The sequence below is a fragment of the Acinetobacter sp. ME22 genome (genome assembly GCF_022012315.1).
GTDB classification, from domain to species: Bacteria; Pseudomonadota; Gammaproteobacteria; order Pseudomonadales; family Moraxellaceae; genus Acinetobacter; species Acinetobacter brisouii_A.
In genome coordinates, this window is record NZ_JAKLTL010000003.1 from 1 (window position 1) to 115,343 (window position 115,343).

Below are 115,343 nucleotides of genomic sequence, written 5' to 3' on the forward strand. Positions count from 1 at the left end.
GCACTTAAGCGACCTTTTTTACAACAAAAACAAATGTGAGTAACAATGTGAGTAAATATTAAAAATTAAAACAATTAATCACGAAATTACAAACATTTATTCGGGTACAGTGCAGATTACATCATGCCGCCCATACCACCCATGCCACCCATATCTGGTACAGCAGGTTTATCTTCTGGAATTTCAGTGATCATACATTCAGTAGTTAGCATTAGACCTGCAACAGAAGCAGCATGTTCAAGTGCAGAACGTGTTACTTTTGCAGGGTCAAGAATACCCATTTCTAACATATCACCATATTCTGAAGTCGCAGCGTTGTAACCGAAGTTACCTTCACCATTTTTCACTGCATTAACAACAACTGATGGTTCATCACCAGCGTTAGCAACGATTTGACGAAGTGGCGCTTCAATCGCACGGCGAAGGATGTTCACGCCAACGTTTTGATCGTCATTTACACCAACCACACCATCAAGTGCTTTAGCAGCACGTACAAGCGCTACACCACCACCCGCAACAACACCTTCTTCTACAGCAGCACGTGTAGCATGAAGCGCATCGTCAACACGATCTTTCTTCTCTTTCATTTCAACTTCAGTTGCTGCACCAATTTTGATAACAGCAACACCGCCTGCCAATTTAGCAACGCGTTCTTGAAGTTTTTCTTTATCATAATCAGAAGTTGATTCTTCGATTTGAGCACGAATTTGTTGAACACGCTCAGCGATTTGTGCTGCATTACCAGCACCATCAACAATCACTGTATTTTCTTTAGATACGGTAATTTTGTGTGCAGTACCCAAATCTTGAAGAGAAGCTTGCTCTAAAGACATACCGATTTCTTCAGAAATCACGGTTGCACCAGTCAAGATTGCGATATCTTGAAGCATTGCTTTACGGCGGTCACCAAAACCAGGTGCTTTCACTGCACATACTTTAATGATGCCGCGCATGTTGTTCACAACGAGAGTAGCAAGTGCTTCGCCTTCAACATCTTCAGCGATGATTAAAAGCGGTTTACCAGTTTTTGCAACAGCTTCTAAAACAGTAATCAATTCACGAATGTTGCTGATTTTCTTGTCAACAAGAAGAATGAATGGATTTTCTAATTCAGCAGTTAACGTATCTTGTTTGTTCGCGAAGTATGGAGAGATATAACCACGGTCAAACTGCATACCTTCAACAACGTCAAGTGCATCTTCGAAGCCTGAACCTTCTTCAACTGTGATCACGCCTTCTTTACCAACGCGTTCCATTGCTTGCGCAATCAATTTACCTACAGTTTCATCAGAGTTTGCAGAGATCGAACCAACTTGCTCAATCGCTTTGGTATCAGATGCAGGTTTTGCAGTTGCTTTAATTTCAGCAACCAATGCCTTAACTGCAAGGTCAATACCACGTTTCAAGTCCATTGGGTTCATACCCGCTGTCACTGACTTGATCCCTTCATTTAAAATAGCTTGTGCAAGTACGGTTGCAGTTGTTGTACCATCACCCGCGATGTCATTGGTTTTTGAAGAAACTTCACGAACCAATTGTGCACCCATGTTCTCAAATTTATCTTTAAGAGAAATTTCTTTAGCAACAGTTACACCATCTTTAGTGATGTGTGGTGCGCCAAAAGAACGATCAATCACAACGTTACGACCTTTAGGGCCTAAAGTCACTTTGACTGCGTCTGCAAGGACATTAACACCTGCAATCATTTTTGAACGAGCTGAATCACCAAATTTTACGTCTTTAGCTGACATTCTTATTTACTCCGAATCTTTTTACTTTGTACTTGATCTGATCTGAATGAGAGATCGACAATTAGCCTTCTAAAACCGCTAAAATGTCAGACTCTTTCATAATAAGTAACTCTTCACCAGCAACTTTTACAGTTGTACCCGCATAAGTACCAAATAATACTTTGTCACCAACTTTCACATCTAATGCACGAACGCCATGATCAGTAACTTGACCATTACCTACAGCAATCACTTCGCCTTGAGCTGGTTTTTCTGCTGCAGAACCTGGTAACAAGATACCACCTGCAGTTTTAGTTTCTTCTTCAACACGACGAATAACAACGCGATCATGTAATGGACGAATGTTGCTCATATAAAACTCCATCAGACTAAGTCTTTGTTTCAATCAAAAATGACGCTTATCGTAATTCCTTTGCGTCATTATCAATAAATGTTTGTGATGTCATTTTTTTGGGGATAGAAAATCAGGCTTCAAGGGGAAAATTTAAAAAAATTTCATTTTTTGCAGTTTTTTTAGGCTAAAACCCCAAATTAATGATACTCAACTTGGCTGTCGAATAAATTCTCGGCTTTGCACATCAAATACATAATGTTGTAGCCCACCCTGTGTCGTCACAACATTAAAGCTATTGGGTTGACCTTTACGTAAGCGATGTGACGTTGCTGTTCCCGCATGAATCTCAAAAACAGGATGATCCAACCCAAGTTGGTAAATCCGATTAAGATCATAATAAGCCGTTTGATGTAGATGCCCATGCAATAATCCAAACAATCCTTGTTGCCCCCAAATTTCCAAAGCCATGCGTCCAAGTACGGGACAATCTTTTACAGCATGTCCATCTTCAGGCGAGGTATAAAAAGGTTGATGAACCACCACAATTTTTAATTTATGAGCAGGTGCTGAACGTAATCTGGCATCTATCTCTTGAATTTGAGCCAATGAAATATGTCCTTTGGTATGATGGCGTCGTCGAATACTATTTACACCCAACAGGTAGAAATGCTCGGTTTCCAAAACACCCTCAAGCGCACCAAAAAATGCCTGATAACGAGCAAATGGACTAAACACCCGATTGAAAACATGATATAGCGGAATATCATGATTCCCTGGCACAACCAAATAAGGTAGATTTAAACGCTCTAAAAAATATTTACAACTCAAAAACTGAAGAAAACGAGCACGTTGAGTCAAATCCCCACTCACTGCAATCGCTTCAATCGGATGATCACGGCAGAACTGCTGAATCGCCATAAGACATTCAGGCTTTTCTGTACCAAAATGCAAATCAGAGAGATGGAGTAGCATCTTGAGGAACCATTACCGCCAAAGCATGGCGATTAACTGAAAAATGAAGTGGTGATTGCTCTTCAATCAATTCACCATCAAGTGCCACATGCAATTTTTTGCCTTTTCTTGCATAGACAGTGATTTGATCCGCAGCGAAGCTATAAATATCACTGGCTTTTTCAATATCACCTTTAAGGAGCTGAAATAGCAGTTTCATTAAGGTCAATTTATCACTCTTTGCAACAATGACCCCTGCAATTTTCCCAAACTGAACGACATGAGCAATTTTCAGATTCATTTCCTGTAGCTGTAAATGATTATTTCCAAAAAAAACCAATGGTGTTTTTACAGGATATTTTTCACCATCCACCACAACTTCCAACTTTAACTCACGATGTCGTCTAAGCAAAACATCTAAAGCTGAAGTGTAAGCATGTAAAGGAAAGCGTCCAAATAAGCGATTATAGTATTCTCTCTTTTCAATAAATAAGGGATACAGCCCTAAACTTGCATTATTCAAATAAATATGATTATTCAATTGTGCAACATGAATTTTTTTAACTTCTCCTCGTACAACCACACGTGCAGCTTCAAGCAAATCCAAAGGAATATTTAACACCCTAGCTACATAATTAAATGTACCTAAAGGCAATATTCCCATACAAATATTGGTATGCAGCAAATGACTGGCAACCGCATTTAGCGTTCCATCACCACCTGCTGCAACCACAACCCCCGCAGCATCTGCATTTTGGTGGCGTATCAGCACTTGTTGCATCAACTGATCAAGTGAAACTTGTGAATTCAGTTCAAATACCTGAATTTCAAAATCATATTCTGTAAATATCGTCATGATTTCTTCATAGACACGATCATTCTGAGTTGCATGAAAACCTGATTTTTGATTGTAAATAATAGAAAGCGGTTTAAGCATGATATCGTCATTAGGGCACTGATAACTTTAATCTTTATTGTGTAGATTCCATTTTTGATAAATAGTGTATTTGTGTAAAAAAACTACACAAACTTTTGCAATTTTTTCAGGCTTTTATCATCAATGCACAATCAATAAGTATTTAATTTAAATATACATTTGCAAAATAAATGATTTTATTTTCATAATTTATTTATTAAATAGTAGTATTTTTTAAACATAAATCATTAATTATTATTGAATTTTACACCATTCAACACACAAATATTCAGTAAGATCAGTTTTTAGGCATCTTAAAATCTGATGACTTTTATGGTTTAATACGCCCACTTTTTTGACACACTCGTGATCAAGGGTTGATCACACCTTTATGTGTGTTTTGTTTTTTTGTATCTCAAAGGCATCAACATGACCCAAGTGAATGCACCAGAATTCGTTCGTCACCCTAAGCTTATTGCATGGGTGGAAGAAATTGCTAAATTGACCAAACCAGCAAAAATCGAATGGTGTGACGGCAGCGAAGAAGAGTATCAACGTCTTATCGACTTGATGATTGCTAACGGCACCATGCAAAAGCTGAATGAAGAAAAACACCCTGGTTCTTATTTGGCGAATTCTGACCCTTCTGACGTTGCTCGTGTTGAAGATCGTACTTATATCTGCTCTGCACAAAAAGATGATGCTGGCGCAACCAACAACTGGGAAGACCCAGCGGTTATGCGCGAAAAATTAAATGGTTTGTTCGACGGTGCTATGCAAGGACGCACCATGTATGTGGTTCCTTTTTCAATGGGTCCACTAGGAAGCCACATCGCCCACATCGGTATCGAACTGACTGATTCTCCTTACGTTGCTGTGAGCATGAGCAAAATGGCGCGTATGGGTAAAGCAGTATATGACGTTTTAGGTACAGACGGCGAATACGTTCCATGTGTTCACACTGTTGGTGCACCGCTTGCTGAAGGTCAAAAAGACGTTGTTTGGCCATGTAACAAAGAAAAATATATCGTTCATTACCCAGAAACTCGTGAAATCTGGTCTTTCGGTTCTGGTTACGGCGGTAACGCATTGTTAGGTAAAAAATGTCTAGCATTACGTATTGCATCTGTAATGGGTCGTGAGCAAGGCTGGTTAGCTGAACACATGTTAATTTTGGGTATCACCAACCCAGAAGGCGAAAAACACTACGTTGCAGCAGCATTCCCTTCAGCTTGTGGTAAAACCAACTTTGCAATGTTGATTCCACCAGCAGGTTACGAAGGCTGGAAAATTGAAACTGTAGGTGATGACATTGCTTGGATCAAACCAGGTGAAGATGGTCGTCTATATGCGATCAACCCTGAAGCTGGTTTCTTCGGTGTTGCTCCTGGTACAAATACCAAGACCAATCCAAACTGTATGGCAACCATGCATAAAGACGTTATTTATACAAACGTTGCTGTCACTGAAGATGGTCAAGTTTGGTGGGAAGGTCTTTCTAAAGAAGTTCCAGAAAACCTGACTAACTGGAAAGGTCAGCCACACGTTGCAGGCGAAAAAGCAGCGCATCCAAATGCGCGTTTCACTGTAGCAGCAAGTCAATGTCCATCAATTGATGCTGACTGGGAAAACCCAGCAGGCGTGCCAATTTCAGCGTTCATCTTTGGTGGTCGTCGTGCTGACACTGTACCATTGATTTCTGAAGCATTTGACTGGGTTGATGGTGTTTATAAAGCTGCAACAATGGGTTCAGAAACCACTGCTGCTGCAGTGGGTCAGCAAGGTGTTGTACGTCGTGACCCATTTGCTATGCTACCTTTCACAGGTTATAACATGGCAGACTACTTCAGTCACTGGTTAGAACTAGGTGAAGATGTTGCAGCAAAAGCGCAAGCTGCAGGCAACAAATTACCAAAAATCTTCAATGTAAACTGGTTCCGTCGTGACGAAAATGGCAACTTCGTATGGCCTGGTTTTGGTCAAAATATGCGTGTGCTTGAGTGGATCATCAACCGTTGTGAAAACCGCGCAAATGCCGTTGAAACTCCAATCGGTTTCGTTCCAACTTACGATGATTTGAACTGGACAGGGACTGATTTCTCTAAAGCTGACTTTGATAAAGTTACTTCTCAAAGCCAAGCACAATGGATCAAAGAAATTGAAAGCCACACCGAGTTATTTAACAAACTGGGTCAGCGTTTACCACAAGCATTAAAAGCTCGTCAAGCAGAGTTACTTGCAGCCGTAAAAGCAACTGAAGCTGAAAACGTAAATGCTTAAATAATCCCATAAAAAAAGACCACGCCAATGTGGTCTTTTTTTTAACTCAAACAACAGTTTACTTTTTTATAAATATAGATATGAATAAATTATTTTATAGCTTAGCAATCATAACACTCCTAAATGCAAATATTACACATGCTGAAAACATTCTAATTCCAGCACAAACACTACCTATACCGCTCAATATGAGCAATCAACCACAACGACTGTGTTTAATTACAGGAACACCTTCAGGTAATTTACAATACAAAGTCATCAAAAAGATTAAGTTTGGTAAAGGTACTTATGGCAGTGTGACCGACCTATACCCCCGTTTACATCAAACTGCCGAAAAATATCATGCCGATGCCGTGATTCACTATCGAGCAAGCCAACGTTTTGGGTTTTGGCCTTGGCGCTTCGTCCGTCCTGTGATCTCTGGAACAGCAATCCAATGGCAATCACCATCCGCGAACAATTGTCGAATCGCAGGTGGTCAGGAACTTTAATTACAGATCTTGACTGTGATTGAGATAAAAAGCCCGTCGGATATATCCGACGGGCTTTTTTTCGATTTCATCTATTCGTTAATGATCATGATGTAAATATTCAGGCTCTTTAGGCAATTTTAAACTACATAAAAAACAGATAATTAACATCACAATCACATAAATAAAGAAGGTATATTCATGCCCTGCTTGTTTAAATTGCAAAGCAACCGCGGGTGCTGAACCTCCAAAAATTGCATTTGCAACTGCATAAGAAAAACCAACACCCAACGCGCGCACATGGGGTGGGAACATTTCAGCCTTAATCAAACCACTAATCGACGTATAAAAACTCAAGAGAAGCATGAGAAAAACAAGCAGCAAGGTGACGATCACAGGTGAACCACTAAAGGCATGCATAGCGATGACCATAACTGGATAAATACAGATCGCCAACGAAGCGCTAAAAATCAACATAGCTGCACGACGACCAATACGGTCTGCAATTGCACCAAAAACAGGTTGTGCCAGCATGTAGGCAAATAATGCGACCGTCATCATATAACCTACTGTTTTTACATCAATTCCAAGACCAGTCAAATAGGTTTTCGAATATACAGTTAACACATAAAATGACAATGAACCTGCCGAGGTGTAACCGACAACCAGCAAGAATGATTGCCAGTGATTTTTAAAAAGTGCCTTTAGTGTTCCTGATTCTTGGTTGTGACTATCTTCATGAGATAGCGTTTCTTCCAAACGACTTCGTGCCAGTAAAGATAAAATTGCGGTAATTCCACCAATCACAAAAGGAATACGCCATCCGCCATCTTGTAACTGCTGTTCAGACATAAAAAATAATAGAACCACACCAAGCAAACTTGCTAAAAGCTGACCACCAGACAATGTCACATATTGAAATGATGCATAAAATCCACGGTGTCCTTTTAAAGCAATTTCACTCATATAGGTTGCAACAGCACCATATTCCCCACCAACTGATAAACCTTGCAACAAACGCACTAAAAGCAATAAGAATGGTGCAACAATACCGACCTGCCCATAAGTGGGTAGCAGTGCAAATAAAAATGAACTCAGTGCCATCAAGCAAATTGAAATGACCATCGAGCGTTTTCGACCATGTTTATCGGCAATGCGTCCAAACAACCAACTTCCGATGGGTCGCATGAAGAAACTTGCAGCAAACACCCCCCAAACATAAATTTGTTTGGTTTCCGCCCCCATATCGGGTGAGGTTAATGCTTGCTGAAAATACACAGCAAATACAGCATAGATATAAAAATCAAACCACTCCACCAAGTTGCCTGAAGCCGCACCAACAATTCCAAAAATCCGTTTACGTTTTTCCTCTGCGGTATATTGTACGTCACTCATTCTCTAACACTCCCTCGTGTATATTTCTAAAGTTGGTTTTCGCTTTCAACATGATTTTTTGTTGTTATCTCGTCTATGATGAATGATTCAAACGAAATTAATCTTCCTTTTTAGTGATCCTAGCAACCTAAAATACAAATAGTTTATGTGAAAAATCCAATTTTATTTTGTATAAATATGTATGAAGTCAAGATGAATCGTAGCGCAATATTTATGTTTATCTAATGAGTATTACAGTGAGCTATGGCATACTGTGAAGAAATGACAAAAGGTCTAATCTCATGAAAATGACATTGAAATTATTGGGTCTGAGCACTTTTGCTCTTGGGCTAAGTGCCTGCCAAAACTTACCTCAAACTTACAATGGTAACTCAGGCTATCAAGTTGAAAGCAAAACTGAAAATAGCGCCATTATTAGTTACACACTTGCAATTCATGCCAATCAAGCAGCAAATCAAAATAAACTACAAAACACCTGCAAAAAAGTTTTAGGTGCAAACCAAAACTATAAAATTGATGTTCTCAGTAGCAATGAAATTGCAAATCCTGCAAACATGCCAATCAGCAATGGTGTACAAATCGGAAAAACGCATACCACTTTTGGTCTAAGCAATGCCAGCAATAGCAACGATGATGATTATGCAATGCGTAGTGCAATGCAAACTCGACCAAATACACTGACTGTTGTTCGCTTCCGTTGTTCGATCTAGTTTAAATCCAACAAGACGCTGTCAATTCAGCGTCTTGTAAAAACTGACATTGCGAAATTCTTTTGCTTCATCCAAATCAGGCCAAGTTGTTGCACTTCGCTCATCTATTTTTTGATATTGCGGGTGACTGAAATTTTTAACCCGACTATCCGCTACCCAAACCTCTGGGGCAAACTTTAAGAATTCATCCAAGAAAAAACGATTGCACTGGTCATACAGCACATCTGCTGCCAATAACACATCGACTGGTTCAGCACGATAGAGATCATCCAAATATTCAAGCTCAACCTGATTCAATGCTGCATTTTCTCGACAAGCGGCTAGGCTCACCGCATCTATATCGCAACAGATGACACGTTTAGCTCCTGCCAATTTTGCTGCAATTGCCACTACACCGGAACCCGCACCAAAATCCAAGACAACCTTGTCTTTGACGTGCTCAGGTTCTGCAAGTAGCCACTGTGCCATTGCCAGACCCGAAGCCCAACAGAAAATCCAGTAAGGCGTGTCATTCCAAATCCGTTGAATTACCTCATCGTCCAAACGCTCAGTCGGAAATACAGGCGGTATCAACCACAATGAAATCAGCGTATTGGGTAACTGCTGTGATTGCAAGTCACAATGAGGGATGACTTGATGTAAGGCTTGAAGTAAATGTTCAGGGGCTTTGGGAAATTGAAAGGTGCAGCTCATAAATAAGCTCAACAATTTATAATTACTATTTGATACGCGTTAGTGTCATCCGCAATTGTTCGAGGTAGGACTACATGAGACAGAAATGATTCTGCGACTTATCTAAAGCTAACCAGTAGCTGACGAGTTTTGCGGATGACAAATGGTTTTGGTTACTTTTCCCGAAAGAAAAGTAACCTACGAACTCCTAACATTTGCATTAAACGATAGGATGCTGTCGTGAATAAATTAACCTAAAGCTTTTTCAGCAGCTTCAACGGTTTGACGAATCAAAGTTGTAATCGTCATCGGGCCAACACCACCTGGAACAGGCGTGTAAGCAGAAGCAATGTCTTCAATACCTTGTAATTGGATATCGCCAACACCACCGCCATCACGTGGGTGGAAGCCAGCATCCACAACAACCGCGCCTTGCTTGATCCAGTCTTTTTGAATCAATTCAGCTTTACCTACAGCACCCACCACGATGTCGGCTTGTTTAACCAAGTCAGCCAAGTTTTGAGTACGTGAATGGCAAATCGTGACTGTTGCATTGGCCTGAAGTAGCATCATCGCCATTGGTTTACCCAAAATTGCAGAACGACCAACAACAACTGCGTGTTTACCCGCGATTTCAATGTTGTTCTCTTGCAAGATGGTCATGATACCCGCTGGTGTTGCTGAACCATAAGCAGCTTCACCCATCGCCATACGACCAAAACCAAGACAAGTTACACCATCAACGTCTTTTGCAAGGCTAATGGCATCAAAACATGCACGTTCATCAATTTGCGCAGGCACTGGGTGCTGCAACAAAATACCGTGAACATCAGGATTTGCATTTAATTTTTCAATTTCAGCCAACAACTGTTCCGTTGTGGTTTCTTGTGGCAATTCAATTTTCAATGAATCCATGCCCACACGACGGCATGCATTGCCTTTCATGCGTACATAAGTTGCCGATGCACCATCATCCCCAACTAAAATTGTTGCCAAAATCGGAGTACGGCCCGATTTTTGTTTCAACACTTCAACACGTGCAAATAAATCTGCTTCAATTTGCTTTGCTAACGCTTTTCCATCTAATACCAATGCCACAATACGTCTCCACAGGCTGATATCAATCAATTTCGCAAATAATACATGATTATTTGCCCAATTTTATTTTAGATGTTGATTTTATGTGCATATCCACTGAATTACCTATTGTTTTTTTTTCAAAGGTTGCTAATATGTGCATCACCAAGACAAGGCGGGGTGGCAGAGTGGTCATGCAGCGGACTGCAACTCCGTGGACGCCGGTTCGATTCCGACCTCCGCCTCCAATCTTGGTCAAGCCCGGGTGGTGAAATAGGTAGACACAGGGGATTTAAAATCCCCCGCCCACAAAGCGTGCCGGTTCGAGTCCGGCCCCGGGCACCATTTTAAGACTGTTAAAATGGTGCCAATAAAGAATCCAGCGCAAGCTGGTTTTTTTATGCCTGAAATTTCATTTATAGTGTTTCAAATATTAAAAAAGCGACTTAAAGCCGCTCTGTAAATAAAATGCCATTCAGATGATCTATTTCATGCTGCACAATCCGTGCAGGAAAACCTTCATAAGATTGTTCAATCTGCTCACCTTGTACAGTGAAATAACGTACCTTAACCGCATAAGCACGCTCTACCTGCCCTCGTTGCTCAGGTACACTCAAACAACCTTCTTCACCGAAACAGGTTTCAGTTGAATATTCAATAATTTCAGGGTTAATCATGGTCACGGCTGACATTTCAGGTGCATCTGGATAACGCAGATTTGGACGAGAAGCCACAATAATCACTCGTTTCGAGACATAAACCTGTGGCGCAGCAATTCCAACGCCATTACGCTCTAGCATAGTCGCTTGCAGTGCGAGAGCTAGCTGCTCAAGCCATGCCGAATTAAACTCATTTTGTGCAACAGATGCCGCTTTGAGTGTGAGGATATCCTCACCACGTTGGGCAACAGGTAAGACTACAGACACCTTTTCTTCCTCAAAATTTATTTTCATTTCAGATCATTCAGCTTAACATAAGCAAAAATCAATACAGCAGATTGACATATGAATGCAACACAGCTTTTTCTTGGGGTCATTTTTAGCTCAATCGGCTTAGGTTATTTTATTTATGGCAAGAAGCAGCAGCGTACTGTACCACTGGTCTGTGGCATTGGCTTAATGGTGTATTCTTATTTCTTTGATAGCAACCTCGCCATTGTTGGTATCGGTTGCATTTTAAGTATTATTCCCTACTTCCTTAGAGCCTAGATAAACAGTTCACCAATCATATAAAGTTTGGCATAACCCGAAACTTCAATACGTTCATCATTTAAAATACGGCAGAACAACTCGCCACCACGCACTGATGCCTGATACGCTACCAATTCAGTTTTACCGAGTTTTTCAGCCCATAACGGTACAATTGCGGTATGAATAGAACCTGTCACAGGATCTTCATTAACCCCGATATCTGGCGCAAAATAACGTGAAATACAGTCATAAGCATATTCGCCTGCATAATTTGCTGTCACAGCAACATCTAAACTGGGTGCTTCCATCGCAGCGCGCATATCACCTAAAGCTTTCAGCTTTAAAAAATCAACCTCTAAGTCCAGTACATCTTGTGCAGAATCAAGTTCAACCACATAAGCCTGTGCATTGACATACACCGCCTGAATCGGTTTGTTCAGAGCTTCATTTAAAAGTTCTGGATATTCTTCTAGATACTCAGGTTTACGAATTGGAAAATTCATATTGATTTTTCCATCTGCTGCCTGAGACACATAAAATGTTCCCAATTCTTTGACTTCAAACTCAATTTCTGTTGCCTGTGTATATTCACGAAATAATACAAAGGCACTTGCCAAAGTGGCATGTCCACAAAATGCCACCTCAGCCGCAGGTGTAAACCAACGAATTTCATAATGTTTATCATCAATTCGTTTTACAAATGCGGTTTCAGAAAGGTTATTTTCCAGCGCAATATTTTGCATGAGTTCATCTGACAACCATTCATTTTGCACAATGACCGCCGCAGGATTACCTTGAAATAATTGTTGGCTAAAGGCATCCACTTGATAAATTTTCATTGTTTTACATTCTCTATATAGACTTAATCTGTTGATGAATCACACAATCTTTTATTGTGATTGAATACATTTCTTTTTAACCTAATCTTAGATGATTGTCACTTTATGAATTTTTCAAATCTCCACTTTAAAAATGTGCCTCTCGAGAAAGCCTACCGTTTGTTGACACATGGTGCGACAATATTAGTTTCTTCACAACACGAACAACAATGTGATGTCATGGCAGCAGCATGGGCTTGTGCACTGGAGTTTAAACCTGCCAAAGTCACCGTAGTTCTCGATAAAAGCACCATGACCCGCAAAATCATTGAGCAATCGAGTTATTTTGTTTTACAGATTCCAACCTATAAACAAATTGATATGGTCTATCAGCTTGGTACAACCAGCTTGCATGACACACCCAACAAACTGGAATTAAGTGGTGTAGAATTATTTTATCTAGATGACGCTACACAACCCCTCGTTGCTGGCTGTTCTGCATGGCTCGTTTGTAAACTAATTTCTGAACCCCACAATCAACAAGCACATGATTTATTTATTGGAGAAGTCATAAGTGCGTGGGCAGATGAGCGTATTTTTCGTGATGGACACTGGCACTTTGAAGATGCCGATCCTGAATGGCGCAGTTTACATCATGTCGCAGGTGGAAATTTTTATCTGATTGGTGAACCTGTCAACGTGGCTGATCGGCTCAATTCACCTTAAAATGAGAAAACCTCGCAAAGTGCGAGGTAACTTCAAGCATTGAGTGATCAATCTGAATTGCATTCGTATAAATGCAGAATGAAGCGCTAAGCACCTGACTTTAAATCACTCTCGGTCAGACAATTTAACCAATTTAAAAAATAATTGCCGTGAAGCAATACTTTCACGCCTTCTTATCGCATAATAGGCGCATCAAATTAATTCCTTTTTGAGATTTATACAAGAAATTATCGATTTCTTGCCTTCATCAATCTCAATGTTTCCTGTGGTTACCTGAAAGAAGAAGTCATTTTTTATGAAAATCGTCATTCTCAATAAACCTTATGACGTCCTCTCCCAGTTTCGCAAAGACGAAGCACACATGACGGTGTCTGACTTTGTCGATGATCCAACTTTACGTATAGCGGGTCGTCTCGATATGGACTCTGAAGGATTGGTTTTTTTAACCGATCACGGTGGTCTAAATCAGTTCATTACCAACCCTGCAAACAAAAAATACAAAACTTATTTAGTTCAAGTTGATGGTGATATTTCTGAAGAAGCTTTGGAAAAATTACGCCAAGGTATTGAACTCAATGACGGTATGACACTTCCTGCTAAAGCTGAAAAAGTGGCTGAACCTGACTGGCTATGGGAACGTACTCCACCTGTACGTTACCGAGCAAATATTCCGACATCTTGGGTTGAAATCTCAATTTGTGAAGGTCGTAACCGTCAAGTCCGTCGCATGACTTCTGCTGTTGGTTTTCCGACTTTACGTTTGATTCGTACCAAAATTGGTTCTATTGACTTGGTACAACTTGGTTTACTTCCTGGTGAAACCAAAGAAATTGAGCCGCTGCTTTACTCTGACTTTAAAGATGTTCCTGCTGAACAGCCTTATCGTTCACGCTCTTATGTGAAAAAACCCGGGGGTACAGGTGGCAAACCAATGGTTCGCAAGAACAAAGATGGTTCACCGAAAAAGTCAGGTACAAAACGTATTTGGCAAATGGATGAAAGCGAAAAACCACGTCGTAAAACCAATGGAACAACCCGCCCAAATACCAAAGCGCCACGCGGTCGTAACCGTAATGGTCGTTAAGATTTGATATAAAAATAAAGCTCACGACAGTGGGCTTTTTTTATTTCTTAGATTCAAACACTTTCAATCAACAGATAATTTCCCATCATCCAAGCAGATCTAAAAAATAGGATCAACTCTCAGTTAGGCAATCATTGAAAATCTTAACTCATTCAAAGAGTTTACCCCAATTTGTAGATAAAAATTGATCATCTTTCTCTTCAATCAGTCCCGAAGAGCTAATTCGCATATTTTCAGCTGTTACCACCAACTCAAGCGTAGATGAATTAAATTCAAAAATGAATTGATACTGACCATTACCCAAGTCATTAACATCATAATCAACGATATAAAATTGCCCACAATTTAAATCATGAGTAATACTTAATTTATCAATTGATGCATTTTCAAATATTACTAATGCTTTCTCTAGAGAATACTGCTCCAATTCAAAATTATAGTCTGAAAAAATATGAACATATAAAATGACATTAAATTTCCATAGCTCTGCATCCCAGTCCAAAAGGAATCCATATAACCTAGAATCATGCAATACACCTAAAAATTCATCAAACTTATTTGTCACCCTAAGATCCCTCCTATAATTTTATTTAAAATAATCCTAGATTTTAATATTAACCTGTATAGAACAAAAAAAAGCCGACGCATTCGCATCGGCTTTTTCACATTATCGACTGATCAGCCGATTTTGTTAAAACTTAAACTGCTGCAAGTGCTGCATTTAAAGTTGCACTTGGGCGCATTACAGCATTTACTTTCGCAGGATCAATCGCATAGTAACCACCGATGTCCGCAGCTTGACCTTGAACAGCAGCAAGCTCTGCAACGATTTTGTCTTCGTTTTCATCAAGCGCTTTAGCAAGAGGAGCAAACTTCGCTTTTAACTCAGCATCTTCATCCTGAGCAGCCAAAGCTTCAGCCCAGTATTTTGCTAAGTAGTAGTGGCTACCACGGTTGTCAATTTCACCAGTACGGCGTGATGGAGACTTACCGTTGTCAAGCAATAAGCCTGTTGCTTGGTCTAGCGTTTTAGCAAGAAGTTTCGCCTTAGCGTTATCTTCTTTAATGCCAAGCTCTTCCAAAGAAACTGCAAGTGCCAAGAACTCACCTAGAGAATCCCAACGTAAGTGGTTTTCTTCCACAAGCTGTTGTACATGTTTAGGCGCAGAACCACCAGCACCAGTTTCGTACATACCGCCACCTGCCATTAACGGCACGATAGAAAGCATTTTCGCAGAAGTACCAAGCTCCATAATTGGGAACAAGTCAGTGAGGTAATCACGTAAAATGTTACCTGTTACAGAAATGGTATCTAAACCACGAGCAACACGTTCAAGCGTATAACGCATTGCACGTACTTGTGACATGATTTGAATATCTAGACCTGCAGTATCATGATCTTTCAAGTATTTTTGTACTTTTTTGATCAATTCATTTTCATGTGGACGGTACGGGTCAAGCCAGAAGATTGCAGGCATACCTGAGTTACGTGCACGAGTTACAGCAAGTTTTACCCAGTCACGGATTGGAGCATCTTTCACCTGACACATACGCCAAATGTCGCCTGCCTCAACGTTTTGAGTCATCAATACTTCACCTGTTTCAAGGTCAGTAATGTTGGCAATACCCGCTTCTGAAATTTCAAAAGTCTTGTCGTGTGAACCGTATTCTTCAGCTTTTTGCGCCATCAAACCAACGTTTGGCACTGTACCCATAGTTTTCGGGTCAAAGTTACCATTCCATTTGCAGAAATTGATCATTTCTTGGTAGATACGCGCAAATGTTGATTCTGGCATCACTGCTTTACAGTCGTACTGCTTACCGTCAGCACCCCACATTTTACCGCCACTACGAATCATGGCTGGCATAGATGCGTCAACAATAATGTCATTTGGTGAATGGAAGTTAGTAATACCTTTTGCAGAATCTACCATTGCCAATGCAGGACGGTGTTCTTGGCACGCATGTAAATCTTCGATGATTTCTTCACGTAAAGACGTTGGTAAAGTCTGAATCTTTTCATAAAGACCCGCCATACCATTGTTTACGTTAATACCTAATTCATCAAATAATTTGGCATGTTTCTCAAATGCATCTTTATAATAAATTTTCACACAGTGACCAAATACGATTGGGTGTGAAACTTTCATCATGGTTGCTTTCACGTGTAGTGAGAACAAAATACCTGCTTCACGACAGTCTTCGAGTTGTTTCTCGTAGAAGTCACACAGTGCTTTTTTACTCATAAACATTGAGTCGATGATCTCACCATCTTGAAGCGCAACTTTTGGCTTAAGAACGATGGTTTCACCAGAATCAGTGATGAGTTCCATTTTCACGTTACGTGCGCGGTCAAGCGTCATCGATTTCTCACCATGATAGAAGTCACCTTCTTCCATATGAGAAACGTGAGTTTGCGACCACTGTTTCCATTCGCTCATTGAATGCGGATGTTTTTTAGCGTAATTTTTCACCGCAGCAGGCGCACGGCGGTCAGAGTTACCTTCACGTAAAACTGGGTTTACCGCAGAACCAAGGCACTTGCCATAACGTGCTTTAATGGCTTTTTCATCTTCAGTTGTTGGGTTTTCAGGATAGTTTGGGATTGGAAAACCCTTAGACTGAAGTTCCTTAATACACGCCATTAACTGTGCAACTGAAGCACTGATATTTGGAAGTTTGATGATGTTTGTGTCTGGATCTTGTGTAAGACGACCTAACTCTGCAAGATTGTTCGGTACTTTTTGCTCATCACTAAGATAATCTGCGAATTCTGCGAGCACACGAGCTGCAACGGAGATGTCAGTTTTCGTGATTCCGATGCCAGCTGGCTGAGTAAAGGTTTCAATGATCGGCAGTAGCGAATAAGTCGCCAACAATGGCGCCTCGTCAGTCAGTGTATAAATGATGTTTGACTTTCCACCAGCCATATATAGCCCCTTGTGTTAAATTGATTTTTTCTAGAACCGAGCTTTTGACCCAGTTCTACTTACTGATTTGCTTAAATAAAAACCTTGAGAGTATCGACCCTCATCGCATTCCAGTCAACGATATATCTCGTGATAACGACATTTCGCTGAAAAATACCCCATTTCTATACGACATTCCTGCATGTTTTTTCCGCAAGATTGTTTAGAAATTCAGGCTGATAAGCGATATAACTATCAGATTTTTCACATATCTATGCATATTATTACGCAATTTCTGATTTTATTCATGTATAAATTGATTCGCTGTAGTGCATTTGTTTGACTATTTTGCAAACCTTTAACCCTGCAATATTTTTTAATTTAATATTACTTTGGTCTTTTATACACTCTAATTTTAGTCAACCAAAGCCTAAAACAGCGATGTTTCATGTCAGCCTAAGCCCTCAACATGACAGTGTTATGAATCTCCAATTTTCATATATCTGAAATGACAGTTACATTTTTATATCTAAACAACTCATATTCAAAGCTAAGATGTAAAAGTTTATCTGATATTAGGTTGTATATGAAAAATTTAATTTTGAGTTGCTTTCTGTTTGGAGCAACGACAACTGTTTTTGCAGAAAACCCGATTCGAGTTCAGGTTCTCAATACCTATAATGGTCAACCTGCTGCACGTATGCATGTGACTTTAGAAGCACAACAAAATAATCAATGGGTTCAAATCGGTGAAGGTGATACCAATGATCAGGGGCAACTTGACACGCTCTATCCAAAAGATAAAGCCAATCTAGACAAAGGTTATTATCGGGCCACGTTTAAAACAGGTGACTGGTTCCGCAGTAAAAATCAACGTTCGTTTTATGCAGAAGTGCCTGTGGTTTTTGTGATTGATGGTTCAATGAATCATTACGATATTCCACTTCAGATCAGCCCGTATGGGTATTCGACTTATCGTGGAAGTTAGACTAATAAATAAAAAAACCGATGTTTGAGCATCGGTTTTTTTAAAACCATTATAAGCTTGTCAAATCCACTGGCTTTGTTTTTGCACTTGTTGGTACTTGAAAATCAATACCCGCTTTTTTAAACAACTGTGGAACTTCAACCAAAGCCATTGACGAATTTTTTGCAATTCCACTAACATCACTGACCAATCCTTGAGCATTCTTCAAGTTCATTCCAGATGAAGCCAATAATTGTGGATTACCCGCAATTGCCATAGAAACCTGCTTAGAACCTTGAGCTAAGTCCTTTGCCATTAAGGATGCAATCGCATAGTTTTTAGCAGCACCCAGTAAATAATGTTTCTTTTGTTCACTTAATGCTTTTAATTGATCAACAGTCTGATTTTCATCTTTTTTAGCTGCTGAAAGTACAGAGTCAGAAAGCTTTGCTAATTCTTTAATTTGCGCGTCTTTCTCTTGCAAGTTAGATGTTTTCTTTAAAACAGCCAATTTAGTTTGGATTTCTTTGCTGTCCGCACTTGTTGAAATTGCTACAGCCAAAGCAGCACGGCTTTCTTGAAACAAGTAATTTGTAGCGCGCGCTTGAGTTAAAAAATCACCGACATCTACACTTGTAGAAGATGATGATCCAATCACATTTTGAGTCACATTCGATGCAAGATTTCCTAACCCCAACCCAGCATGGGCTAAAGAAACAGAGAATACTGCCAAAGAAATTGCTGCAATTTTTTTCATGATTTTTCCTTATTTCGCCGTATCGGCTTTTTGAACAACTTGTTTAAGTAAAGGAGGAATAATTTCTAGTAGTTGAAGATTAAAAATTTGTTCACGATTATCAAATTGACTATCCGTTAAACTAAATTCTTGTTGGATGCCTTGCGCACCTACTTTTTGTCGATTCTGATCAAAAAATCTGACACCCAATGTAAAGTCTGAGTTCACCTTGCAAGAGGTTCCCTCTCCATTACATTTAGCTGTATCCATTTTAAGTTTGGTCTTTAAAACAGGTTGAATACACTTCGATGGAACAAAAGGCTTAAAGTTAAGTTGTTGCTTAAAACCTGCATTTTGAGTCATGTAACTCACAGATGCCTGAAAAAGCATTTGTCCAGGTAATGCTCCGCCTGTAGCATAAAACGGATATTTTGAATGTTCGGCAAAAGCATAATAGGTCAATGTTGGAAATGCTGAAGATGTTAAATCGCCAACCTGCTCAGTATCAACAAATGAGCATATTGCACGAGAATATGTCGAATCTGATGCGGTCTGCTGTGCATTTTGAATAAGTACAATGTCTCCACTCGAAACCGAGATATTATCTCGCCCACTAATAGGTGCATCTAACTGCGCAATTGCTTCATTTGGATTTCGAGAAATAATCGTTGCTTCCCATGTTGGGATTGAAACCATTCGACCTGAAATTTTCTGTTGATTATAAATATAAATTTTATTACCAACACCTAAGCGTTGCCCTGAATCTGCAATTTTGACTTGATTGCTATCTTTTGCTGTGACTTTTAAATCAGAACGGGTAAATTTAATGCCTTTTTTAAACTCTTGTCCCAGTTTAATAAGTGCATTCTTGAGAACAATTTCTTTACGGTTTTCTAAAGAGAATCCCATACCATCTGAAATCACCTCCTTAACTTCATCACTGGCATGCGCCACATGAATCACTCGTCCTGAACGATCCAGCATTTCAGCATAAACTTCACTATGCACAACCTGTTGCTGGGTAATTTTACCGACAGGTTGTACATATGCAACAGTTGGTAAGACATTCAAACGAATAAACAAATCAGGCAGTTCACGATGATTAATATCTTCTGCTTGTGCAAGTTGTGTTTGCTCTGAGATTGATTGTGCTAAAGCACTGTAACGTTTGTTCACAGGCACCAAACTAAATGCTGCACCATCACCAATTGCATCAGAAAAAACTTGTTCAACTAAATCTTTTGATTCGCCTTGCAGAGTTGCAACATCAACCACTAATGCCTTGGGTTTATTGACTGCATGACGGACATTCGACGTTAATTTTGAAAACTGTTTAGCATGATTATTGACTAAAATTGGAGTTGCAACAGCATAATCACTATCTGCATAAACAACATGAATTAAATCACCATCCGTAGAAGATAATTCATCATTTTGTCCAATACCCTGATTTAAGCCTTTATCTAAAATTAAATACGATTTCCATTGATCAATGACAGATGTTTTAATCTCGGAAAGCTGTAAATCAGCTTTTGCCTTTTTAACTAACTGTGCAGACAAGGCCAGAACATTCGCCTGATATTGCTGCATAATTTGCTGCTTAGTTGCTTTACTGTTTAAATCTGCAGTTAATACTTTAATCGGCTGAGTCTGAGTGAGGCTTTCACTATATAACACCTCACCCGTCAGAATATTTGTTAGTTTAAAACTCAATGTAACAGGGGTAAAAACTTCTGTTGTAGATTGCTTTTCTACAAAATACTCACCTGCTCGCAGCACTTCTAACGAAGCAACATAAGTTTTATGTTTTGTTGTTTGTAAAATTTGCTGCGTAACCTGATTTTTAAATTCCTGATTAAGTGTTCCTTCAAAACTTGTCTGTAACTGCGCCCGAATACTTGGCGTAATTGATTGAATAAAATCACAAGAAATTGGGGAATTTTTATCTTCATCACCAATAGATTTCTTACATTCTTGGTCTAAACCAAATAGACCTTTAGAAGGATAAATTTGCAATTCAGCATGAGCACTTAAACTTAGGAACGGCAATAACCAAGCGAATTTCTTTATTTGCATTGAGTACCACCAATACATAAGGTAACAGTATTTCCTTCTTGTTTACGCTCTGCCGATGCCAGTACAGGACTCACATTGCGCAATGCTTTTGCAAGCTCAACAGTGACAGGTTTATTACTTTTATAAGTCATCGTAATTTCAACTAAACGACCATCTTGTGTACGGATATTAATGTTGTCTGCACCTTGAATATCTTCTAAAGCAGCAAACAAATCATCTCCTAAACGAGTAGAAACATTATTAGAAACACTCTTCACAAAAATTGTAATTTCTTTACCGTACATTGATCTGTTTTTAGAATAATTTAAGATCTGTGGCCCAATCGTGCTTAATGCCAACTGTCCCAGTTTAGAAGCAACATTGGCACGACATGCTTCTGCAGTCGCACCAGATGCAGACTCAGTACGTGTTTCACCTGTCATTAATGTTGCATCATCAACAGAATAGACTTTAAAGCTGACTGCACCATCACAGACATATTGTCCTGTCACTGGCGAGCGACCACGGTCAAAAATATTACTACTACCTGCCATAAACCAATCTGCTTTCTCTTGGCGAGCAGCGGCTGCGAATTTAGAAAGTTCAGAGTCACTCAACAATTGCTGAACAGACATATGGCGACCTTTTAGATATTTACTTCTAAATAGGTCTGAATCCATTAAACGTAAGTCATACTTGGCTGCATTTTGCGCAATACTGTTTAAGGTTTGATTTACGCTTTCTGGTTTAGTACTCGGTGTTTGATATTCAACATATCGAACAAAACTTTGAATGTTATTCTGCTGTTCATTCTGTGAATAACTAGCACTCTCAGATGCATTATATTTTGATGAAGATGCTGCAGCATATTTACTGCTACTACTGCTACTACTGCCACCAGCATAAGCACCTGCACCATAATAATTGTCATAACCTCCTGCATAACCTGAACTTGCACGACTACGAGCAGATGCACTTTCTTTAGAAGAAGCACTTGCACTTTCATTACTATTATATTTAGCATTTTCGTTATATTTATAACTTTGATCGTTATAATAGGATGTGAACTCTTTGACTGGTTTAGAATTATCGCGTGGAACGCCAAAGTACTCATCCATAACAATCATAATTGGACTGGTACGGCTATTCTTTTTAGATAACCCATAATCATTTAAAATAGAGCGAAATTCCTGATCATCAATTTCAAGACTTACTCGGGTAACCAGATTATTTTCTGAATCAGTTTGACTACCTAAATTCACATAGTATGTTGGGTCAACCTGTTTAACGATTTGACTTAGAAATGGTTTGGCATCAACTAACGACTGTGGGCCATTAATTTTAATAATCATTGCAGTTACAGCATCTTCACGAGCACTATTTAAAGCTTGGTTGCGTGTTAAATTTTGGTCTTTCTTTATAATTAAGGCTTTCCCTTCACCAATCGTTTTAATGATTTCCGCATTTACTGCTGTAGATGCCAGCAATAATGCGCTAGCAGTTAATAAAAATTTATTCATTATTATCTCACGTTAATAAATGTGTATATTTGTATATGGAGCGTAAAATATAGTTCAAAATTTTAAATGTCAATTTTTTTAATTATTATTTTTCGCTCCAATAATAGGATATGAATATAAAAAAATTTCTTTTATTAGATAAAATAGCCACAATTAACAAAATATTTTTTTCTTAACTATTATAAATAATAAGAATGCATTGATTTAAATTCAAATAAATGTGACCTATTTAAAAATATGGTAGACCGCATGAATAATACGACCTACCACTATCAACTTTAAATAATAAATCACTTATCGTTTAAAAATATAAATAAACATTTATAACCATGCACTCACTTTATCTTGATCCGCCACTTTCAAATCCACAGTCGCCAAACCAATTTCAGCCGCCTTAACTGTAAACTGAAGCAGTTCATCACGGCGGAAAGCATGCACAACACATTCACCTTGTTGTTTTGCATATTGAGCTAACAACTTTTCAGAAGCCTTTAAGCCATCAATCGCCACGATAACATCATTGGCAGACAGCCCTGCTTTTGCACCTGCTCCCTCACGGCGAGCTTGTTGAATCAGCACTCCTTCTGGTTTTTCAGCAAGTTTTAAACCAAATGGCTGCGTTTTGTCATTTTTAAGCTGATATTCAATACCGAATTCAGGAAATAGTTGATCAAGTGGCAATTCATCCGTGGTGTAAATCAAATGGTTAATTTGCTCTAACCATGAGTGACCCGTTAGCTCTTCACACAACTCAAAAATGGTGCGCTCAGTCACCTGAATCCCTTTTTGTGCATTTTCATAGAGTTTACGTACCAAAGCATCAAGGCTTGAACCACGTAAACGCAAACCTAAATCTAGACATAAAGCCACTAAACAGCCTTTATTGTAGTAGCTTGTTCCTGCGTTATTGCTGTTTTCATCTGGACGGTAGAATTTAATCCATGTGTCAAAACTTGACTCGGCAACCGACTGAACCTCACGACCCGGATTTTGCAAATAGCGGTCAATCTGTGCCTTGAGTAATTTCAAATACGATGCTTGTGAAATCACACCGCTACGCAGCAAAATCAGATCATCATAATATGAAGTGAAACCTTCAAAAATCCACAACAAAGAGGTATAGCTTTCTTTGTGCAAGTCATAATTGACAAAGTTTTCAGGACGAATATATTTCACCAACCAAGAGTGGAAATATTCATGGCTGCAAAGCCCCAAGAAACGCTGATAATCTTCCGATGGCTCTTCTGGTTCATTGGCTTTTGGCAAGTCATCACGCGGGGTGATTAAACTGGTGCTGTTTGGATGCTCCAAACCACCATAACTATTGCCTGTGGCCATGGTCATAAACACATAGTTTTTAAACGGTGCTGATCCAAAAATCTGAATTTCAGTTTGGCAAATTTTTTGAATATCCGCTTGTAGGCGCTCAACATTGGTCGCATGTTTACCTGAAATCACAAACTCATGTTGAATACCTTCAACCTCAAAGCTAAAACGAGTTTGATCTGCTAGTTCAAATGGACTGTCAATGAGCTGCATATAGTTGTCAGCTTTTAAGGTATAGCGCCCTTTCACCAAGCTTTTTGATGTCAAGCCTGTTGCCACAGTAAAATGCTTAAACTCATCGGGCAAGAACACTTCCAATTCGCATTCAGCTTCTTCCTGATCTTTAAGACCTAAGCACACACACGCTGGGTTGACATAGAAACGCGTCTGATCGACATAACTGCCACGCACTGATAAATCGTAAGCATAGACATCGTATTCAACCGTGATCAACTCATGATCGGTGTTAAATAAACGCCATTTATTTTTTTCAAATTTACTGATTTTCAGTTGGCGTCCTGCCTCGTCATAGGCTTTAACCGACTCAATGTGTTTTGCAAATTCACGAATCAGGTAACTGCCCGGAATCCATGTCGGCAACCACAATTCTTGTGTTGGATTGGCAACAAAACGCAAAGTCACATGAATGAGATGCTGTTGGTAATCGTCAAACTCTATTTGATAGTGCAACATAAGTCGGAATTCTAATCTTAATCAGTTTATGCAGGGCTTTAGCTTAGCATTTTTTTACTCTAATATGCGCTACTGCTGTTATTCCGTACACAAGATGAAGTAAATCAAGTTAACTTTAATATTTGTCATGGAAGATACTTAACCCTGTTCTTTTGATCTCCTCAGGATTTGTCCTTTGAAACGTTTTATTTCTTGGTTTGCAGGGCTGGGCATGTTATGCACAAGTTTCACCCAAGCTGCCATTTTGAATATCGATCCCGAATCTGTACCTGCTGCGGCGTGGACAATTTACGATCCACAATCTGGTCAAACATTGGCTGAATACAATAGCCATGCGCAACGTGCACCAGCTTCATTAACCAAAATGATGGTTGCCTATATTACACTCAAAGAAATAAAAGCGGGTAAGCTCAAAAAATCGGATGTGATTATTGCCAACAATGTCGTGCATGTGGTTCAGCCTGATGAATCGCAAATGTTCCTACGACCTGGGCAAAAAATTACCATTGATCAATTGCTCACTGGCTTGGTGGTCATGTCTGCAAATGACGCGGCAGTTACCCTCGCTCAGCGTATTGGTGGAGATTTGCCGCACTTCGTTGCGCGTATGAACCAAGAAGCCAAAGCGCTAGGCATGAAAGATACCCACTTTACCAATCCTGCTGGGATTACCATGGATGGGCATTATTCTTCTGCTGCGGATATGGCAAAACTCGGCGATGCCCTAATTCAGCAATTCCCTGATTATTTAGGTTATTCCAAGCAAACCAGTTATTCGTGGAATGGTCATGCACACCACGCCACCAATATCTTGCTGAAACAAGATCCAACTGTGGATGGTTTAAAGACAGGTTTTACTCGTGCAGCGGGCTTTAACTTGGCTTTAACCGCAAAACGCCCAACCATGAATCCAAACTTGCCAGAGCGTCGTTTGATTGTGGTGGTCTTAGGCACAACAAGTCCTATAATGCGTGCTGAAGTTGCGCATCGTTTAATGAATTTAGCCTATAACTACACCCGTGATGAAGTCGTTGTTAAAGCGAAACAGCCGATTGCACAATTGCCTGTGATCGATGGTAAAGAAACCCTATATCAGGTTATTCCTCAAACCACTCAGTTTATGACCACCTCTTTATATAACCAGCCTGTCAATATTGATATGCGAAGCTTTAACAATGACAGTGGTCGTTTGGTCTATAACGGGACAACTATTGAACCAATTGATAAAACCCAAACACGAATTGAGGTCACCCTCAACCAAAAGCAGTTAACCGCACCCTTAAATCAGACACTACAATTGGCAACCTTAAAGGTTTACCAAAACGGTCAATGGATTGAGGATGTTGCGGTGCATTCACAAGTACAACTTGAACGCGCAAGTTTATGGCAACGCTTTTGGCATTGGTTGAGTGAGTTACTACCATTTCTGGCAGATCAACCTGCTCCTGCGAAAGTGCTTCTTTAAGATCAAAAGAAAAATGGGGTTGATTTTTTTGCATCAGCCCCAAACTCATTTACAATAATGTACTACATCGAAAATTTCGGAATTGGCATTCCCCAAATTCGTTTTTTCATTTTATGATGTGACTTTAAAACTCTGTATGGATTTACAAACATGACTGCTATTGCAAATAACCACGTGGTTTCATTCCACTACACACTAACAAATGCTGAGGGTGAAACACTTGACCAGTCTCAAGGCGAACCACTTGCATATTTGCACGGCGCAGGCAATATCATTCCTGGTTTAGAAAAAGCGCTTGAAGGCAAAACAGTTGGCGAAAAATTGACTGTTAACGTTCCTGCTGCTGAAGGTTATGGCGAATATAACCCTGACCTCGTTCAAGAAGTTCCTGCTCAAATGTTCCAAGGCGTTGAGAAAATCGAAGCGGGCATGCAGTTCCAAGCTCAAACTGATGACGGCGTGCAAATCGTAACTGTTAAGTCTGTTGAAGGCGACACAGTGATCGTTGATGCAAACTTCCCACTTGCTGGTCAAGATTTGACTTTCCAAGTTGAAATCGTTGAAGTTCGTGATGCGACTCAAGAAGAACTTGATCATGGTCACGTTCACGGTGTAGGTGGTCACCACCACTAAGATTTTGCCTCTTGCAAATCTGAAAAAGCAAAGCCTCGTGCTTTGCTTTTTTTATGCTATTTTTAGGCAATCGAGTTTTTAACTGATTTGATTTTATGCCTACCCTGATTTGGTTTCGTCAAGACTTACGCATTTCTGATCACGCTGCCCTATGGCACGCCAGCCAACACAGCGCCTGCCTTGCCCTTGTCATCTTATCTCCACAGCAATGGCAACAACATGATGATGCTCCAATTAAACTGGACTTTTATCTGCGTCAGTTACGCGAGTTACAGCAACAATTACAACGCTACAATATTCCACTCATGGTTCAGGTTGTACCACTTTGGCAAGAAATCGCACCTGTTTTACTTGCACTGTGTCAGCGCTTTCAGATTCAGCAGGTACATGCCAATGTAGAACTGGGTATCCATGAATTACAGCGGGATAAACACTGCCAAGATGTCTTGGCTCAAGCCAAGATTCAACTGGAGCTGTACCAAGACCGCACACTATTTCCTGTTGGTCACATTCGCAATCAGTCAGGGCAACCCTATCAGGTGTTTACCCCATTTAAGAAAAACTGTTATGAACGCCTAAATCTGCAACTGCCTGCCTGCTATCCTGAGATTGCCATTCAGACATCTGTGCCGTTTGAACTTACGCCACAAGAACAGCAAATTCCCGAACTACATGAACTGGGCTATAACGCCATTCCAATCGAACAGCAGCAACTTTGGACAATTGGTGAGTCGCATGCACAGCAACAACTGAATCATTTTTTAGAAGATGCCTTAGCCGACTACAAACAGCAACGCGACTTTCCTGCCCAAGCAGGCACAAGCCAATTGTCAGCTTATTTAAATATCGGCATTCTGTCGATTCGCCAGTGCGTGCAAGCTTTGTTTCGGTTACAGCAGGGACAGTTTTTATTGACCGATGAAGGTCAGCAGACTTGGCTAGATGAACTGCTGTGGCGTGAGTTTTATCAGCATATTTTGTTTGACTATCCTCAAGTGTCTAAACACTTGCCTTTTCAGCCGAAAACCCAGCAACTTGCATGGCGGGATGATCCTGAAGGTTTAGCGGCATGGAAGCAAGGTCAAACAGGCATCCCGATTGTCGATGCAGGAATGCGTCAACTGCTCGCAACGGGCTGGATGCATAATCGGGTACGCATGATTTGCGCGATGTTTCTCACCAAAAATTTACTGATCGACTGGCGTAAAGGCGAACAGTGGTTTATGCAACATCTGATTGATGGAGATTTAGCAGCCAATAATGGCGGCTGGCAATGGAGTGCATCGACTGGAACAGATGCCGCACCGTATTTTCGGATTTTCAATCCGATTAGTCAGTCTGAAAAATTTGACCCCAATGGTGACTATATACGGCGTTGGGTGCCTGAGCTGAAATCTTTAGACGATAAAACCATTCATGAGCCTTATGCCAAAGGCTACAAAGCTGGCTTAGGCTATCCGAAAGCAATCGTTGATCTGAAAAGCAGTCGGGTTCGTGCGATTGAAGCCTTTAAAGCTTTGGGTTAAAGCAATTTAAGCCAATGCCTGCTTTAAATTGGCTTTGGCTTGCTGCTCATAATGCTGCTGAAAATATCGGGTTTGATACAAAGGCTGTGCCAGATAAAACTGACGCAGCACTGCATGACGCTTTTCCTGATAAATCAGCTCATCCACCCACACATATTCCTGTCGGATTTGCTGCTGATATTCAGCAAAGCGTTGTGGTGAACTACCCAAAATCGCCAGATCAATATCCAGTAAATACGCCAAATCAGACTCAGAAGCAACCGCATGTTGCTGTGTTGCCAAAATCCAATTCGCGATCTTGTCGAGCTGGGTTTCAGGCAATGCGCCTGCCAGTTGTTGTCGCATCAACATCGCACTCTCTTGTTCATTGCTTGCCGAACGCGGTTGATAGACGACATCGTGAAAGAAAATCGCCAGTTGCACGGCTAAAGCATCTTCAATCTGGTTTTGCACGATTTCAAATAACGCTAGACATTCCACAATATGCTGTAACTGATGATAGGCTCGTTGAGGTTCCTGATAAGCATGCAGCAGTTTTTCCAAGCATCGCTCATGTTGCTCGACTGACCAGTGCTCAGGCAAAAACTGGGGTAAAAGTTTTTGCCACGCCTGACGAAACTGCTGCTGAAAGCTTGGCATTATGCGGTCTGTTCCTCACGCTTAAACACCAGTTCTTTGGCATTGGAATTTTCAGCATCGAAATAATAGCCTTCGCTATTAAACGCTTTAAGGTCTTCAACCTGTTGAATCTGCTGCTCAATCACAAAACGAGCCATTAAACCACGGGCTTTTTTGGCATAGAAACTAATGACTTTGTATTTGCCATTTTTTTGATCCAAAAACACAGGTTTAATAATTTGAGCATCCAATTGTGATTCTTTCACGGCTTTATAATACTCATCCGATGCAAGGTTGAGCAGAATGTTGCTGTTGGCATGTTGCAAATCTTGCTGAATCAGATCAGTAATGCGTTTCCCCCAAAATTCATACAAATTACTGCCACGTGGGTTTTGCAACTTCGTCCCCATTTCCAGACGATACGGCATCATCAAATCCAATGGACGAAGCAGCCCATATAAACCCGAAAGCATACGCAAATGCTGCTGAGCAAAATCCAGTTGTGAATCATTGAGAGCATATGCGTCTAAACCTGTGTACACATCACCTTTAAATGCAAAAATGGCTTGGCGGGCATTGGCAAGATCAAACTCGGTTTGCCAGTCCTGAAAACGTGCCACATTGAGCTGTGCAATTTTTTCACTGACACTCATTAAGCTTGCCAATTGTGACGCTGACAACTCACGGCAGACCTCAATCAACTGTTCAGACTGATCCAAAAGACGCGGCTGAGTAAAGTTGCTGCTTGGCAATGCAGTTTCATAATCCAGTGTTTTGGCAGGTGAAATTAAAGCCAGCATAGACATCCTCATTTTTGCTATATTTTGCCCACTATATCAGTCCCCTATTTCTAACGCCAATCTGTGTTTCTAATGGCGTTTATCGGTACAATCATGACCCCTACTTTAAAATTAAGCTCTTCGAGTCCTATGCCTGAAACGATTTTTTTACAAGGCCCTGCTGGGAAAATTGAGGTTTTTGTTGACCGCCCACAGGCAGAGATCCGCAGTTTTGCCATTGTTTGTCATCCACACCCGCTGCAAGGGGGCACGGCGCATCATAAAGTGCCGATGTTGCTGTCGAATATTTTGACCGAGCGTGGCTGTATTGTTTACCGTCCAAGTTTCCGTGGTGCAGGGCAAACTGAAGGCTTGCATGAAGAAGGATTTGGCGAAACCCATGATATTTTGGCGATCTTGCAGCAGCTTCGTGCAATACATCCGAATCTTGATTTTTATGCAGGTGGCTTTAGCTTTGGTGCACATGTTTTAGCCAAATGTTATGCAGCACTTGAGGTTGCAGAACGTCCGAAACAGTTGGTGCTTTGTGGTCTGCCAACCGCAATGGTGCGTGGTCTACGCGACTATCAAACCCCAGAAATTCAAGGCGATTTGCTGTTTGTGCATGGCGAAGAAGATGATATTACCCTGCTAAGTGATATGGTGAAATGGGCAAAACCACAAAAGCACCCGATCACCATTTTCCCAGGGGCAAATCACTTCTTTACAGGCTATTTAAAGCAACTGCGCCAAGTGATTAGCCAGTATATTCGTTTATAAAAAATCGGTATCTCATGGCAGGAAAGTTGAGGTTTAGACCTGTATGTCCTGCCATGTCAAACCAAAACGCGCCAAATATTTCTTCACTCGGTCACTATCATTGCTACTTTGGCGCTGCTGACGTGACACAGCAAACAACTTGCGCCCTGCTTCCGCCATAGATTTACTTTGCTGACAAATCCGAATCACCCCTTCAAGCTGAATGCGATCAAATTCATCAAGCTTGGTCATCTGCTCAGTAGAAAGTAGCTCTTCAAGCACTAACACCGAATTCGAAGATGGTGGTGTATGTTGCCACAATTGTTGCAAACGCTGAATTTCCCGCTCTACGCTTGCCAAAGTGATATAACCCGATTGGGCAAAAGTTGCCATACGGGTCACACTCGAACCTAAATCACGAAAATTGCCTTGCCATGTGGCTTCTGCCGACTGGGCAAATGCCAGATAACGCTGCCAAGCATCATGCCGAAAATGTAACTGCTGCTGATGCTGATTGGCAAAGCGCTGTAATTCAAACTCAATATTGGGGGCGAGGTCTTCCAAACGATCTTTCAATGCAGGCAGAAAAAATGTCCATGTGTTGAGACGTGCCCATAAATCTTCACGAAAACGTCCTGCTTGTACCTCAGTGCGTAAATCACGATTGGTTCCTGCAATCAGTTGAAATTCAACCTGAACCTCTTGATCTGAACCAACAGGCAAAAAGCGCTGATCTTCGAGTGCCTTGAGCAACATGGCTTGTTCATCTAGTCCTAACTCGGCAATTTCATCTAAAAACAAGATGCCTTGATCAGCCGTTTTTAGTAATCCTGCCCGATGACTGGCTGCCCCTGTAAAGGAGCCTTTGACATGCCCAAATAACGCGGACATGGCACTATCACCATACAGCGTGGCGCAGTTCACCTCAACAAAAGCACCCGTCAAATGAAACTTGTCTTTTTTCAGTTGAAAAATTTGCTTTGCCAACTGCGACTTACCTACGCCTGTTGCTCCCATTAACAAAATTGGAGCATGTGAACGGGTCGCCACACATTCCACTTCACAAATCAGTTGATTAAAGTCCGAATTTGCTGTTGCGATTTGTGCTTTTAGCTGTTGCCAGTTTTCGGATTGTTCATGTTCAAAACGCTGATTTAAAGCGGCATAACGTGATAAATCCAAATCAATAATACGATATTCACCCTCAGGTTTTTGTCGATGGGTGGGCGAACTCTGAATCAACTTGGCAGGTAAATAATGCGCATCAATCAATAGATACCAACAAATCTGGGCGACATGCGTGCCTGTCGTGATATGCAATAAATAGTCACAATGCTCCAAATCAAAAGGATAACTTTTCACAAAGTCATACAGTGCCCCATACATATCGGCAAAATCCCACGGATCACGGATTTCGATTTTCTGCCGACTCAGTTGAGTATTGGGAGAAACCTGTCGAATATCCGATTGTAGAAAATTGACCAGTTTCTGGCTGCGGGCATCATGCAACAACACCAGTTCATCGACCACCAGATCGTCATGCATCAACAAGCTTAAGGTAGGTCGCCAACGCTGCCAGCGTTGCTCAGTTTTACCTTGATCAAGGGTTGAACCAATAAAACCGATCACCACTGTTTTTTTAGAATGAGGCATTGTCATATAAATATTTGATTTAAAAGATTGAAAAGCATGATTCATAAGCTATAGGCAGTCAGCTGCTTGCCTAGACTTTGCATCAGCGCAGACTTAGAATAACCATCGTGTTCACTATTCTGATTGTTCAGTGGCAGACCTTTGATCTATTCCACTCTTGTTCATCTTATCATTTTGATGAGACATCACCATAAAACATCAACAACCCCCAATATAAAAGCTGTCTATTCTTATGTTAAATTTTACCTTTCTCGGTACTTCTTCTGGTGTCCCCACGCTCAGCCGCAATGTTTCTGGGCTTGCGATTGGGCTCGATAAAAGCAAAGACTGGATTTTAGTCGATGCAGGTGAAGGCACTCAACAACGCATTCAGCAAGCACGATTATCGCTACAGCAACTCAAAGCGATTTGTATTACCCATGTTCATGGCGATCACTGTTATGGTCTGATTGGTTTACTAGCCAGCGCGGGGATGAATGCACGCAAGCAGGCATTGACTCTCATCGCACCTCAAGCCATTCAAGACTGGCTCAACATCACCGCCCAACTCACCGATCTGTATTTGCCCTACCCGATTGAGTTTATTGATGTAGAAACATTGCTTGAGCAACCGCATCAACTGAGTTCAACACTTTCCATTCAAACGCATCGACTCCATCATCGTGTGCCCAGTTATGCATTTAGTCTGCGAGCAAGTCGTTCCCAGCAAAAACTGGATAGTGAAGCCCTCAAAACACTGGGCGTTCCCAAGGGCAAAGCATGGGGAGATTTGCAAAATGGACAAGATATTGAATTTAATGGGCAGATTTTAAACAGCCAACAATTTTTGAGTACCTCAACTCAGCAGGTTCATGCCATTGTCGCAGGTGATAATGATCAACCTGAATTGCTTCATGCTGCCTGTGCCACTGCCGATGTGCTGATTCATGAAGCCACTTATACCCAAGATGTGTTAGATAAAGTCGGCACTGTCCCAATGCATAGCTCCGCAAAAATGCTCGCCAAATTTGCCGAACAGGCACAGTTAGCACAGCTCATTTTGACGCATCTCAGCGCACGTTATCACGATGCCAAAGGCTCAGAAAAAATTAAAAAAGAGGTTCAGCAGTTTTACTCAGGCAAATTTTGGCTTGCGCATGACTTTGACCAATATCATCTCGATGCAGATGGCAAGCTGACGCAAACTGCTCAGGCACAGCATGCGTTTGCTCAACCTACTTCAACAAATGAGTAGCAGATCAACTCAAAATTAAATATCTTAAAAGATAGTTTTCTATCTTTTAAGATAGAAAACTAAAAGACAATATCTTTCTTAAACGCCTTAAAAATCCATTCAAACAAAATATTCAACATAATAATCAATATCTTAAAAAATATTCTTAGAAATTTTTCAACCTTGGCACAGCTTCTGCAATACACCTCATGAAGATTTTTTAAATCAAGCGTCATGGCTGTTTGTAACCGCATGGCAAATAGCCGAGCAAGGAATTTTTTATGAATAAACGCAACTACAACATCATTCAAGATCAACACGGCGTACCAATTAAAATGTGGACGCAAGGCGTCCCTGTCGATGAACCGTCCCAGCAACAATTATTAAAAACGGCAAAAATGCCCTTTATTTATAAATGGATGGCAGTAATGCCCGATGTACATTTGGGGATTGGCGCAACGATTGGTAGCGTGATTCCGACCAAAGGTGCGATTATTCCTGCGGCTGTGGGGGTCGATATTGGCTGCGGTATGATGGCAGCACGCACTTCATTGACTGCATCGGATTTACCCGATCATTTACTGGGTCTACGCAGTGAATTAGAACGTCTGATTCCACATGGCATGACCAAAACCCGAGGACAGCGTGACCGCGGTTCATGGCATACTCCACCCGAACTGGTCGATCAGGCATGGGCAGAACTGGTTGCCGATTTTGAGCTGATCTGTACCAAACATCCACGTTTGCAAAAAACCAATAACCGTACCCAACTGGGTACATTGGGAACAGGAAATCACTTTGTAGAAATCTGTCTAGATGAACATGATCAGGTTTGGGTAATGTTACATTCAGGTTCTCGGGGTGTCGGAAATGCGATTGGTAACTACTTTATTGAATTGGCACGTCAGGACATGCAAAAGTATTTCATCAACCTGCCCGATAAAGACTTGGCGTATTTGGTTGAAGGCACTGAGCATTTCGATGACTACTGGTTTGCCGTGGGTTGGGCGCAGCGCTTTGCCATGAAAAACCGTGAACTGATGATGCAGGCTGCGATGAATGCCTTACGCCAAATTATTCATAAACCCTTCAATGCCAAAGTAGAAGCGGTAAATTGCCATCATAACTATGTCGATAAAGAACAACACTATGGCGAGGAAGTAATGGTCACGCGCAAAGGTGCCGTTCGTGCGCGCTTGGGTGAGTATGGCATTATTCCCGGTTCGATGGGTGCAAAATCATTTATTGTGCGCGGGTTAGGAAATCAGGAATCCTTCTGTTCATGTTCGCACGGTGCAGGGCGTGTCTTCAGCCGTACCGAAGCCAAAAAACGCTTCAGTGTAGCCGATCAGATTGCACAAACTGAAGGTGTGGAATGTCGTAAGGACGCTGCGGTGATTGATGAAATTCCCGCAGCCTATAAACCGATTGAAGCGGTGATGCAGGCGCAGCAAGACTTGGTTGAAATCGTCTATACCTTGCGCCAAGTGGTCTGTGTCAAAGGATAAATTAGGATTTACGCAAAATTCAACGCGATATTGCATTATAAAATAGAGATCAGAATATGAAACTCGCAGAAGCTTTATTACTCAGAAGCGACCAACAAAAACAACTGGCTTCACTAAAACAACGTATTGAAGCCAATGTTTTAATACAAGAAGGAGATGAACCCAGTGAAGATCCCAATGTATTATTAGAACAGGCATTTCAGCTCAACAGTGCTTTGCAGGAATTGATTTACCAGATTCATCGCACCAATGCAGCAGCACATTTAGCCAATGGACAAGCACTGCTGAAGCTACTCATTCAGCGTGATCGCTATATTGAGCAACATCGAATTTTAATTGCAACGATTCAGAGCTCACAAAGTGACGCTCATCGTTATAGTTCACGTGAGATTAAATGGAAAAAAACCATTACGGTTTCCAAAATACAACTGCAAGCCGATGATATTGCACATAAACTCCGTGAATTAAACATGCAGATTCAAAGTGCCAACTGGCAAATTGAACTCATGAGTTAAAACCTGTTTAGGACATACTGGGCGAGTACGAGATCCTTTACTGCCACAGCATAGGATTGAAAATAACATGTAGTGGCCTTAAATAGCGTGTGGGCAGGCACTGAGACTTTTCAGCCCAGCACTTTACACCTGTGATCTTAAACTTGTTAAACTGTACAACCACGTACTGACAGTATGTTCTGATTTTAAAAATAAAAAGGAAAAAATGTGAATAAAGCTTTGGCACATTTGCCAACTCCGATCCGCATTGACGGCTCGCAAGGTGAAGGTGGCGGGCAAATTTTAAGGACTGCCCTTTCACTGTCGATGATTACAGGTAAACCATTTGAATTGGTCAATCTTCGTGCTGGGCGTAAAAAACCCGGCCTGATGCGTCAGCATTTGGTCTGCGTGCAAGCCTCCCAACAAATGAGTCATGCCTATACCGAGGGTGCTGGCTTGCATAGTCAGTATTTATATTTTGCGCCGCAGCAAACTCAGGCAGGACACTACGAGTTTCAGATTGGTTCGGCAGGCAGCAGCTTGTTGGTTTTTCAAACCTTGCTGCCTGTTCTTTTACAACAGTCAACACCTAGCCAATTGATTATTCATGGTGGCACGCATAACCCGATGGCGCCGACTGCCGATTTTATTCAGCACAGTTTTATTCCGACACTCGCCAAAATCGGGATTCAGATTGATTTTGAAATGGAAAAAGCAGGATTTTTCCCGATTGGTGCAGGCAAAATCAAGGCGACTGTACATCCTTGGCAACATCGACAAGAACTTGACTTACGTTCACGTGGATCTCTGCAAGCCACGCGTGCCTATGCCGCAGTGCTAAATTTGGATACCAATATTGCTGAGCGAGAACTGGCAACCCTGCAACAAAAACTCGATTTGCAACAAGCCGAACAATTGCAACTCAAAGGCATTAGCCAAGGCAATAGTTTATTTGTCTGTATCGACAGCGAACAGCATTGCCAAGTGTTTAGTGCTTTAGGCGAATTACGCAAAAGTGGCGAACAGATTGCAGGTCAACTGGCGAAAGAGGTCAATCACTACTTACACAGCCAAGCGGTTGCCGATGAATATTTGGCAGATCAATTATTATTACCATTGGCATTGGGTCAAGGCGGACGCTTCACCGCGCAAACGTTGAGTGAGCATACCCGTACTCAAGCGGAAATGATCAAGCGTTTTATCGACTGTGAAATTGAGTTAATTGAACATGCACATCAGCATGTTGAAATTATTGTGAGTGTTTAGAGGTAAATAAAAATGTCAGAGATGACCAAAATCAGTAAATTCCTGAGTCTAGTGCTGAGACATCAACCTGAAAAAAATAGCTTGAAGTTTTATCAGACAGAAAATGGTGTTTGGCTGACTGAACATGTCCCTGCACAGTATTTATCTGTACAGGGTTGATAGGTAAATCAAGGCTTTGTTTTAATCCACATTTGCCAAAGCAGCGATCAACAACTGCCAGCATTTTTCAACAGTATCGACTTTCACTCGTTCGCCCGGTGCATGCGCCCCTTGAATATCAGGGCCAAAGGACACCATCTGCAAGTCAGGATAATGCTCGGCAATAATCCCGCATTCTAAGCCTGCATGAATCACTTTAAGTTCAGGTTCAATCTGAAAAGTGTCTTGATATGCACGTTGCAAGCATTTTAAAGCGGCTGATTCAGGATTCGGTGTCCAACCTGAAACCAACGGCGCAAGACTTGAATGCAATCCGTAATACTCAAAATGCTGCTGAATACGATGTGCATGCGATTCCAGTTCATCATTGACCATTGAACGCACCATGATCAGTACATTGGCTTGCTCATGGTTTAAGCGCACCACACCAATATTATTCGAGGTTTCCACCACATCAGGCAGCGCCTGACTCATCTGCGCTACGCCATACGGACAGCTCGACAAAGCAGCGAGCCATGCCTGTTGCTGCTCTAGAGCAATCACTTCGGTGACCGCTGCTTCTAATGGCTGGGCATGTAGTTCAAGTGCATCATCTACACCTTGAAGTTGTACGCGCAAATTCAATTGTGTTTGTGCTAACAAGGCATCTAACTGGGCAAGTGCTGCTTGAGGTAAGGCAATTTTGGCAGTTGCTTCACGGGGTAAAGCATTTCGAGCTGTACCGCCTGAAAACTCAATCAGATGGGCATGCAGTTCTGGCAAATGCTGTTGTAAAAACTGCGCCAAAATCACATTGGCATTGCCGCGCCCCAAGTGAATATCAACACCTGAATGTCCACCTTTGAGTCCTGACACCTGTACTTCAACCGCAACCAACTCGGTATCAGTGTGCACATACGTCAGCGCTTGCTCGACTTCAATATCCTGACTGCCTGCACAGCCCAAATACAACTGTCCCCATTCTTCAGTATCGATATTGAACAGCCACTTGCCTTGCAGCACATTTTCTTCAAGAAAACGTGCGCCGCTCATACCCGCTTCTTCATCGACGGTTAGCAAAACTTCAATTGGGCCATGCGCAATATCATCGGCATTCAGCACAGCCAAAGCCAGTGCAACGCCAATCCCATTGTCTGCACCGAGTGTGGTATTGGGTGCAATCAACCAGTCATTGTCCAAAATCGGCTGAATCGGATCACGACTAAAATCATGCACCATCCCCCGATTGGCTTGGGTCACCATATCCAGATGCCCTTGTAAAATCACGCCCGTTTTATGCTGCATGCCCGCAGTTGCGGGTTTACGGATCATTAAATTCCCAACCACATCGACATAAGTGTCTAAACCTTTTTGTTCCGCCCAGTCTTTTAAATATTGACGGAGTTGTTGTTCTTGTTTGGACTGGCGTGGAATACGGCATAAAGTGGCAAAATGCTGCCAGACGTTTTGGGGAGAGAGTTGAGAAAAATCAACGGCATTCATGCTCTGGTCTCGTCAAGTCAATGGATTTATTTATCTTCACTATACCGTAAAATCTCTAAAGGGATGATGAGTCAGCCAATATTCCCATCATCCCCCTTAAAAATGCTTAAGCAGCCAATAAACGCTTCGCGGCGGCATGATGTTCAGCGCGTAGTTTATCTAAATCTAGCCCCAAGACTTCGCGGTCTTTGACGACCCATTTTCCGTTGACCATAACATGCTGGGCTTGGTCAGCACCGCACAACAATAGCGCTGAAATCGGGTCATGGCTGCCTGAGAAACGCAGTTCATCCAGTCGGTAAAATGCTAGATCTGCCTGAAAATCAGGGGCAAGTTGTCCAAGATGTTGTTCACGCCCAAGTAACTGTGCTGAACCCTGTGTTGCCCAACCGAGTGCCAGTTCAGGGGTGATCTGCTCAGCACCATATTTGAGACGCTGCAAATATAACGCCTGTTTCGCTTCCAAAATTAAATTGGAGGCATCCCCAGACGCAGAGCCATCAACACCCAAGCCGACTTTAGCACCTGCGGTCATTAAATCAATCGTTGGGCAAATGCCCGATGCCAAACGCATATTCGAATGTGGGCAATGACAAATCCCCACGCCATTTTGCCCCAGTCGTTGAATTTCTTCGGCATTAAAATGGATGCCGTGTGCCAACCATGTCCGCGAATTGAGCCAGCCCACACTTTCCAAATAATCCACGGTACGCATACCAAACATTTTCAAGCAAAAGGCTTCTTCATCGAGTGTTTCCGCCAAATGCGTATGCAGACGAACATCTAGTTTTTCCGCCAAATCTGCACTGGCATGCATAATTTCAGGCGTCACCGAAAATGGCGAACACGGTGCAAGTGCAATATTGACCATCGCATCTGCACCGCGCTGATGATAATGCTGCACCAATCGTTCGCTATCTTCTAAAATGGTGTGCATATCCTGCACCGTATGCTGTGGCGGCAAACCGCCCTGCGCTTGCCCAAGACTCATCGAACCGCGCGTGAGCATAACTCGCATCCCCAGTTCTTCCGCAGCTTTAACCTGAATATCAATCGCATCGGTCAACTGACTCGGAAAGAGATAATGATGATCTGCTGCAAAAGTACAACCTGACATGACCAGTTCTGCTAGAGCCACTTGGGTTGCCAAATGCAACTGCTCTGGTGTCAACTTGGCCCAAACGGGATACAGATTGACCAGCCAAGGAAATAATGGCGCATTCACCACAGGTTTCCATGCACGGGTTAAGGTTTGATAAAAATGATGATGACTGTTGATCAATCCTGGAATAATCACATCCTGATTGGCTAAATAGACCTGATCAATCGCTGTTTTTGGCTGTTGTCCCTGTGCCACCAGTTCAATAATTTTTCCATTTTGAATGACTAAACCACCGCGGGCATCCTGTTCATTTGCGGTAAAAATTGCCAATGGATTCTTAATCCAAAGTGTAATACTCATGCCTTTCTCCTCTGTGCCACAGGGAGAAGCAATTTATATGCCGCGTTATTGTTTATTCAGTTTCTCTCATAAAAAAAGCCAAGCAGGTGCTTGGCTTTTCATTTCTAACAGATCGAATTATTCAGACACCTCGATACTTAAACCTGCCTGATTTGCCAGTTCAGTAAACGTCGGGAAGCTTGTTGCAACGGTTTCAGTACCGACAATGGTAATCGCCTCAGCAGCACGTAAACCTGCGATACTAAAGCTCATCGCAATACGGTGGTCATGGTGTGATTCAATCTGAGCGCCTTTAAAGATTGGAGACCAGTCGCCAGATTTGCCCTGACCTTGAATGATGATGCCATCTTCAGTCGGGGTACATTGAATGCCCATGGCTTGCAAGCCATCTGCCATCACCTGAATACGGTCAGACTCTTTGACACGCAGTTCAGCCGCACCAGTCAATACTGTTTCACCTTCGGCACATGCCGCAGCAATAAACAAGGCTGGAAATTCATCAATCGCCAATGGCACTTGATCTTCAGGAATATGAATGCCTTTTAATGTGCGTGTTGCGCGAATACGAATATCCGCAATCGGTTCACCGCCTGCAATACGCTCATTTAATACTTCAAGATCAGCGCCCATGGCTTTGAGAATTTCGATCACGCCAGTACGGGTTGGATTAATCCCGACCGCTTCCAAGGTCACATCTGCATTTTCACAGATTGCTGCACCCACCATAAAGAATGCCGCAGATGAAATATCAGAAGGCACTTGAATGTCAGTCCCCACCAACTTACCACCACCTTGAAGACGAATACGGTTACCTTCAGTTTTCACTTCATAACCAAAAGCACGCAACATACGTTCTGTATGATCACGTGTTGGTTCAGGTTCAGTCACCGAAGTTTCACCTTCTGCCCACAAACCTGCCAATAAAATCCCTGATTTCACCTGAGCCGATGCCATTGGCAAATCATACTGAATGCCTTTGAGTGTTTGAGCACCCGTAATGCTGACGGGGGGCGTGCCTTTTTCACCTGTGGTCTGGATTTGAGCACCCATTAAACGCAGTGGTTTGGCAATACGTTCCATTGGACGCTTTGACAATGAAGCATCACCTGTCATGACGGTATCGAACTTCTGTGCCGATAACATGCCAGACAACAAACGCATACTGGTACCCGAATTCCCCATATACAACGCGCTTGCAGGCGCTTTCAAACCGTGCATGCCCACGCCATGAATGGTCACTTCACCATTTTTAGGCCCTTCAATCGACACGCCCATGTCACGAAATGCCTGTAAAGTTGCCAAAGCATCTTCACCTTCCAAGAAGCCAGTGACATGTGTTGTGCCTTCAGCAATTGCACCAAACATAATCGAACGATGTGACACCGATTTATCACCCGGAACAGTAAATGTTCCTTCAAAACGATGCTGTTGAGGTTGAATGGTAAATTGTTGAGTCACCTTGTCTTTCTCCATTAAAGGTTTTTGGGCAAGCATATGGTTAAAATGTTGACGCGCGGCTTGAGCATGTCCGAGTAAGCCCATCAGCGCCTGAGAATCTTCTTTTTCAATCAGCCCACGAATAATTGCCAGTTGCTGTTCAAAGCCATCCACTGCTTTTAAAATTGCAGTTTTATTGGCAAAGAAAATGTCATGCCACATTTGCGGATCGGATGCGGCAATCCGCGAGAAATCACGGAAGCCACCTGCGGCATAACGGAAAATATCCAGATTATCTTCGCGGTTTGCCAGTTGCTCAACCAAGTTAAACGCCATCAGGTGCGGTAAATGACTGGTATGCGCCAACACTTCATCGTGTTTTTGCACATCCATACAAATCACTTCTGCTTTTGCTGCCTGCCAAAGCGTGACCAGTTTTTCAACTGCCCAATCTGCACTGGTTGGTAATGGCGTCAAAATCACTTTGTGATGGGCAAATAGATCGACTTTACCTGCATGTACACCCGTGTGTTCACTGCCTGCAATCGGATGCCCCGGCACAAAACCTACAGGTAAGTTCTCACCAAAAACGCGCTGAGCCGCAGCCACAACATTGCCTTTGGTACTACCAACATCGGTTAAAATTGCATCGGCTTTTAAATACGGTTGAATCTGTACCAAAACTTTTTCAGTGGCTTGTACAGGCAGCGCCAAGACCACCAAATCCGCATCTTGTACAGCATCAATTGCCGAGGTATAACCCGCTTGGATTAACCCCAATGCTTTCGCATCTTGCAAGGTTTTGGCTGAACGGGTTGAGGCAACCACTTCGGTCGCCAAACCTTCTGCCTGAATCACCCGTGCCAGACTTGAACCAATCAAGCCTAGCCCAATAAATGCCACTTTTTTAAACAAGGGCTGTGTTTCTGAAACTACCACCAAATTCGCCTCTGTGTTAAATCCAATGTCTGCGTTTAATTTGCTTAAAGTACCGCAACAGGATAAGAACCCAATACGCGCAATTCTTTGACCATCGAACGGATTTCATCGAGTGCAGCCGCAACATTTGGCTGATCAATATGTCCTTCCAAATCAATAAAGAACACATAGGCCCATTTTTCAGGAAGTGCTGGACGAGTTTCGATACTGGTCAAGCTAATATTGTGCTTGGCAAAAGGTTCTAAAATATCAATGAGTGCGCCTGCGCGGTTATGTGCAGAAACCAACAAAGAGGTTTTATCATTGCCACTTGCAGGAATTTTTTCGCGACCAATCACCAAGAAACGTGTGGTATTTTCAGGATTGTCTTCGATATTGCTGTGCAAGATTTCCAAACCATACGTCGTTGCCGCAATATCCGAGGCAATCGCTGCTGAATGCCATTCATTGCGGATACGGCGTGCTGCTTCGGCATTCGATGTCATCGCAACACGTTCAACGCCTGGGTAATGAATATCGAGCCACTTACGGCACTGTGCCAAAGCTTGCTGATGTGCATAAATCTGCTTAATGCTATCTTTACGGGTATTTTCAGATACTAAAAACTGGTGATGAATACGCAATTCAACTTCACCAATCACGTTAAGACTCGATGATTTAAAGCAGTCTAATGTATGGTTGACCACACCTTCAGATGAATTTTCAACAGGAACAACACCATAGTGTGCGCTACCTGCCTCCACTTCACGGAATACTTCATCAATCGTCGCAATCGGACGCACAATTGCATCCTGACCAAAATGTTTCAAAGCTGCCGCTTGGGTAAATGTGCCTTCAGGGCCTAAAAAAGCAATACTTTGTGGTGCTTCAAGTGCCAAACATGCTGACATGATTTCACGGAATAAACGTGCCATGGTGGCATCAGATAACGGGCCTTCGTTGCGTTCCATCACTTTACGTAGCACTTGCGCTTCACGTTCAGGGCGATAAAACACTGGATTCTCTTCAGTCGCAAATTTGGCTTTTGCCACAGCTTCAGCTAGACCTGCTCGACGATTCAAAAGGTTTTGAATCTGTTGGTCTACACTGTCGATATCCGAACGTAATTGTTCTAAATTCAGAGAAGTCGTTTTCTGATCGTCTTGGATCATGTCATTTCGCCCCGTGCTCATGTTTTTTCTGCCTGCAAGTATAACCACATTCAACTGCAAAATGTCATTACCTCCCAGAGCGCAAACCAAGTATTTCGAGTGGTTTTCCCTATTTAGCCACTCAACTTCAACAAATCCAATCTGCTTTTATGCCAAATCGCTTACCAACGTCTTCCGAACTTGGGATCTATTTCACCATTCAGATAGATCACATCAAATCATGACTTCTCTCAGCAACGCCCCTTGGTTCTGGCATAGCTTATGCTAGTATGTCGAATATCTTTCATTTTTTGCGATTTCGTCATGACTACTAAACGCAATATCTATCAAGACTTTGAACATCCATTTGCCCAATATATCCGCATTATTGGTAAGGGCAAAACAGGTGCACGTTCCCTGACTTTTCAAGAAGCCTATGATGCGTTTAGCATGATTCTGAAAGGCGATGTTCTCGATGTGCAACTTGGCGCATTTTTGATGTTGCTCCGCGTGAAAGAAGAATCGGTCGAAGAACTGGCAGGTTTTGTTCAAGCCACCAAAGACCAGTTACATTATCGCCCACTTGAAGTTGATCTGGACTGGTCATCGTATGCAGGTAAACGCAAACATTATCCATGGTTTTTACTAGCAGCGTTAACTTTGGCTCAACATGGCTACCGTGTAGTGATGCATGGGGCTGCGGGTCATACCTTAAACCGTGTCTATACCGAACAGGTTCTAGAGTTCCTCAACTATCCAATTTGTCATACACAAGACGACGTTGAGCAACAATTACAGCAACGCAATTTTGCCTATCTGCCACTAGCTGCCATCTCCCCTGTCCTCGATGAATTGATTGGTTTGCGCAATGTTATGGGGCTACGTTCACCTATCCATACACTGGCTCGCCTGATCAATCCATTTGATGCCAAAGCCACATTACAAGCGATTTTCCACCCTGCATATCGTGGCTCTCACCAACGCGCAGCCTTTACATTAGGTTATAAAAATAGTGCCGTGATTAAAGGTGAAGGTGGCGAATTTGAACGCAATCCCGATGCTAAGACTTTAATCTGTGGGATTCGTGATGGCGAAATGTATGAGCATGAATTGCCTAAACTCACACCAGAACGTAGTGCGACTGAAGAAGAACTGGATTTAGCCGTGTTTAAAGCAGTTTGGGAAGGTCAGCAAAATCATACTTATGGTGAAATCGCAGTGGTCGAAACCATGGGCATTGCGTTATATAGCATGGGTATTGTAGACAACTATGAAACTGCCATGCAAAAAGCGCGATCTTTATGGGATACACGCCATCAACAATAAATAGCAGCAATAAAAAATCCCCGTATGGGGATTTTTTATTTAGACAAATCGAATCGGCTTGAATTCAGGTTCATTTTTGTGATGATCATCATCACATTCTTCACCTTCTTCTTTTGTGCCGCGGTCGATATAGCCTGTACGTTCTTCTTCAGGCAAATTTTTATATTCCCAAGCCAAAACTGCCTGCATGCAAATCTGACGTTGCTCTTGAGTCAACGCTACACCATTGGGCCATTTCCCAATTTCAACGGCAGTTTTTAAACGTTCGACAATTTCAGGGTCTAAGACCGAGAGCATTTGTTCAATATTCATGACTCTTCCTGCTGTTGCAATGCTTCAAAATCTTGATGCCACCCTAATTTGGTTCGACAAGCCATATAAAAGTCATAACCGGGTGGATGTAATAAGCTTAATTTAAAAGGATGCTTGCGAATATGCAAAACATCTCCGACATTCAGTGCAACACTATGCTGCGCATCGGCACTTACCATCGGTAAAATACGGTTTTTACGCACCGTAATTTTGATTTCACTCTGATCCCCAACGATGATCGGTCGAGATGACAAGGTATGTGGATGCATCGGCACAAGAACAATTGCATCCATACTCGGATGAATAATTGGGCCACCACCCGACAAGGCATATGCGGTTGAACCTGTTGGCGTTGCCACAATCAAACCATCACTATGCTGACGGTAAACAAATTGCCCATCAATCGACAGTTCAAAGTCCACCATATGCACGGACTTACCTGAATGCAGCACAATATCGTTGAGTGCAATCGCGCTATAGACCGTTTCACCTGCGGTACGTACTTCCATTTCAAGCAGAAAACGTCTGTCGAGCTGAAAGTTACCTTTTAAAACCAGATCAAGTTTTTGTAAAACTTCCATCGGATTAATATCGGTTAAAAATCCTAAACGTCCACGGTTGACACCAATCACGGGAGTATTGTATTTCACCAATGCACGTGCTGCATGTAACAAAGACCCATCACCTCCAACCACGACAACCAAATCAGCCACTTCACCCATCAGGTTACGGCTGACAATTTGACAATCTTGATAAGGGACAAGTTTCGCTGTTTCAACATCAAAAATTGGATGTAATCCCAATTTCAGCAAATGGTCATAAATAAGACAAAGTGTTTCTACAACAGCGGCTTTTTCTGGTCGTCCAATTAGCCCAATGTTGCGAAACGACTTGTGTGAGATTTTCACCAACTCAAGCGCTCCGTTCGGATTCGCAGCCATAATAACACGTTGTTTCAGGTTTGAAAAAACAATACAAAGTCTCTGATAAAACGCTAAATTATTGCTTAATTTTGTATTGTTTCGCGAATAATCATTGCAAAATAAATAAAAGCTTCGCATGATTACAGGGTTTCTGTCGGATAGCTTATCACTTTTTATGAAGTCACAACGCGGTCTTGGTTTATTGCCTCTTATTTTCTGTATTGTTGTTATTGCAGCATTCCTCGCTTTTAGTGCGTATGTATTTCATATTGATAGTGTTATTCGTAAAAAATTTGAAGGTCAGCGTTGGGACATTCCTGCAAAAGTTTATGCACGCCCACTTGAAATTTACAATCAAGCACCCGTCAATGAGCCTGATTTTATCCAAGAACTGGCAATGCTTGGCTATAAAAAAGCAGATGGCTATACTCAACCAGGTAGCTATCTGCTGAGTGGCAGTAGCGTCTATGTTCATACCCGTGGTTTTGACTTTGGTGATAGTAGCGAACCTGAACAGGTCTTGCACATTACTTTTGGCAATGACCAAATGCAGGATGTGCGCACGACAAAACCCTCAAGTACAGGCATGACTCGTCTTGAACCTTTATTGATTGGCGGCATTTATCCACAACACAATGAAGACCGCGTTTTAATCAAGCTTAAAAATGTACCTAAACCACTCATTGAAGCATTAATTTCGACAGAAGACCGTAATTTCTACCATCATCACGGTATTTCAATCCGTGGTACTGCACGTGCGATTGTCAGTAACATTACAGGTGGTAAACGTCAGGGTGGTTCGACACTGACACAACAGTTGGTGAAAAACTTCTATCTTTCCCCTGAAAAAACCCTAAAACGCAAGGTCAATGAAGCGTTAATGTCTGTATTGCTAGAAATGCACTACAGTAAAAGTGAGATTTTAGAAGCCTACCTCAATGAAGTCCACTTGGGGCAAAATGGTAACTATTCAATTAATGGTTATGGTTTGGCATCTCAATTCTATTTTGGACTACCATTGCGCGAACTCAATATTGCACAGCAAGCGTATTTGGTCGGTTTAGTGCAAGGGCCATCTTTATATAATCCTTGGCGCAATCCAGAAGGTGCGAAAAACCGCCGCGATACTGTATTACACAACATGTTGGTGATGGGTTATCTGACGCAAGCGCAGTATGATCAAGAAAGTGCCCGCCCACTGGGTGTGGTCGCTAAACCAGCACTTGGCCCAACCCGCTTCCCTGACTTTATGGATATTGTCCGTCGTCAATTGCGTAGTGAATATCAAGAATCAGATTTGACCAATCAGGGCTTACGTATTTTTACCACGCTTGATCCTGTTGCTCAAACTAAGGTACAAAATAGCTTTAAGGAAACTGTAGATAATTTATCTAAGCGTAATCCGCGTGTCTTGGCCGATTTACAAGGTGCTGTGCTTATTCAACGCCCTGACAATGGTGAATTGGTTGCAGCAGTTGGCTCAACTCAAAACTTCACAGGTTTTAACCGTACCATTGATGCAAAACGTCAAGTTGGCTCATTGCTCAAACCTGTCATTTATTTGAGTGCCATTGAATCAGGTCGCTATAACTGGGCTTCAGCGATTCAAGACACCTATATTAGCATTCCAACCGAAGGGAAAGCATGGACACCTAAAAACTATAGTGGTGGTGAGCATGGCGTTGTGCCGATGGTTCAAGCTCTGCAACATTCATATAACCTTGCAGCCGTTCGTTTAGGTCAAGAGTTTAGTGTTGCAACTTTTAGCAATCAGTTACGCAAATTTGGTGTAACCAGTGATATTCCCTCTTATCCATCTGTATTCTTGGGCGCTGTCAATTTATCACCAATGGAAGTTTTAGGTGTTTATAACAACTTCGCTACAGGTGGCTTTAAATATCCAACCAAAGCCATTCGTTCTGTGGTTGATCAGAATGGAAAAACCCTCGAGCATTATGGCTTAGAAGTTCAAAAAACCATTGATCCTGCGGCAGCTTATGTGCTGAATTATGGCTTACAGCAAGTGATGAATAATGGTACAGGTAAAGCAGCTTATGGCAGTCTACCATCGACCTTAAAACTTGCAGGTAAATCAGGAACAACGAACGATACCCGTGATTCGTGGTTCGCAGGGTATTCAGGTAACTATTTAACTGTGGTTTGGTTAGGTCTAGACAACAATAAAGTCACAGGATTAACAGGTTCATCAGGTGCTTTACCTGTCTGGATCAATGTCATGAAACAGTTACGCCAGCAACCTGTCAATATCAAACAACCAAGCAATGTCCAATGGCAATGGGTCGATGTACGTTCAGGTCATTTGTCTGGTGCAAACTGTTCTGGTGCAATGTACATTCCACTTCTTGCAGATCATGTTCCATCTCCAGGTGCGGATTGTGGCTTCTTCAACAATCAGGATTCACCTGAAGACACAGGTAGCGCATCTGCACCTGTGACATCCAACAACCCAGACAATCTTGAAAATCTGATTCGTGAAAGTGACAGTACAGATAGCAATAGCGATTCACCAGCTCGAGTCATCTCAAGCGGCAGTTACGAACAGTAAATTGAATGGGCTTGGTCATCTTTGATACGGTGATCAAGCCCATGATATAGAGAATTTTTGCGAATGCATTTCAAACTGATCAGTAGTTGTTTATTGAGTCTGAGTTTTATTGGCTGTACTCAGTTAGCCCATCAACCACAATCCCAAACGCATCAAGCAACACCACCAATAAAAGAAAAAAAACCGTCTAACGATACAAATGGGGTTACTGTTACGCCTTATCATGTTCCTGAGATTAAACGCACAGTTATTCCTGCACCGCCACAACCTGTCACTGCACCAGACGGCTCAGAAAAACCCGTTTTTCGCCAGCTCATCCAACAAGCCCAACATGCCATCCGCCAAAACAATCTGACGCAGGCAGAACATTTGGCATTGCAAGCACAGCGGATTTCACCTCAGGCAGCTCAAAGCTATATCGTTTTGGCTCAAGTGGCACAGAAAAAACAAAACTACAGTCATGCACAGTCTTTAATCCAACGGGGTTTAAGTCTGGCAGATGACCGTAGTACCCAAAAGCAATTCTGGCTCATCCGCTTACAAATCGCACAAGCACAACACAATGCCAGTGCTATTCAGCAAGCTAAACTCGCCTTAAGCAAGCTTTAAATCTGAGAAATGCCCGCAATGCCATATGCTGCACATTGTTGGGCTATTCCTAAATCCTCATGCTTTAAACCGCCCAAAGCAATAATGGGTAAATCCACCTGCTGAGCAATCTGCTGAAATTGCCCCCAACCCAAACCTTGAGCTTCTGGATGTGTGGCTGTTGCCAGTACAGGACTCAATAAAGCTGCATCACAACCAATATATTGAGCATGCTGCAATCCTGCCAAATCATGACAAGCTGCCAAATAACACTGCCCTACACGTAGCTCACCACGTTGGGTAGCAAATAGTTGTGGTTGTTTAAGATGAATCGCCACCAGTTGTGCCTGTTGATCTAAACTCAACTGTTCAGCCCATACTTTATTCAAAATAAGCTTGTTCAGTTGTTCTTGAGATAGCGCGTGTAAAGCAGCTAAATCAGCTTGTTGTTCAGGGCGATAGTACATGACTTGCCCCTGCTGCAAATCTGCCAATGCCTCTAATTGCGTGCGTATTTTAATACGCTGTGGCAGTGCCAAGCGTTGAACCAGTTGTTGATTCGCTTTTGGAAAATTCAAGTTGGCTAATTCGGTGCGTGTATACCACTGCCAAGGCTGTTGAATCTGAGGAAGTACTGCTTCAGGGACATAGCTAAAAAACACATGTAACCGCACAATGACATCATCATAGTCATGTTGAATCAGCTCAAATGGCTGCCAGTCAATTAAATCTATTCCAACTTCTTCAAACACTTCACGGCGACAAGCTTGCTCAGCTGTTTCACCCTGTTCAATCTTCCCCCCAGGAAATTCGGCTTTATTGCCTTGATGTTGCTGAGCATTGCGCCAACCAACCAGAACACGTGTTTTAGAAAAAAGTAGCCCAATTGCCACTTCAATTTGGTTTTTTTGCATCACTGTTCCTTGAGTCATTCTGATCATGTCGAGCATGTTACAAAGTTTTCAAATAAAGCGCTAAATTTTCATTGACAGCCTTATTCGATAATGATTATCATTTAAATCACTCACCGACACCACGGAATCAAGAATATGAACGCACCATTTAGCTTATTTACACGTAACACCGATACTGCTCAATCTTTACCCATGCTTCATTCCAATAACCTGTTTGCACTGGGTCGCGAAATCCGCATTATGCATGCAGGAGAAGAATACCGCTTACGTTTGACACGAAACAATCGACTTATTCTCACCAAGTAATAAGACCAATCTTAAAAAAACAGTGTCATATAATAATAAACGTGGGAACAAGCAGCATATCTGAGCAATGTGCTGCTTTTTTATTGTGGCAGTTCAATTCGCACCTGCAATCCACCTTGCGTTGCCTGCTGAAAATCGACCGTTCCTTGATGCAAAGCGATAATTTTTTTCACAATCGACAAGCCCAAGCCTGAACCCTGAGTCGTATTGCCAAGCACCCGAAAAAATCGCTCTCCCAATCGAGTCAAGATTGCCTCATCAACCCCCTGACCATTGTCAGCAATACTGATGATAACATGATGATCTTTTTGCAAAAGCTCAATAAAAATCGTGCCATGTTCAGGGACATAGCGGGCTGCATTATCAAGCAAATTACGCACAGCACTAAATAAAAGTTCTTGGTTGCCCATTAAGATCAGACGCTCAGGTAAATGAGCATCTAGCGATATCTTCTTCTGTAACAAGTAGGGCTGGATACTCTCGAAAGCTTGCTGCAACAACTGCACAAGATCAAGTTCTTGCTTGGGCAATTGTGTGGCATGAGTGGGGTCAAGTCGAGCCAGCAACAATAAATTTTCCAAGACCTGTGTCGTTCGCTGAATATCTTGCTGAATAGGCTGTAAATCCTGCCCTAAAGAGGCAACCTGTTGGTATTTTCGCTGTAGCACCTGTAAACGCATACTCATTGCAGATAAAGGCGAACGCAACTCATGTGAAGCATCTGCAGTAAAACGCTGCTCTGCATGTAAAGCCCGTTGTAGTTGTTCAAACAACTGATTCAGTGCCGTCAGTAAAGGCTGAATTTCGGTCGGAGTAGACTGAAGATCAATCGGACTTAAATCCTGTGAATTTTTTGCCACAATCTGTTGACGAACCTGATGCAAACTTTGAAAGCTACGCTGAATCCCTCGATGCATCATCCACCACTGTGCTGTCCACAGAAACACCAAAACCGCAGCATATAAAGCAATGGTCTGGAAAAAATCTTCAAAACGCTCAAATACAGGCTGAACCACCACGACCGTCAAATGCCGCTGCCGATCCTGCTGCACATAGCAACGCCATAGTTGATGCTGTTGCCAATGCCAGCCGTACCCCTGTTGCCAAGCACCTTGGAACAAAATGGGCTGATAGTCTGTGGAATGGGTCAATAACTGAGTACCTAAGCGCATCTCATATTGCAAATCAAACTCATCACTGAGTTCATCGAGTTGTTGACCTGAAACACGCGATAAATCCGAGATGAGCAGCATATCTGAAACTTCATCCATCAGATCATCATGCATTTGCATACTTTGATAAATACTATGAGCAATCAATAAGATAAAAGCAATCACACCCGCCATCATACTGCTGCGTAATATGCTGCGAATCAATTGACGTTGTAATGAACCTTGCGGCAAGCTCATGACAACAGATCTCCCATGCGATAACCTAAACCACGTAAGGTCACAATACTTTGACTACCCAGTTTTTTACGCAGTTGATAAATAAAGACTTCAATGGTATTGCTTCCTGTCTCATCACCCCATGCATAAATTGATTCTTCTAACTGCTCACGGGTCACAATATGCTGTGGCTGCTGCATGAGACGCTGTAAAATCTGAAATTCTTTGGCAGTCAGTTCACATGGCTGCCCATGTTGGTAGACCATTTTGCTAGATAAATCGAGACGTAAATCACCATAACTCAGTTGATCATTGCGCTGTTGCTGCCGTTGGCGTAGTTGCGCACGAACTCGGGCAGACAACTCCTCCAGACTAAAGGGTTTGACCAAATAATCATTTGCACCCAGATCCAGCCCTGCGACCCGATCCTCGATTGCATCTTGAGCGGTAATTAGAATCACAGGGACTGCATTGTATTGTTGACGCAAAGCCTGAATAACCTGATCACCTGTCAGTTTTGGCAAACCACGATCAAGCAAAATACAAGCATATTCATGAGTTTGTATCGCCTGTAGCGCATAGTCTCCACGTGCAACCCAGTCAACCGTGTAACCATCCATTTCGAGCCAAGTTTGTAGACTTTCTGCCTGAGAGGCATCATCTTCCACCAATAAAATACGCATATCATGATCTGCCAAAATCAAAAAATCACCCAGCCAAGTACAGCAACAGGGTGATCTGTTTAAAGATCAGAATTGGACACGATCTACATCAATTTCAACCCGTTTAATCGGCTTGTAGTCAATATCCACTTCACCAAAAATGACAACAGGTGTTGTTGCTGAAATGGCTTTACCTTGCCAAAGCTCATCATCAATATCGACAGTGATGTGCCCTGTCTGATCGCGAAATTCATACTTTTCATTGCCTAATGCTTTGGTGATATAGCCTTTTAACTGTACCAGTTGATCATCGCGTGCAAGCAATGCTTGTTTAACATGGCTGACTTGGGTTTGCTGTAAAGCTGCCTGATTAACGGGATTGGCTAAACTGACACTACTGACTGAAATGGCAACTGCACAACCAAGATAAGATAATGTTTTCATGAAGATTCTCCTTCTATGTCTTGTTCTATTGTGATTACAACAGAACAAGATGAGTTGAATCTTAAGATGATTTTGATTGAGATTTAGCTCAGTGGTACAACCCGTAGAACCTCTTCAAGTGAAGTGATTCCCGCAACAACTTTACGTGCTCCTGCAATACGCAAAGGTTCAACACCTTCTTTTTTTGACTGAAAACGTAAAGCATTTAAAGGGACATTTTCACTGATCATTTGCTTGAGTTGCAAACTGATTGGCATGAACTCATAGATCCCGACACGTCCTTTATAACCCGTATAACGGCAAGCTTCACAGCCCACAGGGACATATGAGGTCGCAGGAACATCTACTGTATAATCAACGGTAAGATGTAACCACTGCTGCTCGTTGGTAGGTGCTCTTTGCTTGCATTGTGGACAGAGTTTACGCACCAAACGCTGTGCCAAAATACCCAATAACGTTGCTGAAGATAAAAATGGCTGCACACCTAAATCATGCAAACGGGTCAAACTCGAAGGCGCATCATTGGTATGTAAGGTTGAAAGTACCAAGTGACCTGTCAATGCCGCCTGAATTGCCATATCGGCAGTGTCTTGGTCACGCACCTCACCCACCATAATAATATCGGGGTCTTGACGCATCAATGCTCGAATGCCATCCGCAAAACCCAGTTCAATGCCATGATTGACCTGCATCTGATTAAAGCTACCCTCGATCATTTCAATCGGATCTTCAATGGTACAGACATTGACTTCATCAGTTGCCAACTGCTTTAGCGTTGAATATAAGGTGGTGGTTTTACCCGAACCTGTTGGCCCTGTCACCAAAATAATCCCATGACTATGCTGAGTGAGTTCATTCCATTGATTCAATAATCTTCCATCAAACCCCAACTGTTCAAAACTACGTACCAAGACTTCGGGGTCAAAAATACGCATCACCATTTTTTCACCAAATGCGGTGGGCAAAGTGGCTAAACGAAGCTCAGTTTCCAAGCCCCTTGGTGTACGGGTTTTTAAGCGACCATCCTGCGGTTTACGTTTCTCAGCAACATTCATCCGCCCTAAAATCTTAATCCGCGCAATTACTGCACCGAGTGTATTTGAGGGCATTTTATAAATGGTATGTAAAATCCCATCGATACGGAAACGAACTTTACTGTCTTCACGACGTGGTTCAAGGTGAATATCACTTGCCCCTTGCTCAAAGGCAAACTGTAAAATCCAGTCCACCAATTTTACAATATGCTGATCATTGGCATCGGGGTTCTGGGTCACCTCTCCGAGTTGCAATAATGCTTCGACACCTCGACTATCACGTTCATAACCCTGATTTTTTTGGGATGAATTGACTGCCCGACTCACTTGATAATATTCAGAGAGATAACGCTGTAACTGTTCAGGACTTAAGAAAACGCGTTGAATTTTTTTGGGCTTTAAGCCTTTTTCTAAATATCCAATCCAATCGGTTAAAAAAGGTTGATCTGTTCCAATCAGAACTTCAGTATCATTGACCTCAACGGCCAAAATATGATTGCGCACTGCAAACTCTTGCGACATGACGGCAGTGAGTGCCGAAACATCTGCTTTAAGCGGATCAATCACATAAAATGGCAGATTCGATTTTTCCGAAAGCCATTTGCACAATAAGTTTAATGTCAGTTTCTGCTGCTGATTACGTTGGTTGGTTAAATCAAACTGAGCAATCCATTGCAATGGATGCCACGATAACTGGTTCTTACTCCGATGGGTGGTTTGCACCAACGCTTTATCGCGCTCAGTAATCATTTCATCCCAAAGCAACTGATCCAAGCACCATGTCAAATCGATTGAATAAGAAAATTGTTGTAAACGCTGATTTGACTGCATCGCAAGCCTCAAAACATATGATTATGATTTTATAACGCGTATCTTAGCACTTTCATGCCAGCACATTAATGATCTGCAATAAAACTATCTTTTTAAAAAGTATTTATCTGCTGCCATATGCAATCAACTCAACAATCACAATTTCTGTCGCTTTGACCTGAAACCGAACATTTAAATCTGCAAAATGCAGTCCATAGACCCGTTCAGGATCATCTTGATAGGCAGGACGTGGGTCGAGTGCCAAGACCTGTTCAATCTCCTGATACAGTTGAGATGAACCTAATCCATTTTCAGTAAGTTGAATACGCTGTGATAATGCTATTTCAGACCACACCACCTGATTGAGTACTGGTGCTTCGCGAGCATAACCACTTTGCGCATCAGCAATCGCATCGGAATAAGCAATATACGGCTTAATGTCCACAATTGGGGTTCCATCGACCAGATCAGCACCCGACACATACACACGTAATTGACCATCAACCTGTTCAATGCGTTTAAAACGCACAACGGATAAACCAATCGGCGCAGGTCGGTACATACTACGCGAAGCAAATACCCCAATTTTTTGGTTGCCACCCAATCTTGGCGGGCGAATTTGTGGTCGAAAACCATCAAGCGGCTTATTGTGATGAAATTGCCACAACAGCCACAAATGACTAAATTCTTCGATGCCGACAAACGCAAGCGGATCATCATACGGGGCTTGCATCACAATATAAGATTCAACATCCACCAGATTCGGCTGACGTGGAATACCGAACTTTTCTTTGAACGGCGACTGCATGAAACCAATCACAGGAACTTGAAGCGGAGCGATCATCACTTTTTCTTATAAACACAATTAAATATATTCAGTTTATCGGCAATCATTTTAGATTAAAATACACCTCAGTTTTTATTATCCATATTGAGATTGCTTGAATGGCTGCTTTTAACGCTGAACGTGTAACACATGTTCACCATTGGAATGACACTTTATTTAGTTTTAAAACAACACGTGATCAAAGCCTGCGCTTTAAGAATGGTCAGTTTGTCATGATCGGTCTTGAAGTGAATGGCAAGCCGTTAATGCGTGCCTACTCAATTGCAAGTGCCAACTACGAAGAAGAGCTAGAGTTCTTCTCAATTAAAGTACAAGACGGTCCATTGACTTCGATTTTGCAAAAAATCCAAGTGGGCGATGAAATTTTAATTTCTAAAAAGCCAACAGGGACTTTAGTTCTTGATGACTTACTCCCAGGTAAAAACTTGTACCTTCTTTCTTCAGGTACAGGTTTGGCTCCATTCTTGTCTGTGATTCGTGATCCTGAAACCTATGAACGCTTTGAAAAAGTGATTGTGGTTCACGGTACACGTTTCATCAGTGAATTGGCTTACCAAGACTTGATCTTAGACGAATTGCCAAACAACGAATTCTTCGAAGAATTGGGCATTAAAGACAAATTGGTTTACTACCCAACTGTCACTCGTGAAGACTTCCATACTCAAGGTCGTGTAACCACTGCAATTGAGTCTGGTCAATTATTTGAGAAAATCGGTTTACCACGTTTCAACCCTGAAACTGACCGTGCAATGCTGTGTGGTAGCCCGCACTTCCTGAAAGACGTTGCCGCGCTTCTTGACCAACATGGTTTGAAAGAATCTCCACGTATGGGCGAAATGGGCGATTACGTGATTGAACGTGCTTTCGTAGAAAAATAATTCTACGGTACGCTGAAAAACCGAAGCGCCATGCTTCGGTTTTTTTATTGGAATGCCTTGAGAAACCTGACATCTGCTTGAAAAAAGCTTGTCGATCTCGGCATTTTTCTGCACAATTCTTGCTTTCGTTTTTAGCATAGCCGTAGCCAAATGAGTTTGCCATTCCCTCTCATCCAGCAAATAGATGCCTTATTGCCACAAACCCAATGCGGCTTATGTGGACATCGTGATGGATGTTTGCCCTATGCCAAAGCAATTAGTGAAGGTGAAGAAGCCAACAAATGCGTCCCTGGCGGTCAACCTGTTGCCGATGCCATTTCACAGCTACTCAATCGCCCTTTGCTCAAAGCCGAAGAAAGTGTTTGGGATATTCAGGCAGATGGTCGACCTCAGCGCATGAAAGCGGTAATTCGTGAAGATGAATGTATTGGCTGTACCAAATGTATGAGTGCCTGCCCTGTCGATGCGATTATTGGCAGTGGTAAATTAATGCACAGCATTCTAAGTGATCTGTGTACAGGTTGTGAATTGTGTATTCCACCCTGTCCTGTCGACTGCATTGACTTAATCGAAGATACGCAAGCTTTACCGACAGCAGCACAGCAAACCGAACAGCAAGATGATCTACGCTATCGTTATTATGCCCATATCTACCGTGAAGAGCAGCGTCATAGTAAACGTAAAGGCCCTATTGTTCGTGCAGCGATTGATAGCGAACTCTTCGTGCAGTTTTCAAGCTACTTAAATAGCGTACCCACCATTCAGCGTATTGAAAAATCGGCTGAACAAGATTTGGTTGCCGATGCTAAAACCACTATTGAACTGGCGAAACTACGCACTCAAATTAAGAAGCTTGAAAAACAGCTCAGCGTACGCGACAACCCAGCAAAACGTGAACAACTTGATCAGCTCACTGCTGAGTTAAATGCACTGCAAGGTGAAGGCTAATGTCCAGTAAGAACATGACCAAAAAGCAGGTTCAAACTTTTTTTGAACGGTTACGTGAACAGCGTCCTGAACCAACGACTGAACTCAATTTTTCATCGCCTTTTGAATTGCTTATTGCGGTCATGCTCTCAGCTCAAGCCACCGATGTCAGTGTGAATAAAGCCACCGATAAACTTTATCCTGTTGCCAATACGCCTGAACAGATTTTGGCGCTAGGCTTAGAAGGTTTAAAAAGCTATATCAGAACCATTGGCTTATATAATTCAAAAGCTGAAAACGTGATCAAGACCTGTGAAATTTTAATCGGTCAACATCACAGCCAAGTTCCAGATAATCGAAAAGATTTGGAAGCACTTCCAGGGGTTGGACGTAAAACAGCCAATGTGGTGCTCAATACGGCTTTTGGGCAACCCACTATGGCAGTAGATACCCACATTTTCCGTTTGGGCAATCGTACAGGTTTGGCGGTTGGAAAAAATGTGCTTGAAGTTGAGCAACGCTTAATTAAAGTCATTCCAAAAGAATTTATGTTAGATGCCCATCACTGGTTGATTTTACATGGTCGTTACTGCTGTGTCGCACGTAAACCTAAATGTGGTGAATGTGTGGTTTCCGATGTATGTAACTGGTCAGATCGTTTCGACTTTGGTGCGGTCAAACCTGTAAAGCCTAAACAAGAAGATTGATTTTAATTCGTCATACTAAGCATCAATTTTAAATTAGCGCTTCTTTTTAGATGGCATTATTTTCTTGGTTGGTTGAGGTTTAGATGCCTGCTTATGCTCTTTTACCACATCATTGAGCATTTTCTTGCTTTGTAATATTAAAAAGATTAACCCTGCCAAACTTATAACCACTAAAGCAATGAGTGCCAATTTTAACATCATGTGCGATTTTCTCCTCTATAAAAAAAGAGCCTACGAGATTTGTAGGCTCTTTATTTTTTTAAATCAATTATTTCGCTTGATCTAAAATCGCGAACAAATCAGTTTGAACATTGTCAATTGGGCGTAAGCCATTCAATTTGTCATAGCTTGGGGCATTTTCACCAGAAGCTGCACGACCTTGATAGAAGCCAACCAATTGTTCAGTTTCTGCATGATAAGCAGCCAAACGTTTACGAATGGTTTCTTCTTGATCGTCGGGACGTTGAACAAGATCTTCACCAGTTTCGTCATCTTTACCTTCCACTTTTGGTGGGTTATAGACAACGTGGTACACACGACCCGATGCAGGGTGCTGACGGCGACCAGAAAGACGGTTGATGATTTCTTCGTCTGCGACATCAATTTCAATCACGTGATCGATGTTAATGCCTTCTTTCTCTAGCGCTTCTGCTTGAGGAATCGTACGAGGGAAACCGTCAAAAATACAGCCATTGACACAATCAGGCTGGGCAATACGCTCTTTGACTAAGCCGATAATTAAATCGTCAGAAACCAAACCACCAGATTCCATTACACTTTTCGCTTTCAACCCTAATTCGGTTCCTTCACGAATCGCTGCACGGAGCATATCGCCAGTTGAAATTTGTGGGATATCATAGCGCTTACAGATCAACTGAGCTTGAGTACCTTTACCTGCGCCAGGTGGTCCGAGTAAGATAATGCGCATCTAATAAATCCTCATCTAAAATGAAAACAGTCTTAACCTGTCCAAAGATTTTAAATCTCTGAAACTGTTAAGTATTATAAAAAAGCAACAAACAAATGTATTGTACCAGCAATAAAGCCAGTCACCCCCCCCAATACAATCAAAATCCACTCATCCTCTTTAAACGCGGGACGTAACAAATTCTGGAACTCGCTTGGAGTTAGATCACGAATACGATCTCGAAACATTTGAAATATTTTACGTGCACGGCTCGCATTAAATGCAGGGTCGCTTACAGGTACCATCGTAATTTCAATTGAGCGGTCAATCAAGTCTGTTTTTAACTTGGCGTACTCTCTTGGCCCTAAAGACAATTGCAATGTGGTACGAACCAAAGGCGTGTCCATAATCTGATTGACATGCTGTTTAACAAGGCGTCGGGTTTTGTCTTTATGATGACCATACATCATTTCAGTCATGATGGTTTTTAAAGTAATTAACTCTTCAGTCACCACTTTAGCAAAAACATCGGACACTTCTTCCTGACGTTTCATGAATGCACCTTGAATATTATATGTCCCAATCCGAGGAATCACAGGCACAATCCATGGAAATTGGTGATTGTGGGTGCGGCGGAAAAATTGTGGATAGCGAACGTAATGTGGATAGAGCGGATTAAACACCATCCAGATCGCAATCCAGTTGGTCAGAAAACCCCAAATGGATGCCCAAAATGGGACTGTCCAGTGCCAAGGCACCAAGAACCAAACCACCATTTGAAATAAACCAAACACACAACCAATCAAGGCACTAATATGCCAGATGAAATTAATTTCTTTTTGGCCAACCTTCAGGAACATGCGAACCATAAGCTTGGGATCAGCTTCCATTTGGCTAACGACCATTTCACGCATATCGACCAGTGATTCGACATTGTAAGTCAGCTCAGTGACCAAATGCTCAAGAACGGCAGGCAACTGTTTATGTCCCTGATCATAAATACGACGACGAATGGAATACGGAATATTTTCCCAAAGCACAGGATTGCGCTCCAGCATGATCTCATCAATCAGATTTTCCAGTTCATGATTGACTTGTTCCCCAATAATTTTTGCCATTTCCTCAGGATCCATTGCCTGAAGAAACTCACTGAGTGAACCAATTTTTTTTAAGGTGTTATCTGTGATAATGCCTGAAATTCGACCCGCTTTACGTGGCACAATGCCTTGCCAACCAATGGGTAAATTGCCAAGATGAAAACCAAAAAACTGAATCGGATAGAACACCATTTTGAGTGCCATCCAGACATGTGCCCATGTTACAAATGCAGTCACAGGGATAATACTTATCACCGCCCAGTGATCAGGACGATGCATAAAAACTTGCCACAAATGACTAATAAATTCGAACATGCATGCTCTCGTACGCTATGACTTCAGGAGTTCAATAGAAAATGGCCATTTTGAACGAATACAATTGCTTAAAATATACCAAATTTGTAAGACCGTAATTTTACCACTTCACAAGCGTGATTTTTAAATATTGTTCTAGCATGCACTGTAGCAGATTTTCAGCTTGCACTGTAGCCAGATTGACAGAAAAACTGCTGTCAAATCAGTCAAACTACAAGTTTTACACAGAATGGGTAAAATACCTGCGACTTTCATTGTCTGGTTGAGTTAAAATAATCCGCCTTTAATTCTCCCCTCTGGCTGATTGACGATACGCATATGAAGCAACATTTTCCCTTAAAGAATGTTCAAGAAGAAAAACGCCTCTTTCGTAGCCGAATTTTTATTGCCATCGGGATCGTTTTCTTATGCTTTGCAACACTGATTGCACGTTACGTTTATTTGCAGATTTTTCATTATCAAGAATTCCAGACCGCATCTGACAATAACCGTATTCGTCTACAGCCTCTGCCCCCTGCACGTGGTTATATCTATGATCGTAATGGAATTTTACTGGCAGACAACTATCCTGTTTTTACTGCAACGATTAGCCGAGCCGATGTTGAAGATATTGATGATACCGTTAAAAAACTGATTCCTATTCTTGATCTGACCCAAGATGATATTGATCGCTTTAATAGCCGAATTAAAACAGCCAAAAAGACTGAACGAGTCGCACTTAAACTGAACTTGAATGAAGCCGAAATTGCCAAATTTAGTGAGGTCAAATACCAGTTTCCTGGCGTCAATATCGAAACACAAATGACGCGCTACTATCCTTACGGCGAATTATTTGCCCATGTGATTGGTTATGTGGGGCGAATTAACGACCGTGAATTAAAAAATATTAATAAAGATGTTTATGCAGGAACCAACCTGATTGGGAAAATTGGGATTGAAAAATCTTATGAAGATTTACTGCATGGCACACCTGGCAATGAATCGGTGGAAGCCGATGCACATGGTAATGTCCTGCGCCACTTAGGTCGTAAAGATCCTGTTCGTGGTAATGACTTATATTTGTCGATTGACTATGGTTTACAAACAGTCGCTTCTGAACAACTGGCAGGTCGTCGTGGTGCAATCGTGGCCATGGATCCACGTACAGGTGAAATTTTGGCGATGGTGTCTAGCCCAAGTTTCAACCCGAATCTGTTTGTATCAGGGATTAGCACCAAAGACTATGTGGGACTGCGCGACAACCTTGACCAGCCACTTTATAACCGTGCTTTACAAGGGGTTTATCCACCAGGATCAACCATTAAGCCTGTTGAAGGACTTGGTGGTATCAATTATGGCGTGATTGACTGGTCAACCACCATTAATGACCCAGGTTATTTCCACTTGCCTGGCGACTCACATAAATTCCGTGACTGGAAAAAAACAGGACATGGGATTGTTGATCTCAACAAAGCTATTCAAGAATCTTGTGATACGTTCTTTTATATTTTAGCAAACCAGATGGGAATTGATCACATGAACTCATGGATGCGTCAGTTTGGTTTTGGAGAAAAGACGGGGATTGATCTGCCAAATGAAAGCTCAGGCTTATACCCAAACCCAGAGTGGAAAATGCGTACCCGTAAAGCCAAATGGCTCAAAGGTGAAACGATTTCGGTCAGTATTGGTCAAGGTGCATTTACCGCAACTCCAATTCAACTTGCGATGGCCATTTCGATCGTATCGAACCACGGTTATCATCTTATCCCGCATGTGGTAAGCAATACGCGTGGTGCCAAACCCTTTCCTGTACGTAATGCCCCTGATGGTCGTGTTCAGTTTAAAGGCACAGATGAAGACTGGAGCAGAATGCGTGATGCGATGGTCAATGTGATTAACTCAGGGACAGGTCGTGGTATTCGAACCAGTGCCTATCAAATCGCAGGAAAAACAGGGACTGCACAAGTTAAAAGTATTGCACAGGGTAAACGCTATAACGAAGCAATTTTGACAGAGCGTCAGCTTGACCATGGTTTATTTGTGGGGTTTGCTCCTGCTGAAAAGCCTGAAATTGCAATTTCAGTCATTTTAGAAAATGGTCGACATGGTGGTGCGGCAGCACAATTGGCTCGCCCTGTCTTTGACTATTGGATGGTTCAACGTAAAAACAATCCGATTCGACCAACCACACATCAAATCACAGGCAGCTTGATGACCGCAGGGATTCAGCCAAGCCAGTTACCAAGTGGACAAAGTATTTTACAAGCCGATCCAAATGCTGTTCCCAATAAGCAAAAAAATCAGCAGATGAAGAAACCTAATGCAGCGACTACTGCACCACAAGCTGAGATTACGGAATAATTATGAAAAATCAGTTACGTATTATTGGTGGAGAATGGAAACGTCGTCAATTAAGCTTTGCTTCAATTGATGGCTTACGCCCAACACCTGACCGTGTGCGTGAAACGCTGTTTAACTGGTTAATGTGGGATATTCAAAATGCGGTGGTGCTAGATGTCTGCACAGGTTCAGGTGCACTAGCTTTCGAAGCTTTATCGCGTGGGGCTGCACGAGTCATCATGATTGAACCTGATCGTACTCAGGCGAAATTCCTCAAAGACAACATTCAATTGCTCAAAGCTGAAAACTGTCAGCTTTATAGCAATACTGCGCAAAGTGTTTTACCCAAGCTCAATCAAGCATTTGATCTGGTTTTTCTTGATCCGCCTTATAGCTTGGATTTGTGGCAGGAATTGGCTGAACTTGCTGATGTCCATTTAAAAGATCAGGGCTTGATTTATGTGGAAGCTGACCGAGCACTTAATAGTTTAAAGCTTCCCTCTTCATGGAAGCTCCTCAAGCAAACCAAAGCAGGTCAGGTTCAAGCGGGTTTATTTCAAAAACAGCTTTGATTATATCTCACTGACTTCCTCCTGATCAGGAGGATCATCACGGCGCAAGTCCTCTGCATAGGCAGTTTCACGGCGTGTCTGTTGTGGCTCATGTTCACGACCATCATCGTCATGAAAGCCATTTTCAATATGTAAGGGTTTCAGCGGTTCAGAAGATACAATCATGTGCTTGAGCTGCGTGGCATGGGCATGCGGCACCATACAGCCATTAAATGAAATCAAACACATCAGGCTAATCCAAAAATACTTCATGGCAAGCTTAATCAGCAGAATAGCATTGCGCTATTGTTAAAGAAGCGTCCTAAAAACTCTTGCTAAGTGATGTAAATTGAGCCGTGGTTTCACTGAAGTTTTGCAACTGATGAAAACATCATGTAAAAGCATGTGAAAAGTGATGCACTTCAGTAAAAAAGTTAAAGCAACAAATGACTTTAACTTTTCTTTGATATCTAAAAGACTAAATTACGCCAAGCCTAACAAACCAACCAGTGCCACCATGCCTGCTACGATTTTACGACCCTGCTCTGGAATATAACGCTCAAGCAAAGCGCCCACCCCCAAACCAATACCGTATAGCAACGCCATGGCAGTCACCATACCGAGCATCAACCCTGCCCAGTGCCCATGAGAACTCAGTTCAACGCCATGTGCCATACCGTGGAAAATCGCCAAAGCTGCTGTTGCCACAGGCATCATGACATTGTGCTTACGCCACAATGCTACAGCCAGCATCATTAACGATGCCACAATGCCATATTCTGCTACCGATGCACTAAATAGGTTTTGCGCACCAACTACAAAACCCATCAGTAAAGCAGCCACTAACGCAACTACACCCGACATTTGCGATTGGCGTTTGGTTTTCCAAAGTAATACACCCAGACCTGCCGCCATAGACATATGATCAAGCCCAGTAAATGGGTGAACAAAACCACTTAAAAAGCCAAGCTGTGGAAATTCATGCCCGGGGTGTGCCATCGCAAGTACAGGTAATGCGCTCAGGATCAAAGCACTGCTCAATGTTTTTAAAATTTTCATGCCATGACTCCTTATGATTTAAATAAACCTTGTTTCTCAATGAAGCTAATGATTTCTGCCAAACCATCTTGGGTTTTCATATTGGAAAATAAGAAAGGCTTCTCACCACGCATACGCTTGGCATCCTGATCCATCACATCCAAATTTGCACCAACCATTGGGGCGAGGTCAGTTTTATTAATAATCAGCAAATCTGACTTGGTAATGCCTGGCCCACCTTTACGTGGAATCTTCTCACCACCCGCCACATCAATCACATATAAAGTCAAATCAGACAATTCAGGGCTAAAGGTTGCTGCCAAGTTATCACCACCACTTTCGATGATGATCAGCTCCAAGCCATCGAATTTCTCACACAAGTCATCAATGGCTGCAAGATTAATCGATGCGTCTTCACGAATCGCAGTATGCGGGCAACCCCCCGTTTCCACGCCAACAATCCGCTCAGGATTCATGGCTTCATTACGGGTTAAAAAGTTCGAATCTTCTTTGGTATAAATGTCATTGGTCACAACTGCCATGTTGTATTTGTCACGTAAAGCACGGCATAAATTTAAGGTTAATGCGGTTTTGCCTGATCCCACTGGACCACCAATTCCAACACGCAATGGGCTACGTTCTGACATTTTTGTTTCCTTCTTAACGAATTGCACTCATAAAACAAGGCAATCTTTTTATGATCTAAATAATCGTGAATATTGGGTTTCATGCTGCATACTCAGCATGGCATAGTGTGGTAACGCGCTACTGATTTCATGATCTTGCAATTGCATGGCACGCTGTATGGCATCAGGAATCAGCCCATGCACATGCCATAAAATCCGCTGCCCTGCGATTTGTCCAAGTGGCACAGTTTTCACAGCAGCCAAGACCTGATTTTCCAGTACAGTAAAGGTATAAGCTGTCAGCACATCAACCAGTTCAAGTTCTAAGCGACCACAGAGCTGTGCATAGACAGGTACAAAACCCAACTGTTTTTTGACTTCCACAGGAATTTGCAGCACATCTTTAATCCATGCATTTAAAGAAAATGCCAGTTGCTGCGACTCTGCCAAAAATTCTTTGCTCTCTCGACTGGATCGGTACAGATTCGCCCATTGGTCAAACTGCTCTGTATCCGCATAACTCTGCATTAAGCGCTGTAACATTGGTAGTTCAAAACGCACCAGCAACATTTCAAGTACCTCTTCAAAGTACGCTTTACTACTGGCTTCATCCTGAATCAGCCCAATCTGAATGGCACTTTCTACACCTTGCGAATAGCAGTACGCACCGACTGGCAATGCAGTCGAAGACAGTGTCAATAACTTCAGCAGTTGCGCTGCATTAGTGATGGACATGATGTAAAGCCTTAATCGGGCTTAAACGATGATCATGGCTGTGCTGTGCATATGCCCCGCTTTCAGGTTCAAATGGATGCTCAACTTCATTCACTGCCAAACCTAAACCTTCCACCATTTCAGCCAAGACATGATCTGGCTCGAAATACAAAGCGGTTGGGGTCAACATCAGTGGCACATGACGGTTACCCAAATGATAAGCTGCCTTAAGCAAGTCAAACTGAGTCGGTGCAGTCACACACATCAATCGTTCAGCTTTGGCATCGACCCGTAAAATTTCACCGCTTGGCGTGGCAATCAATGAACCACTGCGTAAAATACCCGTGCGTGGCAAGTCCGCACCAATATCCGTTCCATTGTTTAATGTGGCACGAAAACGTGATTTCTGACGGGTATCAAAGCTCAGTTCCACCACCTCAAAAGGCTGTTCCACTGCGATATTGTCAAGACGTTGGGTATAAATTTTCATGTTGTCATACTCACTTTCCATGGCTTTTGTTCTTGCACAATATTGCAAAATTCTCTCAAATCTTTTTTAAAATAAGAAGTAACGCTGTGCCATCGGCAAAACATCCGCAGGCTCACAAGTGAGCAGCTCACCATCAGCACGTACTTCATATGTTTCAGGATGCACATCCATTACAGGGCAATAACTATTGTGTTTCATGTCCTGCTTGTTGATGTAGCGGGTGTTTTTGCATGGGCTAATCATTTTTTTCAGTTGGAGCTGTTCTGCGATACCCGCATCAATCGCCACCTGTGGCAAGAACGTCAAACATGTACGATGTACCCCGCGCGGAAATGCACCAAACATCGGACGATAATGCACAGGCTGCGGGGTTGGAATCGAGGCATTAATATCCCCCATTGGTGCAGCCGCAATCATGCCACCCTTAATGATCATGGAGGGTTTCACCCCAAAAAAGGCAGGTTTCCACAACACCAAATCCGCCAGTTTCCCTTCTTCAACCGAGCCGATTTCATGACTCAAACCGTGCGTAATTGCAGGGTTAATCGTATATTTGGCGATATAACGCTTCACACGATTGTTATCGTGCTGAGCATTGTCACCCTCTAGGCTGCCGCGCTGCACTTTCATTTTATGGGCAGTTTGCCATGTGCGAATAATTACCTCACCGACACGCCCCATTGCTTGTGAGTCCGAAGACATCATGGCAATCGCCCCCATATCCTGCAAAATATCTTCCGCAGCAATGGTTTCACGGCGAATACGACTTTCTGCAAAAGCTACATCTTCGGCAATTGCTGGATCAAGGTGATGGCACACCATCAACATATCCAAATGCTCATCAATGGTGTTGATGGTATAAGGACGGGTTGGATTGGTTGAAGATGGCAAGACATTGCTTTGCCCAATGGCTTTTAAAATATCAGGTGCATGCCCACCGCCTGCACCCTCGGTATGGTAGGTGTGGATGGTACGCCCTTTAAATGCGGCAAGGGTTTCTTCCAAAAAGCCGCCCTCGTTCAAGGTATCGGTATGAATCGCCACTTGTACATCGTATTCATCGGCAACGCTTAGGCAGTTATCAATCGCCGCAGGGGTTGAACCCCAATCTTCATGCAGTTTCAGCCCGATCACGCCTGCTTTGATCTGTTCACGAATCGGATCTGGCAAACTCAAATTCCCTTTACCCAGTAGCCCAATATTCATCGGCAGATCATCAATGGCTTGCAGCATCGTGCCAATATGCCAAGGACCAGGAGTCACTGTGGTTGCCGATGTTCCTGCGGCAGGTCCAGTTCCACCACCAACCATGGTGGTCACGCCAGACATCAGCGCCGTTTCTACTTGCTGCGGGCAAATCCAGTGAATATGGGTATCGACACCGCCAGCCGTCAAAATCTGCCCTTCACCTGCAATCACTTCGGTGGCTGCACCGAGTGAAATGGTAATATTCGGCTGAATATCAGGGTTACCTGCCTTACCAATTTTCCAGATACGTCCATTTTTCAGACCAACGTCAGCTTTGACAATGCCCCACCAATCGACAATCAAGGCATTGGTAATCACGGTATCTGCGACCTCATCCGCCAATAATTGTGACTGCCCCATCCCGTCACGGATGACCTTACCACCACCAAATTTAACTTCTTCACCATAAGTGGTGAAGTCTTGTTCCACTTCGACAAACAACTCGGTATCGGCTAAACGGACACGGTCACCGACGGTAGGCCCAAACATTTCCGTATACGCACGACGCGACATTTTCATGATTTTCACCCTAATTTTATTGTGTTGCGGGATAAGTCTTTTTCATGGCAATAAAACGTAGCCCATGTGCTTCTTTCACATCTTGTACAGTTTCAAAACCAAAATGGCGATACACATCTTGTGCAGCACAGCTCGAATTGACGGTAAATTCCTGAATCTCTTGCTGCAAGGCGTGCTGCTCGACCCATTGCCATAGCTGTTTGCCAATCCCTTGCGAGTGATAATGCTGATCCACAAAGAAATGCAGCAGATGCGCAGGCTCACGATACGCAATCACCCCTAAAATTTGCTGATCTTGCTCGGCAACAAATGAATGCACTTCAGAATGATGAATAAAGTCCAGCACCACTTGCTCAGTAAAATGTGCTAATCCTGATTCATCAACCACGAAATCTGCAAAATAGGGCTGCATTAAAGTTTGAATCGCCTGAACATCTTGAGGAGTCGCCTGCCGAATTTGCATCATCAATCCAGTTTCCCCATGACACGTCCTGCAAAGCCATAGACTTCACGTTTGCCCGCCAACGCCACCAATTCAACATCTCGGCTTTGCCCTGGCTCAAAACGCACAGCCGTTCCCGCAGCAATATTCAAACGAAAACCTTTACTGGCTTCACGGTCAAACTGCAAGGCATCATTGGCTTCATAAAAATGAAAATGTGAACCAACCTGAATCGGACGATCACCAATATTGCTGACGGATATTTTTAAAGTTTCTCGCCCAGCGTTGAGTTCAATGTCTACACCAGAGGTCAGTACTTCTCCAGGAATCATGTTTATTCTCCTGTTTAAACAATCGGTTGGTGAACTGTGACCAGTTTTGAACCATCAGGGAAAGTTGCTTCAACCTGAACCTCAGCAATCATTTCTGCAACACCATCCATCACATCTTCACGCCCAAGCAAAGTCGTACCATAGTGCATAAGGTCAGCAACACTCATCCCATCTCGCGCACCTTCAAGTAGTGCTGCTGAAATAAAAGCGATTGCCTCTGGATAATTCAGTTTTAAACCACGTGCCTTACGACGCTCTGCCACCAGACCCGCAGTAAATATGAGTAACTTATCTTTTTCTGTGGGATTGAGTTCCATATCTCTTTCCTGATTTATTTGCCTTTAACTAAGCAAAATATGTGCTAAAACACAGCTTAATGAAATTGGATGTTTTGAAAATAAGCAATATGACGTAATTTAAGTGCGCCAGATGCGTGGAAATTCTTCATCCAGATCAAACCAATAACGACGCAAACGCGCCCGAATCGCAGCAAACGCATCGTGACATTGCCGCGTGTCTTGTCCGAGATAACGTGCGCTCACCACATCATTCAATAAAGTTAAGGTGACAGGAACCTTCATACGCATCATTAATTCACGAATCAATTCAATCTGTTCTTCCAAAATCACGTTTGCTCGAAATTGCTCAGGCGCGACCGCCCACAAGTTGCCAAGCACTGCTTGCCGATTCATGCCTAAACAGGAGTTTAGCCAACGGTCATTACCTTGAAATTGCAAGGTATCTGCAACCAGTAACTTATCTACACGCCATAACCGCAATTGATTATGGTACTGACCCGTTTCAAAGCTTTCCTGACGTGCCTGACGCCCAAGCACCAGCATATCCCAGCCGATAAAGCTCGCTGACTGTGCCAGATGAATGTGCGTTTCTGAATAAGCATTCGCACCATTAAAGAGCATGACTTCTTGAGGTAACCACTCTAGAGTTGCCTGTTTTTGAACCTGTAAATAAGTATGTTGAAAGGCTTGCTTTCCATTGGTTTTATACCACTTTCCTGCACCAGGCGTTGTCACTAAAGCATGTGCCTGTTTTTGCACTTCCACATCAAAGGTCAGATGATCACCACCCGCAATCCCCGCAGGTGGATGTACAATAATGCTATGACACACCCCTGTTTTTTCTGGCCATAACATTTTTTGCACCCGAAGCGGGCCAAAATGTTTTCTATGACTTAATATGGTGCGTTTTTGCTGTGCGGTAAATTTTAATTCTAAGCGTGCATACCAACGCTCAGGCTGTGATATCCCTGTGATCAAGGCATTTTGCATATGACTCATACATTTAGCTTCACTTTATCGTATATTTTATATAGCGAAAATTGCGCCAACTTCATATATTCATTTCATAATATTTAACCAGATGATAAATCATCATCCCTATTTATTTATTTTAAAAAAACTTTTTATAACCTTATAAATCAGATGATTTAAAAAATAAAGCATTACCAACTCATTTAATTTTTAATTTAGAAAAATAAAAAATTAACACTATATTTAAATACTGAGATCTAATTTACATTTTTTAAATCCTATATTTTCTACAAAATAGATGTAAAGTAAAAAATATTCAGTTATCAATTAAAAAAATTTCATGCTGGGCATTATTTTTGTACAATATGTATAGAAATGGTTAAAGTGATTATCAAGAATCATCCGTATGTTTAATCTCCCCGAATGTAATGATGAGATCATCATCAGCGCAATGCAAGAATTAGAGCGTCGTGCTTTTATTAGTGCATTTATTTATCTGCCTTGTTGGCTTATTATTGCACTCAATAATCAGGGAAATGCATTCATTCAAGATACTATAGTTCTTATATCACTGATATTTATTGTTATATTATCTTTTCATGTCGCATTGCATTATCAGTTTAATCGACTATTAGAAAATAATTTATATCGAGCACGTCTTTTACTGGTCATATTAATCATCTTACCTTGCTTAATGTTAGGCTTGATTTGTTCATGGTGTATTTATCTACATATTAGCTATAGTATCACTGTTCCTTTTATTATTATTACTGCTGTCCTTTGTACTGCAACATCACTGCTGTTAACCATTGATCCTGTTTATAAAATCATGATTCCTCTTGCCATGACTTTACCTGCATTTACTGCTGTTATTGTTGAAGATACTGCGGAGAATTTGGTTTTCTTGCCTTTGGTTTTCCTCAATATTTTGTATATTATTAAATCATCTCAAGTTAAATTTCAGGATTACTGGCACGCATTAATTACCTTTTCTTATTTTAAGGAAAAATCTCTCACCCTTGAAAATATGGCATTTACTGATTTTCTGACGCAAAAGCCAAACCGTTTGCAAGCTGATAAGCAGTTATCCGCGTTATGCACAGAAGCATTATCTACAGGGAAAATACTGGTTTGGATGATTATTGATATTGATAATTTCAAGAAAATCAATGATAGCTATGGTCATCCTTTTGGCGATATTTGCCTTATGCTAGTTGCCGATGCCCTTGCCAGTTACAGTCAAAAAATGGGAGGTTTTTTTGCACGTTATGGTGGTGAAGAATTTGTATTTATCAAAATTTGTGATTCGGCAACTGAAATTCATCAACTGGCTCAAGGACTGATGCAACAATCTTCAAAAACCAGAATTTGCCACGATGATGCAACGATTAATATTACTTACAGTATCGGCATTTCAAGTTTAAACCCTCAGTTAAACCAACAAACAACCAATGATCTGATTGCTCAAGCAGATCAGGCGCTTTATATTGCCAAACATGAAGGGAAAAATCAGTATCGTTGTTATGGAGAAACGCATAATGCACTTGAACAACAAATGCAGATATTTAAAACATCCTTAGCTTGTTGCCCAAGTCATACCCAGCAGGAACAGTGCGTTCCTGCCCAAATCCATGATGAACTTAAAATAAACGATTCAAGCCATTCAATGCCGCAACACGATAAGCTTCAGCCATAGTTGGGTAGTTAAATGTGGTTTCAATAAAATACTTCAAGGTATTATTTGGACTTTGCATGACTGCTTGTCCAATATGAATAATCTCAGAGGCATTATTACCAAAACAGTGAATACCTAAAATTTCTAAACTGTCACGATGGAACAAGATTTTTAATTCACCCACAGTATCGCCCGTAATTTGCGCACGAGCCAAATGACGGAATGAAGACTGACCTACTTCATACGGAATTTTTTCTTCAGTCAATTGCTGCTCAGATTTACCGAAACATGAAATTTCTGGAATAGTATAAATCCCTGTTGGAATATCAGTAACAGGTTTTACGTTTTCTTCACCACTCATGTTTGCACCCGCACAGCGCCCTTGGTCATAGGCTGCTGATGCAAGTGATGGCCAACCGACGACATCGCCTGCTGCATAGAAATTTTCAACTTCAGTTTGATACTTCTCATTCACAGTCAATTGACCACGACTGTTTGGTGTCAAACCTACATTTTCCAAACCTAAACCATCGGTGTTGCCTGAACGTCCGTTACACCACAAAATTGCATCGGCTTTGATCTTCTTGCCACTTTTTAAATGTAAAACAATATGATCATCAAAGGTTTCCAAACGATCAATTTGTTCATTGTGACGAATCAATACACCTTGTTCACGTAAGTGATACGACAAAGCATCTGAAATTTCAGCATCTAAATAGCTTAATAATTTCGGCTGGGTATTAATCAAATCAACTTTATGGTTTAAACCAATGAAAATCGACGCATATTCACAACCAATGACCCCTGCACCATAAATAATGATTTTGTTAATGGTGTAATCGAGGTCAAGAATTTTATCCGAATCAAAAACACGTGGATGAGTAAAGTCCAGACTTTGTGGTTGATATGGACGGCTACCTGTGGCAATCACCAACTCATCAAAAATAATGGTTTCTTTAATGCCTTCTGGGGTAAACACCAAAATTGTGTTTTTATCTTGAACATAAGCACGACCATGAAAAACATCGATATTGTTACGGTCGTAAAAACGCGAGTGAGTTGCAACCTGCTGCTGAATCACACGGTGCGCATGGCTGAGCACCTGTTTCATGGTAAATTTTTTCCATTCACCTACTTTTTGAAACATCGGATCACGTTGGTAACGGATAATGCTCGATACTGTCTGACGTAACGCTTTACTTGGAATTGTCCCGACATGAGCACAGTTACCACCAAGCTGGTCACGCATTTCAACAATTGCAACACGCTTACCAGATTTGGCAAGTTTCATTGCAGAGCCTTCACCCGCAGGGCCTGAGCCAAGCACGACGGCATCGTATTTGATAAAACTCCCTCGCATGACCTCTTTCTTACGTGACATTCAATGCTCCTTTACTATCATGTTTGTGCATAGTTTAGCTGAAATCATCAAGATTTAGTTTATTTCGAGCACATATATATTTAATGTCAACATTTATTTTATGAATATCTTTTTCCCCCTAAAAGTTTCACTTTCCGCTATAATTGTGCCCCTATCGCAGTAAAAAGTTCATCGTCAAACAGTGGAAAAGTTGAATATGACCAGTAGCCGTAAACCTGAACAGGGTGTCAAACTTCGTGGCGCAGAGAAAGTCGCTAGAATTCCTGTAAAAGTGATTCCTACGGCTGAAGTGCCACGAAAACCTGACTGGATTCGTGTCAAGATGACAGCACCAGATGAAGTTCAACGGATTAAAACGACATTACGTGCACAAAAATTACATACGGTATGCGAAGAAGCTGCTTGTCCAAACCTACCTGAATGTTTCGGTGGCGGTACAGCAACTTTTATGATTATGGGTGATATTTGTACCCGCCGCTGTCCATTCTGTGACGTTGCACATGGTCGTCCAAATGCACTTGACCCAGATGAACCACGTCATATGGCAGAAACCATTGCCAACTTGGGTTTAAAATATGCTGTGATTACGTCGGTTGACCGTGATGACTTGCTTGACGGTGGTGCTCAACATTTTGTTGACTGTATTAAAGAAGCGCGCGAACTCAGCCCGAAAACTTTACTTGAAATTTTAGTGCCTGACTTCCGTGGACGTATGGATATTGCGTTACGCATTATGACTGAATGTCCACCAGACGTTTTCAACCACAATATTGAAACTGTACCTCGTCTTTATAAAGCCATGCGTCCAGGTTCAGACTATCAGCACTCTTTGAATCTTCTTAAAATGTTTAAAGAATACTGCCCAGACGTTCCAACCAAATGTGGTTTGATGGTGGGTATTGGTGAAACTGAAGAAGAAGTCATTTCATTGTTAGATGACCTTCATGCACATGGCGTTGACTATGTAACGATTGGTCAGTACTTACAACCATCGAAAGAACATGCCCCAATTGACCGTTTTGTAACGCCTGAAGAATTTGAGCGTTATGCAGAACATGGTCGTAAACTTGGCTTTAGAAATATCTGGTCTGCACCGATGGTACGTTCAAGCTATTTTGCTGACCGTCAATACCACGGTGAACCTGTCCCAGAAGTGCGCCGTAAAGTTGACCCTGCGAAAAAAATCGCGGTACAAGCCATCGAAGCTTAAGTTTCAATGCTTTCCAAGCCCTCTCAAGTAGAGGGCTTTTTTATGGACTCAAGCCTAATAGTGAGCTGTGACTTTTGCGTGTATGGTGAAGTTTTAACACGTCACAGGTCAAACAAGACATGGCACAGCAAGATTATGACAATGGATTAAAAGTACGCACGGAAGTCATGGGTGAAAGCTTTGTAAAACGCGCTCAAGACAATACCGTACCCTTCACTCAACCCTTACAAGACTGGATTAATGAACATGCTTGGGGTTCAACTTGGCAACGTGAAGGTGTTCTCCCCCGTAAATATCGCTCTCTCATTACCATCGCCATGCTGGTTGCACAAAAATCACCAACCGAACTGAAAGGTCATGTGCGCGGCGCACTCAACAATGGCTGTAGTGTAGAAGAAATTCAGGAAACTCTGTTACACAGCCTGCCGTACTGTGGTGCGCCTGCAACTCAAGAAGCATTTCGTGCAGCGCTTGAGGTGATTCAGGAATATCAGGCAGCTCAAAAATAATGATTTAGATCGACATCTTTGCTAATTTTTTACAGTGCAAAGATGTCGATCTGCATTTTTAAGGGCTTGGTTTATCTATAAAAATGAGTTGAATATCCTGCCGAGGAATGAAGTTTTTCTCTGTCGCCTTAAATTGTGTCGCACTAACCTTTTTCAATTGCCCGTTCCAGCACAATGACACAAACTGATTTGGCTGTTTCTCAATGGTCAAATTAAAGCGTTCAATCGGTTTTGCCCAGTTCGCACCCGTTTTTAAAATATAACCCATCTCTAAGTAATTCGGCGTTGGATTACCCATTTTGCGTAAAGCATTTTTCAGGTTGTCATCAACACACACCGACTTTGCTTTTTCTGGATCTAGATACACCGAACCACCTAACAATGGCGTGTATTGATGGCGGACTCGTGTGACTTGGTTAGGTAAAAATGTCTGCTGCCAGCTATAAATAATTTGCGACTGCCACCAAACATCTTCATTCAATTTCAACAGTTTTTGCAGCTTCGGTTGCTGACAGTGCAACATTTTCCGACTTAATTCAGATACATCATATTTTTCTGTCCACGGACTCATCATCTCAGCATCTGACCAACCGCAGGCTTTTAGCTCCGCAGTTACATCAATCATCGGTGTATTTTCTCTTATGTCATTGACAGATTTAAGCTGTGGCAGAAAAGCACGGACATGAACCTGCGGTGAAATCTGCTTTCCATTCGACCATACCTTAAAACTTTTCACCAAATCTGCGATGTCTGCGTAGTCGCTATCGTGCCAGCTCTCCACCAAAGGCAAAGGAAATAGAATATTTTCAGTGATCAGATGGTCAGTGAGATTTTTAAATTGATAATCGACTTGAACCTTTTTCTGACTAATCAATAAGTCTTCCGTTTGCATAGCAATATTGGGATTTTTCACATACTGCACGCCACCTGTTGCCACAAAGCCCGTACTATCATTGGCAAATGCTAGCTGCATTGGCAATAATGCACCTAAAATCATTAATTTATACATCATATTTACTCATTTTTTATTTTGTCCATGCACTTTAACTGAAAATTCAGACACTCGCCAAGTGCTTGGATTTCTGAATTGGCATTTTATAATTATTTTGTTATTTTATAACATAACCATAAACTTACTTTTTTTATTCTATTTATGTCAGTTATTTCTTCACAGCGCCTACAGGCAATCGATGCGCTGCGTGGCTTGGTCATCATTATTATGATGCTCGATCACGTGCGCGAAACCTTTTATCTACATCATCAAGTTTCCGACCCGATGCACGTCCAAGAGGTTGAACCTGCGCTATTTCTCAGCCGTTCTTTGGCACATCTCTGTGCGCCTGTTTTTGTGTTACTCACAGGGTTATCGGCTTTTCTTTATCAGCAAAAATATGACCTGAAAATGACCCGTGAATTTTTATTTAAACGTGGCTTATTTTTGGTGATTTTAGAACTTACAGTGGTGAATTTTGCTTGGACAGGACAATTTCCACCACAAGTGATTTATTTACAGGTGATTTGGGCGATTGGTCTGAGTATGTTGGCGCTCAGCTTACTGATTGGCTTACCACAAAAACTGCAATGGCTACTTGCGATTGGCATTATTGCGTTGCACAACCTGCTTGATCAGCTCAGTTTTCAGGGTGTGGCGGGCTTACATGCGCTATGGAGTATTTTGCATCAGCGAGATTGGATTGAGATTGGGCAAAGTTTACGTCTACGTACCACTTACCCTGTCCTACCGTGGATTGGGGTAATTTTATTGGGTTATTGCTTGGGACGTAGTTGTTTCAGTTCAGGAATTTCAGTCGCTCAACGAAATAAACGCCTACTCGGCTATGCTTTGGGAAGTATCACTTTATTTATCGTTTTGCGTTTACTCAATGTATATGGCGATCAACCTTGGTTATTACTCGATAGCAGCGTGCAAACAGGAATGAGCTTTTTCAATTTGACCAAGTACCCACCGTCACTGCTATTTATTTTATGGAATACGGGCGTAGGCGTGTTAATTTTATTGGTGCTGAGCAAAGTTGAACAATCTGCATGGGTAAAACCCTTGATTGTGTTTGGTTCTGTGCCGATGTTTTTTTATATTCTGCATTTATATGTGCTGAAACTACTTTATGTGATCGCTATACAGATTTGGGGAACAAATCAAGGGCAATATTTCGGTGTTAATCAGGTGAGTTACTTATGGTTAATCATGCTGATTTTACTGGTTGCGCTGTATCCTGCGGTTCAGGCATTTTCAAAATTCAAGCATGCTAATAAACAGATCGCGATTTTGAAGTATTTTTAAGCGCAAGAGAAAAGCAGATCTTTGGAGGTCTGCTTTTATAAAATTCCAATAAAAACATCATCTTAATTTTAAAATAATTCTTTCATAGAAAAATCTTGATATATTTAAAGCCATTCATCTCATCTTAGAAAATTAAAAAATGGCACACCAAGCAATAATTTTAAACGTCATGATCGCTTCACCAAGTGATGTAGCAGAAGAAAGACAATTGGTTCGTGATGCAATCTATGAGTGGAATACCATTCATTCAAAACAATTTGGCATTATGCTCAACCCAATAGGTTGGGAAACGCATGTTGCTCCCCAAATGGGAGGCAGAGCACAAGAAATCATCAATAAACAAATCCTTGAAAACTCTGATATTTTAATTGGAATTTTTTGGACTCGGTTAGGAACATCAACTGGTGAATATGTTAGTGGGACTGTTGAAGAAATTACAAAACATGTAGAAAAAGAGAAATTAGCGTCAATTTATATTTCCCAAAAAGCTTATCCAAATAATATTAACGTAGAGCAACTACAACTTTTACGCCAACAAACTACAACATGGATGGATCAAGGTTTATTAGACTTCTATGATAATCACATCGACTTTAAGCAAAAAATTAAAAACCATCTCACTCTTCACCTACAAGATAATGAATATATTCAAGGAATTATCAATAATTTAAATTCTTCTAATCCAATTAGCCAAGTAATATCAAAACAACGCATAGAATTAAATGATGCGATGATTCAAATTATTACAAATTCTGGAAAATTTAATACAGATGTTCAATTTCTTAGACATTTAGGTGGTGTGTCCTTTCATGTTGGTGAGTTAGGTTTGAATTTAAAAGATGGTCGTGAATTAGCTAAATGGCAAGATGCTATTGAAAGTTTAACTCAATATGGACTTTTAAAAGATAGAGGCTATAAAGGGGAACTCTTTCATCTCACCAATGAGGGATGGAAAGCTTTTGACCAGCTACAAACTCAACTTAAGGAAAATAAAATAATATTGCATCTTTAAACTTGGAACACTTTTAGAATCCAAGTACAATACTTCGCTAGTCGAGGGATGCTGCGACGTTTTACAGGTACCAAATGTAAAAGCGCCAGGCTCGACGATCGGTTAAATATTCTTTTAACCAACAACGGCATCCGCGAACTGAATGATCAACAATTGTTTTATTAAAAGGAGATCGTGATGAACGCGGTTAATGCTTCATTTACTGATTATAAAGTTGCCGATATCAATCTTGCTGACTACGGTCGTAAAGAAATCAAACTTGCTGAAGCAGAAATGCCAGCTTTGATCGGCTTGCGTAAGCGCTATGCTGCTGCAAAACCACTTGCAGGTGCCAAAATTCTTGGCTGTATCCACATGACCATTCAAACTGCGGTTTTAATTGAAACTTTGGTTGAATTGGGCGCAGAAGTTCGTTGGACTTCATGTAACATTTTCTCGACTCAAGACCATGCTGCTGCTGCAATTGCTGCACGCGGTATTCCAGTTTTTGCTTGGAAAGGCGAAACTGAAGAAGAATACAACTGGTGCTTAGAGCAACAAATCAATGTCAATGGCACACCTTGGGATGCCAACATGATCTTGGATGATGGCGGTGACTTGACTGCACTTGTTCATGACAAATATCCAGAGCTTCTTGAGCGTATTCACGGCATTACAGAAGAAACCACAACAGGTGTACAACGTCTTCACGAAATGTTCCGTGACGGTACGTTGAAAGTTCCTGCAATCAACGTGAATGACTCTGTAACCAAGTCTAAAAATGACAACAAATACGGTTGCCGTCACTCACTGAATGATGCCATCAAACGTGGTACAGACATGCTGCTTTCTGGTCGCCGCGCATTGGTGATTGGTTACGGTGACGTGGGCAAAGGTTCAGCGCAATCTTTACGTCAAGAAGGCATGATCGTTCGTGTGACTGAAGTTGACCCAATTTGTGCAATGCAAGCATGTATGGACGGCTATGAAGTTGTTTCTCCATACAAAAATGGCGTACAAACAGGCAAAAAAGAAGACATCAACCTTGATTTGCTTGAAAACACTGATTTGATCGTAACGACTACAGGTAACTATCACGTCTGTGACTCTGCAATGTTAGATACATTAAAAGCAGGCGCTGTGGTGTGTAACATTGGTCACTTTGACACTGAAATCGACACCAACTACTTACGTGGTTACAAGTGGGTTGAAGTTAAACCTCAAGTTCACCAAGTTTATCGTACAGAAAATGAAAATGATTACCTCATCTTGTTGTCTGAAGGTCGTCTAGTGAACCTTGGTAATGCAACTGGTCACCCATCACGCGTGATGGACGGTTCTTTTGCTAACCAAGTTTTGGGTCAAATGCACTTGTTTGCTGAAAAATTTGCTGATCTTCCAGCAGCAGAAAAACAAGCACACATCCGTGTTGAACTTCTTCCGAAAAAATTGGATGAAGAAGTTGCAGCAGCAATGGTTGCAGGTTTTGGTGGCGTGTTGACACAATTGACTCAAGTACAAGCAGATTACCTTGGTGTACCTGTTGAAGGTCCATTCAAATCTGATGCTTATAAATACTAAGTTTTAGACCTCTCCTCTCCTCTCTTGTGCTGTGCTTTAAAGCTACTCAGGAGAGGACATTTCTCCTGAGTTCAACATCACTCAGGAGAAAGTCAGGATGAGGGTAAATGATCAAAAAGGATTTGCAATGACTAAACGTGTACCAATTTCCTTTGAGTTTTTCCCTCCAAAAACTGATATTGGCGCAGAAAAACTTCGTGTTGTACATCAAGAATTACAACCGCTCAATCCAGAATTTTTCTCTATTACTTACGGCGCAGGCGGTTCAACCCGCGAACGCACTCTCGCTGCAATCCGTGATTTCAATGGCAAAGGCACACCTGTTGCACCACATTTATCGTGTATTGGTGATGACAAAGCCCGTATTGCTGAACTTTTAGATTTATATAAATCTCAAGGGATTGACCGTATTGTGGCTTTACGTGGTGACTTACCCTCAGGTCAGGTCGGCTTAGGTGAATTGCCATACGCACAGGACTTGGTTCGCTTTATCCGTGAACACTCAGGCGACCATTTTAAAATTGAAGTGGCTGCGTATCCTGAAATGCACCCACAAGCTGAAAGTTTTGACCTCGACATTCAACGCTTTGCAGAAAAAGTACATGCAGGCGCAAATGCTGCAATTACTCAGTTTTTCTTCAATCCAGATGCATACTTCTACTTTATTGAACGTATTGCGAAGTTGGGCGTACATATTCCTGTTGCCCCTGGCATTATGCCGATTACCAACGCGAACAACCTGATTCGCTTCGCCGATGGTACAGGTGCTGAAATTCCTCGCTGGATTCGTAAACAGCTTCAAGCTTACGGCGATGACAGTCAAAGTATCCAAGCCTTTGGTCATGAAGTCGTGGTGAAACTGTGTGAACGCCTCATCGCAGGTGGTGCGCCAAGTTTGCACTTTTATACCATGAACAACACCAATCCAACGCGTCAGCTTGTGACTGACCTTGGACTCGCTTAATTTGTAACAGGTTTCAAACCCAATGAGTAACCGTTTTTTTATCGAAGCAACCTTAACCGTAGGTCAATCTCTAGAATTAACTGAGGTGGTGTTTCACCATTGGGTTCGAGTCTTACGTGCAAAGTTAAATGAACAAGCCATCTTGTTTAATGGGCAAGGTGGCGAATATTTGGTTGAACTGACCGAAATTAATAAAAAGAATGCCTATATTCAGGTGATCTCATTTGAACCTGCTAACCGTACACCGAACTTCAAAGTTTTATTGGGTCAGGTGATGAGTAAAGGCGACCGAATGGATTACGCGATTCAAAAAGCCACTGAGCTTGGGGTACATCAAATTCAATTACTCACCAGTGAACGCTGTGAAATGCGTCTCAAGTATGAGCGTGATCAAAAGAAAATTGATCATTGGCAAGGCATTGCGATTGCAGCATGTGAACAATGCGGTTTAAATCTTGTACCTGAAATTTTGCCACCGATTTCATTACAAGAATGGCTTAAAAATGCAGATGCTTTACCAACAACAAAACTGGTTCTTGCACCCGACACAGAAGCTTTTGATATTCAAAAAGAAGCCTCACCTGATCTGGCTTTACTGATTGGCCCTGAAGGTGGTCTAAGTCAAGATGAGATTGATCAAGCCAATGCTGTCGGCTTTAAAAACTGGTGTATCGGCGAACGTGTGTTACGGACTGAAACTGCACCTGTTGTTGCTCTCTCAATTCTCAATTACATTTTATAAAGTTATAGAAAAAGTCAGCATTGTGGCGCATTCAGGCATATACATTTATTTTAAACAATATTATGTTAATACTATTGTTTTAGCTTACTCCTCTCAACGGATTTTGAATGCCCTTTATGCAAAACGATGCTTTCTGGAAAGGAATCACATCGCGTCAGATTAAGCAGTCAGCAGATAACCTTCGTTATTTGCTGCTTGGTGCATTTATTGTTTGTACTTTTGTTTTTCTCAATTTTTATTTTAATTATCCGCAAGATATTCACCCTCTCAATATTTGGCTATTCGGCAGTACTCTTTATTTTTGTTTCGGATTTGTTTTCCTACAATTCTTCTTAGTAAAAAAAGACTTCAGCATTCAATCGATTGATCTATTTAATCAAGTGATTAGTGCAGGTACGGGATTGAGCATTGGCATTGGGGTATATCTATTACACTTATATTTACCTGCTGAATATAACCAAATTCTGTTTTATGACACGTTGTATTTGTCACTCAGCCTGATTTTGTGTTGCCAAATTTTTTGTCTGATTTACTTAACGCAACGCTTACCTTATTTTTTCTTGGTGTCCTTACCTGCCGTTTTTCCAATCTTATTGCTACAACCGATTAATCAAAAAATTTTCAATCAACTCTTTTATTTTGCCTTTGATTTTATTTTTATTGTGATTTGCATTAGTGCTTTTAGTTTAAACCGCATGCACTTAAAACTTGCCAAATTATTTCTACGCAATGATCAGCTGATTCATACCGCAGAGCAACAAGTACAATACTCTCAACGCGTTTGCAACGAACTCCAACAAGAAATGCAGCGCTCAAAAACCATTGAAGGTCAGTTACAAGAATACTCTCAGCATCTTGAACAGACGATTCATGAACGAACCCATATTTTAGAAAAACAAAAACAAACCATTGAAATGGCGAATGCAATTGCTTCTGTGCATACATGGGAATGGAATCTGCAATTGGCGACCTTTGAAATTAATGGCAAAATGATCAAAAATCTTGCTTATTCATCGTTAGAACAACATCTCGCACAAGAACTATACCCTGAAGATATCAGTCTGTGCGTGGAAAGGTTACAACAACATTTTGAACATAAAACAGACATTTTCGAATGTGAATATCGTGTAAAAAACAAACATGGTCAATGGATTTGGGTCATCAACACAGGCAAAGTGATTCAATACAATCCTGAAACCTCTCAACCCTTGATCATGATTGGAATTTTTCAAAACATTGATCGACAAAAAAAAGATCATGACCGTATTCAGCAAGCTGCCAATATCATGACCCATGTTGAAACAGGGATTGTCATGCTCGATGAACAGCTACGCTATGTTGAAGCCAACCCTTATTTTTACACGTTATCCAATCTCAATGCCGACCAAGTCATCGGTAAGCAATTGTTTGAAATTACAGATAATTACCGACCAAAACAACGCAGTTTTCATTATTCGATTACAGAACAACTGCTGAAAAATGCAGAATTTGATGGCGAATTTGATGAAAAATTTAGCTCAGGTAAAGAACTCAGTTTGCGCCTTCGACTCAATGCCATTCGTGATGATAAGCAGCGCATCGTCAATTATGTTGGGATTTTCTCAGATCTGAGCAAACTCAAAGAACAAGAAAAACGCGTTTCTTATTTGGAAAATTATGACATTGTCACCAATCTGCCCAATCGCTTTTATTACAACTACAAAATTTACCAGTTTTTAATTACGCATAGCGATAGCATTCAGCAACTGGCAATTATTCGACTTTCAATCGACCGCTTTACTGCTTTATATGAGTTTTTAGGCAATCAAAATACCTCTGAATTACTCAAACTGGTCGCACAACGTTTACGTTTATGCAATCCCAATGCCATGATGGTGGCTTATCTCACGCGTGAGGATTTTGTGATTGCCTATGAACTCAGCCATGTGTCACCGAGTATCCAAAAAATTTGCGAACAAATTCGAACCAACTTCCACCAATCATTTAAAGTTGCAGAGCAAGAATTATTGCTCACGCTTTCGATTGGGGTTGCAATCTACCCTGATCAGGCACGTCAGTTTGAAAAACTCAATAACTGTGCCCAACAAGCACTGAATCATGCACGACGTTTAGGGGGTAATACCATCCAGTATTACACCAAAGCCCATGACAGCTTGTATGAGAAAGATGTCAATCTCGAAAATGAACTCCGCCAAGCGCTCAGAAATAAAGAGCTTGAAGTTTATTTTCAACCTAAAATCTGTATTCGTAGTGGCAATATTGCTGGTTTTGAAACATTGATTCGCTGGAATCACCCTGAACGTGGTTTACTGTTACCCGCACAGTTTCTCGCAGCCGCACAACAAACCAGCCTAATCTCGGATATTGGGGAATATGTCCTATTGGCTGCAACCCAGCAACTGCGTGAATGGCTCGACTTAGGGCTTCCTGAAATTCAACTGTCCATCAATATCGATGCTCAACAGCTCTACCGTGGACAACTCCTTGAACATGTTGATGAAGCCTTAGGACGCTATGACATATTAGGTAAATACCTTGAATTCGAAATTACTGAAGCCTCACTAATTGAAAATACAGAATATATTCACAACCTATTACGCCAACTCAAAGAGCGTGATATTCAGTTATCTTTAGATGACTTTGGCACAGGTTATTCTTCGATGGCATATTTAACTGAATTTCCTTTTGACGTTCTCAAAATTGATAAAAGTTTTGTACAAAATATGCATATGAAACGCCACCATGCAATTATCAATGCAATTATTGCCATGGGCAAAGCCATGGACTTAAAAATTGTGGCTGAAGGCATAGAAACCCTAGAACAATTAAATTTCCTAAAAGAAAAACAATGTGATATTGCACAAGGTTTTTACTATGCAAAACCATTGAACAAAGTTGATGCAAGCCTGTATTTACAAGCTTTTCAGAATAAACATCCCCCATCATAACGAAAATTTATGGTGAACATCATTCACATAGGAATTTTTCGGCTGTTGTAACTGTCCGAAAACAAAAACAAATGCTATAGTCGATTAGACTTTTTTATGCCAGGACCGTTAAGTTACTGGATTAACTGTTGTAAATGAGATGCAAATGGACGATCAAACACTAAAACAGCAAGCTTTAAATTATCATGAATTTCCACGCCCAGGTAAAATCAGTGTTACGCCAAGCAAACAACTGGTTAACCAACGCGACTTAGCCCTCGCTTACTCACCTGGTGTTGCAGCACCATGTTTAGAAATCGCGCGTGATCCTTCAACAGCAGCAAAATATACCGCACGCGGTAACCTTGTTGCCGTAGTCAGTAACGGTACTGCCGTTCTTGGTCTAGGCAATATTGGTCCACTTGCGTCAAAACCTGTGATGGAAGGTAAAGGCGTTCTGTTTAAAAAATTTGCTGGTGTAGATGTCTTTGACATTGAGATTGCAGAAAATGATCCAGACAAAATCGTGGATATCGTTGCTGCACTTGAGCCGACCTTTGGCGGGATTAACCTTGAAGACATCAAGGCCCCTGAATGCTTCTACATCGAACAGAAACTTCGTGAACGCATGAACATTCCTGTGTTTCACGATGACCAACATGGTACCAGTATCATTGTTGGTTCAGCCTTGCTCAATGCCCTACAATTGACAGGCAAGAAAATTGAAGACATTAAAATTATTGCTTCAGGTGCAGGCGCAGCCGCACTTTCTTGCTTGAATTTACTTTGTGCATTAGGTGCGCGTAAAGAAAACATTATCGTTGCTGACTCTCGTGGTCTACTCACAACTTCACGTGAAGGGCTAGACGAGTCTAAAAAACATTATGTACAAGATATTCCACAGACTCAGCTACATGAAGTCATGGAAGGTGCAGACATGTTCCTTGGTCTTTCTGCAGCAGGGATTCTCACCAAAGACATGGTGAAGAAAATGGCAGAAAACCCAATTATCTTCGCTCTGGCAAACCCAGACCCAGAAATTTTACCTGAACATGCTCACGAGGCACGTCCAGATGTCATTATGGCGACAGGTCGTTCTGACTATCCAAACCAAGTGAATAATGCACTTTGTTTCCCATATATCTTCCGTGGTGCACTAGATGTTGGTGCAACGACCATTAATGAAGAAATGAAAATTGCCTGTGTCCATGCGATTGCGCGCATGGCACACGTTGAAGCAGACGCATCAACTTATGGTGAAAAATCGGCTGCTTTTGGTCGTGACTACCTGATCCCACGTCCACTTGATCAACGTCTAATTTTGGAAATTGCTCCAGCCGTTGCACAAGCAGCAATGGACTCAGGTGTTGCAACTCGCCCAATCGAAGACTTTGCAACATATCGTCAACAATTATCTGAGTTTGTTTATAACTCAGCATTTGTGATGAAACCGATTTTTGCTCAAGCGAAAAGTGCACCAAAACGTATTGCCTATGCTGAAGGTGAAGATCTTCGTGTATTGCGTGCAGTTCAAGTGGTGGTCGATGAAGGCTTAGCATTCCCGATCTTGGTCGGTCGTACCAAAGTCATTGAAGCGAACATTCAGCAATTGGGCTTACGTTTGGAAAATGGCGAAAATATTGAAATCGTTGACCAAGAACAAAACCCATTGTACGAAGAGTTCTGGAAAGACTATTACAATACTATGCAGCGTAAAGGTGTCACTGTTGAATATGCTCAACGTGAAGCACGTCGCCGTTCAACACTGATTGCATCAATGTTGGTGAAATTCGGTAAAGCTGATGGGATGTTGTGTGGTACATACAGTAGCTACGACATTCACTTGGACTTCGTACGTAACGTGCTCGGTCTAAAAGAAGGTATGAACAACTTCTTTACTTTGAATGCATTGATGCTTGAAGATCGCAACCTGTTTATTGCTGATACTTACGTCAACACCAACCCAACGGCTGAACAATTGGCAGAAATGACTATTTTGGCGGCTGCTGAAGTTCGTCGTTTTGGTATTGAGCCACGTGTTGCATTACTTTCACATTCAAGCTTTGGCAGTAACCAAGAAGATCCAAGCGCGCAAAAAATGCGTGAAGTGTATCGTCTGTTGACTGAACAAGCACCAGATTTGATTGTTGAAGGTGAAATGCACGGTGATGCAGCGCTTGATGAAAACATTCGTCAGTTTGCATTCCCGAACTCTCGTTTCAAAGGTTCAGCAAACTTGTTGATTATGCCAAATCTTGATGCAGCCAACATTTCATTCAACCTGTTGAAATCAACTTCAGGGAACAATGTAACGATTGGTCCAATCTTGCTTGGTGCAGCTAAACCAGTTCATATCTTGACACCTACCACAACGACTCGTCGTTTGGTGAATATGACTGCGTTAACTGTAGCTGAAATTCAGCAAGAACAACACGCTTAAACAGGCTTTTAAGCTTAAAGCTTAGACTTGTACAAACCTCTATTCTGTTGCATGATTGCTCTAAGAATAGAGGTTTTTTCATGCAAATTTATTTAGTAGGCGGTGCCGTCCGAGATCAGTTACTCGGTCACCCCTATCACGAAAAAGATTATGTGGTGGTGGGTGCAACACCAGAACAACTTATTGCACAAGGTTTTCAACCTGTTGGTAAAGATTTTCCCGTTTTTCTACACCCTAAAACCAAAGATGAATATGCCCTTGCACGTACAGAACGTAAGCAAGGACATGGCTATCATGGTTTTGAATTCTTCACATCGCCAGACATTAATTTAGAACAAGATCTCATTCGGCGTGATCTGACCATCAATGCCATCGCCAGAGATACTGAAGGTAATTTGTATGACCCTTATGGCGGTCAGCAAGACCTTGAAAATAAAGTGCTGCGTCATGTTTCAGATGCATTTGCAGAAGATCCTTTGCGTGTGCTTCGTGTCGCCCGTTTTGCCGCACGTTATGCCGAATATGGTTTTAAAATTGCCGATGAAACCTTAGCGCTGATGACACATTTGGCACAATCAGGCGAACTCTGCTGTCTGACTGAAGAACGTGTTTGGAAAGAAACCTCGCGTGCACTGATGGAAAAACATGCCGATGTCTATTTCCAAGTTTTGCGAGATTGTGGTGCCTTAAAAATACTGTTTCCAGAAATTGATGCCTTGTTCGGTGTACCACAACGTGCTGAATATCATCCTGAAATTGACTGCGGCATACATACGCTTATGTCACTGCAACAGGCTTGTCTTGCTGACTATAGCTTAGATGTACGCTTTGCGGTCTTGGTACATGATTTGGGTAAAGCCCTGACACCAGAAGATATTTTGCCACGCCATATTTTACATGAACAACGCGGTGTTGAGCCTGTGACTGAACTGTGTGACCGACTTAAAGTCCCTGCTGCCATAAAGCAATTGGCTTTGGTCGTATGTAAGGAACATTTGAAATGCCATCAGGCATTTACCTTAAAAGCAGGCACGCTCTGGCGTTTGCTGCAACGACTTGATGTTTTACGTCGCCCTGAACGTGTGGTGGCATTTATCCAAGCCTGTGAATGTGACGCTCGTGGTCGATTAGGTCTAGAGCACCGTCCTTACCCACAAGCAGACTATCTACATGCTGCAATTGAGTGTGTACGCAATATCAAAGCACAAGATTTGCCTACCCACATCACGGGTGCAGATATTGGTGAAATGCTGATTCAACGCCGAATTGATGCATTGGCACAGTTAAAACATGAATATTTAATGCAACAACAGCCATCATTTTGATGGCTGTTGTCTTCTGATTTAAGCAATATCCGCAGGAAATGTAATCACCTGTTCAAGCTTCAATTTGTTCTGAGCAACCATCAATAAACGGTCGATACCCAAAGCAATCCCCGAACATTCAGGCATGTGCGGCAAGGCAGCCAACAAGTGTTCATCTATCGGCATAACCGTTAAGCCCTGCGCTGCACGTTCAGCATTGTCTGCCGTAAAGCGCTGACGTAAAACATCAGCATCGACCAATTCATCATAGGCATTGGCCAGTTCCAGCCCTTCAATATACACCTCGAAGCGGGCTGCGACCTGCTCCCCATCTTCATCGGTTTTAACTTTTGCCAGTGAAGCCATTTCAGGTGGAAAGTCCGTTAAAAATACAGGGGTATCGAAGCCTAAACTTGGTTCGACCATGTGCGAAAACAACAAGTCCATATACGCCAATCGGTCATCGCCCAAGTCCAGATTTAACCCAACACGGCGCGCAGTTTCTTTGAGTTGCTCCAAAGTCGCTTGTAATGGATTAATGTCCAAACGATCCTGAAAGGCATGCTTATAGCTCAGTACCATCGGGCGCAATTCAGAAAAACGTTCAGCTAAACAAACATTTAACAAAGCAGACGTTTCATGCATTAAATCGCTTAGGCTAAATGCAGGGCGATACCATTCTAACATGGTGAATTCACTGTTGTGCTTGCGTCCGTGTTCGTCATCGCGAAAGACTTTACAGATCTGGAAAATCGCACCACTGCCACTCGCCAGTAAACGTTTCATGGGAAATTCAGGTGAAGTCTGCAAATAATGGGTGTGCTGCTGACCTTGAACATGTCGCAGTGCAGGCACAGAAGCCAAATGCACATCGGTCACACCTGCCTGAGACAAGATGGGGGTTTCGACTTCCATGACATCGCGCTCGGCAAAAAACTGGCGGATGCATTGATACATTTTGGCACGTGCTTTTAAAGCTTCAAGATCACAAGTCGGTTGGAAGGTCTGGCTCATGCCTGCGGCCCTCCATGTGCAGCCCATTCACGGCGCAGCGGATAATTTTTACGTAAGGCATCAAAAGCAGGTTGATGTACCCAACCATCAACCACACAGGCACGTAAATTGGCATCATCTTGCTGAATATCATAGATTTCTGATAAATGTTTCACCAAAGCTTGTGTTAAATCTTGTCCTTGGAAAAATGGCTCGCAAGCAGGCAACTGAGTACGAAAGTCTTTATTGATCTCTAACTGGTATTTTTTGCAGAATGCTTCGTAAATCATTTGTGTACCACGTGCCTTACCTTCAAGGCTGTAACCCGCAATATGGGGCGTCACCAACGTCACCAAATCCAGCAATTCCTGAGAAATCATTGGTTCATATTCAAAGACATCTAGCACGACTTGGCGCTGCGTCTGGCGAATATCTGCCATAAGGTCTTGCTCGGCAATCACTGCACCACGCGAGCTGTTAATCAGAATGGTGTCAGGGGCAAGCTGTGCCAAACGCTCAGCATTAATCAGATGATAAGTTGGATGTTGCCCTGTTTTGACCATCGGTACATGCAAAGAAACTGCATTGGCCTGTTGCAATAAAGTTTCTAAATCGACTTGTTCAATCTGATCACGTTGCACCAGCGGATCACAACCCAACACTTTCCAGCCCAACAGTTTTGCCATAGCTGCCAAACGTGTCCCGACATTGCCCAATCCGACAATACCTAAGCAAAAATCATCGTTCGCATTTATCAGTTCTGGTTTGAGTTTTAACAGTGCGGTAATGACGTATTCAGCCACTGCTTGCGCGTTACAACCCGCAGCATTTGCCCAAGTAATACCACGCTGTTCCAGATAAGCAATGTCGAGGTGGTCTGTGCCGATAGTGGCACTGGCAACAAATTCGACAGGAGTGCCTTCAAGTAATGCTGCATTGACCTGAGTGACAGAACGTACCAATAATGCTTGTGTCTGAGTCAGGTTTTGCTGTGTCAGGGTTCGCCCTGCATGATGTTGAATGGCCGCCAAATCGGCAAAGAAATAGTCTGTAAATGCCAGATTTTCATCTGCAACAATGTTCATGCATGATCACCACAATTTTAGATGGCTTCATGATAGCGTTCCAATAGGCGTTAGGCTATAGATGAGTTCATTCTATAAAGAACCAAGATATATGATGCTAAAGTCTTCAGCATCAAACAGACATCTCAATATCCATATTGAATATAAAAAAGCCCTGACATTGTCAGGGCTTTTTGAATTTGGCGGAAGCGGTGAGATTCGAACTCACGGAGGACTCACACCCTCGTCGGTTTTCAAGACCGGTGCATTAAACCGCTCTGCCACGCTTCCATGTGCGTAAGAATACAAAGACTCTTATTTTAATTCAAGAAAAATTTTCATCATGCTGCATCAAACGCATATTATTTCATCAAAAATCATATCAACCATGCTATCTTGTTTATTTTTAAAGCAATTTATATCAATAATCTGCAACATTCAAAATCAACTCACATAAAAAAACCACATCCTGAGATGTGGTTTAAACGAAATTACTGAATACTTTATGCAGTTACACGACGCAACTTCATTTGTTTAAACAAAGTCAAAACCGTAATCAGACTTAAAACCGCAGCAAACATTAACCAAAATGCAGGTGAAGTTTTACTCCCCGTCTGTTGCACAATAAAGGTTGCAATCACAGGGGTTAAGCCGCCAAAGATCGAGGTTGCCAAACTATACGCCACAGAAAAACCTGAGGTACGCACTTCACGAGGCATAATTTCGGTTAATGTCACCACCATTGCGCCATTATAGAAACTGTATAGCAATGACAACCACAACAAGCTGATCATCAAGTGACCCAAGCTAATGCTATGCGTTAACCAGTTCAACAACGGATAAGCCGTTAGTAAAATCAAGAACGAGGTTGCAAGCAATAAAGTACGGCGTCCAAACTTATCAGATAAATGCCCACCAATTGGAAGGAAAATAAAGTTACTCACGCCTACCATAATGGTCGCAATCAAACTTTCTTTAGTCGTTAAGTGTAGAACTTCTTTACCAAATGTTGGCGTATAAACCGTAATAAAGTAGAACATGGTGGTAGTGGTTGCAACCAGCAGCATACCCGAGATCACAATACGCCAGTTGCTTGCCAAATTACTCAAAATTTCTTTAGTCGTTGGGTGATGCTGACGCGAAGCAAAATCTTCCGTTTCTTTTAAAGAACGACGCATCATGAAAATCATCGGGATGATCATGCAGCCGACAATAAATGGAATACGCCAAGCCCAGTCCTGAATTTGTGCTTTAGTAAACACAATGCTGATGCCATATCCCAAAAGTGCTGCAAACACGACCGCAACCTGCTGACTGGCAGACTGCCAACTGGTAATAAAACCACGATTATGCTCTTTGGCAATCTCAGATAGATATACTGAAACACCGCCCAGCTCCACACCTGCCGAGAAACCTTGTGCCAGACGACCGACAAAAATCAGAACCGCAGCCGTAATCCCCAGTGTTTGATAACTTGGGGTAACAGCGATAATCACCGAACCAAAAGCCATAATGCTTAAAGTCACCATCAAGCCTTTACGGCGTCCAATACGGTCAACATAAGGACCGAGAACCAATGCGCCAATCGGGCGCATTAGGAAACTGACTGCAAAAATCAGAAAGGTTTTGATCAATGCTGCATAAGCACTGTCTGACTGGAAAAAAGTTTCACCAATATATTTGGCATATAGACCAAACAGGAAAAAATCGTATTGTTCTAGAAAGTTACCACTGGTGACATTAAAAATGGCACGCACTTGGGACTGTTTCTTTTCAGCGACCTCTACGGTTTGCATTGTTGATTCTCCATAATCAATGAACAAAAACCACTCGAGCATAGACCTGCAATATTGATGGAAACTTAAAATAAAATTAATCATGTGTTTTTTCTAAACACTTAATCATTATTTTTTTGTAAATTTTATCTTTCAATAAATTCCTTAGAAGAGAAAATTCACATAGACTTAAATTTAATTATTTATTTTCAATTACTTAAAATAATTAACACCAAATAAGTGACACATATCACCATTCATTAAAATTAAGTGATTCAATTTAAATTATCAACATAGACTACATAATAATTCATTTAAAAACTTATATTTAAGTGATTTTTCTCATATTTTCAAAATCCACCTGCTGCATATTTTTCATGAGTTGCTGCATAAATAATTGAGCTGCACGTGACAACTGACGCTTTGGTGCAACACAGAGTGCAAGGGTCACAGGTTGAATTGCGGCATCCCGATAAGGAATAAAACACAGTTCGCCACGTTGCACATGAGTATAGACATCAAGCCAGCTCATCAAGGCAATTCCGACATTTTTCTTGAGCAAAGACAGCATGGTGCGAATGTCATTCGATTCAATTTTTTGCTGGGGTAACATTTGCTGACGTTTATAAATAGCATCGACACGATCATGAATCACCAACGGCGCTTGCGCGATAATATGCCGATCTGCATAAGTTTGCGACAAGCTGAGTTGGCGATGCTGTGCCAACGGATGTTCAGGCGACATCACAAAACCCAGTGGCAGTTCAACAAAAGACAAAACATCCAAATGCGCATGCTGTACAGGGTCGAGAATCATGCCGAAGTCCAGTTCAGCCTGCATAATCTGCTGAGCAATTTTCTGACTGTCCTGAATCTGGATTTCAAAATTCAGCCACGGATGTTGCTGCTGTAGTTCGGCAATACTCTCAATCACAAAACCATCGCTGAGCGCAGCAATCAAGCCAAACTGAATCGAACCACGGTTTAAGCCCTGAATTTCATCTAAACGGATACAGGTTTGCTGAAAGTCTTTTTGCCAACGCAGTAAATCGCTATACAGCAACTCACCTGCCAAAGTCAGCTTTAAACCACTGGGCAGGCGTTCAAACAACGGCACACCAAACTGTTCTTCAGCCAGCACAATTTGCCGATGCACAGCCGATACTGAAATAAACAGTTGTTCTGCGGCTTTACGCAGACTACCTGTTTTAGCCACCACCATAAAATATTCTGTAAAACGCGAAAACGGCATTGAATTGTGCATAGGCATTCTAAAAATTAGAACAGATAATCAAAATCATTGTAATAGACGAGAATGGATTTTGGAATCATAGTAAAAACAGTTCAAAAATAATTCTTCTAGGCAGGTTCTATGAACTCACCGATTGCATTTCAAATACTGAATTTACCTGCTCATTGCAGCTTTCATGAAGCGGACTGGTTTCTGCTGGCGAAATACTGGTATCCGATTGCCCGCAGTGTCGATGTTGATGAACAGCCTGTTAAAGCCACTTTGCTCGACGAAGCTTTGGTGATGTATCGCATCAACCAAGAACTGGTCATTGCTAAAGATGCTTGCCCACATCGGGGTGTACCGCTGACTTTAGGCAAACATGATGGCGAAGGTGTGGTCTGCCCTTATCATGGTTTACGTTTTGGTGAACACGGACACTGTAACCGCATTCCATCGAGTCCAAACCAAGCCATTCCAAGCAAACTGAATTTAACCACGTTCCCGAGTGTTGAGCGTTACGGACTAATCTGGACGTGCCTGCTCCCCCAAGGCGACACAGACGTTCCATCTATGCCTTTGTGGGATGAAACTGACGTTCAGCACGTCATCTGCCCAGCGGTCGATATTGCAGCATTTGCAGGTCGTCAGGTCGAAGGTTTCTTAGACGTTGCACATTTTGCTTGGGTACATTCAGGCACGTTTGCTGATGCCGGCAATCAACTGGTCAACGACTATCATCCAACTGAAACCACATACGGTTTTGCTGCCGATTACTGGAGCACGGTTGGCAACTACCCTGCCAGTGAACACTATAAAGGCACGCCTGACTTTAAATGGTTACGACACTTTGAGTTACATGTCCCTTTTACTGCCACTTTGACCATCCATTTTCGTCATGGTGGGAAAATGGTGATTATGAATGCAGCCTGCCCTGTTTCAGCCAGACAAACCCGTCTGTTTGCCCCTCTAGTAAAAAACTTCGACCTTGAGGATGATGAACAAGCCATTATTGACTACAACCTGAAAATCTTTGAAGAAGACCGTATGGTGGTCGAATCTCAAAAACCTGAACGCTTGCCACTCGATCTCAGCTTAGAAGCTCATATTCCTGCTGACCGCAGCTCGGTAATGTTTCGGCGCTGCTTAAAAAAAGCAGGGTTTGGTGATTTCTTTTTGGTTTAAACCTGACTCGGATTTTAATCATACTTTGGTTCAAATCTTGCAAGGTTTTTTCATCACAATAAAAAGGATAAGCACATGGAAAAGTTAAAAGTGGTTGTCGATAGTATTGGTCGGCAAGGAGAAGGCAATTTAGCCATCACGCTACTGCCTGTGCAACCCCACAACTTGCCAGCGTGGCAAGCAGGTGCACATATTGATATTTATTTACCCAATCAAATGACACGTCAGTATTCGCTAACAGGCAATCCAACCCAGCAAGATCAGTATGTGATTTGCGTTAAAAAGGAACAACTGTCGCGTGGTGGCTCACAGTACATTCACGAGCATTTACGCGTCGGGCAACACATTGAAATTTCTCCACCCCGCAATCTGTTTCCGCTTAAAACGGCTGAGGAATATTTACTGGTTGCCGCAGGCATCGGGATTACCCCAATCTTGGCGATGGCAGAACAACTTGAAGCACAGAAGAAAACTTTTGAGTTGTATTACTGTGTCAAAACTCCGCTGCATTTGGCATTTACTAGCCGTTGGCGACAAGGGTTTAAATTTGGAAAAATCCATGTGCTGTACAGTTCTTTAGGTGAAAGTCTCAGAATTGAACATCCCGAAAGTTTGCAACAACCGTTAGCAAGCAAACGCTTGTACTTGTGTGGCCCAGAAAGCTTTATGCATGAATATCAACAATATGCCATGCAACTAGGTTGGCAAGCCGATCAAATTCACTTGGAAGCCTTCCATCCACCACAATTGCAACCAAGTTCACTCGACAGTGCTGCCGATGCTGGGTTTCAAATTAAATTGCAACGTTCAGGACAAATTTTTCATGTGCCTGAACAACAAAGTATCGCTTCTGTACTGCTTGAACATCAGGTCAGTATTCCCTTATCGTGTGAAATGGGTATGTGTGGTGCATGTCTGACCCGTGTCTTGGCAGGCGAAGTTGACCACCGAGACAGCGTACAAAGCGAAAATGAAAAAAATGCCAGTGAACAATACATCGCATTGTGCTGTTCACGCGCCAAAAGCCCAGTGCTTGAGCTAGATTTATAAACAAGATAGAGAAAAAATTAGGGGTCACTATGAACGCAATTCCAGTCACGCAACTGCTCAACAAACCCTGCTACAGCCAATTTGACAGCGACGATTGGGATATTTTGGCACAACATTGGTATCCCGTTGCCCGTATTGAAGATGTCAGCAGCACACCGCAACAGGTCATGCTGCTTGATGTCAAACTGGCTTTATATAAAACTGAAAGCGGACTGATTCGCTTGGTTCGGGACATTTGCCCGCATCGTGGTGTACCACTCACTAAAGGCTGGGTGGAAGGTGAAGAAATTATTTGTCCTTATCATGGCTTACGTTATAACAGCGAAGGTAAATGCACTCTAATTCCAGCACAACCCGAACTCACCAAAATCTCGGATCGCTTCTCACTCACCAGTTTTCCAGTGGTTGAAAAATATGGTTTGATTTGGACAAGTATTCTCAGCCGTGACGAAACCAAAGCCAACTTTCCTATCCTCGATACTTGGGATCAACCTGAACATCAAGCAATTTTACCGCCATTTGTGGATATTGCAGGTTCAAGTGGTCGCCAGTTAGAAGGCTTTATCGATGTTGCCCATTTCGCTTGGGTACATAACCAAGCCTTTGCCAACCGTGACAATCCCGTTGTACCCAAATATTCAACGGTCAAAACCGATTATGGTTTACATACCGAATACGTGAGCAATGTCAGCAACTATCCGCATGGGATGCAACATCTTGCGCCTGAAGACTTTTTATGGAAACGCACTTTCGATGTTTATCCGCCATTTTCAGCGATCTTAAGCATTGATTTTCCAAACGATGGCGTTTTAAAAATCCTCAATGCCTGCTGCCCTGTGTCGCACAACAAGACCCGTTTGTTTGTGCCGCTGACCCGTAACTTTGACACCACAGGTGATTTGCAAGCCGTGTATGACTTTAATGCACAGATTTTTGCTGAAGATCAGGACATGGTCGAATCGCAAAAACCTGAAGAATTACCCCTAGATTTAACCATGGAAGCCCACTTTGAAGCCGATCGTTCATCGACCACGTATCGACGTATTTTGGCGGACTGGGGCTTAAGCAAACGCTATACCGTCTAATCATCAAAACGTTATTGATTGCAAGATCCGTGACCTGTCACGGATTTTTGCTTTTCAATTCCAGAAATTTTCGGCAAACTTTATTCGAGCTGTTCTTTAGCCCTGTTTTTAGTCAAAACTGCTGTATGAAATCTGCTTTCATCGGCATTTTTAGCAAAAACATCTGTGGTGAAAAGTGCTACAATAAAATGTTTACAGATTTTTCAGGGTAGCCAATTCGCGGCACCTATTTATAAGTTAGGACTAGCAATGACTGATAATGCAACGATCTTGCAGCATGTACCAGTAGGCAAAAAAGTGGGTATTGCCTTTTCTGGTGGTTTAGACACTTCAGCAGCTTTATTGTGGATGAAACAAAAAGGCGCTGAACCATATGCTTATACTGCAAACTTGGGTCAGCCTGATGAAGACGACTACGATGCCATTCCAAAGAAAGCAGAACAATATGGCGCTGTAAAAGCACGCTTAATTGACTGCCGTATGCAACTTGCGCTTGAAGGTATCGCAGCGATTCAATGTGGCGCGTTCCATATCAGCACTGGTGGTATTCCTTACTTCAACACCACACCATTGGGTCGTGCAGTCACAGGGACAATGCTTGTCACTGCCATGAAAGAAGATGATGTCAACATCTGGGGTGACGGTTCAACGTATAAAGGCAACGACATTGAGCGTTTCTACCGTTATGGTTTGTTGACTAACCCGAACCTTAAAATCTATAAACCTTGGTTAGACCAACAGTTTATCGATGAGTTGGGTGGTCGTGCAGAAATGTCACAATTCCTGATCGACAACGGCTTTGACTACAAAATGTCAAAAGAAAAAGCCTACTCGACTGACTCAAACATGCTGGGTGCAACGCACGAAGCAAAAGATCTTGAATACCTCAATGCAGGCATCAAAATCGTAGACCCAATCATGGGCGTTGCGTTCTGGAAAGAAGACGTCCAAATCAAACCTGAAGAAGTTTCCGTGACTTTTGAAGAAGGTATGCCTGTTGCACTGAACGGTCAACGCTTTGAAAATCCAGTTGAATTGATTCTTGAAGCCAACCGTATCGGTGGTCGTCATGGTCTAGGCATGTCGGATCAAATCGAAAACCGTATCATTGAAGCTAAATCTCGCGGCATTTATGAAGCTCCGGGGATGGCACTTCTTCATACTGCTTACGAGCGGTTAGTAACGGGCATTCACAATGAAGACACCATCGAACAATACCGCATCAACGGTTTACGTTTAGGTCGTTTGTTGTACCAAGGTCGTTGGTTCGATTCACAAGCGCTTATGCTTCGTGAAACTGCACAGCGTTGGGTTGCAAAAGCAATCACTGGTACAGTGACAATTGAGCTTCGTCGTGGTAATGACTACACCATCATGAACACTGAATCTCCGAACCTCACTTATGAAGCTGAGCGTTTAACCATGGAGAAAGGTAACTCAATGTTCACACCTATGGATCGTATCGGTCAGTTAACTATGCGTAACCTCGACATTACTGATACACGTGCCAAACTTGGTCTTTATACTGAGACTGGCTTGTTGTCACTTGGTCAAGGTTCAGCAGTTCCTCAACTTGAAAATAAAAGCAAATAATTGATTTTATTTTAAGTTAAAAGCCACCTAAACTTAGGTGGCTTTTTTTGTACTGCTCATGCCTGAATATTTTAAATTGGCTATCATAAAATATAAATTAACCAAGCTCTTATTCAAGTGCGCACATTTTTTATCTAGGCAATGCTTGTCTTGACAGATTTACTCATGTGTAAAATTACCATTCTGCGGTAAATTGCATTATCATTTGTTTTATTTCTTAGCTCAAATTTCCCTTGAAGACATTAACTCTAATTCAGCCAGATGATTGGCACGCTCACTTGCGTGATGGTTTATCCCTTAAGCGCACAGTTCCAGACCTTGCAAATCAATTCGCTCGTGCGATTTGTATGCCGAATCTTGTTCCACCTGTCAAAACTGTGGAAGAAGCCAATGCTTACCGTGAACGCATTATGCAGCACGTGCCAGAAGGTGTGCATTTTGACCCGCGCATGGTGTTGTACTTTACTGATCACACCTCACCAGATGAAGTGATTAAGATTAAAGAGTCTGAGCATGTCAATGCCATCAAACTCTATCCTGCGGGTGCAACCACCAACTCGGACAATGGCGTCAGCGACATTCGTAAAGTCTATGCCGTGATTGAGCAACTTGAAAAACATCAAGTGCCATTATTGCTACATGGTGAAGTAACGCATTCACATGTCGATATCTTTGACCGCGAAAAACGTTTCTTGGATGAAATTCTTTCTCCGATCTTGAAGCAGTTCCCTGATCTGAAAGTCGTGCTTGAACACATCACCACCAGTGATGCTGCGCAGTTTGTACTTGAGCAAGACCGTAATATTGCCGCAACCATTACACCACAACATTTATTGTTTAACCGCAACGATATGTTGGTGGGTGGAATCAAACCGCATTTCTACTGCTTGCCAATTTTGAAGCGCCAAACGCATCAAAAAACCTTGCTTGAAGTGGCAACTAGTGGCAACCCGAAATTCTTCTTGGGTACTGACAGTGCTCCACATGCTCAAAATGCCAAAGAAAATGCATGCGGCTGTGCAGGTTGCTATAGCGCTCCAACAGCGATTGAACTTTATGCTCAAGCATTTGATCAGGTCGGTAAAATCGAACGTCTTGAAGGCTTTGCCAGCTTCTTTGGTGCAGACTTCTACGGTTTACCACGCAACACCAGCACTATTACCCTCATCAAAGAAGACCAAGTCATCCCTGAAAGTTTCGACTATTTGGAAGATCAAAAAATTATCCCGCTTCACGCTGGAAAAACCATCCATTGGAGAAAAGTGTGACCGATTCTACTGCACCCTTAATGGGTCAGCGTTTTCGTGGTTTTTTGCCTGTGGTGGTCGATGTTGAAACCGCAGGCTTCAATGCCCAAACCGATGCTTTACTCGAAATCGCCTGTATTCCAATTGTTTACAATGAACAAGGTGAATTCGTCCCAGGTCAAGCATTTCATGCACACATCAATCCATTTGAAGGTGCTCACCTTGATCGTCGCTCACTCGACTTTATCGGGATTGATCCTTTCAGCCCGCTGCGCGTGGCGATGGCCGAAGATGAAAAGTCAGCGCTCAAACGTATCTTTAAATCTTTGAATGACGTTCGTCGTGCCCAGCAATGTACCCATGCGGTACTGGTCGGTCACAATGCACACTTCGACTTGGGCTTTTTACAGGCCGCAGTTGCCCGTACTGGCACCAAAAACCAAAGCCCGTTCCACAGTTTTTCTGTATTCGATACGGTGACTTTAAGTGCCGTAATGTTCGGTCAAACGGTTTTGGCGAAGTCGTGCATTCAGGCAGGAATTGAGTTCGATGGTAAAGAAGCACACTCTGCTTTATACGATACGCAAAAGACTGCTGAACTGTTTTGCTATATTTTGAACAAACTGTCTCCGCACCTGCTTGACAGTTTAACGGCGGATCACTAAGATACCGCCATCCTCACAACGTCCCTATCGTCTAGAGGCCTAGGACATCGCCCTTTCACGGCGGTAACCGGGGTTCGAATCCCCGTAGGGACGCCATCTACTTGATTATTCAATCATTTCAATGACGCAAATAGCACAATCAAAAATGGTGCGATCAACGTCAAAATAAATCCACTAAACAAAGCCAACTGAACATCTTGACTTCGACAGTTTTGCTTAATAAATGGCAAAGTTGAATCCATAGCCGTTGCACCACAGACACCGATCACACTTCGCGGCAAACTACGCCCGCATAAAAACAGCAATAAAATCCCGTAAAACTCACGGATCAGATCAGTGAGCAAGGCAAAGCTGCCCATTTCCTTACCTAACAAATTTGCCACCAAAGAACCTGACAAACTAAACCAGCCAAAACCACTTGCAACCGTTAATAATGCAGTAAAGGAGTGCGGTAACAACCAGTGGGCAATATACGCTGCGATAAAAATCGCGATCAGCATGGCACAAGGCACCCAAATCTGCTGTCTAGTTAAACGCGATAAACGAACCGTTGATAAATCAATGCCGATCAAGACAATTAAAATCAGCAACAAAGCATGTGAGAATTGGGCAGCATGCAAATCATGTGGCAAAACCCAATAACTCAACATGCCTAACCCGACCATCAGCATCGCCATACAACATTCCTGCAAAGGCTTGAGCAAGTCACGAAAATCACGCGTTGAATGTTCAACTCCATGCTCTTGAACAGGTCGGGCAAGCAACAATAAAAAACTGCTGACCGATAAAATACTGCCGTAAATAAAGCTTTCACGTAAGACTTTCCACCCCACATTGGGCTGAAATAACACATCTGCGAACTGATAACCGATTACCATGAGCAAAGCCCAGACCAAATAACCAATGCTGCCAATCGCCAATGTTTTGATCGGTACAGTCACTACCCGACCCAATAGCCACCCACCGAGCAAGGCAAGCAAGATGGGGACAATAGAACTCAATAAAAGTGTAGCCATATTCGATTAAATGATTAAAAACGCAGTATATCATGCACTTTTTTTAGCCTTTTGTTCAAAAAAACTTAAAAATTACATTCAGGTATTGTTAAAACCACCTTTCATTTTTCACATTTAGCAAAAACTGGGCGGCTATTGCACATTTAATGGTTTTCTCTAAAATAACCCGCTTCATTTTTTGTATTTCTCATTTCCCATGCAGTCATCTCACTCTCCGAATGATGCATCGCATCAGGGCAATTCTGCGCCACTTAAACGCGCTATGAGTACTCGACACCTCGTTATGCTGTCATTAGGCGGTGCCATTGGCACAGGTCTATTTCTAGGGTCGGGTGAAGTCATTGCACAAACGGGGCCTGTAGGTGCCATTGTTTCTTATTTTCTCGGTGGCTTAATCGCCTATATGGTGATGCTGTGCTTAGGCGAACTGGCCGTACATATGCCTGTTTCAGGTTCTTTTGGTGAATATGCCAACAAGTACATTGGGCCAGCTACAGGCTATATGATTACTTGGCTGTACTGGCTCACATGGACAGCCACGCTAGGCACCGAATTTACGGCTGCTGCACTGCTCATGCAGGAATGGTTCCCGCATATTTCCATGTGGATTTGGACTGTTATTTTTGCAGCGATTGTTTTTATCTTAAATATTAGTTCGACTCGTATGTTTGCTGAGTCTGAATTTTGGCTGGCTTTAGTCAAAGTGGTCACGGTCATTAGCTTTATCTTGCTCGGGCTTTTGGCAATTTTTGGCGTGATTTCTTATCATGGTGAAACCCACGCACCATTGTTCAACAACCTGCTAGCTCAAGGCTGGTTCCCGAAAGGCTTAATGCCTATTTTTGCAACCATGCTGATTGTGAATTTCGCCTTTTCAGGTACAGAGCTGATTGGTGTTGCGGCGGGTGAAACTGAAGACCCTGCTCGAAATGTCCCTAAAGCAATCAATGCAGCCATCTGGCGTCTGTTGATTTTCTTTGTGGGTACCATTGTGGTGATCTGTGCATTGTTACCTTACCAACAAGCAGGATTGAGTTCCGACCACATCAGTAACAGTCCTTTCGTGACCGTATTCAGTTATATGGGAATTCCCTATGCTGAAGATATTATTCGCTTTGTGATTATTACGGCACTGTTGTCTGCGGCAAACTCAGGTTTATATGCTGCATCTCGTATGATGTGGTCATTGTCAGTTAAACGCCAATTACCTGCCATTTTCTCTAAACTCACCAAACACGGCACCCCAATTACCGCAATTATTGTCACCATGTTTGGCGCACTTCCTGGCTTACTCTCTGAACAATTCGCGCCAGAAACTATTTTCAAAAACTTGTTGGGTGTTGCAGCATTTACAATGGTGATAGTTTGGACAGCAATTTGTGTGTGCCAGTTCAATTTCCGTCGTCAGTGGTATAAAACTGGACACAGCATTGCAGACTTACGTTTTGCTGCACCATTGTTCCCAATGACACCCATTCTAGGTTTTGTGTTCTGTGTGATTACCTGTATTAGTATGACGCAAGACAGCTCAATGCTACCTGGCTTCTATAGTTGCTTGATTTTTATTGCTTTGTGCTATATCAGTCATTACTTTTTATATCGAGATAAAGACTGATTAACAGGACAACTATGTTTTATAAGAAAAGTGTAGCAATGCTACACTTTTTTTATTTTGTTTTTATAATCAAATAGAATTATTTATAAAATGAATTGATACCTATCGATGAAAATCATTTTTATTCATGGCATTAAACAACAGATTTTTGATGCAAATTCCTTTCAGGAATATTGGCTCAATGTCTTTAATACTGGTATGCATAAAATTGAGGCACAAGTCGATGTTGATCAACTTGATCTTGCCTTTCCTTTTTATGGTGATATTTTAAATGAGTTCAATCACCGTAAAGCCATCAACCTCGAAACCTTACGTCCGAACTGGTCATTCTTGGCCAAGTTACCACGTATTCGCCAACAACGAAGTGATGCACTTAAACAGGCACTCGCAGAAATTCCTTTACTTCCTCATGATGCTCAGCATCAACCTTATTCAATGAAAAACCGCTTTTTTGTGCTCTCACAGCTCGCTAAAGACCGCATGCTCAAAGAAATGGTGATGCTCCTCAATCATTTTCCAGACCTTCATGAATCACTCATCCAAAAGTTTCTGTGTGAGGTCTATCTGTACTGGTATAACCCAGATTTTAAACAGCAAGTCCATGAGCGGATTTTATCTTGCTTTGAACCTCATCAACGGCATATTGTGATTGCACATTCTTTAGGAACAGTCGTGGCTTATAACCTACTGCATGAGTTATCAAACCAATATGAGATTAAACGCTTTATCACCTTGGCATCACCCTTACCTTTCAACGTTATGCAGCGACACCTTGCTCATCCTCTGCAAAAACCCAAAGTTCTGAGTGGCGACTGGCATAATTTTTATTCACAAGAAGATTACCTCACAACTTTTCCAATGCTACCACCTGTTTTTGATTTTCACCCACAAATCAACAATAAACTGATTACCACCTTCGCTGACAAACCACATGAAATTATTGGTTATTTACAACACCCGATGGTGATTCGACGAGTATTGGAATTAATTTATGATATGCCTCAATTTCAAGCGCGTGCTTGATTGGCAGACACATGTTTAAAACTTAAATTCAGAATTTTGTTGAAAAAACATACGTAAAATCAGAAAAATAGCGAACTTTGATGATTTAACATTCATTCATAACTATTTTTCATAAAAAATATTTGACATACTTTTAGATTCACCCTATTATACGCCCACCTTCTGATGTGTCCCTATCGTCTAGAGGCCTAGGACATCGCCCTTTCACGGCGGTAACCGGGGTTCGAATCCCCGTAGGGACGCCACTTAATATCAGAATACTCTAGAAGTCCCTATCGTCTAGAGGCCTAGGACATCGCCCTTTCACGGCGGTAACCGGGGTTCGAATCCCCGTAGGGACGCCACATTCAAAAAAGCCCAGTATTTATTACTGGGCTTTTTTATTTGCATTCAATTAATCAATGTTTATGATCATGTGATTTCGGATAATAGCGTTTAATAAAGGCATCAGCACTTAATTCAGTTGTTGATCTTCTAGAAAATATTTCAACACCATGCTCTGGTTGATCACCTAAGAGACAGTGAACATACCACAACCCCATACATTCAAAAGCAAAATTAGCTTGATCGTCAGGCTCGCAATAAGTAACTGCTTCAGCTTCTGCCAAATCTATTGCATGATCAAAACTTTCAGCCTGAAATAAAACAATCCTTTCTTCGATTTGACATGTACGACCATCCTCTTTGAAATACCAACGAAATAGCCCTTTTACTGCATACCAGTCTTTTTCCATATTTTTTTATTCCTGATCAGTGAAACATAATTGTACTTTTAATACTCACTCGCCTGAATCAATTGCCGCGTATATTCAGTTTGTGGTTGTAAAAATAATTGTTCAGTCGGCTGTAATTCCACCACTTTTGCATGATGCAGTACAAGTACTTGCTGACACAACGCCCGAACCACTTGTAAATCATGACTAATAAACACATAACTCATCTGTAACTTTTGCTGCAAATCACGCAATAGTTTCACAATGGCTTTTTGTGTGGTGCGATCCAGTGCTGACGTAGGTTCATCTAAAATTAATAATTTCGGCTGTAAGACCAATGTGCGTGCCAAAGCCACACGCTGACGCTGACCTCCAGAAAGCTGATGCGGATAACGTAATTTAAAACTGACAGGTAACTCGACTTGCTGTAATGCCTGTTCAATCCGCTGCTGCATGTCTATTTCAGACATATTTAACACACTCAGACCTTCAGCAATCAGTTGTTCAACATTCATGCGCGGATTTAAGCTGCTATACGGATCTTGAAACACCATTTGAAAATTACGGCGTAATGGACGCAACAAGCTTTCATTGCAACGATTCAGGTCTTGCCCCAACAGTACAATTTCCCCATCACTTGCAACCAAACGTGCAATTGCCAGTGCCAACGAGGTTTTACCTGAACCACTCTCGCCCACAATCCCGATTGACTCACCTTCTGCCAAAGACAAATCTAAAGGTTCAACTGCAACTACATAATCTTTGATTCGATTCAATAAACCTTGCTTAATAGGAAAACGTACGCCTAACTGTTTTAATTCCAGTAGAAGTGAACTGTTTGGCGCTGGCAAAGCCTGACCAAAATCATGATCCAGTAATTCTCGGGTATATGCAGTCTGTGGGAATTCAAAAATTTGCTGTACCGAACCTGTTTCCTCAATCCTACCTTGATTCAGCACCACAATATTATCGGCATAACGACGCACTAAGCCCAAATCATGGCTGATTAAAATCATCGCCATTTGACATTTGCTTTGGAGCTGTTTCAGTAGTTGCAACACTTGTGCCTGCAATAAAACATCAAGTGCTGTGGTCGGCTCATCGGCAATTAAAATTTCAGGCTCCAAAGCCAGTGCCATCGCAATCATCACCCGTTGCCTTTGCCCACCTGAAAGTTCATGTGGATAGCGTTTGAGTTTTTGCTCAGGCTCAGGCATGCCGACATCGACCAGTAATTCAATCACGCGTTGCCGAACTTGCTGTTTAGACAAACCCTGTAACAGCAGACTTTCACCAATTAATTTTTCAACCCGATGCAAAGGGTTCAAAGCAGTCATCGGTTCCTGAAAAATCATGGCCACTTGATGTCCACGCAGCGCACGCAATTGTATCGGTGACATCTGCAAAACATTTTGCCCATGCAACTGAATCTGTCCTGTCACCCGCAAATGATGCGGCAACAAGCCCAAAATCGCCAAGCTGCTGATCGATTTTCCTGAACCACTTTCACCCACCAAGGCAACCGTCTGTCCTGCATGCAAGGTTAAATGAAAATCTTGCAACAACGGTTGTTGCTGAGAATTTGCAATCGACAGGTGTTCAATCTGAAGAATTGGAGATTTAGTTGCGTCTTGGGTCAAATGCATCACGCGCTGCCTCTCCAATATAAATCAGTAACGATAAAACCAGTGCCAGACTGACAAAACCTGAAAGCGCAAGCCACGGTGCATTCAAATTATTTTTCCCCTGTAGCAATAACTCTCCAAGGGATGCTGCATCGGGCGGTAAGCCATAACCTAAAAAATCCAATGCAGTCAGTGCGGTAATATTCGCAGTCAACATAAATGGAAGCTGTGACAAACTTGAACTGAGAGCATTAGGCAAAATGTGCCGTAGAATAATTCGACCATCTCGCACACCCAAAGCACGCGCAGCACGAACATAATCGAGATGTCGCGCACGTAAAAATTCAGCCCGCACCAAGCCCACCAAGGTTGGCCAGCCAAAAATTAGCATGATCAAGAATAACCAGTACACATTCGGGGTAAACATACTCACCAAGATCATCACCATGAACAGCATCGGCAAGCCACCCCAGACTTCTAAAATGCGCTGTCCAAACAAATCCACCCAGCCACCGTAATAGCCTTGAATCGCTCCGACCAAAATACCAATCAACGCAGAAAAGAACGTCAATGCAAACCCAAACAGCAAAGACACCCGCAGACCATAGAGCACTCGGGCAAATACATCACGCCCCTGATCATCGGTTCCCAACCAGTTTTCTGTAGTCGGTGGTGACGGCACAGGCACAGCCAATTCCAAGTTCGGCGTTTGATAGGAATAATGCACAATCGGCCAGATTTGCCAGCCCTGTGCATCAATCATGTGCTGGACAGCTGGATCGCGATAATCCGCTTCGGTTTCAAATACCCCACCGAAGGTGGTTTCAGGGTAGCTTTTGATCACAGGAAAATAAAAATGCTGCTGATAACGCACCAACAGCGGTTTATCATTGGCAATCAGCTCGACTGCACTAGATAAAACAAAAATAATCAGAAAGACAATCAGACAAAAAAAGCCGAGTCGATTTTGTTTAAAGCGTTGAATGCCTTGTTGCAACATCGGTGACATGATTACATCCCCCGAGCATCAAAATTAATTCGAGGATCAATTACCTGATACAGCACATCACTAATCAAACGCAGCACCAAACCGAGCAAGGTAAATAAAAATAAGGTTCCAAAAATCACAGGATAATCACGCTGGCTAATTGCTTCAAAACCCAACAGACCAATGCCATCCAGATTAAAAATAATTTCGATAAAAAAGTTCCCGACAAAAAACATACCAACCAAAGCTTCAGGCAAACCTGCAATCACAATTAACATCGCATTACGAAAAATATGCCCGTACAGCACCCGATTTTCACTCAGCCCCTTGGCTTGTGCTGCCAAAACGTATTGTTTCCCCATTTCTTCCATAAAGGAATATTTGGTGAGATAGGTCAGACTAGCGAAACCGCCAAGCACCATGGTCAACAGCGGTAAAGCCATATGCCAGAAATAATCGCGAATTTTGCCAAGAAAGCTCAGTTGGGCAAAGTTATCGGAGACCAAGCCCTGTAGTGGGAACCATTGCCAATAGCTACCGCCTGCAAAAAACACAATCAGTAAAATCGCAAAGACAAAGGTCGGTACAGCATAACCAACAGCCAGCAGCAATGATGTGGTTTTATCAAACAGCATGCCATGGCGTTTGGCTTTTTGAATCCCCAAGGGAATCGAAATCAGATAAATCAGCAAGGTACTCCATAACCCTAAAGAGACTGTGACAGGCATACGCTCCCACAACAGCGTCGTCACTGGTTTATCTTTAAAGAAACTCGTTCCAAAATCAAAACTGACATAACCTTTGAGCATTTTAAAGAAACGGATATAAGCAGGCTGATCAAAACCATATTGTGCCTTAATCTGCTCCACCATTTCAGGACTTAGACCGCGTGCTCCTTGATAATGGGTATCGGCATTGGCAAGCGTTTCTGCACCAGCGACCGTTTTATTGACCCCCTGAAAACTTTCAGCTTGTTGAATCGCTTGCTCAACAGGCCCACCCGGGGCAATCTGAATCACCACAAAATTGATCAGCAAAATACACAACAGCGTCGGAATAATCAGTAATAGCCGCTTTAAAATATACGTGCCCATCTGCACTCCTCGTTGTTTTAGTGCTGACGCAAATAGCTGGTGATCTTTTGGGTTTGCTTCGGATCAGCCCACCAATAATCAATTCCCGCAGAGAGTTGTGGCTTAACGCTTGGCTGGCGATACATATTCCAGTAGGCGTACCAGTTTTCACCTTTACCATAGGTCAAAATCTGATAATAACCTGCGCACAACAAGCGATCGAGTACATGCGTATACAGCACCAATTGCGGACGATTAGGCGCTTGTACCAAATGTTGAATCGTTGCATCAATCGCAGGATTTTGAATACCTGAATAATTATAATTCCCGACCTGATCGGCTGCGGCACTGCCCCACATTTGGAATTGTTCATTGCCTGGCGTCAGACCTTGCGGAATACCGCCTGTGGTCAGGTCATAGTCATAACGGCGCATCCGCTCCAAATACTGTGGCACATCCACCTGACGAATACTCACGCTAATGCCTAATTTTTTGAGATTTCTCACAAAGGGCATTAAAGTACGTTGTAAACCATCCTGATGAATCAGAAACTCAAGACGAATCGGTCGACCTTTTAAATCCAATAATTGCTGATTTTGAAAGCGATAGCCTGCCTTGAGGAGCAATTGTCGCGCTATCAGTAAATTATTACGGTTAAAACCACTGGCATCTGAAACTGAATATTTCCAGTTTGTCAGCACACCTTGACGCATGACAGGATCAAGCTTAGGCAACCACGGTTTTAAAATAGCCAGTTCTGCCGCGCTTGGTCGCCCTGTCGCGGCCAGTTCACTGTTGGCAAAATAACTTTGTAAGCGTTGATATTGCCCATAAAACAAGGCTTTATTTTGCCATTCAAAATCATACGCATAAGTGAGAGCCTGACGAAAGCGAATGTCATTGAGCGGTGTACGTCGCGTATTGAACATGAAACTTTGTGCCGTAATCGGGTTATGGTGCTGAAAACGGTATTTCACCACCAAACCTTCTTTGAAAGCAGGAAAGTTATATTGTGTCACCCATTTACGCGCTGTAAATTCCTCATGTAAGGTATATTGACCTGACTTAAAGCCTTCAAAAGCAATATCCAAATTACGATAGTAAATGTATTTGAGTTGATTAAAGTTATAGCGTCCACGATTCACCGCTAAGTCTTTGGCCCAGTAATTGGGATTGCGCTGATAGGTAATACTTCTCCCCGGATCAATCCGAGCAATGGTATAAGGCCCTGACCCTAAAATTGGATCTAAACTGACTCGGGTAAAGTCTTTATGCTTCCAGTCCATTTGTGAATAAATCGGTAGACTTGCTAAAATTGAAGGCATTTCAGGGTTATTTTTAGATTTAAAGGTACACTTCACCTGATATTTGGATAGCACTTGTGTTTTTTCCAAATCTGCCAAATACATTTGCAAACCGGGATTAGATTTGGTCTGGAAGGTGTCAAAACTGTATTTAACATCTTGAGCAGTGACAGGCTGACCATTGCTAAAGCGAGCTTTTGGATTGAGCTGAAAAATCACAAACTGGGTATGCTTAGGGTCAAAGGTCACTTTTTCAGCCAAAAGCGGATACATCACCCCAGGTTCATCCAGTGAACTCGACATAAGACTATCAAACAGATAGTTCACACCATCGGTTTCACTGCCCTTACCATTCATGCTGTTTAAATTATCAAATGTGCCATTGCTTGGACGAATCAGATAACCGCCTTTGGGTGCATTCGGATTGGCATAAGGCATATTGGACGCATGGCTATATAAGGGCTGTGTCCGAATAGCAATATAATTTGTCGTCTGTACTTGAGCCTGCAAGTTTGAACTCAATAAAAGTAACAGACTTCCCCAATAGGCAAATTTCACGCAATTTCAACCTTTATTTTAATAACAACATCACGATTTTAATCATACGCATAAAAAATCCCTCAACTGAGGGATTTTTTCAAAAATGCTTTATGAATTTGGCACTTTTAAAGTTGTACCTAAACGCAGCGAAGCATTTGGTTCTAGGTCGTTCATTTGTGCCAGTTGCTTCACATCCATATTGTATTTATTGGCAATACGAATCAGTGAATCACCCGATTTCACTTTATACGTTGTCGTCAACTTAGGAACGACAATCGTTTGACCACGACGCAAGCCTGCTTTTGCATTCATATCATTCATGTCAGCCAAATCTTTCGTGCTTAAACCATAACGACTGGCAATGGCATTCAAAGACTCACCTGATTTTACTGCATAACTTTCAGTATTGCTCGAATGGCTTGATTTGGTTTTGAGCGTATCCGCACTCGCTGCTTTACTCTCTACTTTTTTAGGAAGATCACCAGTTAACTGGAGTTGCTGTCCTGCATGCACTTTACCATCACTTAAATTATTTAAATCGCTTAAATAACTCATTTGTAAATGATATTTTTTAGCAATACTGGCTAAGGTATCCCCTTTTTTCACCGTATAGCGACTTGGCGTATTCTGGCTATCTTCCGATTTATCTGCAATATCACCAACTAGACGCAGCTTTTGCCCTGCACGGAGTTTACTTGTACTGGATAAATCATTGAGTTCTGCCAAATATCGGCTTTGCAAATTAAACTTTTTCGCAATACTGGCAACACTATCACCCGCTTTTGCAATATAGCTGTCTGGTGTCGTAGCAACTACGGGCTGCTCATCATCACTTAAATTGATCCGTTGTCCAGGATGAATACTTAGCGCTTTACCTAAATTGTTGATTTCAATTAAACGATCTTGTGAAATATTATATTTCACAGAAAGAGAAGCAATCGATTCACCACGTTTAACAACATGATATTCAGGAGTTTTCGTGCTCACTGTAGGTGTAACTGTGACTGCCTTGATTGAACCCACAGGAACCTTTAAAACCTGACCAACAAAAATTGGAGCATCCAATTTAATTTGATTCAGCTCAGCCAAATCACTCACCGACATTTTGGCTTTCGTTGCAATAATACCGAGTGTTTCACCACTTTGTACTTTATAACTATCTGTTTTTACAGCTTTACTATCTGTGGTTACTGTTGGTTGGTCAATTTCAGATGTAGCCATCTCATGCAAAGGAACATTAATCTTTTGTCCAGCCATCAATGCACTACTGCTATTCAAATTTGGCGTTAAATCTGCCAGTTCTTGCACTGATAAACCATAGCGATCTGCAATCACCTTGAGATATTCACCACGCTTCACACTATAAACTTTTGTTTTAACTTTCGTAGCTTTATTACGTGAAGCTGTTGTATCAACTGTTTTCTTTTCTACTGGCTGCTTAAGAATTAATTTCTGACCCACCATTAAATTACCCGATACAGACAGGTTATTCCAATCCGCTAAATCTTTCAGGCTAATATCAAACTGATCAGCAATTGCAGATAAACTGTCATTGGCTTTTACGATATAAGTATCAGGGTGCGTTGTTTTCGCTGTTGTATTTGTGGTTGGTTGTGGTGGTTTTGCATCATATAAATATAATACTGTCCCAACAAATAATGGTGCTTCTGGGTCAATTTGGTTCCATTTGGCAATATCTCGCCAAGATACCCCATTTTTCATGGCAATGATTGCTAAGGTATCGCCCGCAACGACCTTATAGTTACTTTTCTTACCTGTTGGTGCAACCACGACAACATCTGTGTCCGTCTTAACAACATTTTTGCCTTGATTACGTTTCGCATCATCTGAATCAGGAGACACTGTATCTACAACCTGTTTCGGATAAGCAAAGCTCTTACTGACTTCCTTACCTTGCTTTTCTGCAACCGATAAACTGGTCTGAATAGCCGTCAGTTTAATTTTACCATCGTAAGGATCGACAATTTCGGTACCTGCAGGCGCAATCGCCTTGATTTCATCAACTACTTGCTGTTTTTCATTATTGTTTGCTTCTGGCTGTAACACTTTAGCAACTGTTTGACTCTTTTGGTCTTCAGCCTTAATTTCTGCCTGAATCTGTGCTTTTTCTTGTGTTGAAATCGGTGGTTCTGTCGAAATTGGCGTTTTGACATTACTTGCTGTTGTGACTGCCACAGGAATACGTGGCGCACTTGGAACATCGGCATTGCTTGCAAAGATTGCAAGATCACCTGCATTTTGTGGAGTTTGTTTACGTTGAAAGTTCGCAGCAGTGGTGGTCGGTTGGCGCGTTGTCACTGAAGCCATATTCCGACTCGGTTGACTAATTGCTGCAGCACTGTCAATGGTCTGAATAACAGGCGGTGCTGAATGAACAGGCGTTAAAACCTGATCATTATTCACAGGTTTAGTCGTCGTATTACTGGCCCAGAAACCACCTGAACCTGTGCTTGATTTTAATGCCAATAAGCGCTTATCCACCACAGGGCTAATATCAGATGGAATCAAAATACGTCCAGGACTTGCAGGATCAATGGCATCTCCTCGATATCCTGGATTGAGCGCGTACAGTTCAGCTCGAGTTAAACCGACTGTATTGGCAATATCACTCAAAGATACACCCGATGCCACCTGCACTTCTCTAAAGTGAGGACGGTTAGCAATCGGTGGTAAATTGACACCATAGGCACGTGGATTTTTGACAATTTGTGCCACAGCCAAGAAACGAGGAACATAGTTCATGGTTTCTTGTGGCAACTTCAATGACCAATAATCCGTTGGCAAACCCAGTGCCTGATTGCGGTTAATTGCCTGTTGTACACGACCTGGTCCCGCATTATAGGCAGCCAGTGCCAACTCCCAAGAACCAAATTGATTATATAAGCTTCCTAAAAACTCATAAGCCGCACGAGTCGACTCAACCACATCACGACGCGCATCATAGGTGCCGCTTTGCTGTAAACCGTAAATACGTCCTGTACTTGGAATAAACTGCCATAAACCTGCGGCAGATGCGGAACTGGTCGCAGCAGGGTCATACGAGCTTTCAATCACAGGTAACAATGCCAGCTCTGTTGGCATACCACGGCGCTCAGCCTCTTTAACCGTATGATATAAATAACGACTGGCACGCGCACTCATGCGATCTAAGTAAGGCTGACGTGATACAAACCAATTCCTCTGCGCCTCAATTCTTGGATCCCAATGGCTTTCATCCATTTTGAAACCCACAGTCATACGTTTCCAGACATCACCATGTTTTAAGACTTGTAGGCGATCTCCTTCCACTGCGCTCATATCTGTTGCCGAAAGTAAATCTTCTAAGGAATCTAAAGAATCAGCATCGAGATAGTCAGAACCGACTTGTTTGGATTTGCTTGGCTGTGTTGTTGTGGTGGCAGAGCTACATCCTGTACTCAATGCGATTGCTGCAAATGTAGAACTTAAAAGAGAAAGTTTAAAAAATTGCGGTGCAGAAAGTTGCCACAATGCTGTGGTAGGTTTAAACATATACGGTTCCAAACAAAATCGCGAGACTTGCAATATTCACATTGCCATTTTATGTAAGCATGTTGATCGCACAAGGCTTTATGCTACGCTGATCTTCATATAAATGTTACAAGAAATTAAAAAATGTTCAGTCATTACTGAATCCAACTATTTTGCGGGTTAGAATACTGTACTTTTGCACTTTACTGAGTTTGGGTTTTGTATCATGTCACACACAATCACACTTTACGTCGACGGCGCCTGCCGTGGTAATCCCGGTTTAGGTGGTTGGGGGGCATATATTCTCACAGAAAATGCCAAACACGAACTTTGTGGCGGAGAACCCAACACCACCAATAATCGCATGGAGCTGACTGCTGCCATTGAAGGGATTTTATTTTGCCCACACACAGCCAAGCTGATTATTTGGACTGACTCCAACTATGTCAAACAAGGCATTACCGAATGGATTCATGGCTGGAAAAAGAAAGACTGGAAAGGGGTCAAAAATCCAGATTTATGGCAAAAGCTGGATCAAGTTTGCCAAGGTCGTGAAATTGAGTGGAACTGGATTAAAGGACATGCTGGACATGCTGGCAATGAAAAAGCAGATCAATTGGCCAATCGTGGTGCAGATCAAACACAGGCGCAACTTAAAAATCCTCCTATGCAAGATATAAAAAAGCCCCAAGCAGAGAGCAGTGACTGGCTGCTCGATGACCCCTTCGGTTTAGATTTCGATGCAGATGATGAACAGACAGATAGCTTTGAGAACATAGAAAGTGAATCTGAAAAGCCAGAGCCAAATTCTGCGCCTTCTTCAATACATCCACAGATTAAAATTACGCCTGCTACACTTGAACAGCATGGACAACGTCAGTTTATTCTCGATACAGAAACCACTGGTTTTTATTATCAGGACGGCGATCGAATCATTGAAGTTGGTGCGATTGAGATGATCAATCGTAAACTGACAGGCAGTTCAATTCATATTTATATCAACCCTGAAAAACCTGTGGGTGATTCGGTTCAAGTCCACGGTATCACCGATGAATTTTTAACAGATAAGCCGAAATATGCCGAAATTGCACAAGTGCTGTTTGACTATCTCAAAGGTGGGGAAATTATTGCACATAATGCAAGCTTCGATATGAACTTCCTCAATATGGAATTTCAACGTGTTGGACTCGGTGCTTTATCTGATGTCTGTAGCGTCATCGACACCCTTGCTCTGGCAAAAAGTAAACACCCTGGTCAAAAAAATTCTTTAGATGCCTTAGTGCGACGTTATGAAATCCCTGCACGAGACCGTACTTTCCACGGTGCATTACTTGATGCCGAGATTTTATCAGATGTTTATTTAGCCATGACAGGTGGGCAAGTCAGTTTTGACATGGATGCCCTATCACAAAATGATCAACAAAATGAGACCTCTATTCGTCGGGTACAATTTGATGTTACGCTTCCTGTGATTTTACCTTCCGCGGAAGAAAATGAAGCACATGAGAACTGGGTCAAACAATATCAGGAAAAAAATGGGGAACCCTGTTTGTTTGCCAAATAAATTACAGTTTTCATGAAGGGAAGCTCTTTCACCGCCACTGATTTTAGTTATATTATTGTAAATAGCATCAGTGGCTTAAATTCTCACTGCGACAAGACACAGCATAATTAAAGGACAGGTGCAGATTTATGTCTTACCAAACCTCGATTCATTTTGATCCAACCGCGTTATTAATTATAAAAAATGAGGTCGACAATTCAATTAAACTTGTTGAGTCTGCGGTCGCAACATTGGTTGAAGAGCAGCAACTCCCGTTTGGAATTGATGATGCGTTGTTACAGCTTGAACAATGTTCACAAATCTTATTGTTGATCGATCAGCCTGATATTGCCAAAATTGCTCAATATAGTGCTGAACTCATGCGCAAAATCATGAGCAATCCACAACAGATTATTACCAGTGATATTCAGCATCTCAGCGAAGGGATTACCACATTAAAGTGTTATATCGAATTTAGCTGCGTAAAAGAACTGAATATTCCTCAATTTCTGCTACAAAGTCTCAATCAACTTGAAATCTCACTCAATAAACCATTGACGCGTGAAGGTAACCAAGTTCAGCGTATCCTCAATAGTGTTTATCCTCAATTGAGTTTACCTTTAGAAAGCGCTTTGGAAAAAAGCGAGCAAATTCACCGTTTATATAAAAACTGCTTATTCAAGTTATTAACCAATAAAGCACATAAACTTGATTTCGAAGGCTTTAAATTGGTTGGTACCTATGTTTCAGGAATTGCCCAGCAAACCCAAAGTGAACAGTACTGGAATTTAGTCCGTATTGTCCTCAGTCATTTAAATAGTAGCTTGATCACTGAACCGCGCCTGCGCATTCTGATTAATCTAGAAACCCAA

102 protein-coding genes and 6 tRNA genes (1 of these 108 running past the window's edge) are annotated in these 115,343 nt (G+C 42.0%); 51 read left to right on the top strand and 57 right to left on the bottom strand.

Features of this window, described 5'->3' with window-relative positions:
* Positions 1–116: 116 nt before the first annotated feature.
* From groL to LVY74_RS05010, 4 genes are all read right to left on the bottom strand, one after another.
* Positions 117–1,751, bottom strand: coding sequence for a chaperonin GroEL (gene groL / locus LVY74_RS04995; RefSeq protein WP_237814113.1), 1,635 nt, complete (start codon positions 1,749–1,751; stop codon positions 117–119).
* A gap of 61 nt (positions 1,752–1,812) precedes the next feature.
* Positions 1,813–2,103 carry a co-chaperone GroES gene (locus tag LVY74_RS05000; RefSeq protein ID WP_237814114.1) on the bottom strand — a complete coding sequence of 97 codons (291 nt, stop codon included), beginning with the start codon at positions 2,101–2,103 and terminating at the stop codon, positions 1,813–1,815.
* Between the two features lie 189 nt (positions 2,104–2,292).
* The gene (locus tag LVY74_RS05005; RefSeq protein ID WP_237814115.1) at positions 2,293–3,057 is read right to left on the bottom strand and encodes a metallophosphoesterase family protein; all 765 of its coding nucleotides are present in this window, start codon (positions 3,055–3,057) and stop codon (positions 2,293–2,295) included.
* Positions 3,038–3,973: a diacylglycerol/lipid kinase family protein gene (locus LVY74_RS05010; RefSeq protein WP_237814116.1), complete on the bottom strand. Its 936-nt coding sequence runs from the start codon at positions 3,971–3,973 to the stop codon at positions 3,038–3,040. Before LVY74_RS05010 ends, LVY74_RS05005 begins: the two co-directional genes overlap by 20 nt.
* Positions 3,974–4,381: 408 nt before the next feature.
* Between LVY74_RS05010 and LVY74_RS05015 the strand changes: the two genes are divergently transcribed.
* Together LVY74_RS05015 and LVY74_RS05020 are read left to right on the top strand one after the other, a co-directional pair.
* Complete coding sequence (locus LVY74_RS05015) at positions 4,382–6,232, top strand: phosphoenolpyruvate carboxykinase (GTP) (RefSeq protein ID WP_237814117.1); 1,851 nt, start codon at positions 4,382–4,384, stop codon at positions 6,230–6,232.
* A gap of 188 nt (positions 6,233–6,420) precedes the next feature.
* Positions 6,421–6,723, top strand: coding sequence for a hypothetical protein (locus LVY74_RS05020; RefSeq protein ID WP_442862776.1), 303 nt, complete (start codon positions 6,421–6,423; stop codon positions 6,721–6,723).
* Positions 6,724–6,801: 78 nt separating this feature from the next.
* Here the strand turns inward: LVY74_RS05020 and LVY74_RS05025 are convergent, their stop codons facing one another.
* Complete coding sequence (locus tag LVY74_RS05025) at positions 6,802–8,097, bottom strand: MFS transporter (protein WP_237814119.1); 1,296 nt, start codon at positions 8,095–8,097, stop codon at positions 6,802–6,804.
* Between the two features lie 281 nt (positions 8,098–8,378).
* Here LVY74_RS05025 and LVY74_RS05030 point away from each other — a divergent pair, with 281 nt between their 5' ends.
* A complete protein-coding gene (locus LVY74_RS05030; protein ID WP_237814120.1) occupies positions 8,379–8,807 on the top strand; it encodes a hypothetical protein in 429 nt (142 codons plus the stop codon).
* A 21-nt stretch (positions 8,808–8,828) separates the two neighbouring features.
* On the opposite strand, the gene LVY74_RS05035 is transcribed toward LVY74_RS05030, so the two are convergent.
* Positions 8,829–9,500 carry a class I SAM-dependent methyltransferase gene (locus LVY74_RS05035; protein WP_237814121.1) on the bottom strand — a complete coding sequence of 224 codons (672 nt, stop codon included), beginning with the start codon at positions 9,498–9,500 and terminating at the stop codon, positions 8,829–8,831.
* 228 nt (positions 9,501–9,728) lie between these two features.
* Positions 9,729–10,577: a bifunctional methylenetetrahydrofolate dehydrogenase/methenyltetrahydrofolate cyclohydrolase FolD gene (gene folD, locus LVY74_RS05040; protein WP_237814122.1), complete on the bottom strand. Its 849-nt coding sequence runs from the start codon at positions 10,575–10,577 to the stop codon at positions 9,729–9,731.
* A gap of 153 nt (positions 10,578–10,730) precedes the next feature.
* Here folD and LVY74_RS05045 point away from each other — a divergent pair.
* Both LVY74_RS05045 and LVY74_RS05050 read left to right on the top strand, forming a co-directional pair.
* Positions 10,731–10,804 (top strand) — tRNA-Cys (locus LVY74_RS05045).
* Positions 10,805–10,815: 11 nt separating this feature from the next.
* A tRNA-Leu gene (locus LVY74_RS05050) sits at positions 10,816–10,901 on the top strand.
* A gap of 101 nt (positions 10,902–11,002) precedes the next feature.
* On the opposite strand, the gene def is transcribed toward LVY74_RS05050, so the two are convergent.
* On the bottom strand, positions 11,003–11,482 hold the full coding sequence (def, locus tag LVY74_RS05055) for a peptide deformylase (protein WP_237814123.1): 480 nt from the start codon (positions 11,480–11,482) through the stop codon (positions 11,003–11,005).
* Between the two features lie 78 nt (positions 11,483–11,560).
* Between def and LVY74_RS05060 the strand changes: the two genes are divergently transcribed.
* Positions 11,561–11,764, top strand: coding sequence for an amino acid transport protein (locus tag LVY74_RS05060; RefSeq protein ID WP_111892749.1), 204 nt, complete (start codon positions 11,561–11,563; stop codon positions 11,762–11,764).
* Here the strand turns inward: LVY74_RS05060 and LVY74_RS05065 are convergent.
* The gene (locus tag LVY74_RS05065; protein ID WP_237814124.1) at positions 11,761–12,585 is read right to left on the bottom strand and encodes a PhzF family phenazine biosynthesis protein; all 825 of its coding nucleotides are present in this window, start codon (positions 12,583–12,585) and stop codon (positions 11,761–11,763) included. The genes LVY74_RS05060 and LVY74_RS05065 overlap by 4 nt on opposite strands.
* Before the next feature lie 105 nt (positions 12,586–12,690).
* Between LVY74_RS05065 and LVY74_RS05070 the strand changes: the two genes are divergently transcribed.
* Positions 12,691–13,290, top strand: a complete 600-nt coding sequence (locus LVY74_RS05070; protein ID WP_237814125.1) for a flavin reductase family protein — start codon at positions 12,691–12,693, stop codon at positions 13,288–13,290.
* A 295-nt stretch (positions 13,291–13,585) separates the two neighbouring features.
* Positions 13,586–14,374, top strand: a complete 789-nt coding sequence (locus LVY74_RS05075) for an rRNA large subunit pseudouridine synthase E (RefSeq protein WP_151709857.1) — start codon at positions 13,586–13,588, stop codon at positions 14,372–14,374.
* A 148-nt stretch (positions 14,375–14,522) separates the two neighbouring features.
* On the opposite strand, the gene LVY74_RS05080 is transcribed toward LVY74_RS05075, so the two are convergent.
* Positions 14,523–14,939: a hypothetical protein gene (locus LVY74_RS05080; RefSeq protein WP_237814126.1), complete on the bottom strand. Its 417-nt coding sequence runs from the start codon at positions 14,937–14,939 to the stop codon at positions 14,523–14,525.
* 133 nt (positions 14,940–15,072) lie between these two features.
* On the bottom strand, positions 15,073–17,304 hold the full coding sequence (locus LVY74_RS05085; RefSeq protein WP_237814127.1) for an NADP-dependent isocitrate dehydrogenase: 2,232 nt from the start codon (positions 17,302–17,304) through the stop codon (positions 15,073–15,075).
* Between the two features lie 565 nt (positions 17,305–17,869).
* Here LVY74_RS05085 and uraH point away from each other — a divergent pair.
* Entirely contained in the window at positions 17,870–18,271 is a 402-nt protein-coding gene (uraH, locus tag LVY74_RS05090) for a hydroxyisourate hydrolase (RefSeq protein WP_237814128.1), read from the top strand.
* Between the two features lie 49 nt (positions 18,272–18,320).
* Here the strand turns inward: uraH and LVY74_RS05095 are convergent, their stop codons facing one another.
* The 4 genes from LVY74_RS05095 to LVY74_RS05110 all read right to left on the bottom strand — a co-directional run bounded on the left by LVY74_RS05095 (position 18,321) and on the right by LVY74_RS05110 (position 24,580).
* Entirely contained in the window at positions 18,321–19,007 is a 687-nt protein-coding gene (locus LVY74_RS05095) for a hypothetical protein (RefSeq protein ID WP_237814129.1), read from the bottom strand.
* 9 nt (positions 19,008–19,016) lie between these two features.
* Positions 19,017–21,062, bottom strand: coding sequence for a hypothetical protein (locus LVY74_RS05100; protein WP_237814130.1), 2,046 nt, complete (start codon positions 21,060–21,062; stop codon positions 19,017–19,019).
* Complete coding sequence (locus tag LVY74_RS05105; protein ID WP_237814131.1) at positions 21,053–22,561, bottom strand: hypothetical protein; 1,509 nt, start codon at positions 22,559–22,561, stop codon at positions 21,053–21,055. The genes LVY74_RS05100 and LVY74_RS05105 overlap by 10 nt, the downstream gene beginning before the upstream one ends.
* A gap of 321 nt (positions 22,562–22,882) precedes the next feature.
* The gene (locus LVY74_RS05110; protein WP_237814132.1) at positions 22,883–24,580 is read right to left on the bottom strand and encodes a M61 family metallopeptidase; all 1,698 of its coding nucleotides are present in this window, start codon (positions 24,578–24,580) and stop codon (positions 22,883–22,885) included.
* Between the two features lie 175 nt (positions 24,581–24,755).
* On the opposite strand from LVY74_RS05110, the gene LVY74_RS05115 reads away from it, so the two are divergent.
* The 3 genes from LVY74_RS05115 to phrB all read left to right on the top strand — a co-directional run bounded on the left by LVY74_RS05115 (position 24,756) and on the right by phrB (position 28,204).
* Entirely contained in the window at positions 24,756–26,045 is a 1,290-nt protein-coding gene (locus LVY74_RS05115) for a D-alanyl-D-alanine carboxypeptidase family protein (protein WP_237814133.1), read from the top strand.
* A 150-nt stretch (positions 26,046–26,195) separates the two neighbouring features.
* Complete coding sequence (locus tag LVY74_RS05120) at positions 26,196–26,678, top strand: FKBP-type peptidyl-prolyl cis-trans isomerase (RefSeq protein WP_237814134.1); 483 nt, start codon at positions 26,196–26,198, stop codon at positions 26,676–26,678.
* Positions 26,679–26,773: 95 nt separating this feature from the next.
* A complete protein-coding gene (gene phrB / locus LVY74_RS05125; protein ID WP_237814135.1) occupies positions 26,774–28,204 on the top strand; it encodes a deoxyribodipyrimidine photo-lyase in 1,431 nt (476 codons plus the stop codon).
* A gap of 6 nt (positions 28,205–28,210) precedes the next feature.
* On the opposite strand, the gene LVY74_RS05130 is transcribed toward phrB, so the two are convergent.
* Both LVY74_RS05130 and yaaA read right to left on the bottom strand, forming a co-directional pair.
* A complete protein-coding gene (locus LVY74_RS05130; RefSeq protein ID WP_237814136.1) occupies positions 28,211–28,843 on the bottom strand; it encodes an HD domain-containing protein in 633 nt (210 codons plus the stop codon).
* On the bottom strand, positions 28,843–29,622 hold the full coding sequence (gene yaaA / locus LVY74_RS05135; protein ID WP_237814137.1) for a peroxide stress protein YaaA: 780 nt from the start codon (positions 29,620–29,622) through the stop codon (positions 28,843–28,845). Before yaaA ends, LVY74_RS05130 begins: the two co-directional genes overlap by 1 nt.
* Before the next feature lie 129 nt (positions 29,623–29,751).
* Here yaaA and LVY74_RS05140 point away from each other — a divergent pair, with 129 nt between their 5' ends.
* Positions 29,752–30,381, top strand: coding sequence for an alpha/beta hydrolase (locus LVY74_RS05140; RefSeq protein WP_237814138.1), 630 nt, complete (start codon positions 29,752–29,754; stop codon positions 30,379–30,381).
* A 33-nt stretch (positions 30,382–30,414) separates the two neighbouring features.
* Here LVY74_RS05140 and rtcR read toward each other — a convergent pair whose 3' ends face one another.
* Entirely contained in the window at positions 30,415–32,013 is a 1,599-nt protein-coding gene (rtcR, locus tag LVY74_RS05145; protein ID WP_237814477.1) for an RNA repair transcriptional activator RtcR, read from the bottom strand.
* 232 nt (positions 32,014–32,245) lie between these two features.
* Between rtcR and LVY74_RS05150 the strand changes: the two genes are divergently transcribed.
* The 5 genes from LVY74_RS05150 to LVY74_RS05170 all read left to right on the top strand — a co-directional run bounded on the left by LVY74_RS05150 (position 32,246) and on the right by LVY74_RS05170 (position 36,656).
* On the top strand, positions 32,246–33,247 hold the full coding sequence (locus LVY74_RS05150; RefSeq protein WP_237814139.1) for a ribonuclease Z: 1,002 nt from the start codon (positions 32,246–32,248) through the stop codon (positions 33,245–33,247).
* A 260-nt stretch (positions 33,248–33,507) separates the two neighbouring features.
* The gene (locus LVY74_RS05155) at positions 33,508–34,734 is read left to right on the top strand and encodes an RtcB family protein (protein WP_237814140.1); all 1,227 of its coding nucleotides are present in this window, start codon (positions 33,508–33,510) and stop codon (positions 34,732–34,734) included.
* A gap of 56 nt (positions 34,735–34,790) precedes the next feature.
* Entirely contained in the window at positions 34,791–35,249 is a 459-nt protein-coding gene (locus tag LVY74_RS05160; RefSeq protein ID WP_151709495.1) for a DIP1984 family protein, read from the top strand.
* A gap of 207 nt (positions 35,250–35,456) precedes the next feature.
* Positions 35,457–36,497 carry an RNA 3'-terminal phosphate cyclase gene (rtcA, locus tag LVY74_RS05165; RefSeq protein WP_237814141.1) on the top strand — a complete coding sequence of 347 codons (1,041 nt, stop codon included), beginning with the start codon at positions 35,457–35,459 and terminating at the stop codon, positions 36,495–36,497.
* A 12-nt stretch (positions 36,498–36,509) separates the two neighbouring features.
* Positions 36,510–36,656 (top strand): hypothetical protein, encoded by a 147-nt coding sequence (locus tag LVY74_RS05170; RefSeq protein WP_237814142.1) that lies wholly within the window; start codon positions 36,510–36,512, stop codon positions 36,654–36,656.
* Between the two features lie 21 nt (positions 36,657–36,677).
* Here LVY74_RS05170 and pepD read toward each other — a convergent pair whose 3' ends face one another.
* From pepD to pheA, 4 genes are all read right to left on the bottom strand, one after another.
* Complete coding sequence (gene pepD / locus LVY74_RS05175) at positions 36,678–38,138, bottom strand: beta-Ala-His dipeptidase (RefSeq protein ID WP_237814143.1); 1,461 nt, start codon at positions 38,136–38,138, stop codon at positions 36,678–36,680.
* Positions 38,139–38,244: 106 nt separating this feature from the next.
* Entirely contained in the window at positions 38,245–39,600 is a 1,356-nt protein-coding gene (locus tag LVY74_RS05180) for an 8-oxoguanine deaminase (protein ID WP_237814144.1), read from the bottom strand.
* A 117-nt stretch (positions 39,601–39,717) separates the two neighbouring features.
* Complete coding sequence (locus LVY74_RS05185) at positions 39,718–41,976, bottom strand: bifunctional prephenate dehydrogenase/3-phosphoshikimate 1-carboxyvinyltransferase (protein WP_237814145.1); 2,259 nt, start codon at positions 41,974–41,976, stop codon at positions 39,718–39,720.
* 44 nt (positions 41,977–42,020) lie between these two features.
* Entirely contained in the window at positions 42,021–43,127 is a 1,107-nt protein-coding gene (gene pheA / locus LVY74_RS05190; RefSeq protein WP_151709491.1) for a prephenate dehydratase, read from the bottom strand.
* A gap of 303 nt (positions 43,128–43,430) precedes the next feature.
* Here pheA and LVY74_RS05195 point away from each other — a divergent pair, with 303 nt between their 5' ends.
* Positions 43,431–44,432 (top strand): glycosyl transferase family protein, encoded by a 1,002-nt coding sequence (locus LVY74_RS05195; RefSeq protein ID WP_237814146.1) that lies wholly within the window; start codon positions 43,431–43,433, stop codon positions 44,430–44,432.
* A gap of 39 nt (positions 44,433–44,471) precedes the next feature.
* On the opposite strand, the gene LVY74_RS05200 is transcribed toward LVY74_RS05195, so the two are convergent.
* The gene (locus LVY74_RS05200; protein WP_151777729.1) at positions 44,472–44,744 is read right to left on the bottom strand and encodes a YeaC family protein; all 273 of its coding nucleotides are present in this window, start codon (positions 44,742–44,744) and stop codon (positions 44,472–44,474) included.
* Positions 44,741–45,652, bottom strand: a complete 912-nt coding sequence (locus LVY74_RS05205; RefSeq protein ID WP_171492578.1) for an NAD(+) kinase — start codon at positions 45,650–45,652, stop codon at positions 44,741–44,743. Before LVY74_RS05205 ends, LVY74_RS05200 begins: the two co-directional genes overlap by 4 nt.
* Positions 45,653–45,842: 190 nt before the next feature.
* Here LVY74_RS05205 and mrcB point away from each other — a divergent pair, with 190 nt between their 5' ends.
* Positions 45,843–48,233 (top strand): penicillin-binding protein 1B, encoded by a 2,391-nt coding sequence (gene mrcB, locus LVY74_RS05210; RefSeq protein WP_237814147.1) that lies wholly within the window; start codon positions 45,843–45,845, stop codon positions 48,231–48,233.
* A 63-nt stretch (positions 48,234–48,296) separates the two neighbouring features.
* Positions 48,297–48,842, top strand: a complete 546-nt coding sequence (locus LVY74_RS05215) for a hypothetical protein (protein ID WP_237814148.1) — start codon at positions 48,297–48,299, stop codon at positions 48,840–48,842.
* On the opposite strand, the gene LVY74_RS05220 is transcribed toward LVY74_RS05215, so the two are convergent.
* Positions 48,839–49,735, bottom strand: coding sequence for an NUDIX domain-containing protein (locus tag LVY74_RS05220; RefSeq protein ID WP_237814149.1), 897 nt, complete (start codon positions 49,733–49,735; stop codon positions 48,839–48,841). The two genes, LVY74_RS05215 and LVY74_RS05220, sit on opposite strands and share 4 nt — an antisense overlap.
* 135 nt (positions 49,736–49,870) lie before the next feature.
* Here LVY74_RS05220 and hemP point away from each other — a divergent pair, with 135 nt between their 5' ends.
* Positions 49,871–50,041, top strand: a complete 171-nt coding sequence (gene hemP / locus LVY74_RS05225) for a hemin uptake protein HemP (protein ID WP_111892798.1) — start codon at positions 49,871–49,873, stop codon at positions 50,039–50,041.
* A gap of 80 nt (positions 50,042–50,121) precedes the next feature.
* Here the strand turns inward: hemP and LVY74_RS05230 are convergent, their stop codons facing one another.
* From LVY74_RS05230 to tsaA, 5 genes are all read right to left on the bottom strand, one after another.
* Positions 50,122–51,450: an ATP-binding protein gene (locus LVY74_RS05230; protein ID WP_237814150.1), complete on the bottom strand. Its 1,329-nt coding sequence runs from the start codon at positions 51,448–51,450 to the stop codon at positions 50,122–50,124.
* On the bottom strand, positions 51,447–52,112 hold the full coding sequence (locus LVY74_RS05235; protein ID WP_237814151.1) for a response regulator: 666 nt from the start codon (positions 52,110–52,112) through the stop codon (positions 51,447–51,449). Before LVY74_RS05235 ends, LVY74_RS05230 begins: the two co-directional genes overlap by 4 nt.
* Before the next feature lie 66 nt (positions 52,113–52,178).
* The gene (locus LVY74_RS05240) at positions 52,179–52,535 is read right to left on the bottom strand and encodes a NirD/YgiW/YdeI family stress tolerance protein (protein WP_237814152.1); all 357 of its coding nucleotides are present in this window, start codon (positions 52,533–52,535) and stop codon (positions 52,179–52,181) included.
* Positions 52,536–52,618: 83 nt separating this feature from the next.
* Entirely contained in the window at positions 52,619–54,400 is a 1,782-nt protein-coding gene (locus tag LVY74_RS05245) for a GspE/PulE family protein (protein ID WP_237814153.1), read from the bottom strand.
* 103 nt (positions 54,401–54,503) lie between these two features.
* A complete protein-coding gene (gene tsaA / locus LVY74_RS05250; RefSeq protein WP_237814154.1) occupies positions 54,504–55,223 on the bottom strand; it encodes a tRNA (N6-threonylcarbamoyladenosine(37)-N6)-methyltransferase TrmO in 720 nt (239 codons plus the stop codon).
* Positions 55,224–55,324: 101 nt separating this feature from the next.
* Between tsaA and LVY74_RS05255 the strand changes: the two genes are divergently transcribed.
* The 3 genes from LVY74_RS05255 to nth all read left to right on the top strand — a co-directional run bounded on the left by LVY74_RS05255 (position 55,325) and on the right by nth (position 57,738).
* Positions 55,325–56,104 (top strand): ferredoxin--NADP reductase, encoded by a 780-nt coding sequence (locus LVY74_RS05255; protein WP_237814155.1) that lies wholly within the window; start codon positions 55,325–55,327, stop codon positions 56,102–56,104.
* Positions 56,105–56,254: 150 nt separating this feature from the next.
* The gene (locus LVY74_RS05260) at positions 56,255–57,052 is read left to right on the top strand and encodes an RnfABCDGE type electron transport complex subunit B (RefSeq protein ID WP_237814156.1); all 798 of its coding nucleotides are present in this window, start codon (positions 56,255–56,257) and stop codon (positions 57,050–57,052) included.
* Entirely contained in the window at positions 57,052–57,738 is a 687-nt protein-coding gene (gene nth, locus LVY74_RS05265) for an endonuclease III (RefSeq protein ID WP_237814157.1), read from the top strand. The genes LVY74_RS05260 and nth overlap by 1 nt, the downstream gene beginning before the upstream one ends.
* Positions 57,739–57,771: 33 nt before the next feature.
* On the opposite strand, the gene LVY74_RS05270 is transcribed toward nth, so the two are convergent.
* The 3 genes from LVY74_RS05270 to LVY74_RS05280 form a co-directional block, all read right to left on the bottom strand.
* Positions 57,772–57,939 (bottom strand): hypothetical protein, encoded by a 168-nt coding sequence (locus tag LVY74_RS05270; protein WP_237814158.1) that lies wholly within the window; start codon positions 57,937–57,939, stop codon positions 57,772–57,774.
* 67 nt (positions 57,940–58,006) lie between these two features.
* Positions 58,007–58,666 carry an adenylate kinase gene (adk, locus tag LVY74_RS05275; protein WP_237814159.1) on the bottom strand — a complete coding sequence of 220 codons (660 nt, stop codon included), beginning with the start codon at positions 58,664–58,666 and terminating at the stop codon, positions 58,007–58,009.
* Between the two features lie 74 nt (positions 58,667–58,740).
* Positions 58,741–60,057, bottom strand: coding sequence for a hypothetical protein (locus tag LVY74_RS05280; RefSeq protein WP_237814160.1), 1,317 nt, complete (start codon positions 60,055–60,057; stop codon positions 58,741–58,743).
* Positions 60,058–60,375: 318 nt separating this feature from the next.
* Here LVY74_RS05280 and mrdA point away from each other — a divergent pair, with 318 nt between their 5' ends.
* Both mrdA and rsmD read left to right on the top strand, forming a co-directional pair.
* Positions 60,376–62,397 carry a penicillin-binding protein 2 gene (gene mrdA / locus LVY74_RS05285; RefSeq protein WP_237814161.1) on the top strand — a complete coding sequence of 674 codons (2,022 nt, stop codon included), beginning with the start codon at positions 60,376–60,378 and terminating at the stop codon, positions 62,395–62,397.
* 2 nt (positions 62,398–62,399) lie between these two features.
* Positions 62,400–62,948, top strand: coding sequence for a 16S rRNA (guanine(966)-N(2))-methyltransferase RsmD (gene rsmD, locus LVY74_RS05290; RefSeq protein WP_237814162.1), 549 nt, complete (start codon positions 62,400–62,402; stop codon positions 62,946–62,948).
* Here rsmD and LVY74_RS05295 read toward each other — a convergent pair whose 3' ends face one another.
* The 10 genes from LVY74_RS05295 to LVY74_RS05340 all read right to left on the bottom strand — a co-directional run bounded on the left by LVY74_RS05295 (position 62,949) and on the right by LVY74_RS05340 (position 69,625).
* Positions 62,949–63,176 carry a hypothetical protein gene (locus LVY74_RS05295; RefSeq protein WP_237814163.1) on the bottom strand — a complete coding sequence of 76 codons (228 nt, stop codon included), beginning with the start codon at positions 63,174–63,176 and terminating at the stop codon, positions 62,949–62,951.
* 234 nt (positions 63,177–63,410) lie between these two features.
* A complete protein-coding gene (locus tag LVY74_RS05300; RefSeq protein ID WP_237814164.1) occupies positions 63,411–63,986 on the bottom strand; it encodes a HupE/UreJ family protein in 576 nt (191 codons plus the stop codon).
* Positions 63,987–63,997: 11 nt separating this feature from the next.
* Entirely contained in the window at positions 63,998–64,612 is a 615-nt protein-coding gene (ureG, locus tag LVY74_RS05305; RefSeq protein WP_111892820.1) for an urease accessory protein UreG, read from the bottom strand.
* 48 nt (positions 64,613–64,660) lie between these two features.
* A complete protein-coding gene (locus LVY74_RS05310; RefSeq protein WP_237814165.1) occupies positions 64,661–65,326 on the bottom strand; it encodes an urease accessory protein UreF in 666 nt (221 codons plus the stop codon).
* Positions 65,313–65,795, bottom strand: coding sequence for an urease accessory protein UreE (ureE, locus tag LVY74_RS05315; protein ID WP_237814166.1), 483 nt, complete (start codon positions 65,793–65,795; stop codon positions 65,313–65,315). Before ureE ends, LVY74_RS05310 begins: the two co-directional genes overlap by 14 nt.
* 66 nt (positions 65,796–65,861) lie before the next feature.
* Complete coding sequence (ureC, locus tag LVY74_RS05320) at positions 65,862–67,562, bottom strand: urease subunit alpha (RefSeq protein ID WP_237814167.1); 1,701 nt, start codon at positions 67,560–67,562, stop codon at positions 65,862–65,864.
* 16 nt (positions 67,563–67,578) lie between these two features.
* Entirely contained in the window at positions 67,579–68,028 is a 450-nt protein-coding gene (locus LVY74_RS05325; RefSeq protein WP_237814168.1) for a GNAT family N-acetyltransferase, read from the bottom strand.
* Positions 68,028–68,336, bottom strand: a complete 309-nt coding sequence (locus LVY74_RS05330; RefSeq protein WP_111892828.1) for an urease subunit beta — start codon at positions 68,334–68,336, stop codon at positions 68,028–68,030. Before LVY74_RS05330 ends, LVY74_RS05325 begins: the two co-directional genes overlap by 1 nt.
* A 14-nt stretch (positions 68,337–68,350) precedes the next feature.
* Positions 68,351–68,653 carry an urease subunit gamma gene (ureA, locus tag LVY74_RS05335; RefSeq protein WP_111892830.1) on the bottom strand — a complete coding sequence of 101 codons (303 nt, stop codon included), beginning with the start codon at positions 68,651–68,653 and terminating at the stop codon, positions 68,351–68,353.
* Positions 68,654–68,752: 99 nt separating this feature from the next.
* Entirely contained in the window at positions 68,753–69,625 is an 873-nt protein-coding gene (locus LVY74_RS05340; RefSeq protein ID WP_237814478.1) for an urease accessory protein UreD, read from the bottom strand.
* A gap of 388 nt (positions 69,626–70,013) precedes the next feature.
* On the opposite strand from LVY74_RS05340, the gene LVY74_RS05345 reads away from it, so the two are divergent.
* Positions 70,014–71,303 (top strand): GGDEF domain-containing protein, encoded by a 1,290-nt coding sequence (locus tag LVY74_RS05345; RefSeq protein WP_237814169.1) that lies wholly within the window; start codon positions 70,014–70,016, stop codon positions 71,301–71,303.
* Here LVY74_RS05345 and sthA read toward each other — a convergent pair.
* Complete coding sequence (gene sthA, locus LVY74_RS05350) at positions 71,248–72,663, bottom strand: Si-specific NAD(P)(+) transhydrogenase (RefSeq protein ID WP_237814170.1); 1,416 nt, start codon at positions 72,661–72,663, stop codon at positions 71,248–71,250. The genes LVY74_RS05345 and sthA overlap by 56 nt on opposite strands.
* 196 nt (positions 72,664–72,859) lie before the next feature.
* On the opposite strand from sthA, the gene lipA reads away from it, so the two are divergent.
* Together lipA and LVY74_RS05360 are read left to right on the top strand one after the other, a co-directional pair.
* Entirely contained in the window at positions 72,860–73,873 is a 1,014-nt protein-coding gene (gene lipA, locus LVY74_RS05355) for a lipoyl synthase (RefSeq protein WP_151778567.1), read from the top strand.
* A 119-nt stretch (positions 73,874–73,992) separates the two neighbouring features.
* Positions 73,993–74,382, top strand: a complete 390-nt coding sequence (locus LVY74_RS05360; RefSeq protein WP_151709463.1) for a carboxymuconolactone decarboxylase family protein — start codon at positions 73,993–73,995, stop codon at positions 74,380–74,382.
* A 58-nt stretch (positions 74,383–74,440) separates the two neighbouring features.
* Here the strand turns inward: LVY74_RS05360 and LVY74_RS05365 are convergent, their stop codons facing one another.
* On the bottom strand, positions 74,441–75,394 hold the full coding sequence (locus LVY74_RS05365) for a DUF4424 family protein (protein ID WP_237814171.1): 954 nt from the start codon (positions 75,392–75,394) through the stop codon (positions 74,441–74,443).
* 141 nt (positions 75,395–75,535) lie between these two features.
* Here LVY74_RS05365 and LVY74_RS05370 point away from each other — a divergent pair, with 141 nt between their 5' ends.
* From LVY74_RS05370 to LVY74_RS05405, 8 genes are all read left to right on the top strand, one after another.
* Positions 75,536–76,684 carry a DUF1624 domain-containing protein gene (locus LVY74_RS05370; protein WP_237814172.1) on the top strand — a complete coding sequence of 383 codons (1,149 nt, stop codon included), beginning with the start codon at positions 75,536–75,538 and terminating at the stop codon, positions 76,682–76,684.
* Positions 76,685–76,823: 139 nt separating this feature from the next.
* Positions 76,824–77,696, top strand: a complete 873-nt coding sequence (locus tag LVY74_RS05375) for a DUF4062 domain-containing protein (RefSeq protein ID WP_237814173.1) — start codon at positions 76,824–76,826, stop codon at positions 77,694–77,696.
* A gap of 177 nt (positions 77,697–77,873) precedes the next feature.
* Positions 77,874–79,256: an adenosylhomocysteinase gene (gene ahcY, locus LVY74_RS05380; RefSeq protein ID WP_111892848.1), complete on the top strand. Its 1,383-nt coding sequence runs from the start codon at positions 77,874–77,876 to the stop codon at positions 79,254–79,256.
* A 127-nt stretch (positions 79,257–79,383) separates the two neighbouring features.
* Complete coding sequence (metF, locus tag LVY74_RS05385; RefSeq protein WP_151778194.1) at positions 79,384–80,220, top strand: methylenetetrahydrofolate reductase [NAD(P)H]; 837 nt, start codon at positions 79,384–79,386, stop codon at positions 80,218–80,220.
* 22 nt (positions 80,221–80,242) lie between these two features.
* Positions 80,243–80,962, top strand: a complete 720-nt coding sequence (locus tag LVY74_RS05390) for a 16S rRNA (uracil(1498)-N(3))-methyltransferase (RefSeq protein ID WP_237814174.1) — start codon at positions 80,243–80,245, stop codon at positions 80,960–80,962.
* A gap of 116 nt (positions 80,963–81,078) precedes the next feature.
* Positions 81,079–83,910, top strand: coding sequence for an EAL domain-containing protein (locus tag LVY74_RS05395; RefSeq protein WP_237814175.1), 2,832 nt, complete (start codon positions 81,079–81,081; stop codon positions 83,908–83,910).
* 145 nt (positions 83,911–84,055) lie between these two features.
* Positions 84,056–86,329, top strand: coding sequence for an NADP-dependent malic enzyme (locus tag LVY74_RS05400; protein ID WP_237814176.1), 2,274 nt, complete (start codon positions 84,056–84,058; stop codon positions 86,327–86,329).
* Between the two features lie 80 nt (positions 86,330–86,409).
* On the top strand, positions 86,410–87,654 hold the full coding sequence (locus LVY74_RS05405) for a multifunctional CCA addition/repair protein (protein WP_237814177.1): 1,245 nt from the start codon (positions 86,410–86,412) through the stop codon (positions 87,652–87,654).
* A gap of 18 nt (positions 87,655–87,672) precedes the next feature.
* On the opposite strand, the gene epmA is transcribed toward LVY74_RS05405, so the two are convergent.
* The 5 genes from epmA to LVY74_RS05430 form a co-directional block, all read right to left on the bottom strand.
* The gene (epmA, locus tag LVY74_RS05410) at positions 87,673–88,647 is read right to left on the bottom strand and encodes an EF-P lysine aminoacylase EpmA (protein ID WP_237814178.1); all 975 of its coding nucleotides are present in this window, start codon (positions 88,645–88,647) and stop codon (positions 87,673–87,675) included.
* The gene (locus LVY74_RS05415) at positions 88,644–89,711 is read right to left on the bottom strand and encodes a 4-phosphoerythronate dehydrogenase (RefSeq protein ID WP_237814179.1); all 1,068 of its coding nucleotides are present in this window, start codon (positions 89,709–89,711) and stop codon (positions 88,644–88,646) included. Before LVY74_RS05415 ends, epmA begins: the two co-directional genes overlap by 4 nt.
* Before the next feature lie 180 nt (positions 89,712–89,891).
* Positions 89,892–89,981, bottom strand: a tRNA-Ser gene (locus LVY74_RS05420).
* A gap of 212 nt (positions 89,982–90,193) precedes the next feature.
* A complete protein-coding gene (locus tag LVY74_RS05425) occupies positions 90,194–91,486 on the bottom strand; it encodes an MFS transporter (protein ID WP_237814180.1) in 1,293 nt (430 codons plus the stop codon).
* Positions 91,487–91,793: 307 nt separating this feature from the next.
* A complete protein-coding gene (locus LVY74_RS05430) occupies positions 91,794–92,735 on the bottom strand; it encodes a LysR family transcriptional regulator (protein WP_237814181.1) in 942 nt (313 codons plus the stop codon).
* 102 nt (positions 92,736–92,837) lie between these two features.
* On the opposite strand from LVY74_RS05430, the gene LVY74_RS05435 reads away from it, so the two are divergent.
* The 7 genes from LVY74_RS05435 to LVY74_RS05465 all read left to right on the top strand — a co-directional run bounded on the left by LVY74_RS05435 (position 92,838) and on the right by LVY74_RS05465 (position 99,617).
* Positions 92,838–93,881, top strand: a complete 1,044-nt coding sequence (locus tag LVY74_RS05435) for a Rieske 2Fe-2S domain-containing protein (RefSeq protein WP_237814182.1) — start codon at positions 92,838–92,840, stop codon at positions 93,879–93,881.
* A gap of 75 nt (positions 93,882–93,956) precedes the next feature.
* Entirely contained in the window at positions 93,957–94,931 is a 975-nt protein-coding gene (locus LVY74_RS05440; RefSeq protein WP_151778187.1) for a PDR/VanB family oxidoreductase, read from the top strand.
* Between the two features lie 29 nt (positions 94,932–94,960).
* Complete coding sequence (locus tag LVY74_RS05445) at positions 94,961–96,016, top strand: aromatic ring-hydroxylating oxygenase subunit alpha (RefSeq protein ID WP_237814183.1); 1,056 nt, start codon at positions 94,961–94,963, stop codon at positions 96,014–96,016.
* Positions 96,017–96,265: 249 nt separating this feature from the next.
* A complete protein-coding gene (gene argG, locus LVY74_RS05450) occupies positions 96,266–97,609 on the top strand; it encodes an argininosuccinate synthase (RefSeq protein WP_111893099.1) in 1,344 nt (447 codons plus the stop codon).
* A 233-nt stretch (positions 97,610–97,842) separates the two neighbouring features.
* Positions 97,843–98,877 carry a dihydroorotase gene (gene pyrC, locus LVY74_RS05455; protein WP_237814184.1) on the top strand — a complete coding sequence of 345 codons (1,035 nt, stop codon included), beginning with the start codon at positions 97,843–97,845 and terminating at the stop codon, positions 98,875–98,877.
* Complete coding sequence (gene rnt / locus LVY74_RS05460; RefSeq protein WP_151778184.1) at positions 98,862–99,521, top strand: ribonuclease T; 660 nt, start codon at positions 98,862–98,864, stop codon at positions 99,519–99,521. Before pyrC ends, rnt begins: the two co-directional genes overlap by 16 nt.
* 20 nt (positions 99,522–99,541) lie before the next feature.
* Positions 99,542–99,617 (top strand) — tRNA-Glu (locus tag LVY74_RS05465).
* Between the two features lie 17 nt (positions 99,618–99,634).
* Here the strand turns inward: LVY74_RS05465 and LVY74_RS05470 are convergent.
* A complete protein-coding gene (locus tag LVY74_RS05470; RefSeq protein WP_237814185.1) occupies positions 99,635–100,537 on the bottom strand; it encodes a lysine exporter LysO family protein in 903 nt (300 codons plus the stop codon).
* A 196-nt stretch (positions 100,538–100,733) separates the two neighbouring features.
* Between LVY74_RS05470 and LVY74_RS05475 the strand changes: the two genes are divergently transcribed.
* The 4 genes from LVY74_RS05475 (at position 100,734) to LVY74_RS05490 (ending at position 103,519) form a co-directional block, all read left to right on the top strand.
* The gene (locus tag LVY74_RS05475) at positions 100,734–102,152 is read left to right on the top strand and encodes an amino acid permease (protein WP_237814186.1); all 1,419 of its coding nucleotides are present in this window, start codon (positions 100,734–100,736) and stop codon (positions 102,150–102,152) included.
* Positions 102,153–102,260: 108 nt separating this feature from the next.
* The gene (locus tag LVY74_RS05480) at positions 102,261–103,175 is read left to right on the top strand and encodes a hypothetical protein (protein ID WP_237814187.1); all 915 of its coding nucleotides are present in this window, start codon (positions 102,261–102,263) and stop codon (positions 103,173–103,175) included.
* 169 nt (positions 103,176–103,344) lie between these two features.
* A tRNA-Glu gene (locus tag LVY74_RS05485) sits at positions 103,345–103,420 on the top strand.
* 23 nt (positions 103,421–103,443) lie between these two features.
* Positions 103,444–103,519 (top strand) — tRNA-Glu (locus tag LVY74_RS05490).
* A 54-nt stretch (positions 103,520–103,573) separates the two neighbouring features.
* Here LVY74_RS05490 and LVY74_RS05495 read toward each other — a convergent pair.
* The 6 genes from LVY74_RS05495 to LVY74_RS05520 all read right to left on the bottom strand — a co-directional run bounded on the left by LVY74_RS05495 (position 103,574) and on the right by LVY74_RS05520 (position 112,949).
* On the bottom strand, positions 103,574–103,909 hold the full coding sequence (locus LVY74_RS05495; protein ID WP_237814188.1) for a DUF4288 domain-containing protein: 336 nt from the start codon (positions 103,907–103,909) through the stop codon (positions 103,574–103,576).
* Between the two features lie 38 nt (positions 103,910–103,947).
* Positions 103,948–105,534 (bottom strand): ABC transporter ATP-binding protein, encoded by a 1,587-nt coding sequence (locus LVY74_RS05500; RefSeq protein WP_237814479.1) that lies wholly within the window; start codon positions 105,532–105,534, stop codon positions 103,948–103,950.
* Entirely contained in the window at positions 105,509–106,522 is a 1,014-nt protein-coding gene (locus LVY74_RS05505; RefSeq protein WP_111892916.1) for an ABC transporter permease, read from the bottom strand. The genes LVY74_RS05500 and LVY74_RS05505 overlap by 26 nt, the downstream gene beginning before the upstream one ends.
* Before the next feature lie 2 nt (positions 106,523–106,524).
* Positions 106,525–107,595 (bottom strand): microcin C ABC transporter permease YejB, encoded by a 1,071-nt coding sequence (gene yejB / locus LVY74_RS05510; RefSeq protein ID WP_237814189.1) that lies wholly within the window; start codon positions 107,593–107,595, stop codon positions 106,525–106,527.
* Positions 107,596–107,612: 17 nt separating this feature from the next.
* The gene (locus LVY74_RS05515; protein ID WP_237814190.1) at positions 107,613–109,436 is read right to left on the bottom strand and encodes an extracellular solute-binding protein; all 1,824 of its coding nucleotides are present in this window, start codon (positions 109,434–109,436) and stop codon (positions 107,613–107,615) included.
* A gap of 90 nt (positions 109,437–109,526) precedes the next feature.
* A complete protein-coding gene (locus LVY74_RS05520) occupies positions 109,527–112,949 on the bottom strand; it encodes a LysM peptidoglycan-binding domain-containing protein (protein WP_237814191.1) in 3,423 nt (1,140 codons plus the stop codon).
* A gap of 205 nt (positions 112,950–113,154) precedes the next feature.
* Between LVY74_RS05520 and dnaQ the strand changes: the two genes are divergently transcribed.
* Together dnaQ and LVY74_RS05530 are read left to right on the top strand one after the other, a co-directional pair.
* The gene (dnaQ, locus tag LVY74_RS05525) at positions 113,155–114,492 is read left to right on the top strand and encodes a DNA polymerase III subunit epsilon (RefSeq protein ID WP_237814192.1); all 1,338 of its coding nucleotides are present in this window, start codon (positions 113,155–113,157) and stop codon (positions 114,490–114,492) included.
* Positions 114,493–114,620: 128 nt separating this feature from the next.
* On the top strand, positions 114,621–115,343 hold the start of the coding sequence (locus tag LVY74_RS05530) for a chemotaxis protein (protein ID WP_237814193.1). The gene runs 924 nt beyond the window's last position; only the first 723 of its 1,647 coding nucleotides appear in the window; it begins with the start codon at positions 114,621–114,623; the stop codon falls past the right edge of the window.

Excerpts from the sequence above, each read along its gene's own strand:
- rsmD (WP_237814162.1), top strand. The coding sequence starts at position 62,400 with ATGAAAAATCAGTTACGTATTATTGGTGGAGAATGGAAACGTCGTCAA.
- LVY74_RS05360 (WP_151709463.1), top strand. The coding sequence starts at position 73,993 with ATGGCACAGCAAGATTATGACAATGGATTAAAAGTACGCACGGAAGTC.
- LVY74_RS05295 (WP_237814163.1), bottom strand. The coding sequence starts at position 63,176 with ATGTGTTTGATTTCATTTAATGGCTGTATGGTGCCGCATGCCCATGCC.
- LVY74_RS05370 (WP_237814172.1), top strand. The coding sequence starts at position 75,536 with ATGTCAGTTATTTCTTCACAGCGCCTACAGGCAATCGATGCGCTGCGT.
- ureE (WP_237814166.1), bottom strand. The coding sequence starts at position 65,795 with ATGAAAATTTATACCCAACGTCTTGACAATATCGCAGTGGAACAGCCT.
- LVY74_RS05105 (WP_237814131.1), bottom strand. The coding sequence starts at position 22,561 with ATGAATAAATTTTTATTAACTGCTAGCGCATTATTGCTGGCATCTACA.
- nth (WP_237814157.1), top strand. The coding sequence starts at position 57,052 with ATGTCCAGTAAGAACATGACCAAAAAGCAGGTTCAAACTTTTTTTGAA.
- pepD (WP_237814143.1), bottom strand. The coding sequence starts at position 38,138 with ATGAATGCCGTTGATTTTTCTCAACTCTCTCCCCAAAACGTCTGGCAG.
- LVY74_RS05505 (WP_111892916.1), bottom strand. The coding sequence starts at position 106,522 with ATGTCACCGATGTTGCAACAAGGCATTCAACGCTTTAAACAAAATCGA.
- LVY74_RS05470 (WP_237814185.1), bottom strand. The coding sequence starts at position 100,537 with ATGGCTACACTTTTATTGAGTTCTATTGTCCCCATCTTGCTTGCCTTG.
- LVY74_RS05375 (WP_237814173.1), top strand. The coding sequence starts at position 76,824 with ATGGCACACCAAGCAATAATTTTAAACGTCATGATCGCTTCACCAAGT.
- adk (WP_237814159.1), bottom strand. The coding sequence starts at position 58,666 with ATGCGCATTATCTTACTCGGACCACCTGGCGCAGGTAAAGGTACTCAA.
- epmA (WP_237814178.1), bottom strand. The coding sequence starts at position 88,647 with ATGAGCCAGACCTTCCAACCGACTTGTGATCTTGAAGCTTTAAAAGCA.
- LVY74_RS05260 (WP_237814156.1), top strand. The coding sequence starts at position 56,255 with ATGAGTTTGCCATTCCCTCTCATCCAGCAAATAGATGCCTTATTGCCA.
- argG (WP_111893099.1), top strand. The coding sequence starts at position 96,266 with ATGACTGATAATGCAACGATCTTGCAGCATGTACCAGTAGGCAAAAAA.
- LVY74_RS05300 (WP_237814164.1), bottom strand. The coding sequence starts at position 63,986 with ATGAAAATTTTAAAAACATTGAGCAGTGCTTTGATCCTGAGCGCATTA.
- ureG (WP_111892820.1), bottom strand. The coding sequence starts at position 64,612 with ATGTCAGAACGTAGCCCATTGCGTGTTGGAATTGGTGGTCCAGTGGGA.
- LVY74_RS05480 (WP_237814187.1), top strand. The coding sequence starts at position 102,261 with ATGAAAATCATTTTTATTCATGGCATTAAACAACAGATTTTTGATGCA.
- ureA (WP_111892830.1), bottom strand. The coding sequence starts at position 68,653 with ATGGAACTCAATCCCACAGAAAAAGATAAGTTACTCATATTTACTGCG.
- LVY74_RS05220 (WP_237814149.1), bottom strand. The coding sequence starts at position 49,735 with ATGCAAAAAAACCAAATTGAAGTGGCAATTGGGCTACTTTTTTCTAAA.
- groL (WP_237814113.1), bottom strand. The coding sequence starts at position 1,751 with ATGTCAGCTAAAGACGTAAAATTTGGTGATTCAGCTCGTTCAAAAATG.
- LVY74_RS05160 (WP_151709495.1), top strand. The coding sequence starts at position 34,791 with ATGAAACTCGCAGAAGCTTTATTACTCAGAAGCGACCAACAAAAACAA.
- LVY74_RS05140 (WP_237814138.1), top strand. The coding sequence starts at position 29,752 with ATGCCTGAAACGATTTTTTTACAAGGCCCTGCTGGGAAAATTGAGGTT.
- LVY74_RS05020 (WP_442862776.1), top strand. The coding sequence starts at position 6,421 with ATGAGCAATCAACCACAACGACTGTGTTTAATTACAGGAACACCTTCA.
- pheA (WP_151709491.1), bottom strand. The coding sequence starts at position 43,127 with ATGATCCAAGACGATCAGAAAACGACTTCTCTGAATTTAGAACAATTA.
- LVY74_RS05395 (WP_237814175.1), top strand. The coding sequence starts at position 81,079 with ATGCAAAACGATGCTTTCTGGAAAGGAATCACATCGCGTCAGATTAAG.
- sthA (WP_237814170.1), bottom strand. The coding sequence starts at position 72,663 with ATGTCACGTAAGAAAGAGGTCATGCGAGGGAGTTTTATCAAATACGAT.
- yejB (WP_237814189.1), bottom strand. The coding sequence starts at position 107,595 with ATGGGCACGTATATTTTAAAGCGGCTATTACTGATTATTCCGACGCTG.
- LVY74_RS05200 (WP_151777729.1), bottom strand. The coding sequence starts at position 44,744 with ATGAATATTGAACAAATGCTCTCGGTCTTAGACCCTGAAATTGTCGAA.
- LVY74_RS05025 (WP_237814119.1), bottom strand. The coding sequence starts at position 8,097 with ATGAGTGACGTACAATATACCGCAGAGGAAAAACGTAAACGGATTTTT.
- LVY74_RS05390 (WP_237814174.1), top strand. The coding sequence starts at position 80,243 with ATGAGTAACCGTTTTTTTATCGAAGCAACCTTAACCGTAGGTCAATCT.
- LVY74_RS05255 (WP_237814155.1), top strand. The coding sequence starts at position 55,325 with ATGGCTGCTTTTAACGCTGAACGTGTAACACATGTTCACCATTGGAAT.
- LVY74_RS05075 (WP_151709857.1), top strand. The coding sequence starts at position 13,586 with ATGAAAATCGTCATTCTCAATAAACCTTATGACGTCCTCTCCCAGTTT.
- ureC (WP_237814167.1), bottom strand. The coding sequence starts at position 67,562 with ATGAAAATGTCGCGTCGTGCGTATACGGAAATGTTTGGGCCTACCGTC.
- LVY74_RS05400 (WP_237814176.1), top strand. The coding sequence starts at position 84,056 with ATGGACGATCAAACACTAAAACAGCAAGCTTTAAATTATCATGAATTT.
- LVY74_RS05065 (WP_237814124.1), bottom strand. The coding sequence starts at position 12,585 with ATGAAAATTTATCAAGTGGATGCCTTTAGCCAACAATTATTTCAAGGT.
- LVY74_RS05095 (WP_237814129.1), bottom strand. The coding sequence starts at position 19,007 with ATGAAAAAAATTGCAGCAATTTCTTTGGCAGTATTCTCTGTTTCTTTA.
- LVY74_RS05430 (WP_237814181.1), bottom strand. The coding sequence starts at position 92,735 with ATGCCTATGCACAATTCAATGCCGTTTTCGCGTTTTACAGAATATTTT.
- LVY74_RS05440 (WP_151778187.1), top strand. The coding sequence starts at position 93,957 with ATGGAAAAGTTAAAAGTGGTTGTCGATAGTATTGGTCGGCAAGGAGAA.
- LVY74_RS05100 (WP_237814130.1), bottom strand. The coding sequence starts at position 21,062 with ATGCAAATAAAGAAATTCGCTTGGTTATTGCCGTTCCTAAGTTTAAGT.
- LVY74_RS05495 (WP_237814188.1), bottom strand. The coding sequence starts at position 103,909 with ATGGAAAAAGACTGGTATGCAGTAAAAGGGCTATTTCGTTGGTATTTC.
- dnaQ (WP_237814192.1), top strand. The coding sequence starts at position 113,155 with ATGTCACACACAATCACACTTTACGTCGACGGCGCCTGCCGTGGTAAT.
- LVY74_RS05245 (WP_237814153.1), bottom strand. The coding sequence starts at position 54,400 with ATGCAGTCAAATCAGCGTTTACAACAATTTTCTTATTCAATCGATTTG.
- yaaA (WP_237814137.1), bottom strand. The coding sequence starts at position 29,622 with ATGCTGGCTTTAATTTCACCTGCCAAAACACTGGATTATGAAACTGCA.
- LVY74_RS05155 (WP_237814140.1), top strand. The coding sequence starts at position 33,508 with ATGAATAAACGCAACTACAACATCATTCAAGATCAACACGGCGTACCA.
- LVY74_RS05005 (WP_237814115.1), bottom strand. The coding sequence starts at position 3,057 with ATGCTACTCCATCTCTCTGATTTGCATTTTGGTACAGAAAAGCCTGAA.
- tsaA (WP_237814154.1), bottom strand. The coding sequence starts at position 55,223 with ATGATCGCTCCGCTTCAAGTTCCTGTGATTGGTTTCATGCAGTCGCCG.
- LVY74_RS05475 (WP_237814186.1), top strand. The coding sequence starts at position 100,734 with ATGCAGTCATCTCACTCTCCGAATGATGCATCGCATCAGGGCAATTCT.
- phrB (WP_237814135.1), top strand. The coding sequence starts at position 26,774 with ATGCCTACCCTGATTTGGTTTCGTCAAGACTTACGCATTTCTGATCAC.
- LVY74_RS05120 (WP_237814134.1), top strand. The coding sequence starts at position 26,196 with ATGACTGCTATTGCAAATAACCACGTGGTTTCATTCCACTACACACTA.
- LVY74_RS05130 (WP_237814136.1), bottom strand. The coding sequence starts at position 28,843 with ATGCCAAGCTTTCAGCAGCAGTTTCGTCAGGCGTGGCAAAAACTTTTA.
- LVY74_RS05280 (WP_237814160.1), bottom strand. The coding sequence starts at position 60,057 with ATGTTCGAATTTATTAGTCATTTGTGGCAAGTTTTTATGCATCGTCCT.
- LVY74_RS05110 (WP_237814132.1), bottom strand. The coding sequence starts at position 24,580 with ATGTTGCACTATCAAATAGAGTTTGACGATTACCAACAGCATCTCATT.
- LVY74_RS05310 (WP_237814165.1), bottom strand. The coding sequence starts at position 65,326 with ATGTCCATCACTAATGCAGCGCAACTGCTGAAGTTATTGACACTGTCT.
- LVY74_RS05325 (WP_237814168.1), bottom strand. The coding sequence starts at position 68,028 with ATGATGCAAATTCGGCAGGCGACTCCTCAAGATGTTCAGGCGATTCAA.
- LVY74_RS05150 (WP_237814139.1), top strand. The coding sequence starts at position 32,246 with ATGTTAAATTTTACCTTTCTCGGTACTTCTTCTGGTGTCCCCACGCTC.
- rtcR (WP_237814477.1), bottom strand. The coding sequence starts at position 32,013 with ATGCCTCATTCTAAAAAAACAGTGGTGATCGGTTTTATTGGTTCAACC.
- LVY74_RS05195 (WP_237814146.1), top strand. The coding sequence starts at position 43,431 with ATGACTACTAAACGCAATATCTATCAAGACTTTGAACATCCATTTGCC.
- uraH (WP_237814128.1), top strand. The coding sequence starts at position 17,870 with ATGAAAAATTTAATTTTGAGTTGCTTTCTGTTTGGAGCAACGACAACT.
- LVY74_RS05425 (WP_237814180.1), bottom strand. The coding sequence starts at position 91,486 with ATGCAAACCGTAGAGGTCGCTGAAAAGAAACAGTCCCAAGTGCGTGCC.
- LVY74_RS05240 (WP_237814152.1), bottom strand. The coding sequence starts at position 52,535 with ATGAAAACATTATCTTATCTTGGTTGTGCAGTTGCCATTTCAGTCAGT.
- LVY74_RS05445 (WP_237814183.1), top strand. The coding sequence starts at position 94,961 with ATGAACGCAATTCCAGTCACGCAACTGCTCAACAAACCCTGCTACAGC.
- LVY74_RS05230 (WP_237814150.1), bottom strand. The coding sequence starts at position 51,450 with ATGAGCTTGCCGCAAGGTTCATTACAACGTCAATTGATTCGCAGCATA.
- LVY74_RS05180 (WP_237814144.1), bottom strand. The coding sequence starts at position 39,600 with ATGAGTATTACACTTTGGATTAAGAATCCATTGGCAATTTTTACCGCA.
- LVY74_RS05345 (WP_237814169.1), top strand. The coding sequence starts at position 70,014 with ATGTTTAATCTCCCCGAATGTAATGATGAGATCATCATCAGCGCAATG.
- LVY74_RS05500 (WP_237814479.1), bottom strand. The coding sequence starts at position 105,534 with ATGCATTTGACCCAAGACGCAACTAAATCTCCAATTCTTCAGATTGAA.
- ahcY (WP_111892848.1), top strand. The coding sequence starts at position 77,874 with ATGAACGCGGTTAATGCTTCATTTACTGATTATAAAGTTGCCGATATC.
- LVY74_RS05435 (WP_237814182.1), top strand. The coding sequence starts at position 92,838 with ATGAACTCACCGATTGCATTTCAAATACTGAATTTACCTGCTCATTGC.
- LVY74_RS05340 (WP_237814478.1), bottom strand. The coding sequence starts at position 69,625 with ATGCAAAATGCCTTGATCACAGGGATATCACAGCCTGAGCGTTGGTAT.
- LVY74_RS05060 (WP_111892749.1), top strand. The coding sequence starts at position 11,561 with ATGAATGCAACACAGCTTTTTCTTGGGGTCATTTTTAGCTCAATCGGC.
- LVY74_RS05070 (WP_237814125.1), top strand. The coding sequence starts at position 12,691 with ATGAATTTTTCAAATCTCCACTTTAAAAATGTGCCTCTCGAGAAAGCC.
- LVY74_RS05365 (WP_237814171.1), bottom strand. The coding sequence starts at position 75,394 with ATGATGTATAAATTAATGATTTTAGGTGCATTATTGCCAATGCAGCTA.
- metF (WP_151778194.1), top strand. The coding sequence starts at position 79,384 with ATGACTAAACGTGTACCAATTTCCTTTGAGTTTTTCCCTCCAAAAACT.
- lipA (WP_151778567.1), top strand. The coding sequence starts at position 72,860 with ATGACCAGTAGCCGTAAACCTGAACAGGGTGTCAAACTTCGTGGCGCA.
- LVY74_RS05330 (WP_111892828.1), bottom strand. The coding sequence starts at position 68,336 with ATGATTCCTGGAGAAGTACTGACCTCTGGTGTAGACATTGAACTCAAC.
- mrdA (WP_237814161.1), top strand. The coding sequence starts at position 60,376 with ATGAAGCAACATTTTCCCTTAAAGAATGTTCAAGAAGAAAAACGCCTC.
- LVY74_RS05415 (WP_237814179.1), bottom strand. The coding sequence starts at position 89,711 with ATGAACATTGTTGCAGATGAAAATCTGGCATTTACAGACTATTTCTTT.
- LVY74_RS05235 (WP_237814151.1), bottom strand. The coding sequence starts at position 52,112 with ATGCGTATTTTATTGGTGGAAGATGATGCCTCTCAGGCAGAAAGTCTA.
- LVY74_RS05000 (WP_237814114.1), bottom strand. The coding sequence starts at position 2,103 with ATGAGCAACATTCGTCCATTACATGATCGCGTTGTTATTCGTCGTGTT.
- LVY74_RS05035 (WP_237814121.1), bottom strand. The coding sequence starts at position 9,500 with ATGAGCTGCACCTTTCAATTTCCCAAAGCCCCTGAACATTTACTTCAA.
- hemP (WP_111892798.1), top strand. The coding sequence starts at position 49,871 with ATGAACGCACCATTTAGCTTATTTACACGTAACACCGATACTGCTCAA.
- LVY74_RS05010 (WP_237814116.1), bottom strand. The coding sequence starts at position 3,973 with ATGCTTAAACCGCTTTCTATTATTTACAATCAAAAATCAGGTTTTCAT.
- LVY74_RS05215 (WP_237814148.1), top strand. The coding sequence starts at position 48,297 with ATGCATTTCAAACTGATCAGTAGTTGTTTATTGAGTCTGAGTTTTATT.
- LVY74_RS05170 (WP_237814142.1), top strand. The coding sequence starts at position 36,510 with ATGTCAGAGATGACCAAAATCAGTAAATTCCTGAGTCTAGTGCTGAGA.
- LVY74_RS05030 (WP_237814120.1), top strand. The coding sequence starts at position 8,379 with ATGAAAATGACATTGAAATTATTGGGTCTGAGCACTTTTGCTCTTGGG.
- LVY74_RS05520 (WP_237814191.1), bottom strand. The coding sequence starts at position 112,949 with ATGTTTAAACCTACCACAGCATTGTGGCAACTTTCTGCACCGCAATTT.
- LVY74_RS05270 (WP_237814158.1), bottom strand. The coding sequence starts at position 57,939 with ATGATGTTAAAATTGGCACTCATTGCTTTAGTGGTTATAAGTTTGGCA.
- mrcB (WP_237814147.1), top strand. The coding sequence starts at position 45,843 with ATGAAGTCACAACGCGGTCTTGGTTTATTGCCTCTTATTTTCTGTATT.
- LVY74_RS05085 (WP_237814127.1), bottom strand. The coding sequence starts at position 17,304 with ATGGCTGGTGGAAAGTCAAACATCATTTATACACTGACTGACGAGGCG.
- LVY74_RS05015 (WP_237814117.1), top strand. The coding sequence starts at position 4,382 with ATGACCCAAGTGAATGCACCAGAATTCGTTCGTCACCCTAAGCTTATT.
- LVY74_RS05405 (WP_237814177.1), top strand. The coding sequence starts at position 86,410 with ATGCAAATTTATTTAGTAGGCGGTGCCGTCCGAGATCAGTTACTCGGT.